General features: G+C 57.0%; 105 protein-coding genes, 3 pseudogenes and 1 riboswitch (1 of these 109 running past the window's edge). Of the genes and pseudogenes, 58 read left to right on the forward strand and 50 right to left on the reverse strand.

Annotated features, from left to right (window positions below):
• The first annotated feature begins 313 nt into the window (after positions 1-313).
• Positions 314-895, forward strand: coding sequence for a GIY-YIG nuclease family protein (locus FHC52_RS22775; RefSeq protein ID WP_059361977.1), 582 nt, complete (start codon positions 314-316; stop codon positions 893-895).
• A 140-nt stretch (positions 896-1,035) separates the two neighbouring features.
• On the opposite strand, the pseudogene FHC52_RS22780 reads toward FHC52_RS22775, so the two are convergent.
• Positions 1,036-1,199: pseudogene (locus FHC52_RS22780) on the reverse strand (regulator).
• A 168-nt stretch (positions 1,200-1,367) separates the two neighbouring features.
• Here FHC52_RS22780 and FHC52_RS22785 point away from each other — a divergent pair.
• The 8 genes and pseudogenes from FHC52_RS22785 to arsC all read left to right on the forward strand — a co-directional run bounded on the left by FHC52_RS22785 (position 1,368) and on the right by arsC (position 8,073).
• The gene (locus FHC52_RS22785) at positions 1,368-1,502 is read left to right on the forward strand and encodes a hypothetical protein (protein ID WP_239991047.1); all 135 of its coding nucleotides are present in this window, start codon (positions 1,368-1,370) and stop codon (positions 1,500-1,502) included.
• 80 nt (positions 1,503-1,582) lie between these two features.
• Entirely contained in the window at positions 1,583-3,259 is a 1,677-nt protein-coding gene (locus tag FHC52_RS14120) for a DUF4041 domain-containing protein (RefSeq protein WP_128299208.1), read from the forward strand.
• 82 nt (positions 3,260-3,341) lie between these two features.
• Positions 3,342-4,362, forward strand: a pseudogene (locus FHC52_RS14125) (tyrosine-type recombinase/integrase).
• 164 nt (positions 4,363-4,526) lie between these two features.
• Positions 4,527-4,994 carry a Panacea domain-containing protein gene (locus tag FHC52_RS14130; protein WP_039029590.1) on the forward strand — a complete coding sequence of 156 codons (468 nt, stop codon included), beginning with the start codon at positions 4,527-4,529 and terminating at the stop codon, positions 4,992-4,994.
• 5 nt (positions 4,995-4,999) lie between these two features.
• Positions 5,000-5,743: a hypothetical protein gene (locus tag FHC52_RS14135; protein WP_063930476.1), complete on the forward strand. Its 744-nt coding sequence runs from the start codon at positions 5,000-5,002 to the stop codon at positions 5,741-5,743.
• Between the two features lie 235 nt (positions 5,744-5,978).
• Positions 5,979-6,299 carry a metalloregulator ArsR/SmtB family transcription factor gene (locus FHC52_RS14140; RefSeq protein WP_008503437.1) on the forward strand — a complete coding sequence of 107 codons (321 nt, stop codon included), beginning with the start codon at positions 5,979-5,981 and terminating at the stop codon, positions 6,297-6,299.
• Between the two features lie 40 nt (positions 6,300-6,339).
• A complete protein-coding gene (locus FHC52_RS14145) occupies positions 6,340-7,629 on the forward strand; it encodes an arsenic transporter (RefSeq protein ID WP_063418329.1) in 1,290 nt (429 codons plus the stop codon).
• 12 nt (positions 7,630-7,641) lie between these two features.
• On the forward strand, positions 7,642-8,073 hold the full coding sequence (arsC, locus tag FHC52_RS14150; RefSeq protein WP_055321937.1) for a glutaredoxin-dependent arsenate reductase: 432 nt from the start codon (positions 7,642-7,644) through the stop codon (positions 8,071-8,073).
• Between the two features lie 69 nt (positions 8,074-8,142).
• On the opposite strand, the gene FHC52_RS14155 is transcribed toward arsC, so the two are convergent.
• Together FHC52_RS14155 and FHC52_RS14160 are read right to left on the reverse strand one after the other, a co-directional pair.
• Positions 8,143-9,600, reverse strand: a complete 1,458-nt coding sequence (locus FHC52_RS14155) for a GGDEF domain-containing protein (RefSeq protein ID WP_241236501.1) — start codon at positions 9,598-9,600, stop codon at positions 8,143-8,145.
• A 164-nt stretch (positions 9,601-9,764) separates the two neighbouring features.
• A complete protein-coding gene (locus FHC52_RS14160) occupies positions 9,765-10,328 on the reverse strand; it encodes a TetR/AcrR family transcriptional regulator (RefSeq protein ID WP_021240939.1) in 564 nt (187 codons plus the stop codon).
• Between the two features lie 81 nt (positions 10,329-10,409).
• Between FHC52_RS14160 and FHC52_RS14165 the strand changes: the two genes are divergently transcribed.
• Together FHC52_RS14165 and FHC52_RS14170 are read left to right on the forward strand one after the other, a co-directional pair.
• Positions 10,410-11,624 (forward strand): MFS transporter, encoded by a 1,215-nt coding sequence (locus FHC52_RS14165; RefSeq protein WP_039266042.1) that lies wholly within the window; start codon positions 10,410-10,412, stop codon positions 11,622-11,624.
• On the forward strand, positions 11,614-12,426 hold the full coding sequence (locus FHC52_RS14170; RefSeq protein WP_049122372.1) for a Cof-type HAD-IIB family hydrolase: 813 nt from the start codon (positions 11,614-11,616) through the stop codon (positions 12,424-12,426). The genes FHC52_RS14165 and FHC52_RS14170 overlap by 11 nt, the downstream gene beginning before the upstream one ends.
• Positions 12,427-12,484: 58 nt before the next feature.
• Here the strand turns inward: FHC52_RS14170 and FHC52_RS14175 are convergent, their stop codons facing one another.
• The gene (locus FHC52_RS14175; protein WP_021240942.1) at positions 12,485-13,717 is read right to left on the reverse strand and encodes an MFS transporter; all 1,233 of its coding nucleotides are present in this window, start codon (positions 13,715-13,717) and stop codon (positions 12,485-12,487) included.
• 168 nt (positions 13,718-13,885) lie between these two features.
• Between FHC52_RS14175 and FHC52_RS14180 the strand changes: the two genes are divergently transcribed.
• The 3 genes from FHC52_RS14180 to deoR all read left to right on the forward strand — a co-directional run bounded on the left by FHC52_RS14180 (position 13,886) and on the right by deoR (position 16,056).
• Positions 13,886-14,614 carry a phosphatase PAP2 family protein gene (locus FHC52_RS14180; RefSeq protein WP_023326979.1) on the forward strand — a complete coding sequence of 243 codons (729 nt, stop codon included), beginning with the start codon at positions 13,886-13,888 and terminating at the stop codon, positions 14,612-14,614.
• 7 nt (positions 14,615-14,621) lie between these two features.
• Complete coding sequence (gene ybjG, locus FHC52_RS14185) at positions 14,622-15,230, forward strand: undecaprenyl-diphosphate phosphatase (protein WP_021240944.1); 609 nt, start codon at positions 14,622-14,624, stop codon at positions 15,228-15,230.
• A 67-nt stretch (positions 15,231-15,297) separates the two neighbouring features.
• On the forward strand, positions 15,298-16,056 hold the full coding sequence (gene deoR, locus FHC52_RS14190) for a DNA-binding transcriptional repressor DeoR (RefSeq protein WP_008503427.1): 759 nt from the start codon (positions 15,298-15,300) through the stop codon (positions 16,054-16,056).
• A gap of 87 nt (positions 16,057-16,143) precedes the next feature.
• Here deoR and dacC read toward each other — a convergent pair whose 3' ends face one another.
• A complete protein-coding gene (gene dacC / locus FHC52_RS14195; protein WP_008501207.1) occupies positions 16,144-17,349 on the reverse strand; it encodes a serine-type D-Ala-D-Ala carboxypeptidase in 1,206 nt (401 codons plus the stop codon).
• Between the two features lie 241 nt (positions 17,350-17,590).
• On the opposite strand from dacC, the gene FHC52_RS14200 reads away from it, so the two are divergent.
• Positions 17,591-18,217, forward strand: a complete 627-nt coding sequence (locus FHC52_RS14200; RefSeq protein WP_023326978.1) for a glutathione S-transferase family protein — start codon at positions 17,591-17,593, stop codon at positions 18,215-18,217.
• Here FHC52_RS14200 and FHC52_RS14205 read toward each other — a convergent pair whose 3' ends face one another.
• Both FHC52_RS14205 and bssR read right to left on the reverse strand, forming a co-directional pair.
• A complete protein-coding gene (locus FHC52_RS14205) occupies positions 18,218-19,336 on the reverse strand; it encodes a PQQ-dependent sugar dehydrogenase (protein ID WP_023326977.1) in 1,119 nt (372 codons plus the stop codon).
• A 106-nt stretch (positions 19,337-19,442) separates the two neighbouring features.
• The gene (gene bssR / locus FHC52_RS14210; RefSeq protein ID WP_021240947.1) at positions 19,443-19,826 is read right to left on the reverse strand and encodes a biofilm formation regulator BssR; all 384 of its coding nucleotides are present in this window, start codon (positions 19,824-19,826) and stop codon (positions 19,443-19,445) included.
• A gap of 216 nt (positions 19,827-20,042) precedes the next feature.
• On the opposite strand from bssR, the gene rimO reads away from it, so the two are divergent.
• On the forward strand, positions 20,043-21,368 hold the full coding sequence (gene rimO, locus FHC52_RS14215) for a 30S ribosomal protein S12 methylthiotransferase RimO (protein WP_008501203.1): 1,326 nt from the start codon (positions 20,043-20,045) through the stop codon (positions 21,366-21,368).
• A 63-nt stretch (positions 21,369-21,431) separates the two neighbouring features.
• On the opposite strand, the gene gsiD is transcribed toward rimO, so the two are convergent.
• From gsiD to iaaA, 5 genes are read right to left on the reverse strand one after another with little or no spacing between them, the layout of a single operon-like run.
• Positions 21,432-22,343 carry a glutathione ABC transporter permease GsiD gene (gene gsiD / locus FHC52_RS14220; RefSeq protein ID WP_023292926.1) on the reverse strand — a complete coding sequence of 304 codons (912 nt, stop codon included), beginning with the start codon at positions 22,341-22,343 and terminating at the stop codon, positions 21,432-21,434.
• A gap of 1 nt (position 22,344) precedes the next feature.
• The gene (gene gsiC / locus FHC52_RS14225) at positions 22,345-23,265 is read right to left on the reverse strand and encodes a glutathione ABC transporter permease GsiC (RefSeq protein ID WP_021240949.1); all 921 of its coding nucleotides are present in this window, start codon (positions 23,263-23,265) and stop codon (positions 22,345-22,347) included.
• A gap of 5 nt (positions 23,266-23,270) precedes the next feature.
• Positions 23,271-24,809, reverse strand: a complete 1,539-nt coding sequence (gene gsiB, locus FHC52_RS14230) for a glutathione ABC transporter substrate-binding protein GsiB (RefSeq protein WP_126287673.1) — start codon at positions 24,807-24,809, stop codon at positions 23,271-23,273.
• Between the two features lie 23 nt (positions 24,810-24,832).
• Entirely contained in the window at positions 24,833-26,704 is a 1,872-nt protein-coding gene (gene gsiA, locus FHC52_RS14235) for a glutathione ABC transporter ATP-binding protein GsiA (protein WP_126287674.1), read from the reverse strand.
• A gap of 11 nt (positions 26,705-26,715) precedes the next feature.
• Complete coding sequence (iaaA, locus tag FHC52_RS14240) at positions 26,716-27,654, reverse strand: beta-aspartyl-peptidase (protein ID WP_025912889.1); 939 nt, start codon at positions 27,652-27,654, stop codon at positions 26,716-26,718.
• A gap of 187 nt (positions 27,655-27,841) precedes the next feature.
• On the opposite strand from iaaA, the gene moeA reads away from it, so the two are divergent.
• Together moeA and moeB are read left to right on the forward strand one after the other, a co-directional pair.
• Entirely contained in the window at positions 27,842-29,074 is a 1,233-nt protein-coding gene (moeA, locus tag FHC52_RS14245) for a molybdopterin molybdotransferase MoeA (protein WP_023326974.1), read from the forward strand.
• A 1-nt stretch (position 29,075) separates the two neighbouring features.
• Entirely contained in the window at positions 29,076-29,828 is a 753-nt protein-coding gene (moeB, locus tag FHC52_RS14250; RefSeq protein WP_063436335.1) for a molybdopterin-synthase adenylyltransferase MoeB, read from the forward strand.
• Between the two features lie 86 nt (positions 29,829-29,914).
• On the opposite strand, the gene fsa is transcribed toward moeB, so the two are convergent.
• Complete coding sequence (fsa, locus tag FHC52_RS14255; protein WP_023326972.1) at positions 29,915-30,577, reverse strand: fructose-6-phosphate aldolase; 663 nt, start codon at positions 30,575-30,577, stop codon at positions 29,915-29,917.
• 129 nt (positions 30,578-30,706) lie between these two features.
• Between fsa and FHC52_RS14260 the strand changes: the two genes are divergently transcribed.
• The 4 genes from FHC52_RS14260 to FHC52_RS14275 all read left to right on the forward strand — a co-directional run bounded on the left by FHC52_RS14260 (position 30,707) and on the right by FHC52_RS14275 (position 36,433).
• Entirely contained in the window at positions 30,707-31,606 is a 900-nt protein-coding gene (locus tag FHC52_RS14260) for a glycyl-radical enzyme activating protein (RefSeq protein ID WP_126287676.1), read from the forward strand.
• Between the two features lie 4 nt (positions 31,607-31,610).
• On the forward strand, positions 31,611-34,043 hold the full coding sequence (locus tag FHC52_RS14265; protein ID WP_126287677.1) for a formate C-acetyltransferase/glycerol dehydratase family glycyl radical enzyme: 2,433 nt from the start codon (positions 31,611-31,613) through the stop codon (positions 34,041-34,043).
• Between the two features lie 166 nt (positions 34,044-34,209).
• Positions 34,210-35,025 carry a Cof-type HAD-IIB family hydrolase gene (locus FHC52_RS14270; RefSeq protein WP_045352142.1) on the forward strand — a complete coding sequence of 272 codons (816 nt, stop codon included), beginning with the start codon at positions 34,210-34,212 and terminating at the stop codon, positions 35,023-35,025.
• A gap of 151 nt (positions 35,026-35,176) precedes the next feature.
• Positions 35,177-36,433, forward strand: a complete 1,257-nt coding sequence (locus FHC52_RS14275) for a DUF1479 domain-containing protein (RefSeq protein ID WP_126287678.1) — start codon at positions 35,177-35,179, stop codon at positions 36,431-36,433.
• Here FHC52_RS14275 and FHC52_RS14280 read toward each other — a convergent pair.
• The gene (locus FHC52_RS14280) at positions 36,430-37,503 is read right to left on the reverse strand and encodes a LacI family DNA-binding transcriptional regulator (RefSeq protein WP_126287679.1); all 1,074 of its coding nucleotides are present in this window, start codon (positions 37,501-37,503) and stop codon (positions 36,430-36,432) included. The two genes, FHC52_RS14275 and FHC52_RS14280, sit on opposite strands and share 4 nt — an antisense overlap.
• A 288-nt stretch (positions 37,504-37,791) precedes the next feature.
• On the opposite strand from FHC52_RS14280, the gene FHC52_RS14285 reads away from it, so the two are divergent.
• Together FHC52_RS14285 and FHC52_RS14290 are read left to right on the forward strand one after the other, a co-directional pair.
• Complete coding sequence (locus FHC52_RS14285) at positions 37,792-39,093, forward strand: MFS transporter (protein WP_220420123.1); 1,302 nt, start codon at positions 37,792-37,794, stop codon at positions 39,091-39,093.
• 17 nt (positions 39,094-39,110) lie between these two features.
• Positions 39,111-41,474 carry a TIM-barrel domain-containing protein gene (locus tag FHC52_RS14290; RefSeq protein ID WP_220420124.1) on the forward strand — a complete coding sequence of 788 codons (2,364 nt, stop codon included), beginning with the start codon at positions 39,111-39,113 and terminating at the stop codon, positions 41,472-41,474.
• Between the two features lie 82 nt (positions 41,475-41,556).
• On the opposite strand, the gene FHC52_RS14295 is transcribed toward FHC52_RS14290, so the two are convergent.
• Positions 41,557-43,152, reverse strand: a complete 1,596-nt coding sequence (locus FHC52_RS14295) for an ABC-F family ATPase (RefSeq protein ID WP_008501187.1) — start codon at positions 43,150-43,152, stop codon at positions 41,557-41,559.
• Between the two features lie 222 nt (positions 43,153-43,374).
• Between FHC52_RS14295 and ldtB the strand changes: the two genes are divergently transcribed.
• A complete protein-coding gene (ldtB, locus tag FHC52_RS14300) occupies positions 43,375-44,295 on the forward strand; it encodes a L,D-transpeptidase (protein ID WP_044596939.1) in 921 nt (306 codons plus the stop codon).
• Between the two features lie 41 nt (positions 44,296-44,336).
• On the opposite strand, the gene FHC52_RS14305 is transcribed toward ldtB, so the two are convergent.
• From FHC52_RS14305 to FHC52_RS14315, 3 genes are read right to left on the reverse strand one after another with little or no spacing between them, the layout of a single operon-like run.
• A complete protein-coding gene (locus FHC52_RS14305; RefSeq protein ID WP_058654708.1) occupies positions 44,337-45,053 on the reverse strand; it encodes a GntR family transcriptional regulator in 717 nt (238 codons plus the stop codon).
• A gap of 15 nt (positions 45,054-45,068) precedes the next feature.
• Positions 45,069-46,391 (reverse strand): PTS sugar transporter subunit IIC, encoded by a 1,323-nt coding sequence (locus FHC52_RS14310; protein WP_023292937.1) that lies wholly within the window; start codon positions 46,389-46,391, stop codon positions 45,069-45,071.
• Between the two features lie 51 nt (positions 46,392-46,442).
• A complete protein-coding gene (locus FHC52_RS14315; protein WP_008501183.1) occupies positions 46,443-47,819 on the reverse strand; it encodes a glycoside hydrolase family 1 protein in 1,377 nt (458 codons plus the stop codon).
• Between the two features lie 300 nt (positions 47,820-48,119).
• Between FHC52_RS14315 and FHC52_RS14320 the strand changes: the two genes are divergently transcribed.
• A complete protein-coding gene (locus tag FHC52_RS14320; protein ID WP_008501182.1) occupies positions 48,120-49,223 on the forward strand; it encodes a succinylglutamate desuccinylase/aspartoacylase family protein in 1,104 nt (367 codons plus the stop codon).
• A gap of 114 nt (positions 49,224-49,337) precedes the next feature.
• Here the strand turns inward: FHC52_RS14320 and FHC52_RS14325 are convergent, their stop codons facing one another.
• The 6 genes from FHC52_RS14325 to mntR all read right to left on the reverse strand — a co-directional run bounded on the left by FHC52_RS14325 (position 49,338) and on the right by mntR (position 56,349).
• The gene (locus FHC52_RS14325; RefSeq protein ID WP_126287682.1) at positions 49,338-50,378 is read right to left on the reverse strand and encodes an aldo/keto reductase; all 1,041 of its coding nucleotides are present in this window, start codon (positions 50,376-50,378) and stop codon (positions 49,338-49,340) included.
• Positions 50,379-50,482: 104 nt separating this feature from the next.
• Entirely contained in the window at positions 50,483-52,006 is a 1,524-nt protein-coding gene (locus FHC52_RS14330) for an efflux transporter outer membrane subunit (RefSeq protein ID WP_220420125.1), read from the reverse strand.
• Positions 52,006-53,577, reverse strand: coding sequence for a DHA2 family efflux MFS transporter permease subunit (locus tag FHC52_RS14335; RefSeq protein ID WP_008501179.1), 1,572 nt, complete (start codon positions 53,575-53,577; stop codon positions 52,006-52,008). The genes FHC52_RS14330 and FHC52_RS14335 overlap by 1 nt, the downstream gene beginning before the upstream one ends.
• A complete protein-coding gene (locus FHC52_RS14340; protein ID WP_008501178.1) occupies positions 53,574-54,668 on the reverse strand; it encodes an HlyD family secretion protein in 1,095 nt (364 codons plus the stop codon). The genes FHC52_RS14335 and FHC52_RS14340 overlap by 4 nt, the downstream gene beginning before the upstream one ends.
• Before the next feature lie 101 nt (positions 54,669-54,769).
• Positions 54,770-55,879 (reverse strand): anion transporter, encoded by a 1,110-nt coding sequence (locus FHC52_RS14345; RefSeq protein WP_063436505.1) that lies wholly within the window; start codon positions 55,877-55,879, stop codon positions 54,770-54,772.
• Positions 55,876-56,349 (reverse strand): manganese-binding transcriptional regulator MntR, encoded by a 474-nt coding sequence (gene mntR / locus FHC52_RS14350; protein WP_008501176.1) that lies wholly within the window; start codon positions 56,347-56,349, stop codon positions 55,876-55,878. The genes FHC52_RS14345 and mntR overlap by 4 nt, the downstream gene beginning before the upstream one ends.
• A 183-nt stretch (positions 56,350-56,532) precedes the next feature.
• On the opposite strand from mntR, the gene mntS reads away from it, so the two are divergent.
• Together mntS and FHC52_RS14360 are read left to right on the forward strand one after the other, a co-directional pair.
• Complete coding sequence (gene mntS / locus FHC52_RS14355; RefSeq protein ID WP_008501175.1) at positions 56,533-56,661, forward strand: manganase accumulation protein MntS; 129 nt, start codon at positions 56,533-56,535, stop codon at positions 56,659-56,661.
• Between the two features lie 283 nt (positions 56,662-56,944).
• Positions 56,945-58,528: a phosphoethanolamine transferase gene (locus tag FHC52_RS14360; protein ID WP_046092308.1), complete on the forward strand. Its 1,584-nt coding sequence runs from the start codon at positions 56,945-56,947 to the stop codon at positions 58,526-58,528.
• 147 nt (positions 58,529-58,675) lie between these two features.
• Here the strand turns inward: FHC52_RS14360 and ompX are convergent, their stop codons facing one another.
• Positions 58,676-59,194 (reverse strand): outer membrane protein OmpX, encoded by a 519-nt coding sequence (ompX, locus tag FHC52_RS14365; protein ID WP_008501173.1) that lies wholly within the window; start codon positions 59,192-59,194, stop codon positions 58,676-58,678.
• Positions 59,195-59,548: 354 nt separating this feature from the next.
• Here ompX and rhtA point away from each other — a divergent pair, with 354 nt between their 5' ends.
• The 6 genes from rhtA (at position 59,549) to ybiO (ending at position 66,155) form a co-directional block, all read left to right on the forward strand.
• A complete protein-coding gene (gene rhtA / locus FHC52_RS14370; protein ID WP_008501172.1) occupies positions 59,549-60,436 on the forward strand; it encodes a threonine/homoserine exporter RhtA in 888 nt (295 codons plus the stop codon).
• Between the two features lie 299 nt (positions 60,437-60,735).
• Positions 60,736-61,239, forward strand: coding sequence for a DNA starvation/stationary phase protection protein Dps (gene dps / locus FHC52_RS14375; protein WP_008501171.1), 504 nt, complete (start codon positions 60,736-60,738; stop codon positions 61,237-61,239).
• A gap of 362 nt (positions 61,240-61,601) precedes the next feature.
• Positions 61,602-62,345 (forward strand): glutamine ABC transporter substrate-binding protein GlnH, encoded by a 744-nt coding sequence (gene glnH / locus FHC52_RS14380; RefSeq protein WP_008501170.1) that lies wholly within the window; start codon positions 61,602-61,604, stop codon positions 62,343-62,345.
• Positions 62,346-62,438: 93 nt separating this feature from the next.
• Positions 62,439-63,098, forward strand: coding sequence for a glutamine ABC transporter permease GlnP (gene glnP, locus FHC52_RS14385; protein ID WP_003858462.1), 660 nt, complete (start codon positions 62,439-62,441; stop codon positions 63,096-63,098).
• Complete coding sequence (gene glnQ, locus FHC52_RS14390) at positions 63,095-63,817, forward strand: glutamine ABC transporter ATP-binding protein GlnQ (RefSeq protein WP_008501169.1); 723 nt, start codon at positions 63,095-63,097, stop codon at positions 63,815-63,817. Before glnP ends, glnQ begins: the two co-directional genes overlap by 4 nt.
• 124 nt (positions 63,818-63,941) lie before the next feature.
• Positions 63,942-66,155 (forward strand): mechanosensitive channel protein, encoded by a 2,214-nt coding sequence (gene ybiO, locus FHC52_RS14395; protein ID WP_126287684.1) that lies wholly within the window; start codon positions 63,942-63,944, stop codon positions 66,153-66,155.
• 48 nt (positions 66,156-66,203) lie between these two features.
• On the opposite strand, the gene rlmF is transcribed toward ybiO, so the two are convergent.
• Positions 66,204-67,115: a 23S rRNA (adenine(1618)-N(6))-methyltransferase RlmF gene (gene rlmF, locus FHC52_RS14400; RefSeq protein WP_008501167.1), complete on the reverse strand. Its 912-nt coding sequence runs from the start codon at positions 67,113-67,115 to the stop codon at positions 66,204-66,206.
• A gap of 243 nt (positions 67,116-67,358) precedes the next feature.
• On the opposite strand from rlmF, the gene mcbA reads away from it, so the two are divergent.
• From mcbA to ybiJ, 3 genes are all read left to right on the forward strand, one after another.
• Positions 67,359-67,625 (forward strand): DUF1471 family periplasmic protein McbA, encoded by a 267-nt coding sequence (gene mcbA, locus FHC52_RS14405; protein ID WP_126287685.1) that lies wholly within the window; start codon positions 67,359-67,361, stop codon positions 67,623-67,625.
• Positions 67,626-67,746: 121 nt separating this feature from the next.
• The gene (locus tag FHC52_RS14410) at positions 67,747-68,013 is read left to right on the forward strand and encodes a DksA/TraR family C4-type zinc finger protein (protein ID WP_128301425.1); all 267 of its coding nucleotides are present in this window, start codon (positions 67,747-67,749) and stop codon (positions 68,011-68,013) included.
• A gap of 285 nt (positions 68,014-68,298) precedes the next feature.
• Positions 68,299-68,559, forward strand: a complete 261-nt coding sequence (gene ybiJ / locus FHC52_RS14415) for a DUF1471 family protein YbiJ (RefSeq protein ID WP_013097471.1) — start codon at positions 68,299-68,301, stop codon at positions 68,557-68,559.
• Positions 68,560-68,677: 118 nt separating this feature from the next.
• Here ybiJ and ybiB read toward each other — a convergent pair whose 3' ends face one another.
• Entirely contained in the window at positions 68,678-69,640 is a 963-nt protein-coding gene (gene ybiB / locus FHC52_RS14420) for a DNA-binding protein YbiB (protein WP_063615832.1), read from the reverse strand.
• A gap of 256 nt (positions 69,641-69,896) precedes the next feature.
• Between ybiB and FHC52_RS14425 the strand changes: the two genes are divergently transcribed.
• The 5 genes from FHC52_RS14425 (at position 69,897) to FHC52_RS14445 (ending at position 75,258) form a co-directional block, all read left to right on the forward strand.
• Positions 69,897-70,433: a fimbrial protein gene (locus FHC52_RS14425; RefSeq protein WP_063615831.1), complete on the forward strand. Its 537-nt coding sequence runs from the start codon at positions 69,897-69,899 to the stop codon at positions 70,431-70,433.
• A gap of 69 nt (positions 70,434-70,502) precedes the next feature.
• Positions 70,503-71,177 carry a molecular chaperone gene (locus tag FHC52_RS14430; protein ID WP_063615830.1) on the forward strand — a complete coding sequence of 225 codons (675 nt, stop codon included), beginning with the start codon at positions 70,503-70,505 and terminating at the stop codon, positions 71,175-71,177.
• A 27-nt stretch (positions 71,178-71,204) separates the two neighbouring features.
• Complete coding sequence (locus FHC52_RS14435) at positions 71,205-73,748, forward strand: fimbria/pilus outer membrane usher protein (protein ID WP_164552860.1); 2,544 nt, start codon at positions 71,205-71,207, stop codon at positions 73,746-73,748.
• A gap of 23 nt (positions 73,749-73,771) precedes the next feature.
• On the forward strand, positions 73,772-74,758 hold the full coding sequence (locus FHC52_RS14440; RefSeq protein ID WP_032656491.1) for a fimbrial protein: 987 nt from the start codon (positions 73,772-73,774) through the stop codon (positions 74,756-74,758).
• Complete coding sequence (locus tag FHC52_RS14445; RefSeq protein ID WP_126287687.1) at positions 74,755-75,258, forward strand: fimbrial protein; 504 nt, start codon at positions 74,755-74,757, stop codon at positions 75,256-75,258. Before FHC52_RS14440 ends, FHC52_RS14445 begins: the two co-directional genes overlap by 4 nt.
• Here FHC52_RS14445 and dinG read toward each other — a convergent pair.
• Together dinG and rhlE are read right to left on the reverse strand one after the other, a co-directional pair.
• Positions 75,245-77,422, reverse strand: a complete 2,178-nt coding sequence (gene dinG, locus FHC52_RS14450; protein WP_220420126.1) for an ATP-dependent DNA helicase DinG — start codon at positions 77,420-77,422, stop codon at positions 75,245-75,247. The two genes, FHC52_RS14445 and dinG, sit on opposite strands and share 14 nt — an antisense overlap.
• 97 nt (positions 77,423-77,519) lie before the next feature.
• Positions 77,520-78,899 carry an ATP-dependent RNA helicase RhlE gene (gene rhlE, locus FHC52_RS14455; protein ID WP_045909499.1) on the reverse strand — a complete coding sequence of 460 codons (1,380 nt, stop codon included), beginning with the start codon at positions 78,897-78,899 and terminating at the stop codon, positions 77,520-77,522.
• Positions 78,900-79,104: 205 nt separating this feature from the next.
• On the opposite strand from rhlE, the gene cecR reads away from it, so the two are divergent.
• Genes cecR through FHC52_RS14480 form a run of 5 tightly spaced genes read left to right on the forward strand, consistent with a single transcriptional unit; the run spans position 79,105 to position 84,745 of the window.
• A complete protein-coding gene (cecR, locus tag FHC52_RS14460; RefSeq protein WP_063453045.1) occupies positions 79,105-79,782 on the forward strand; it encodes a transcriptional regulator CecR in 678 nt (225 codons plus the stop codon).
• Entirely contained in the window at positions 79,779-80,774 is a 996-nt protein-coding gene (gene hlyD, locus FHC52_RS14465; protein ID WP_008501153.1) for a secretion protein HlyD, read from the forward strand. Before cecR ends, hlyD begins: the two co-directional genes overlap by 4 nt.
• On the forward strand, positions 80,767-82,506 hold the full coding sequence (locus FHC52_RS14470) for an ATP-binding cassette domain-containing protein (protein WP_126287689.1): 1,740 nt from the start codon (positions 80,767-80,769) through the stop codon (positions 82,504-82,506). The genes hlyD and FHC52_RS14470 overlap by 8 nt, the downstream gene beginning before the upstream one ends.
• The gene (locus tag FHC52_RS14475; RefSeq protein ID WP_025912866.1) at positions 82,496-83,629 is read left to right on the forward strand and encodes an ABC transporter permease; all 1,134 of its coding nucleotides are present in this window, start codon (positions 82,496-82,498) and stop codon (positions 83,627-83,629) included. The genes FHC52_RS14470 and FHC52_RS14475 overlap by 11 nt, the downstream gene beginning before the upstream one ends.
• Positions 83,630-83,638: 9 nt before the next feature.
• Positions 83,639-84,745 carry an ABC transporter permease gene (locus tag FHC52_RS14480; protein ID WP_008501150.1) on the forward strand — a complete coding sequence of 369 codons (1,107 nt, stop codon included), beginning with the start codon at positions 83,639-83,641 and terminating at the stop codon, positions 84,743-84,745.
• On the opposite strand, the gene FHC52_RS14485 is transcribed toward FHC52_RS14480, so the two are convergent.
• Entirely contained in the window at positions 84,707-85,117 is a 411-nt protein-coding gene (locus FHC52_RS14485) for a YbhQ family protein (protein WP_008501149.1), read from the reverse strand. The genes FHC52_RS14480 and FHC52_RS14485 overlap by 39 nt on opposite strands.
• A 133-nt stretch (positions 85,118-85,250) precedes the next feature.
• On the opposite strand from FHC52_RS14485, the gene FHC52_RS14490 reads away from it, so the two are divergent.
• The 3 genes from FHC52_RS14490 to FHC52_RS14500 are packed head-to-tail and all read left to right on the forward strand — an operon-like array spanning position 85,251 to position 88,209.
• Entirely contained in the window at positions 85,251-86,012 is a 762-nt protein-coding gene (locus FHC52_RS14490) for an endonuclease/exonuclease/phosphatase family protein (protein WP_008501148.1), read from the forward strand.
• Positions 86,009-87,247 carry a cardiolipin synthase ClsB gene (gene clsB, locus FHC52_RS14495; protein ID WP_032656321.1) on the forward strand — a complete coding sequence of 413 codons (1,239 nt, stop codon included), beginning with the start codon at positions 86,009-86,011 and terminating at the stop codon, positions 87,245-87,247. The genes FHC52_RS14490 and clsB overlap by 4 nt, the downstream gene beginning before the upstream one ends.
• Positions 87,247-88,209, forward strand: coding sequence for a YbhN family protein (locus FHC52_RS14500; RefSeq protein WP_008501146.1), 963 nt, complete (start codon positions 87,247-87,249; stop codon positions 88,207-88,209). The genes clsB and FHC52_RS14500 overlap by 1 nt, the downstream gene beginning before the upstream one ends.
• An 89-nt stretch (positions 88,210-88,298) precedes the next feature.
• On the opposite strand, the gene FHC52_RS14505 is transcribed toward FHC52_RS14500, so the two are convergent.
• The 6 genes from FHC52_RS14505 to moaA all read right to left on the reverse strand — a co-directional run bounded on the left by FHC52_RS14505 (position 88,299) and on the right by moaA (position 91,778).
• On the reverse strand, positions 88,299-89,006 hold the full coding sequence (locus FHC52_RS14505) for a Bax inhibitor-1/YccA family protein (protein WP_008501145.1): 708 nt from the start codon (positions 89,004-89,006) through the stop codon (positions 88,299-88,301).
• A 64-nt stretch (positions 89,007-89,070) separates the two neighbouring features.
• Positions 89,071-89,523: a molybdopterin synthase catalytic subunit MoaE gene (gene moaE / locus FHC52_RS14510; protein WP_021240989.1), complete on the reverse strand. Its 453-nt coding sequence runs from the start codon at positions 89,521-89,523 to the stop codon at positions 89,071-89,073.
• 1 nt (position 89,524) lies between these two features.
• Complete coding sequence (gene moaD / locus FHC52_RS14515; protein WP_023343619.1) at positions 89,525-89,770, reverse strand: molybdopterin synthase sulfur carrier subunit; 246 nt, start codon at positions 89,768-89,770, stop codon at positions 89,525-89,527.
• Positions 89,763-90,248, reverse strand: coding sequence for a cyclic pyranopterin monophosphate synthase MoaC (gene moaC / locus FHC52_RS14520; RefSeq protein WP_220420127.1), 486 nt, complete (start codon positions 90,246-90,248; stop codon positions 89,763-89,765). The genes moaD and moaC overlap by 8 nt, the downstream gene beginning before the upstream one ends.
• Before the next feature lie 3 nt (positions 90,249-90,251).
• Positions 90,252-90,764, reverse strand: a complete 513-nt coding sequence (moaB, locus tag FHC52_RS14525; protein ID WP_021240991.1) for a molybdenum cofactor biosynthesis protein B — start codon at positions 90,762-90,764, stop codon at positions 90,252-90,254.
• Between the two features lie 24 nt (positions 90,765-90,788).
• Positions 90,789-91,778: a GTP 3',8-cyclase MoaA gene (gene moaA / locus FHC52_RS14530; RefSeq protein ID WP_008501140.1), complete on the reverse strand. Its 990-nt coding sequence runs from the start codon at positions 91,776-91,778 to the stop codon at positions 90,789-90,791.
• Positions 91,766-91,900: riboswitch (molybdenum cofactor riboswitch) on the reverse strand. It overlaps the preceding gene by 13 nt.
• Positions 91,901-92,125: 225 nt before the next feature.
• Here moaA and yvcK point away from each other — a divergent pair.
• Complete coding sequence (gene yvcK, locus FHC52_RS14535; protein WP_008501139.1) at positions 92,126-93,034, forward strand: uridine diphosphate-N-acetylglucosamine-binding protein YvcK; 909 nt, start codon at positions 92,126-92,128, stop codon at positions 93,032-93,034.
• 89 nt (positions 93,035-93,123) lie between these two features.
• Here yvcK and uvrB read toward each other — a convergent pair whose 3' ends face one another.
• A complete protein-coding gene (gene uvrB, locus FHC52_RS14540) occupies positions 93,124-95,139 on the reverse strand; it encodes an excinuclease ABC subunit UvrB (protein ID WP_008501138.1) in 2,016 nt (671 codons plus the stop codon).
• Positions 95,140-95,890: 751 nt separating this feature from the next.
• Here uvrB and FHC52_RS14545 point away from each other — a divergent pair.
• Positions 95,891-96,613 carry an ABC transporter ATP-binding protein gene (locus tag FHC52_RS14545; RefSeq protein ID WP_008501137.1) on the forward strand — a complete coding sequence of 241 codons (723 nt, stop codon included), beginning with the start codon at positions 95,891-95,893 and terminating at the stop codon, positions 96,611-96,613.
• On the opposite strand, the gene bioD is transcribed toward FHC52_RS14545, so the two are convergent.
• Genes bioD through bioB form a run of 4 tightly spaced genes read right to left on the reverse strand, consistent with a single transcriptional unit; the run spans position 96,576 to position 100,203 of the window.
• Entirely contained in the window at positions 96,576-97,277 is a 702-nt protein-coding gene (bioD, locus tag FHC52_RS14550) for a dethiobiotin synthase (protein ID WP_074165755.1), read from the reverse strand. The genes FHC52_RS14545 and bioD overlap by 38 nt on opposite strands.
• Positions 97,270-98,025, reverse strand: coding sequence for a malonyl-ACP O-methyltransferase BioC (gene bioC / locus FHC52_RS14555; RefSeq protein WP_045336678.1), 756 nt, complete (start codon positions 98,023-98,025; stop codon positions 97,270-97,272). Before bioC ends, bioD begins: the two co-directional genes overlap by 8 nt.
• Positions 98,009-99,166, reverse strand: a complete 1,158-nt coding sequence (gene bioF, locus FHC52_RS14560) for an 8-amino-7-oxononanoate synthase (RefSeq protein WP_126287690.1) — start codon at positions 99,164-99,166, stop codon at positions 98,009-98,011. The genes bioC and bioF overlap by 17 nt, the downstream gene beginning before the upstream one ends.
• Complete coding sequence (gene bioB / locus FHC52_RS14565; protein ID WP_008501133.1) at positions 99,163-100,203, reverse strand: biotin synthase BioB; 1,041 nt, start codon at positions 100,201-100,203, stop codon at positions 99,163-99,165. Before bioB ends, bioF begins: the two co-directional genes overlap by 4 nt.
• An 86-nt stretch (positions 100,204-100,289) precedes the next feature.
• Between bioB and bioA the strand changes: the two genes are divergently transcribed.
• Together bioA and FHC52_RS14575 are read left to right on the forward strand one after the other, a co-directional pair.
• Positions 100,290-101,579: an adenosylmethionine--8-amino-7-oxononanoate transaminase gene (gene bioA, locus FHC52_RS14570; RefSeq protein WP_404997209.1), complete on the forward strand. Its 1,290-nt coding sequence runs from the start codon at positions 100,290-100,292 to the stop codon at positions 101,577-101,579.
• Between the two features lie 48 nt (positions 101,580-101,627).
• A complete protein-coding gene (locus tag FHC52_RS14575; protein WP_126287694.1) occupies positions 101,628-102,104 on the forward strand; it encodes a kinase inhibitor in 477 nt (158 codons plus the stop codon).
• A gap of 85 nt (positions 102,105-102,189) precedes the next feature.
• On the opposite strand, the gene hutH is transcribed toward FHC52_RS14575, so the two are convergent.
• The 5 genes from hutH to hutI all read right to left on the reverse strand — a co-directional run bounded on the left by hutH (position 102,190) and on the right by hutI (position 108,434).
• The gene (hutH, locus tag FHC52_RS14580; RefSeq protein WP_023617880.1) at positions 102,190-103,710 is read right to left on the reverse strand and encodes a histidine ammonia-lyase; all 1,521 of its coding nucleotides are present in this window, start codon (positions 103,708-103,710) and stop codon (positions 102,190-102,192) included.
• Positions 103,707-105,395, reverse strand: a complete 1,689-nt coding sequence (gene hutU / locus FHC52_RS14585) for a urocanate hydratase (RefSeq protein ID WP_047745296.1) — start codon at positions 105,393-105,395, stop codon at positions 103,707-103,709. The genes hutH and hutU overlap by 4 nt, the downstream gene beginning before the upstream one ends.
• A gap of 126 nt (positions 105,396-105,521) precedes the next feature.
• A complete protein-coding gene (locus FHC52_RS14590) occupies positions 105,522-106,256 on the reverse strand; it encodes a histidine utilization repressor (RefSeq protein WP_008501127.1) in 735 nt (244 codons plus the stop codon).
• Between the two features lie 19 nt (positions 106,257-106,275).
• Entirely contained in the window at positions 106,276-107,214 is a 939-nt protein-coding gene (gene hutG / locus FHC52_RS14595) for a formimidoylglutamase (RefSeq protein WP_025912857.1), read from the reverse strand.
• Positions 107,211-108,434, reverse strand: coding sequence for an imidazolonepropionase (gene hutI / locus FHC52_RS14600; RefSeq protein WP_126287696.1), 1,224 nt, complete (start codon positions 108,432-108,434; stop codon positions 107,211-107,213). Before hutI ends, hutG begins: the two co-directional genes overlap by 4 nt.
• Before the next feature lie 224 nt (positions 108,435-108,658).
• Here hutI and FHC52_RS14605 point away from each other — a divergent pair, with 224 nt between their 5' ends.
• Positions 108,659-109,942, forward strand: coding sequence for a putative acyl-CoA thioester hydrolase (locus FHC52_RS14605; RefSeq protein ID WP_106106236.1), 1,284 nt, complete (start codon positions 108,659-108,661; stop codon positions 109,940-109,942).
• A gap of 123 nt (positions 109,943-110,065) precedes the next feature.
• Here FHC52_RS14605 and pgl read toward each other — a convergent pair whose 3' ends face one another.
• Entirely contained in the window at positions 110,066-111,061 is a 996-nt protein-coding gene (gene pgl, locus FHC52_RS14610) for a 6-phosphogluconolactonase (RefSeq protein ID WP_023292974.1), read from the reverse strand.
• A 140-nt stretch (positions 111,062-111,201) separates the two neighbouring features.
• Between pgl and FHC52_RS14615 the strand changes: the two are divergent.
• The 3 genes and pseudogenes from FHC52_RS14615 to FHC52_RS14625 all read left to right on the forward strand — a co-directional run.
• Positions 111,202-111,414: pseudogene (locus tag FHC52_RS14615) on the forward strand (HAD-IIB family hydrolase); the annotation flags it as partial.
• 162 nt (positions 111,415-111,576) lie between these two features.
• Positions 111,577-112,413 (forward strand): pyridoxal phosphatase, encoded by an 837-nt coding sequence (locus tag FHC52_RS14620; RefSeq protein ID WP_023292976.1) that lies wholly within the window; start codon positions 111,577-111,579, stop codon positions 112,411-112,413.
• A gap of 22 nt (positions 112,414-112,435) precedes the next feature.
• The gene (locus tag FHC52_RS14625) at positions 112,436-113,296 is read left to right on the forward strand and encodes a hypothetical protein (protein ID WP_023292977.1); all 861 of its coding nucleotides are present in this window, start codon (positions 112,436-112,438) and stop codon (positions 113,294-113,296) included.
• A gap of 29 nt (positions 113,297-113,325) precedes the next feature.
• On the opposite strand, the gene FHC52_RS14630 is transcribed toward FHC52_RS14625, so the two are convergent.
• The 3 genes from FHC52_RS14630 to FHC52_RS14640 all read right to left on the reverse strand — a co-directional run.
• The gene (locus FHC52_RS14630; protein WP_023292978.1) at positions 113,326-113,586 is read right to left on the reverse strand and encodes a hypothetical protein; all 261 of its coding nucleotides are present in this window, start codon (positions 113,584-113,586) and stop codon (positions 113,326-113,328) included.
• Between the two features lie 191 nt (positions 113,587-113,777).
• A complete protein-coding gene (locus FHC52_RS14635; protein WP_126535165.1) occupies positions 113,778-114,080 on the reverse strand; it encodes a hypothetical protein in 303 nt (100 codons plus the stop codon).
• 3 nt (positions 114,081-114,083) lie between these two features.
• A protein-coding gene (locus FHC52_RS14640) for a hypothetical protein (RefSeq protein WP_049222753.1) crosses the window boundary here: on the reverse strand, positions 114,084-114,158 show its final stretch. Its footprint extends 249 nt past the window's final position; only the last 75 of its 324 coding nucleotides appear in the window; the start codon falls outside the window, past its right edge — the gene reads right to left on this strand; its stop codon occupies positions 114,084-114,086.

Genomic DNA, 114,158 nt, shown 5'->3' on the forward strand with positions numbered 1-114,158 from the left:
GCCCTAACAGGATCCCGGTCATCTCAAAATTGGTGTTAGTGTTAGACATATATTCAAGCCTATCTCTTATCTGGAGATACAGCTACTGTCTGGTGTTTCAGGGGGCTACATCAGTCGAACCTTTCAACCCATCCCTTTGAATACGTTTCTTCCAGGTATCCACCTGCTGTGTCGTCACTTTTAAACTCATATCTTCCCCTAAGTAAATCAAGCAATCCCAGTTGATGATCCCATAAAATACCCGGATAAATCAGCGCGGAGAATATCAGTGTTCAATTTTTATCCTGACAAGACATTTAACAGAACGGAAGTTATGAGTCGACCAACACCCGTTCCCGCCATCAACGGAGTCTATTTTTGGTGGTTCAAAGAAATCCCGCCGGGCGTTCCAACAGAAGGTTGCCTAACTCATGATGGGCTAACTCTGCTTTATGTGGGTATTTCTCCCGACAAAAAAGGGAAACCTAATAGTCGAGCCAATCTCAAAACACGTATCAAAACTCACTACAGCGGAAATGCCGAAGGCTCTACGCTGAGACGAACGCTAGGTGTTTTGCTTGCGGCAGTAAGCAATTATCCCCTCCGTCGTGTTGGAAGGGGAAACAGAACGACATTTACCCATGCTGGGGAACAATGGCTCGATCTTTGGATGGAACAGAATGCAAAAGTATACTGGGTAGCAGACGAAGAACCTTGGGTGCTGGAAGAAGCGTTGATAAGAAGTATTCCGCTCCCATTAAACATTCAAGGTAACACTCATCCTTTTAAGCCAACGCTCTCAGCAATGCGCAGCAAAGCTATGGCAGAAGCCAAACTGATGGAGATTGCGAACGAAACAGGATTTAGCAGACGTAAGGTCGTGGAGATTGTTGAGCAAGCTGTGAGGGTAGAATAATCGGCTCAGGAAGACCGCCGTTGCGCAGTTGCACCAAATAAAAGGCACAGCCCAGGCGGCAAACCAAAAGTATTACGTTAACTGTTCAGGTATTCCATTCAAGTTTGTGCATTAAGGTGTGACAACATAGCCGTACAGATTTACCAAAGGCAGCATTTCTCATTATCTTTATGCAGGCGATGACGAGGCAATCGACCATCTGCTGGTATGTCGTTTAGGGTGACAACAGGCAGCCCAGTTAGCTCGCTATAGCGTTCCATAGTGACGTGCAGTTTGTTCAAGAAATTGTAATATTAGGGGTCATGGTGCAACACCTCCTACTGGCTTGTGGTGAGCCGTTTGTAAACGGGACAAGTACATAAATGGAAACAAAACTGATAATGGTTGATGGGAACGCTTACATTTTTGACGCGCCATTTCTTCCTATCAATCTTCATCTCCGATTGTTGTTAGTGATGGTCGTACTACATATATCAGTTGTCAAAAATTCACGGAAGTGTTAGATGCGCACTGGTTGATCAATATTGATGGGACCTATTCCGTTAGACTGATTACAAGACTGCAGAAAGGCATGATTAAAGTTTCTACTGCAGAAAATAGTTTTTAGTGTGCTTTTTCTTGTATAGAAGTTATTGCATGTATAAGAAGCACAACAGTTTCACACTGATTAGGTAAAAGGATTTAGAAATGGATTTGTTTCTTGTTGTAGTTTTGCTTTTGGCCTTACTCGCCCCCATCCTTAGTCTTATTTTGCTCAAGAAGAGCAAACAACATAAGACAGAGATCGAGGCACTTAATCATCAAAAGATAGCTCTTTCGAATGAACTAAGTGAAAGCCAAAAACATTTAACGAACGCTATAAGAGAGCACTCAGAGCTGGAAGGAAGAGCTGCTCCTCTGTGGCAATATGAAGAACTGCATAGTGCCGTTCTGGATGCAGAAAAGACGATAAAAACAGCAGACTCGATTGCTAAAAACACAGTGAATGAAGCACAACTTAAAGCATCCAGCATCGTCTTTGAAGCAAATAACCAAGCCCGACTAACGATAAGTAATGCCAATAACGAAGCAGTTGTAATAACTAAAGATGCTCGCGATGCTCGTTTAAAAGCCAAGGAACGATTGGAGAACGCCAATAGTAGGGCCGATGAGCTAATCTCCAATGCTAATGATAATGCAATGAAAATAGTCGCTGATGCAGAGATTAGAGCAAAAGAAATCGCCGGCTCTGCATATGAAGCAAAAGAATTTTCAGAAACCTACCAAGCTGTAGCCAAGTCAATGAAAAATAAAATTGAAGGGTACGGTGATGAATGGATTGTTCCAAACCGAAGCGTTCTGGATGAACTAGCAGAGAATTATGAATTTACTGATGCAGGCAGAGAGCTACAAAAAGCCAGAGAGTTAACAAAATCACTAATTAAAACGAGCAAAGCGGCAAGTTGTGATTATGTCGAACCGAATAGACGTAATACTGCGATAAAATTTGTATTAGATGCGTTCAATGGCAAAGTTGATAGTACACTTTCTAAAATCAAACATAACAATTACGGTAAACTTTCCCAGGAAATTAAAGACGCATTTCAGCTTGTAAATTATAACGGCTCAGCTTTTAGGTCGGCTAAGATCACTGATATATTCTTACAGGCCCGACTCAACGAACTGAAATGGGGCGTTGCAGTTAATGAAATTATGCTCGAAGAAAAAGAAGAACAAAGGCGCATCAAAGAGCAGTTGCGCGAAGAAGAAAAAGCACGTCGAGAATACGAAAGAGCGATAAAAGAAGCCGAGAAAGAAGAGAAAACAATTCAGCAGGCTATAGATAAGGCTACTAAAGAGCTGATGCTTGCAGGTGAAGAGCAACGACTCGCCCTTGAGCAGAAACTGGCTGAATTACAAATTAAATTCGAAGAGGCTGAAGCCAAAAACCAGCGTGCAATTTCGATGGCTCAACAAACACGCTCAGGTCATGTCTATGTAATTAGTAATATAGGATCGTTCGGCGAAAATGTTTATAAAATTGGCATGACGCGACGCCTCGAACCTCTAGACCGTGTTCGTGAACTTAGTGATGCCAGTGTTCCATTCGCCTTTGATGTACATGCAATGATCTACAGTGATGATGCACCATCATTAGAGAATCACTTGCATAAAGTATTTAATGGAAAACAAGTTAACAAGGTTAATTCTCGGAAAGAATTCTTTAATGTGGGCATTAAAGATATTAAATCAACTGTAGCCAATATGAATATCGATGCACATTGGACGATGTTTGCAGATGCCAAAGAATATAGAGAGTCTCTCGCAATTGAGAATGAACGCTCAGCCGCGCAGGTTGCAAACGAAGAACTCGTTGTTGCCTGACATAGGTGATTTCACGTAATCATACATTAATCACTATTTTTATATACAGTTAAATTTAGCCCTCAGACATGAGGGCTTTTTTATGGCAGTACGAAAACTCGAAACAGGAAAATGGATTTGTGAATGCTACCCCGCCGGACGCAACGGGCGGCGTGTGCGTAAGCAGTTCGCTACCAAAGGCGAAGCACTGGCTTTTGAACGCCACACAATGGAAGAGACGGAGGCTAAGCCCTGGTTGGGTGAATCGGTAGCTCGCCGAACTCTGAAAGACGTAGTTGAACTCTAGTTCAAGCTGCACGGCAAATCTCTGACCGCTGGCGAGCATGTTTACGACAAGCTGATCCTGATGGTCTATGCACTCTGAAACCCTATTGCTACTGATCTCAGCTCGAAATTATTCGCACATTACCGTGACAAACGCCTGACGTGTGAAATCTATTTCAGTGAGAAGTGGAAGAAAGGTGCCAGCCCGGTAACTATCAACCTTGAACAAAGCTATCTGAGCATTGTTTTTAGCGAGCTGGCCCGCCTTGGAGAATGGACGGCACCAAACCCGCTGGAAAGCATGCGCAAGTTCACGATTGCCGAAAAGGAAATGGCCTGGCTGACTCATGAACAAATCACAGAGCTACTTTATGACTGCCAACGCCAAAGCGCCCTGCTCGCTCTGGTTGTAAAAATCTGTCTGAGCACCAGGGCACGCTGGCGCGAAGCTGTGAATCTCACTCGTTCCCAGGTAACTAAGTATCGAATCACTTTCATCAGGACAAAAGGCAAAAAGAACCGCAGCATCCCGATCAGCAAAGAGCTGTATGAAGAACTCATTGCTATGGACTGCTTCAAGTTTTTCACCGACTGCTACTTTCAGTTTTTGGCAGTGATGGATAAAACTTCCATCGTGCTACCACGCGGGCAGCTAACCCACGTCTTGCGCCATACATTTGCAGTACACTTTATGATGTCAGGCGGGAACATCACTTGCCCTTCAGAAAATCCTGGGTCACCACGACATAAAAATGACCATGCGTTATGCCCACCTGGCACCAGATCACCTTGAGACAGCGCTACGTTTTAACCCGTTAGCTACCATGATAACTGCTTAAATTGGAAGAACCGCTCATCCGCACTCACCGCGTTTTAGCACGTTTGAATCTCGATTTATTCAACTATGTATGCCACTATAAGTTAGCTTGGTTTTCAAAGATTCTTAGCAGCTGATTTCTCTAATAAATTTGGCTACCTAGACACCAAGTTAAGGGGATAAATAATGATAAATATCAATCAACTATGTGATTACATCATCACAAAAATCTCAGCTTCAGGCGAAACTATGTCTAATTTGAAGCTGCAAAAATTGGCGTATTACGCGGATGCTTGGTATCTGGCTTTTTTTGATGAAAAGTTAGTGGATGAGGGGTTTCAAGCGTGGATTCACGGCCCAGTAAGCCGTGCGATTTATAACCGATTCTCTTCTACAAAATCACTGTATTCGGACATCACGATTGCAGATTGCACTCCTGGATTTGATCTTTCATCTATTCCAGCCGCTGCCGCAGCTCATATTGATGGCGTTCTTGAAGTCTATGGTGCTTTTTCTGGTGCGCAACTTGAAGATATGACCCATAAAGAAGAGCCATGGATTAAGGCTCGTGAGGGTTACAGACCGTCAGCACGTTGCGAGGTAGTCATTGATCGCAACATAACTAGAGATTTTTACCGTAGCCGATTGAATTAATAACCATGGTGAAAGCCTTTCGCCCTTCATTAGGGACAAATCAGCCGACAGCGGTACAGACCCCTAAAACGCCCTCCGCACCCGAAAGAAAGTGGGCGTTTTCTTTTCGTTATTGGCGTCAAATTGAGAATTTTGGGTTAGATCGTACCGATTCAGGCTGGTTTGTTTCACTAATTGGAAAATTATCCGAGCTTTCCCAAAAAGATGTCAAAGGCTTTATTACCAGTGGGGCCGAAAGAGAGGCATGGCGCTATCATTCAATAAACTGGGAACAAAGAAATATCCCCGTACAACGTAACCAGTTGACCTGGATTGACTCTGACTACCTTGAAAATGACGAAGAATACCCATTATTACAATTTCAGATATCTACTGCCCTTGGTAGAGTTGTAGGCTTTTGGGATGAGAACCAAATTTTTAATGTTGTGCTTTTAGATCCTCTTCATAACATCCAGCCAACACGCTCTCATAACTATCGAGTTGACTACTGTGCACCGCTTGAGACCCCCTACTCACTTTTACTCTGTAGAGTAGATGATATAAGACGCACATGCCGTTGTTCAGATCCTGAATGTAGCTTCAAACGTCGAATCGAGCAATTTGAAGAAATTCCAATCCAGACAAACACACTTGTACACTATGTCAGTGACATGGAATGGGCTGAGACACAGCAATTTATAGCGGATGGTTTGATAAGCGATGCCAAAGAAGTTTTCTCTTGGGGGCTACTGGCTATCAGGGACCAGTAACCACCTGCCAAGTGGCGACAAAGTGGCGGCAGCGGTTGGCAATACCCCGTAATCGTCACTTCTCACCACCAAGCTAACTTATTGATTATCGTACAACTCATTGTTTTCACTAACCCGTCTATATAAATGGGTTTTTTGTTGTCTGAAATACCCCTTCCTCTAATCTTATCTTCTCTCTCGCCACCAAAACATATATGATTAAACGCATATAAAAATCACATCTGCAGGAACACCCATGCTCCACCCACTCCACCTCTTCAAAACCCTCTCCGACGAAACGCGGCTCGCCATCGTCATGCTGCTCCGCGAAGCGGGCGAACTGTGCGTCTGCGATCTCTGCGCCGCCACCGCCGAATCTCAGCCGAAGGTTTCCCGCCATATGGCGCTGCTGCGCGAGTCCGGGCTGGTGATCGACCGTCGCGAGGGTAAGTGGGTCCATTACCGTCTCTCTCCCAACATGCCTGCATGGGCGGCAGCCGTTATCGACACCAGCTGGAACTGCCTGCGGGAAGAGACGCGTATGAAGCTGAAAAACCGGCTTCCAGGTTCGTGCTAATTGCAACACATTCACAAAAACAGATATAACGGAGTAAGCGATGTTTCTGGCAGGGGCAATTTTTCTGTTTACGCTGGTGCTGGTCATCTGGCAGCCCAAAGGACTGAGTATCGGCTGGAGCGCGACTATTGGCGCCGTGCTGGCGCTGGCCAGCGGCGTGATTCACATTAACGATATTCCGGTAGTCTGGAATATCGTCTGGAACGCCACGGCAACGTTTATCGCCGTTATCATTATCAGTCTGCTGCTGGATGAGTCCGGCTTTTTCGAGTGGGCAGCACTGCACGTCGCTCGCTGGGGGAAAGGTCGGGGGCGATTGCTGTTTACCTGGATTATCCTGCTGGGCGCAGCCGTCGCAGCGCTGTTTGCTAATGACGGCGCGGCGCTGATCCTCACGCCTATCGTCATCGCCATGCTGCTGGCGCTGGGGTTCAGCAAACAGGCCACACTGGCGTTTGTGATGGCGGCAGGTTTTATCGCCGATACCGCCAGCCTGCCGCTGATTGTCTCCAACCTGGTCAACATCGTCTCGGCAGACTTCTTCACGCTGGGGTTCAGCGAATACGCTTCGGTGATGATCCCGGTGGATATCGCCGCGATTGCCGCAACGCTGGTCATGCTGCACCTGTTCTTTCGCAAGGAAATTCCTCCAGAATATGACCTGGCGAAACTCCAGGAGCCTGCGCGGGCCATTCACGACCTCCCGACGTTCAGAACGGGCTGGATCGTCCTCCTTCTTCTGCTCGTCGGTTTCTTCGTACTTGAACCTCTCGGCATTCCGGTCAGCGCCATTGCGACCGTCGGCGCGCTGATTTTATTCGCTGTCGCAAAACGCGGACATGCGATAAATACCGGAAAAGTGCTGCGCGGCGCGCCGTGGCAGATCGTCATCTTCTCGCTGGGGATGTATCTGGTGGTGTATGGCCTGCGTAATGCCGGGCTGACGGACTCTCTCACAAGCGTACTGAATAGCCTGGCCGGACACGGGCTGTGGGCCACCACGCTGGGAACCGGGTTCATCACCGCGTTCCTGTCATCCATAATGAACAATATGCCCACGGTGCTGATTGGCGCGCTCTCCATTGACGGCAGCACGGCAACAGGATTGATAAAGGACGCGATGATTTACGCCAACGTGATTGGCTGCGATCTGGGGCCAAAAATCACGCCTATTGGTAGTCTCGCCACCCTGCTCTGGCTTCACGTGCTGGCGCAGAAAAACATGACGATTACCTGGGGCGGCTATTTCCGGACGGGCATCATCATGACGCTGCCGGTCCTGTTTGTGACGCTCGCCGCCCTGGCGCTACGTCTCTCCTTCACACTGTAATGAGCCACTGATATGAGCCACATCACCATTTACCACAACCCCGCCTGCGGCACCTCGCGCAACACGCTGGAGATGATCCGCAACAGCGGCGCGGAGCCAGAGATTATTCTCTATCTGGAAACGCCGCCGTCGCGCGATACGCTGACCGCCCTGATTGCCGATATGGGCATTTCGGTGCGCGATTTGCTGCGTAAAAACGTGGAGCCCTATGAACAGCTCGGCCTGGCCGAAGACAGCTTCACCGACGACCAGCTTATCGATTTTATGCTGCAACACCCGATCCTGATTAACCGTCCGATTGTGGTGACGCCGCTGGGCACCCGCCTGTGCCGCCCGTCTGAAGTCGTCCTCGACATTCTGCCGGACGCGCAGAAAGGGGCGTTTACGAAAGAGGATGGCGAAGCGGTGGTGGACGCCAGCGGGAAGAATATCCTGAAAAAATAATCCATCCTCAGGTGGACGACAGGGCCAGCGCCCGGCGGGCCCTGAACGCCTGGAGAAAACAACCGCCCGCTAGCTCGCCACGCAGACCCGGTTGCGCCCCTCACGTTTTGCACGATAAAGCTCACGATCGGCTCGCGCCAGGGCTGACTGCACGCCATGTTCAATCTCCAGTTCATCCGGCGTCATACATACGAGCCCCATGCTGGCGGTGAAGCGGATCGTCTGCCCGTTGAAGTCGACGTTCTGGCTGGCAAGGCTCATCCGTACGCGCTCGGCGATCTCAGCGGCCGTCTCCAGAGAGGTCTGCGGCATTGCCACGACAAACTCTTCCCCGCCGAAGCGGGCGACAATGTCGCTGCCTCTCACCAGTGCCGGAAGCGCGTTGCCAATATGCTTCAGCACCGCATCGCCGCCGTCATGGCCCCAGGTGTCGTTAATACGCTTGAAGAAATCCAGATCCATGCTCATCAGGCACAGGGGTTGCTGATGCCGACGGGCAAGATTGCAGGCCCGCAAAGACCACTCATCAAACTGGCGACGGTTTGCCAGCCCGGTGAGCGGATCGAGCCGCGCCTCCTGCTGGAAACGCGCCCGCTGCAGGGCGTTGACGTGGATGTAATGCATCAGAAACCACTGCGTAATGGAGATAACCAGAATCGCCAGCGCCGTCCACAGAGCCTGATAATACCAGCCGTGCAGCACGTCTTTTCTGGCCAGCCCGACGGCCAGCACCCATTTGCGTTCGTTGAGGTTAAGAAATACTCCCATACGTTCAACGCCATCAATCGGAGAGGTATATCGTTGGACCTGTGCGGTATCGCTTGCGTATTCCAGCAGCTTCGCGAGGCGCGGGTCGGAGGTATTCAATTGCGAACCGTCATTCGCCCCCATACGGGCAAGCTGCACCGCATTGTCACGATCAAGGACCGCCATCGCCCCACCCTGACCTAAATCGAAGCCCTGCGCTTCCATTTTGCGAAACATATCGTTCATGGTGTTACCATTGAAGAAACCCAACGCACCACCAAGAAAGCGACCATGTGCGTCGCGCACTGCACGGAACATCACGAAGCCCAACATGTTTTTATCCGTGCCGTTGCTCTGCCAGTAAAACAAACTTTCGGTAACTTCATCCCGGCGAAAATCAGTAAACAGAGGGTGCTGCCGAAAGCTGGCCTGCGCAAGCGTAGTGGCGTCCAGAGCGCGCTCAAAAGGAAATAGCGCGCGGCTGCTGAGAAAATCACCGTCTTCATCAAAGACGACAACGCCATCCAGCCAGGCGCGCTTAAGCTCCCCTTGCAGGAATGGCTGCGCGTTTTCAGGCGTGACCGTATGGTTGAGCAGAAAGGCATTCCCGATAAAGCGCATCTGGTAGCGCATCGCGTTAAGGCTGGTTTCAAACTGCTGGGACTGGAGTATGGCCGTATTGCGAAGGATACGTGCAGCGTTATCCTCCACATAGCCGCGCTGGTAGAGCAGATGCCCAATCAGCAGACTCGTCTGAACCAAAATCAACAGTACTAACAACGCTCTCTTTTTTGCCAGACTGACCTGCACGAACCAGGTACTTACTTTTTCACCCAACGCCAACCTCAACCACTGAACAGTAAATAACCACCGCGGTGGATAGTCACGTGATCGGTCCGGATTGTCAATATGGAGAAAATTCGTAACACATTGAAAAATATTAACTAATTTTCTTTATTTAACGGTGTAATGCCCGCAATCCTCCCCACCATCGCCCGAATCTCCTCCCGGCTTAACGGCGCCCGGTCGGTGACATAGTGCAGCGTCATCCCTTCGATAAACGCGTCCAGCGCGCGGGTGGTGACCGGGTCGAACCACTGCTCCAGCGTGGTCTGGCTCATCTTCATCCAGTCCTGCATCACCGTTTTGAGCGCCGCGCTGCGGTGCATAAAGGCGTAGAGCTGATACATCAGCGCCATGTTGTGCGGCGTGGTCACCTGCGAGCTGTGGATCAGCGTGGTGATGGATTCGCACGCCATTTCCGGCCCGGTGACGCCCGCGAAGAAATCCCGGTACTGCTGCGACATCTGGCGGGTAAACCACGTGAAGGCCTCCTCCAGCAGCGGCTCCATGCCGTCGAAATAGTAGGTCATCGACCCCAGCGGCACGCCCGCGCAGGTGGCGATTTTACGGTGCGTGACGGCGTGAATACCGTGTTCAGCAATGGTGTCGAGCGTCGCCTGCAGGATCTTCTCCCGGCGATGCGGATCGTTGGGTGGTCTGCTCATCAATTCCTCACCTGGTTTGTGTACAAATGTACACAAACTTGCTAGTGTTGTCGCTATTGTTGTACTTCTGGTGCTACTCCAATGACGCTGACCTCTCCCCGCAAAGCCCTGCAGCTCCGCATGTGGGCGCTGTTTATGTTCTTCTTCATTCCCGGCCTGCTGATGGCCTCCTGGGCCACGCGCACCCCCGCCATTCGCGATATTTTGTCCGTTTCTACCGCTGAAATGGGCATCGTGCTGTTCGGCCTGTCGATAGGCTCCATGAGCGGCATTCTCTGCTCCGCATGGCTGGTGAAGCGCTTCGGTACGCGGGCGGTGATCCGCACCACCATGTGCTTCGCGGTGTTCGGGATGATGGTGCTGAGCGCGGCGCTGTGGTTTGCCTCACCGGTGCTGTTTGCGCTGGGGTTGACGGTGTTTGGCGGCAGCTTCGGCTCGGCGGAAGTGGCGATAAATGTGGAAGGGGCAGCGGTCGAGCGCGAGATGAACAAAACCGTGCTGCCGATGATGCACGGCTTCTATAGCCTCGGCACGCTGGCCGGTGCGGGCGTGGGGATGGCGCTGACGGCCACTGGCGTGAGCGCGAATCTGCATATTCTGCTGGCGGCGCTGGTGTGCATCATTCCCATTCTGACCGGCATCCGGGCCATCCCGGACGGCACCGGTAAAAACTCCGCGGACGAACAGCACTCAGCCGAAAAAGGGCTGCCCTTCTACCGCGATTTCCAGCTGATGCTGATCGGCGTGGTGGTGCTGGCGATGGCGTTCGCGGAGGGGTCCGCCAACGACTGGCTGCCGCTGCTGATGGTGGACGGTCACGGCTTTAGCCCGACCTCCGGCTCGCTGATTTACGCCGGGTTTACGCTGGGGATGACCGTCGGGCGCTTCACCGGCGGCTGGTTTATCGACCGCTACAGCCGCGTGGCGGTAGTGCGCGCCAGCGCCCTGCTCGGCGGGCTGGGTATCGCGATGATCATCTTTGTGGATGTGGACTGGATTGCCGGCGTCTCGGTGATCCTCTGGGGGCTGGGCGCGTCCCTCGGCTTCCCGCTGACCATCTCTGCCGCCAGCGACACCGGCCCGGATGCCCCGACGCGCGTCAGCGTGGTGGCAACCACAGGCTATCTCGCCTTCCTGGTCGGGCCGCCGCTGCTCGGCTTCCTCGGGGAGCACTACGGGCTGCGCAGCGCCATGCTGGTGGTGTTAGGGTTGGTCATCATCGCGGCGCTGGTGGCGCGCGCGGTGGCAAAGCCGGAAACGAATCAAACGACACTGGAGAAGGGATATGAGCGTTAAACTGATCGCCGTCGACATGGATGGCACATTCCTGAGCGATGCCAAGACCTACAACCGCCCGCGCTTTCTGGCGCAGTACGCGCGCATGAAGGCGCAAGGCATTCGTTTCGTGGTCGCCAGCGGCAACCAGTACTACCAGCTCATCTCCTTTTTCCCGGAGATTGCGCATGAAATTTCATTCGTCGCCGAAAACGGCGGCTGGGTCGTGAGTGAGGGTGAAGACGTCTTCAACGGTGAACTGTCGAAAGCCCATTTCGAGACCGTCGCGAGCGTCTTAAACGACGTGCCGGGCATTGAGATTATCGCCTGCGGAAAGAGCAGCGCCTATACGCTGAAGTGCTATGACGAGGCCTTTAAGGCCATCGCGGCGAAGTATTATCACCGTCTGGAAATGGTCAGCGATTTCGACAACCTGAACGATATTTTCTTCAAGTTCGGACTCAACGTGTCCGATGATGAAATTCCGCGTATTCAGGCGCTGCTGCATGAAAAGCTCAGCGACATCATGGTGCCCGTCACCACCGGTCACGGCAGTATCGACCTCATTATCCCCGGCGTGCATAAGGCCAACGGCCTGCGGATCCTGCAACAGCGCTGGGGGATAGAGAACAGCGACGTGGTGGCCTTCGGCGACAGCGGCAACGACGTGGAGATGCTGCGCCAGTCCGGGTTCAGCTTTGCGATGGCGAATGCCAGACCGCATATCAAAGCGGCGGCGCGCTTTGAAGCGCCGCACAATAACGAGGAAGGCGTGCTGGATGTGATTGAGAAGGTGTTGAACGGGGAGGCACCGTTTAATTGACCGCGTGCGGTCTGGTGCCCTCACCCTAGCCCTCTCCCACAGGGAGAGGGCATAAGAATTAAGGTTGCAGAGCGTTTCCGACGCGCTTGTCTTTCAGGAATACCACCATCAGGCCAACCCACAGCACGCCATTGGCGAGGTTAAACAGGCTGAACAGCCCGTTACCGCCCATCGCGTAGGCATGCTTGCTCACCTCGATACCGACGGTAAAAATCAGCATCTGTAGCATCCCCATCGCCGCGGAGACCGTGCCCTTACTCATCTCGCTGGCAAACAGCGTCAGGCGCACCAGCCCGGCGTTCGCCACGCCAATCCCGAAGGCGTAGATACTCAGCCCCGCCGTCATCCACAAATAAGCGTGAGATGACGCGACGGTTGCCACCGCCGCCAGAATCAGCCCTGCCGCAATCGGCCAGCCGCCCATGATAATCAGCGAACGCACGGTGCGGCGTGACGTCAGACGCGCCAGCACCAGGTTACCGATAATCAGCGCGCCAAAGATCGGCACCTGCAGCAGGCCGTACTCGTAGCTGCTGAGCTTTTCACCGCTGATGATAATGACCGGAGACTGGGCAATCCACGCCAGCAGCGGCAGGCTAACGAACCCGGTCGCCAGCGCGCCCGCTACAAAGCGGCCGTTTTTCAGCACCTCTTTGTAATCCCGACCCAGCTCTTTCAGCGAGAGTTTCTCGCCGATGCGGGTGGCGGTTTCTGGCATCGCACGGTGCAGGCCAAAGAACGCGATGGCGGCGAGAACGGCAAACAGCACAAACATCCCTTCCCAGGGGGCCATATGCACCCATGCGGCGCCCACCAGCGGCCCGAGCAAGGGAGCGATCAGCGCCACGTTCGCCATCAGCGCGGTGATTTTGATACACACCGCCTCTTCAAACGACTCCTGAATGGCCGCATACCCCACGGCGCCGATAAAGCACAGGCTCACCCCCTGCAGGAAACGCAGCAGAGTAAATTGTTCAATATTTTGCGCCAGCAGCGTGGCAAGGCAGGTGACGATGAACCACACCACGCCCGTCAGCATCACCGGACGACGGCCAATACGATCCGACAGCGGGCCTAACAGCCACTGCAAAAACATGCCGCCGGCCAGATAGGCGGTCATGGAGGTCGGTACCCACTCAATTCCGGCGTTGTATTGCGCCACCACGGCCAGCATACCGGGCTGAATCATATCGTTGCCGATATAGGTAGAAAATTCGTAGAGCACCAGACACAGGGGGAAAAGCAACGCCTGACGACCCAGACGTGAACCTGAAGAAGAACGGTTTAACATGCAATCTCTTTATAATGACAAAATCGCGACGAGTGTAATGAAATGCCGCAGCCCGAGATAGTGATTTATCGAGGATAAACAGAAATAAAGCACATATCGTCTTCGTTTAAGGTTTCCTTAATTTGACAGATTTATGATAGCCCCATTACTCGTCAACGACCCCAAATTATGTCACTCACCTCCAGCCGTTCAGAATTGTCTAAGTTACAGACAAATAAGACAAAACGCCTTTACCGCTTGCCGGCCCGCTTTTATGGTTATCAGCTTTTCATACTGATAGTCCTTGCCGTGGTGTTCACGTGGCTATCGCGCAATGAAGCGCTCGACAGATGGATCACCGGCTTCTGGTATGACGCGGCGACGCAGAGCTTCCCGCTGCAGAAAGACCACCTGCTGGATCTGCTCAACCATCGTCTGGCGAAGTACATTGCCATCGCTTTAGGCGCCGTGGCGCTGTTTTACGGCGCGTACAAGCGTAACGCGAGGCTGGTTACGGCGGCGCTGCTGATGGGGCTTGGCGCGCTGGTCGTGGGCGTGCTGAAAAGCATGAGCCATCACAGCTGCCCGTGGGACCTGGTGGAATATGGCGGTAAGGCGATGTCCTATCCCCTGTTCAGCGCCGTCCCGGCGGACAGCGGACCGGGGCGCTGCTTCCCCGGCGGCCATTCTTCCAGCGGCTTTATGGTGATGGGACTGTTTTTTGCCTTCTGGCGCGAGCGGCCGCGTCTGGCCTGGAGCTTTGTCGTTCTCGGCATTTTGCTGGGTCTGGCGATGGGCTTCGGTCAGGTCATGCGCGGGGCGCATTTTTTCTCTCACAACCTGTGGGCCGGGTGGTGGGTCTGGTTTTCCCAGGTGGCAGTCTACGGGCTGGTTTCCACCCGGTTTGCTAAAGAGTGATAACGCTATGCTAGAGAATCTGAATTATCAGCTGTTTTATCTGATCAACGCCACCCCGGCCTCGCCCGAGTGGATGATCGACTTCGCCACCTTTTTGGCAAAAGATCTGATCAGTATCGTGCCCGCCCTGGCAGCCATCCTCTGGCTGTGGGGACCTCGTAGCCAGGTGAAAGCGCAGCGCAAGCTTGTAATCAAAGTGGCGATGGCTCTCGGCGTAAGCGTCCTGGCAAGTTACATTCTGGGCCATGCGTTCCCGCACGATCGTCCGTTTGTGGATCACGTCGGCTATACCTTCCTGCACCATGCGCCGGATGACTCTTTCCCGAGCGATCACGGTACGGTGATCTTCACCTTCGCACTGGCCTTCCTGTTCTGGCATCGCCTGTGGTCGGGTGCGGTGCTGATGGTGGTCGCTGTGGCCATCGCCTGGTCTCGCGTGTATCTGGGCGTCCACTGGCCGCTGGATATGGTGGGCGGCTTCCTGGTGGGGCTGATTGGCTGCGTGAGCGCGGCTATCCTGTGGAGCCTCATCGGGGAAGCGCTCTACCGTGCGCTTTCTTCACTCTATCGCGCCATTTTCGCCATCCCGATCCGCAAAGGCTGGATACGTGACTAACCCCGACCTGACAGGTTACACTTGAACCCCCGCCCTGCGGGGGTTCATTTTTTTATGCCGAGGAACTATGGAAACACGTCGCGATGACCGCATTGCTCAGCTGCTACAGGCGCTGAAGCGCAGCGATAAGCTGCATCTTAAGGAAGCCGCCAACCTCCTCGGCGTCTCGGAGATGACCATTCGTCGGGATCTGAACAGCGAGAGCGCGCCCGTCGTGCTGCTGGGCGGATACATTGTGCTTGAGCCGCGTAGCGCCAGCCATTATCTGATCAGCGACCAGAAGACGCGCCTGGTGGAAGAGAAACGCAAAGCCGCGCGTCTTGCAGCTTCCCTGGTACAGCCGCACCAGACGCTGTTTTTTGACTGCGGTACCACCACGCCGTGGATTATCGAAGCCATCGACAGCAGCATTCCGTTTACCGCCGTCTGTTATTCCTTGAACACCTTTCTGGCGCTTCAGGAGAAACCCGAGTGCCGGGTGATCCTCTGCGGCGGTGAGTTTCACGCCAGCAACGCGATCTTTAAGCCGCTCAACCTGCAGGACACGCTCAGCAATCTCTGCCCGGACATCGCATTTTATTCTGCCGCGGGCGTCAATGTGCGTCAGGGGGCAACCTGCTTTAACCTGGAAGAATTACCGGTCAAGCACTGGGCGTTAAGCGCCGCGCAGTACCATGTGCTGGTGGTCGATCACAGTAAGTTTGGCAAGGTGCGTTCGGCAAGAATGGGCGAGCTGGCGCAGTTCGATGCCATCGTCAGCGATTGCCGCCCGGACGACGAGATTGTGGCCCACGCGAAAGCGCAGCAGGTGAAGTTGATGTATTGAGGTTATGCCGGGTGGCGGCTTCGCCTTACCCGGCCTACAACGGCTCGAACGTAGGCCGGGTAAGCGCAGCGCCACCCGGCAAAAAACTTAGCTAAACCAGCTGCCAAACCACCCGTGGAATTTCATCATCACGAAATCCCACATCCGGCTGAAGAAGCCGCCCTCTTCCACTGCTTCCATCACAATCAGCGGACGCTGTTCAATCGACTTACCGTTAAGCTGGAAATCAATCGTCCCAACCACCTGGCCTTTTTTCAGCGGGGCGGTGAGCTGTGGGTCGGTCAGAGTGTAGCTGGCCTTCAGGTTTTTCAGCTGGCCGCGCGGAATGGTTACCGAGCCCGCCTCACCCGCGCCCAGGTTCACCTCGCTCTTGTCGCCAAACCAGACGCGCTGGCTGACGAACGTGGCATCCGGTTTAATCGGCGTCACGGTTTCATAAAAGCGGAAGCCCCAGGTCAGCAGTTTTTCTGATTCGTTAAAGCGAATGCGGTCGGTTTTGGTGCCCAGCACTACCGAAATCAGGCGCATGTCGCCCTGGGTCGCGGAGGCCACCAGGTTATAGCCTGCACCCGCCGTGGTGCCGGTTTTCATCCCATCCACGTTGACGTTGCTGCTCCACAGCAGGCGGTTGCGGTTCGGCTGGCGAATTTTGTTGAAGGTAAACTCTTTCTCTTTGTGGATGGCGTATTCATCCGGCACGTCGTGGATCAGCGCTTTCCCCAGCAGCGCCATGTCGCGCGCGGTGCTGAACTGGCCCGGCGCATCCAGGCCGTGAACCGTTTTGAACGTGGTGTTGGTTAAGCCCAGCTTCTGCGCGTAACCATTCATCAAGCCAATGAAAGAATCCTGGCTGCCGGCAACGTAGTCGGCCAGCGCGATGCACGCATCATTTCCCGACTGAATAATCACCCCTTTATTCAGATCGGAAACGGAGACCTGATCCCCTGGCTTCAGGAACATCACGGAAGATCCGCGCAGGGCCGGGTTGCCGGTCGCCCAGGCGTCTTTCCCGATGGTCACCATATCGTCCAGCTTGATCTTGCCCGCTTTCAGCGCCTGGCCTACCACATAGCTGGTCATGATTTTGGTCAGGCTTGCCGGATCGAGTTTCTCATCCGCATTCCCTTCCGCCAGCACTTTACCGCTGGCGTAGTCCATCAGGATCCAGGCGCGCGCATCCACAGGCGGCGCTTCGGGCGCAGCCTGTTCAGCTGCGTAGAGCGTTGGTGCAAACAGGAAAAGAAGCGCAGAGCCTGCCGCCAGGCTGCGCAGAGAAGTCATTTTACGCGTCATAAATGCCACCCGAGTGTCCATTCAAAAATTACGTCACATCACCGTGTCGCAAGAAGCGATGAGTAATAGCGCACTAAAACCGTTAAAGAAACCCAACGAGGGTAAAGTTATTAAAGTTTATGCAATAACATTCAGATACGCTTTGATTAAGGCGATTTTTTTGTCTTCTGTTGCGTAATTGTTAGGTTTATCTCACCATGGCGAAAAGCTGATTCGGATTCACATCTCATCGGGAGTAAATATGATTACGCTGTGGGGCAGGAATAATTCGACCAACGTTAAGAAAGTGCTCTGGACGCTGGAAGAGCTGGATTTACCGTTCAATCAAATCATGGCAGGCATGGCGTTCGGCGTGAACAAGGAGGCCGACTATCTGGCCATGAACCCGAATGGCCTGGTGCCGCTGCTGCGCGATGATGAAACGGACGCGACGCTTTGGGAGTCCAACACGATTGTGCGTTACCTCGCCGCCCAGTACGGTCAGGGCCGCCTGTGGGTAGAAAACCCGGCCCGCCGCGCCCAGGGCGAAAAGTGGATGGACTGGGCGAACCAGACGCTGTCCCCAACCCACCGCGTGATCCTGATGGGGCTTATCCGCACGCCGGAAGCGGAACGCGATTATCCCGCGATTCACGCCGCGCAGGATGCCTGCGAAAATCTGTTTGCGATGATGGATGACGAGCTGGCGAAGCACGCCTGGTTCTCCGGCGAGGCGTTCGGCACCGGCGATATCGCCGTGGCGCCATTCGTCTGGAACCTGACCAACATGGGCCTGAAGTGGACGCCGCGCCCGCACCTGGAGCGCTGGCTTAAACAGCTGAGCGATCGCCCGGCGTACCGTAACGTCGTGATGATCCCGGTTACCTGATTACGCGCCGGACGGGCTGACTTTCAACAGCTGCCCGTCCGTCTCGTCGGTCAGGACATACAGATACCCATCCGGCCCCACCCGCACATCGCGAATACGCTGATCCCGGTCGCCCAGAATGCGCCCGTCCTCTGTCACCTTGTTACCCTCCACGCTCAGCACGATCACGTCCTTCTCCTTCAGCGCGCCGATAAACAGCTTGTTTTTCCACTGCGGGAAGACGTCGCTGTTGTAGAACGCCATGCCGCTTACCGCGGGTGAGACTTTCCAGACGAACAGCGGCTTCTCGGTGCCCTCAACGTGCTCGCCTTTGGCTTCCGGGATTTTCAGACCACTGTAGTTAATGCCGTGCGTTGCCAGCGGCCAGCCGTAGTTCTTACCCTTCTCCGGGATATTGATCTCATCCCCGCCGCGCGGGCCGTGCTCGTTCAGCCACAGCGTGTCGCTCCAGGGGTTCATCGCCATCCCCTGCGGGTTGCGGATGCCGTAAGACCAGATTTCAGGTCGCGCACCGGGGGTATTCACAAAGGGGTTATCCGGCGGGACTTTTCCGTCTTCGGTGAGGCGCACCACTTTGCCCTGCAATTTATCCAGATCCTGCGCCGTGGGACGCTGGTTATTCTCGCCGAGTCCGATAAAGAGGGAGCCTTTGCCGTCGAACACCAGCCGTCCGCCGAAATGGTTACCGGTTGAGAGTTTCGGCATCTGGCGGAACGCCACCTGGAATCCCTCGATGCGGGAATAGTCGTCGCTCAGGCGGCCAAAGCCCACCGCCGTTCCGGCTTTGCCGTCATGCCCGGCCTCGGCGTAGCTCAGCCAGACGCGGCGCGACGTTTCAAAATCCGGCGCCAGCACCACATCCAGCAATCCTCCCTGGCCGTTTGCCCAGACCTTCGGTACGCCGACAATCGGATCGGAGAGCCCTTTTCCGGCCTGCCAGCGTTTGAGCTGGCCGCCCTTCAGGGTCACCAGCAGCCCGTTATTATCCGGCAGGAACGCCAGGGACCAGGGGTGATCGAGTCTGTTTTGCAGCACCTCGACCTTCACCGCCTCTGGCGCAGCAAGAAGTGAAAACGGAATAAATAACGCAGGCAGGGAAATCAGCGAGGATCGAGGCATAACGCGCTCCTTTATCGGCATATGGCTTAAAGATTAGCCACTGCGTCCGGGCGCGTTACCACTTTTACAAAAGCTTAATCAGAAGGGGGAGTTGCCTCCCCCGGGATCAGTGCTGTTCAAGCTGTTTGTGCTCGTTCAGGCACATGATGCATAGAGAGAGCGTTGTCAGGCAGTTTTCAAGCTTCTCCGCGTTTACGGCGATAAAATTCGGGCAGTCGTGGCGTCCGTTCATCAGACACACCCCTGCAATGGAGAGCACCTCGGCGGCGCGGCGCAGCGCGACTTCTTCACTTTCGCCGTAGTTCGCCTGAAGGGCCGGTGCTTTTTCACGCATGAAATTGCAAAGTTCAAACAGGTTATCACGCAGATGTTCGCTTTCGCTGACTGACATATACCCTTTTGCCTTCCTCAACTGCAGGTACGCGGCCAGGTCGATTCGGGCGTTGATCAGCTTGTTCAGCAGATCGCGTTTTAGTCTGTCAACGGTCATGCTCTTTCCTCCTCTGTCAGCCATGGTGCATAGTCAGGATAAGTACATTTTTTGTACAGTTTAATGCCTGGGATCAATTTTTATTAACTGATTAACATTATTTACAATGTTACAACCTCTGCCCGGCGCATCCGCCTTGCAAAGAGTGTATAAATCCCCCGCGATACGCTGTAAAATCCCGCCCTGATAACTCCATAATTGATGAATTTTTAACCTATGAGCAATGTTACGCACCAGCCGAAAATCGGCTTCGTCTCCCTGGGCTGCCCGAAAAACCTGGTGGATTCAGAACGCATCCTGACCGAACTGCGCACCGAGGGCTATGACGTGGTGCCAAGCTACGACAACGCCGATATGGTGATCGTTAACACCTGCGGCTTTATCGACAGCGCGGTCCAGGAGTCACTGGAAGCCATCGGTGAAGCGCTGACCGAAAACGGCAAAGTGATCGTGACCGGCTGTCTGGGCGCGAAAGAAGACCAGATCCGCGAAGTGCACCCGAAGGTGCTGGAGATTACCGGCCCGCACAGCTACGAGCAGGTGCTGCAACATGTTCATCACTACGTGCCAAAACCCAAGCACAACCCGTTCCTGAGCCTGGTGCCGGAACAGGGCGTGAAGCTGACGCCGCGCCACTACGCGTACCTGAAAATTTCCGAAGGCTGCAACCACCGCTGCACCTTCTGCATCATCCCGTCCATGCGTGGCGATCTGGTGAGCCGTCCAATCGGCGAAGTGCTGGCGGAAGCCAAACGTCTGGCCGATGCGGGCGTGAAGGAACTGCTGGTCATCTCCCAGGACACCTCAGCTTACGGCGTGGACGTTAAGCACCGCTCCGGTTTCCACAACGGCGAGCCGGTGAAAACCAGCATGGTCGGCCTGTGCGAGCAGCTGTCCAAACTCGGTATCTGGACGCGTCTGCACTACGTTTACCCGTACCCGCACGTTGACGACGTGATCCCACTGATGGCGGAAGGCAAGATTCTGCCATACCTGGACATCCCGCTGCAGCATGCCAGCCCGCGTATCCTGAAGCTGATGAAACGTCCTGGCTCCGTTGACCGTCAGCTGGCGCGCATCAAGCAGTGGCGTGAGATCTGCCCGGATCTGACCCTGCGCTCCACCTTCATCGTTGGCTTCCCGGGTGAAACCGAAGAAGATTTCCAGATGCTGCTCGACTTCCTGAAAGAAGCGCGTCTGGACCGCGTCGGCTGCTTCAAATACAGCCCGGTGGAAGGCGCAACCGCTAACGAGCTGGCGGACCAGGTGCCGGAAGAGGTGAAAGAGGAGCGCTGGAACCGCTTCATGCAGCTTCAGCAGCAGATTTCTGCCGAGCGTCTGCAGGAAAAAGTGGGCCGCGAGATCATGGTTATCATCGACGAGGTGGACGAAGAAGGCGCGATTGGCCGCAGCATGGCGGACGCCCCTGAAATCGACGGCGCGGTGTACCTGAATGGCGAAACCAACGTTAAGCCGGGTGATATTATTCGCGTGAAGGTTGAAAACGCGGATGAGTATGACCTGTGGGGTAGCCGGGTTTAATCTCCCCACTCCGCTTTTGTAGGCCGGGTAAGGCGTAGCCGCCACCCGGCACATTTCACTGCACTACCCCTTTATCCTCGGATCCAGCGCGTCGCGCAGCCCATCCCCCAGCAGGTTAAACGCCAGCACGGTCAGGAAAATCGCCAGACTCGGGAAGATCGCCACGTGTGGCGCAATCACCATATCGGCCCTCGCCTCGTTCAGCATCGCGCCCCACTCCGGTGTCGGAGGCTGTGCCCCTAGCCCCAGAAACGACAGGCTGGCCGCCGAGATTATCGACACGCCGATACGCATGGTGAAGTAGACCACGATGGACGACACCGTCCCCGGCAGAATATGGCTGAAGAGAATGGTGGCGTCGCTGGCCCCCATACTGCGGGCCGACTCGATAAAGGTCTGCTGTTTCAGCACCAGCGTGTTGCCGCGCACCAGGCGCGCAAAGGCCGGAATCGAAAACACCGCGACCGCAATGATGACGTTGGCCATGCCGCTGCCCATGATCGCCACCACGGCAATCGCCAGCAGAATGCCGGGGAAGGCAAACAGCACGTCGCAGATGCGCATGATGATGCGGTCCCACCAGCCTTCGTAATAGCCGGCGACCAGCCCCAGCACGATCCCAATGGTCGCGCCGATCAGCACCGCAAACACCCCGGCGGCGAGCGAAATCTGCGCCCCCACCAGCACCCGGCTAAAGATATCCCGCCCGAGAGAGTCCACGCCGAACCAGTGGAGCATCGAGGGCCCGTCGTTCAGGCGGTCGTAGTCAAAATAGTTTTCCGCATCAAACGGCGCCACCCACGGCGCCACGATCGCCACCACGATCAGCAGCAGCACGAACAGCCCCGCGGTCATCGCGACCGGCTGACGGCGAAAGCGCCGCCAGAATTCAGACCACGGGGTGCGGATGTGGTCCGGTTTTAGCCCCGGCATGGCGTTTAATACGGCCTGACGCCGCCAGTTCAACAATCGCATCTTACTTATACCTGATGGCCGGGTTAATGGCGGCGTAGAGCACGTCCACCACGAGGTTGATAAGAATAAACTCCAGCGAGAAAAGCAGGACTTCCGCCTGAATCACCGGGTAGTCGCGCATCTCGACGGAATCGACCAGCAGACGTCCCAGCCCCGGCCAGTTGAAGACCTTTTCCACCACGATAGAGCCGCCCAGCAGGAAGCCAAACTGCAGCCCCATCATCGTCACGACCGGGATCATCGCATTGCGGAACCCGTGCTTGAGAATGACCCACTTCTCGCTGACCCCTTTCGCCCGCGCGGTGCGAATATAATCTTCGCTCAGCACGTCAACGAACGAGGCGCGGGTAAAGCGGGCCATCACCGCCGACACGGCAGCCCCCAGCGTCATCGAGGGCAGAATGTAATGCTTCCAGGTATCGGCCCCGACGGTGGGCAGCCAGCCCAGCTCAACGGAGAAGATCTGCATCAGCAGCATCCCCAGCGCGAACGCCGGGAAGGAGATGCCGGTCACCGCCAGCGCCATGCCGAGCTTGTCCGGCCAGCGGTTGCGCCAGACGGCCGCCACAATCCCGGCGCCAAGTCCGAACACCACCGCCCAGCTCATGCTGGCTATCGTTAACCAGAACGTGGGCATAAAGCGGCTGGCGATCTCCTCCGACACCGGACGACGCGACACCATCGAGATACCAAAATCGCCCTGCAGAACGTTGCCAATATAGTGCAGAAACTGCATATACAGCGGCTGGTCAAGACCCAGCTGTTTACGCACCAGCTCAATGACCGTGGCATCCGCTTCGGGCCCGGCAACCAGACGCGCCGGATCGCCCGGCAGCATGTGGACAAACAAAAACACCAGCACCGCCACAATCAGCAGCGTCGGGATAAGCCCCAGCAGGCGTTTGCAAACATAGTTCAGCATGGGCGTTATTTTAAATCCGCATCGTCAAAGCTAAAGCCCGTATCCGGCATGATGTAGAACCCGGTCAACGCTTTGTTATGGGCTGACACCAGTTTCTCCACCACCAGCGGCACCCACGGCGACTCTTTCCAGATGATGTCCTGCGCGTCCTTGTAGAGGCGTGCTTTCTCCTCCGGTTTGGTGGTTTTCAGCGCATCGGCCAGGTCTTTGTCCACCTGCGGGTTGCTGTAGAACGCGGTATTGAACAGGGTTGGCGGCCAGTTCTGCGAGGCAAACAGCGGCGACAGCGCCCAGTCGGCTTCACCCGTCGAGGCCGACCAGCCGGTGTAGAACATCCTCACCCCGCTCTCTTTCTGCCCTTTTCCCTCTACCTCTGCCGCACGCTGTCCGGCATCCATGGCGGTAACCTGCGCCTTAATCCCCACCTGCGCCAGCTGCTGCTGAGTAAACTGCAGCACCTTCTGGGCGGTACTGTGGTTATGCGACGACCACAGCGTGGTGTTAAAGCCGTTCGGATAGCCCGCCTCTTTCAGCAGCTCGCGCGCTTTGGCCGGATCGTACGGCCACGGCTGATAGCTTTGCGCATACGCGATAGCCGGCGGCAGCACGCCGGTGGCCGGGGTGGCATAGCCCGCAAAAGCGACCTTCACCAGCGCCTGGCGGTTAATGGCATAGTTAATGGCTTCGCGCACCTTCGGATTATCGAACGGCTTTTGCGTGACGTTCATGCTGATGTAGCGCTGCATGATCGACGGGCTGGCGACCAGCTCCAGCTTGCTGTTTTTCTCCAGAATGGCGGCCTGCTCGTACGGGACCGGGAAGGCAAACTGCGCCTCGCCGGTTTGCAGCATCGCCGCACGGGTATTGTTATCCACTACCGGACGCCAGGTGATGGTGTCCAGCTTCGGCAGCCCTTTCTGCCAGTAGCCCGCGTATTTCTTCACCTTCACAAAATCGGTCTGATTCCAGGTGACCAGCTCGTACGGACCGGTACCCACCGGGTGGAAGCCAATCTCCTTGCCGTATTTCTTCAGCGCGGCAGGGGAGATCATCGCCGTCGCCGGATGCGCCAGGATATTGATAAACGCGGAGAACGGCTCTTTCAGGGTGATTTTTACCGTCGCCGGGTCGACCACCTCGGTTTTGGCGATGTTTTTATAGAGGTTATAACGCTTGAGGCTGTTCTCAGGATTGCTGGCGCGATCGAGGTTTACCTTCACCGCGTCGGCATTAAAGTCGGTGCCGTCCTGGAACTTCACCCCGGTTTTGAGCTTAATGGTGTACACCAGCCCGTCATCCGAAACGGTGTACCCCTCCGCCAGCACGTTTTTAAGCTTCATCTCTTTATCCAGGCCAAACAGGCCCTGGTAGAACGATTTCGCCACCGCCTGGGAGAGCGTGTCGTTAGCGTCATACGGATCCAGCGTGGTGAAGTTAGAGCCGACGGCGACCACCACATCTTTGGCAGCGAACGCGGGGGCAGCGGCCAGGGCTGCCGTCACGCTCGCGGCTAACAACCATCTACGCGCTACAAATGTAACCATTATGTTCTCCTGCCTGTTGAAAGTTATAACCGCGAAAAGGCATTGTCCTGACGCGGGGGAGCCACGAAATGACCCGGACCGACCTCACGCAGCGCCACGCGCTCCACGGCCTCGCCGCGTTTACGAATATTGCTCGGCATTTCATCCTGCAGCAGCACGCGCTGGCCGTGACGATGCGCCGGATCGGCGACCGGGACCGCCGCGATGAGCTTGCGGGTGTACGGGTGCTGCGGGTTCTCAAATACGGCCCTTCGCGGCCCGATTTCCACGATTTGCCCCATAAACATCACCGCCACGCGATGGCTGATGCGCTCAACCACCGCCATGTCGTGCGAGATAAACAGGAAGGCGATCCCCATATCCCGCTGTAAATCCAGCAGCAGATTGATGATTTGCGCCCGGATAGAGACATCCAGCGCCGAGACGGATTCATCCGCAATCACCACTTTCGGGTTCAGCGCCAGCGCGCGGGCGATGCAGATACGCTGCCGCTGCCCGCCGGAAAACTCGTGCGGATAACGCCAGGCGTGTTCCGGCTTCAGGCCAACGCGCTCCAGCAGCCAGGCCACGCGACGCTGCGCCGCCTCGCCGTCGAGCAGGTTATGCACCCGCAGCGGCTCCATGATCGAATACCCCACCGTATGTCGCGGATCGAGAGAGGCATACGGATCCTGAAAAATAAACTGAATATCCCGCCGCACCGCCTGCAGCCTGCTGTCAGGAAGGGTATCAATGCGCTCGCCGTTAAAGGTAATGCTTCCCTCCTGCGCGTCCACCAGACGGAGCAACGCGCGCCCGGTCGTGGATTTACCGCAGCCGGACTCCCCTACCAGCGCCAGCGTTTCGCCCGGCCAGAGGTCGAAGCTGACGTTTTCCACCGCGTGCACTTCGCGCTTTACGCGGTTCAGTACGCCGCTGCGCAGCGGAAAACGCGTGACCAGATTGCGCACTTCCAGAATGGGCTTGCCTGGCACCACGGTGTCCTGCTCGCGTTCCTCCTCCTGCGGCTCAGACGCCTCCAGGGAAATCAACGGAAAACGACGCGGCAGATCGCTGCCGTTCATCGCCCCCAGGCGCGGAACCGCCGCCAGCAGCGCTTTGGTGTAAGGATGCGCGGGCGCGTGAAAAATCTGCTCGACCGGGCCGGTTTCCACCGCGCTGCCCTTGTGCATCACCAGCACCCGATCGGCGATATCAGCGACCACGCCCATATCGTGGGTGATGAAAATCACCCCCATCTCCATCTCCTGCTGCAGCACCTTGATGAGCTGCAGGATCTGCGCCTGAATCGTCACGTCCAGCGCCGTCGTTGGTTCATCGGCAATCAGCACCGCCGGACGGCACGAGAGCGCCATGGCAATCATCACCCGCTGGCGCATGCCGCCGGAAAGCTGATGCGGGTAGCGGCCGAGAATGGCCTGAGCCTCCGGAATGCGTACCAGCTCCAGCATGCGTCTGGCTTCCCTGAGCGCCTCATCGCCGCTCAGCCCCTGATGCAGGCGAATGGACTCGGCAATTTGTTCCCCGACCGGGAACACCGGGTTCAGGGAGGTCATCGGCTCCTGGAAGATCATCGCAATGTCCGCCCCGCGCACGCCCTGCATCTGCGCGCCGCTCAGCTCGTTTAAATCAATGACCTGACGGTTACGGCGGCGCAGCAGCATTTTCTCGCTGCTGATTTGCCCGCCCGTCTGTTCCAGCAGGCGCATCAGCGCCAGCGCGGTGACCGATTTCCCGGAACCGGACTCGCCAACAATCGCCAGCGTCTCGCCGCGCCTGAGCGTGAACGATAAATTCTGTACTGCGGGGATGAACTGCCGCTCTTCCTGAAACGCAATATTCAGCTGATGGACAGCCAGCACTTCGCGGTTGTCCAGCTCTTCACTGTGCGGCACGCGCTGCCCCCTTATTCACGATAGATCCCCGTGCTCGGCTCATCACCGGCATAGCCCCAGGCGCGGTACATACCTTCGCTGTTGAACGGCAGGGCCACGTTGCCCTCACGATCCACCGCAATCAGCCCGCCGACGCCGCCCAGGGCAGGTAATTTCTCCATCACTACGCGCTCGCAGGCTTCGCTGAGGCTTAAACCGCCGTAATCCATCAGCGCGGTAATGTCGTAGGCCGCGAGGGCGCGAATAAAGACTTCCCCGGTGCCGGTACACGACACCGCCGCCGTCGCGTTATTGGCATAGCAGCCGGCGCCCGGCAGCGGGCTGTCGCCCACGCGTCCGGGGAGCTTGTTGGTCATCCCGCCCGTGGAGGTTGCCGCCGCGAGGTTGCCCGCTTTGTCGAGCGCCACCGCGCCGACCGTGCCCATTTTGCTGCGCTCATCCAGCGGCGCAGTATGGTCAAGCTGCGTCATACCCGCCGAACGGGCGTCCAGCAGCTGCTGATAGCGCGCCTCTGTGGAAAACAGATCGGGCGATACCGGCTCCATTCCGTGTTCGAAGGCAAACCTCTCCGCCCCCGCGCCCGTCAGCAGCACGTGCGGGCTCTCTTCCATCACCAGACGCGCGGCCAGCACCGGGTTACGCAGGTGGCTGACGCCTGCCACGGCCCCCGCTTTCAGGGAGATACCGTCCATGACGCAGGCATCCAGCTCGTGGGTTTCATCCCGGGTAAAGACCGAACCGATCCCCGCATTAAATAACGGGCACTCCTCCAGCAGGCGTACCGCCTCGGTGACAACGTCCAGCGCGCTCTCGCCCGCTTCCAGCATTTTCTGGCCCGTTTCGACAATGGCGTACAGCGCGTCGATGTAGCGCTTTTCCTGCTCAGGAGTGAGCTGTGCACGGGTGATTGCCCCGGCCCCGCCATGAATTGCGATTACCGCCTTAACCATTCGCATCACCCGTTAGCCTGTTTTGCGGCTTTTTCTATAAATATCATTATCGTCGACGAAACTTCAGATGATTTTTGAATATAGAAAGACGTAACAGTGATGTAAAGCGTACACCCTCCGGTCATACAGTTAGCCGCACTTTTCTGCCATAATGGACGCTTTCGTTGTTACTCCGCAGGAGCCCACCATGGATTTTACCGCCGGACTGATGCCGCTTGAGACGGCACTCACGCAGATGCTTGACCGAGTTTCCCCGCTGCATGACGTTGAGACGCTGCCCCTCGTGCGCTGTTTTGGCCGTATTGCCGCACGCGATATCGTCTCCCCGCTCAACGTGCCGGGGTTTGATAACTCCGCGATGGACGGTTACGCGGTACGCCTGGCGGATCTCCAGACGGGTAACGCCCTGCCGGTGGCGGGTAAAGCCTTTGCGGGTCAGCCGTTTAGCGGGGAATGGCCTGCAGGCACCTGCGTGCGCATCATGACCGGCGCGCCGGTTCCGGCTGGCTGCGACGCTGTCGTCATGCAGGAAGAGACCGAACAGACCGACGACGGCATGCGTTTTACCGCCAGCGTCAAAGCGGGCCAGAACATCCGCCGCACGGGCGAAGACATTACCCTCGGCGCGACCGTTTTTGCCGCCGGGCAAAGGCTGACGGTGGCGGAGCTGCCGGTGCTGGCCTCGCTCGGCATCGCGGAAGTTGACGTTATCCGCAAAGTGCGCGTCGCCGTTTTCTCCACCGGCGACGAGCTGCAGCTTCCGGGCCAGCCGCTGCAGGACGGCCAGATTTACGACACCAACCGCCTGGCGGTACACCTGATGCTGGAGCAGCTGGGCTGCGACGTGATTAACCTCGGCATTATTCCAGACGATCCGGAACAACTGCGCGCGGCGTTTATCGAGGCGGATAAATCCGCCGACGTGGTCATCAGCTCCGGCGGCGTCTCCGTGGGCGAAGCGGATTACACCAAAACCCTGCTTGAAGAGCTGGGCGAAATCGCCTTCTGGAAGCTGGCGATCAAGCCGGGCAAGCCGTTCGCGTTTGGCAAGCTTCCACACAGCTGGTTCTGCGGCCTGCCGGGTAACCCGGTCTCGGCGGCACTCACCTTCTACCAGCTGGCGATCCCGCTGCTGGCGAAGCTTTCCGGCAACAAGGCCAGCCCGCTGCCGGAACGCCTGCGCGTGCGTGCCGCCACGCGGCTGAAAAAATCACCGGGCCGTCTCGATTTCCAGCGCGGCATTCTGGCGCGCGGTGCGGACGGCGAGCTCGAAGTGAGCACCACCGGACATCAGGGCTCGCACATTTTCAGCTCCTTCAGTCTGGGCAACTGCTTCATCGTGCTGGAGCGCGAGCGCGGCAACGTGGAAGCCGGCGAATGGGTTGAGGTCGAGCGCTTTAACCACCTGTTCGGAGGCTGACATGACGGTGGAGCTGAGCGACCCGGAGATGATGCGCTACAACCGCCAGATTGTGCTGCGCGGGTTTGATTTCGAAGGTCAGGAAGCGCTCAAGGCGGCCAGCGTGCTGGTCGTCGGGCTGGGCGGGCTGGGCTGCGCCGCCGCGCAGTACCTTGCCGCGGCGGGCGTAGGAAGCATGACGCTGCTGGATTTCGATACCGTGTCGGTGTCCAACCTGCAGCGCCAGACGCTGCACAGTGACGCGACGGTGGGCCTGCCGAAAGTGGAATCCGCCAGGGCTGCGCTGGCGCGTATCAACCCCCACGTTCAGTTCACGCTGATTGACGCAATGCTGGATGACGACGCGCTCTCCGCGCAGATTGCCCGGCACGATCTGGTCCTGGACTGCACCGATAACGTCACCGTCCGTAATCAGCTCAACGCGGGCTGTTTTGCTCACAAAACCCCGCTGGTTTCCGGGGCGGCGATCCGCATGGAGGGGCAAATCAGCGTCTTCACGTACGCCGAGGGTGAACCCTGCTACCGCTGCCTGAGCCGTCTGTTTGGCGAGAATGCGCTGACCTGCGTTGAGGCGGGCGTGATGGCGCCGCTCGTCGGCGTGATTGGTTCACTGCAGGCAATGGAAGCGATCAAGGTGCTGACGAATTACGGCACGCCCGCCGCGGGGAAAATCGTGATGTATGACGCGATGACCTGCCAGTTCCGCGAGATGAAGCTGATGCGTAACCCGGGGTGTGAGGTGTGTAGCCAGTAAAAAAGTCGGGTGGCGGCTTCGCCTTACCCGACCTACAACGGCTCGAACGTAGGCCGGGTAAGCGTTAGCGCCACCAGGCAACCGCGTCAGATGGACGTCCGTCCAAACGCCCCCTGCCAGTCCTGCTCAAACTTCACAATCGCTGCGTCTACCGCCGGAGAGGTAATAAACTGCTGCGCCACGTCCAGCGGCAGCGTGATGGACTCGCAGCCTGCCAGCAGGCAGTCCAGCGCCTGACGCGGGGTTTTAAAGCTCGCGGCCAGCACTTTTGACTGCGGGGCATGCAGCGTCAGCAGCTGCTGTAATTCCACCACGGTCTGGATCCCGTCCCCGCCCTGCGCGTCCACGCGGTTAACGTAAGGGGCCACATACTCCGCCCCCGCCAGCGCGGACAGCATCCCCTGCGCGGCACCGTAGACCGCCGTGCCCAGGGTCGGGATCCCTTCCGCCTTCAGCATCTTGATCGCCGCAAGCCCTTCTGCGGTCACCGGCACTTTCACCACCAGATCGTTAATGATTGCGCGCAGCTTACGCGCGTCTTCCACCATCCCTTCGGCGGTGGTCGCCATCACCTGCGCGAACAGACGGCCTTTACCGCCCAGCGCGTCGTGCAGCGCGGGCAGCAGTTCGTCGAGCGGCGTTTTACCGGCCGCAACGATGCTTGGGTTGGTGGTCACGCCCGCCAGCGGGAAGATACGCGCCAGCTTTTTGACTGCCGCAACGTCAGATGTGTCGAGATAAAGTTCCATGATGTCACCCTCAAAATTAGCCTGCACTTACCCTATCACGACAAAACCTGCTCAAGAGTTGACCTGCATCAAGATAACTTTCATTCGAAAGTAATTTAATCTTCATATGCAAGATGAGAGGCGAAAAACATGATCTTCAATATTCAGCGTTACTCTACCCACGACGGCCCCGGAATTCGTACCGTGGTGTTCCTGAAAGGCTGCTCGCTGGGCTGTCGCTGGTGCCAGAACCCGGAAAGCCGCTCCCGCAGCCGGGACGTGCTGTTTGATGCGCGTCTGTGCCTGGACGGCTGCGACCTGTGCCAGCAGGCGGCCCCGGGCTGCATCGAACGCGCGCTGAATGGCCTGGTCATCCACCGCGAAAAGCTGAGTGAAGAGACGCTTGATGCCCTCACCGACTGCTGCCCGACGCAGGCGCTGACCGTTTGCGGCGAAGAACAGCAGGTCGAGGAGATCATGGCGACCGTACTGCGCGATAAATCTTTTTATGACCGCAGCGGCGGCGGGATCACCCTCTCCGGCGGCGAGCCGTTTATGAACCCGGAGCTGGCGCACGCCCTGTTCAAGGCCAGCCACGAACAGGGTATCCACACCGCCGTCGAAACCTGCCTTCACGTGCCGTGGCACTATATCGAGCCGTCATTACCCTACGTCGATCTGTTCCTCGCCGACCTGAAGCATGTCGACGGAGACGTGTTCAAGCAGTGGACGGACGGTTCGGCTAAGCGCATCCTGGACAACCTGAAACGCCTGGCCGCCGCCGGGAAAACGATCACCATCCGCGTGCCGCTGATCCAGGGCTTCAACGCGGATGAAGCCTCCATCACCGCCATTACCAACTTCGCTGCCGATGAACTCGGCGTCCACGATATTCATTTTCTGCCGTATCACACGCTGGGCATGAACAAATACACCCTGCTCGGCCAACCCTACTCTGCCCCTGACAAACCGCTGGATAACCCTGCCCTGCTGGACTTCGCGCAGCAGTACGCCTGCCAGAAAGGGTTAACCGCGACCTTACGAGGATAAACCTATGACCACCCTGAATCTCAACACCCTCAGCGAGCGCATTAAGGCGCACAAAACGGCCCTGGTGCATATCGTGAAGCCGCCGGTCTGTACCGAGCGCGCGCAGCATTACACCGAAATGTACCAGCAGCACATGGACAAGCCGATCCCGGTGCGCCGCGCCCTGGCGCTGGCGCATCACCTGGCCGAGCGTACCATCTGGATCAAGCACGACGAGCTGATCATCGGGAACCAGGCCAGCGAAGTGCGCGCCGCGCCGATCTTCCCGGAATACACCGTCTCCTGGATTGAGAAAGAGATTGACGACCTGGCGGACCGTCCGGGCGCGGGCTTTGCGGTGAGCGAAGAGAACAAGCGCGTGCTGCATGAAATCTGCCCGTGGTGGCGCGGCCAGACGGTGCAGGACCGCTGCTACGGCATGTTCACCGACGAGCAGAAAGGCCTGCTGGAAACCGGCATCATCAAAGCCGAAGGCAACATGACCTCCGGCGACGCGCACCTGGCGGTGAACTTCCCTCTGGTGCTGGAGAAAGGTCTCGACGGCCTGCGCGCCAAAGTGGCCGAGCGCCGCTCGCGCATCAACCTGACGGTGCTGGAAGACCTGCACGGCGACCAGTTCCTGAAGGCGATCGATATCGTGCTGGAAGCGGTGAGCCTGCACATCAAACGCTTTGCCGACCTGGCGCGTGAAATGGCCGCGACCGAAACCCGCGTAAGCCGCCGCGACGAGCTGCTGGCAATGGCGGAAAACTGTGACGTAATCGCCCACGAGCCGCCAAAAACCTTCTGGCAGGCGCTGCAGCTGTGCTACTTCATTCAGCTGATCCTGCAGATTGAGTCCAACGGCCACTCCGTCTCCTTCGCGCGTATGGACCAGTATCTCTATCCGTACTACCGCCGCGACGTGGAGCTGAACCAGAGCCTGGACCGCGAGCACGCCATCGAGCTGCTGCACAGCTGCTGGCTGAAATTGCTGGAAGTGAACAAGATCCGCTCCGGCTCGCACTCGAAGGCTTCCGCCGGTAGCCCGCTGTACCAGAACGTCACCATCGGCGGCCAGAAGCTGGTCAACGGTGAGCCGATGGACGCGGTGAACCCGCTCTCGTACGCGATTCTGGAATCCTGCGGTCGCCTGCGCTCCACCCAGCCGAACCTGAGCGTGCGCTACCACGCGGGCATGAGCAACGACTTCCTCGACGCCTGCGTGCAGGTGATCCGCTGCGGCTTCGGGATGCCGGCGTTCAACAACGATGAAATCGTCATTCCGGAATTCATCAAGCTCGGCGTTGAGCGCGACGACGCCTACGACTACGCGGCCATTGGCTGTATCGAAACCGCGGTGGGCGGCAAGTGGGGCTATCGCTGCACCGGCATGAGCTTCATCAACTTCGCCCGCGTGATGCTGGCCGCGCTGGAAGGCGGCCGCGACGCCACCAGCGGCAAGGTATTCCTGCCACAGGAGAAAGCCCTCTCCGCCGGTAACTTCGACAACTTCGAGGAGGTGATGGCGGCCTGGGATAGCCAGATCCGCTACTACACCCGCAAATCCATCGAGATTGAGTATGTGGTGGACACCATGCTGGAAGAGAACGTCCACGATATTCTCTGCTCGGCGCTGGTGGACGACTGCATCGAGCGCGCGAAAAGCATCAAGCAGGGCGGTGCGAAGTATGACTGGGTGTCCGGCCTGCAGGTGGGCATCGCCAACCTCGGCAACAGCCTGGCGGCGGTGAAGAAGCTGGTGTTCGAACAGGGCGTCATCGGCCAGCAGCAGCTGGCGGCGGCGCTGGCCGATGATTTCGACGGGCTGACCCACGAGCAGCTGCGTCAGCGCCTGATCAACGGCGCGCCGAAGTACGGCAACGACGACGACAGCGTGGATATGCTGCTGACCCGCGCCTATCAGACCTACATTGAAGAGCTGAAGCAGTACCATAACCCGCGCTACGGCCGCGGCCCGATTGGCGGTAACTACTACGCGGGCACCTCTTCCATCTCCGCGAACGTGCCGTTTGGCGCGGCGACGATGGCGACGCCGGACGGACGTAAGGCGCATACCCCTCTGGCGGAAGGGGCCAGCCCGGCTTCGGGTACGGACCACCTCGGCCCGACGGCGGTAATTGGCTCGGTGGGCAAACTGCCGACGGAAGCGATTCTCGGCGGCGTGCTGCTGAACCAGAAGCTGAACCCGTCAACGCTGGAAAACGACAGCGATCGCCAGAAGCTAATGGTGCTGCTGCGCACCTTCTTCGAGGTGCATAAGGGCTGGCATATCCAGTACAACATCGTCTCGCGCGAAACGCTGCTGGAGGCGAAGAAACATCCTGACCAGTATCGTGACCTGGTGGTGCGCGTCGCGGGTTACTCGGCGTTCTTCACCGCCCTGTCGCCGGATGCGCAGGACGATATTATCGCCCGTACTGAGCATACGCTGTAAGAAAACGCCCGGTGGCGCTGCGCTTACCGGGCCTACAAAGTCTCCCCGTAGGCCGGGTAAGGCGAAGCCGCCACCCGGCTTTCTGACTTTCATTCGAAATTAAATTTGTGCTCCTCGTCACCTTGTTATTAGAATGTTTCAAAACGCAGTGACCCAGGAGCACAGTATGACCGTTAAAGTTATCGTCACCGATATGGACGGAACTTTCCTTGATGATGCCAAGCAGTACGATCGTGACCGCTTCCAGGCACAGTTTGAACAGCTTAAAGCCCGCGACATTGAATTTGTTGTCGCCAGCGGCAACCAGTATTACCAGCTCATCTCCTTCTTTCCGGAGCTTAAAGATCGGATCTCTTTCGTGGCGGAAAACGGCGCGCTGGTGTTCGATCGCGGCGAGCAGATTTTTCACGGCGAGCTGACCCGCCATGAGTCGCAGATCGTGATTGGCGAACTGCTGAAAGACAAAGGGCTGAACTTCGTGGCCTGCGGGCTGGAGAGCGCCTACGTCAGCGATAAAGCGCCGGACGCGTTCGTGGCGCTAATGTCAAAGCACTACCACCGCTTAAAGCGCATCAGCGATTACCGCGACATTGACGACGTGCTGTTTAAGTTCTCCCTGAACCTGCCGGACAGCGACATTCCTAATCTGGTGGATAAACTCCACGTCTCCCTGGACGGCATCATGAAGCCGGTCACCAGCGGCTTTGGCTTTGTCGATTTGATTATCCCCGGCCTGCACAAAGCGAACGGCATCAGCCGTCTGCTGAAGCGCTGGAAAATTTCTCCGCAAGAGTGCGTGGCGATTGGCGACAGCGGAAACGATGCCGAGATGCTGAAGCTGGTGAAATATTCCTTTGCGATGGGCAACGCGGCAGAGAGCATCAAAGAAATCAGCCGCTACAGCACCGATGACAACAACCATCATGGCGCGCTGAACGTCATTCAGGCCGTGCTCGACAACCATCCCCCGTTCGACGCCTGATCCTCTTCTCGCCGGAGCCCTGCTCCGGCGCCCTCACTCATTTTCCCGTCCTGTGGCGCACGTCAAGTTTTTAAACTTGCATTAACTTATTTTTAACTTAAAGTATCACTTGTAGACATTTTTACTTTCGAATGAAAGATGCGAGGCAGTTATGACCTTTACCAGTGAAACCTTGCCGGCGGATCACAAAGCGGCAATCCGTCAGTTGAAACGTGAGTTACGCGCGCAGATCGGTGACGTGCAGGCGGTGTTCAACAAGCTCAGCGACAGCATTGCCACCCGCGTGGCGGAAATTAACGCCCTTAAAAATAAAGGTGAATCCGTCTGGCCGGTGATTCCGTTTAACGATGTGAAAAACGGCACGATTACCGACGCACAGCGCGAGGCCGTTAAGCGCCGCGGCTGTGCGGTGATTAAAGGTCACTTCCCGCGCGAGCAGGCGCTGGCGTGGGATCAGTCGATGCTCGACTACCTCGATCTGAACAAGTTTGATGAGGTGTACAAAGGGCCAGGCGATAACTTCTTCGGCACCCTGACCGCTTCTCGTCCGGAGATTTACCCGATCTACTGGTCGCAGGCGCAAATGCAGGCGCGCCAGAGCGAAGAAATGGCGCAGGTGCAGTCGTTCCTGAACCGCTTATGGACGTTCGAGAGCAACGGCAAGCAGTGGTTCGACCCGGACGTGAGCGTGATTTACCCGGATCGTATCCGCCGCCGTCCGCCGGGAACCACCTCGAAAGGACTCGGCGCGCATACCGACTCCGGCGCGCTGGAGCGCTGGCTGCTGCCGGCATACCAGCAGGTTTTCGCCCGCGTGTTTGACGGCAACATCGACAAGTACGATCCGTGGAACGCCGCGCACCGTACCGAAGTGGAAGAGTATACCGTCGATAACACCACCAAATGCTCGGTGTTCCGCACCTTCCAGGGCTGGACGGCGCTGTCGGATATGATCCCCGGCCAGGGGCTGCTGCACGTGGTGCCGATCCCGGAAGCAATGGCGTACATTCTGCTGCGTCCGCTGCTGGACGACGTGCCGGAAGACGAGCTGTGCGGCGTGGCGCCTGGGCGCGTGCTGCCGGTTTCCGAGAAGTGGCACCCGCTGCTTATCGAGGCGCTGACCAGCATTCCTGCGCTGGAGGCGGGTGATTCGGTGTGGTGGCACTGCGATGTGATCCACTCCGTCGCGCCGGTGGAAGATCAGCAGGGCTGGGGCAACGTGATGTACATCCCCGCCGCACCGATGTGCGAGAAAAACCTCGCCTACGCGAAGAAGGTCAAGGAAGCGCTGGAGACCGGCGCGTCGCCGGGAGACTTCCCGCGCGAGGATTATGAAAAAACCTGGCAGGACCGCTTTACCGTGAACGATCTCAACATCCACGGCAAACGCGCGCTGGGCATGGTCTAGCTGTCGTACAGCCCTTCCCGCTCCACGGCGGTGCGTCGTTTCCCCTGACGTATCCGCCGTACCGATTCCCGCACGGCCAGCGTGCCGTTCAGCAGCAATGTGCCTACCGGCGCGTCCGGGCGCATGAGCCGCTGCTGGAGCATGTGTACCGCTTCCGTTCCCAGCTCATCGCGGGGAACATGCACGGCCGTTAATGGAACATCCTGAATCGCCGCCAGGTTAAAGCCGTCGATGCTCATCACCGAGACGTCCTGCGGCACGCGCAGGCCGTGGTTTTGTAAGGCGCTGATGGTGCCCGCCGCCATAAAGTCGCCGCCAACCAGGAACGCCGTCGGCAGGTCTTTTCCCTGCTGCTGATTTAGCCAATCGCTCACCAGCTGCTCCGTCTCTCTGGCGCTGAAGCTCGGCACCACCAGCAGATCGCGCTTGTCATTGAACGCCAGGTTGTGGGACTGCCACGCGTCGCGGATCCCCGACAGGCGCTGCTCCATGGTGTAGCGCCGCAGGCACAGCACGTTCATTACCTCCCGGTGCCCCATCTCGAACAGGTACTCCGCCGCCCGCTCGCCGATGGCGCGGTGATCCGGCGCAACGGCAGGCAGACGCATGTGCCGGTCGCGGCAGTTAATCAGCATGCAGGGTTTGCCCACGTCCACCGCCAGATCGTGGATATGCGGATCGTCAATACCAAGAAGAATGGCCGCCTGCGTGTCCGGCTCGTTCATCCGCGCCAGAAACAGCTGGGCGTCGCTGTCGTTCTCCTCCAGCGCGCAGTAGCGCAACCGGACCTCGTGGGAGGCAAGTGCTTTGCTCACGCTCTGGATCACGCGGTAGTAAAAGATGTCGGACCGCTCGTCAAACGCCCGCTGCGGGGCAAAAACCACCAGGCTGTTAAGCAGCAGACGCCCTGCCGCCATGCCGTCCATTACCCCCAGCTCGCGCGCGCACGCCAGCACCTTTGCGCGCGCTTTTTCGCTGGTATTCGCTTTCCCCGCCAGCACCCGCGAAACGGTGCTGATGGAGAGCTGCGTGCGGGCCGCGATTTCGGTGATTTTTAGCCTTTTGTCCATTTTGTGATCTGGCTCCATTTGCGAAATGAAAAAATTTTCATAGCGTGTTTGTCAGGCAATAACTGGCATGAATGCCATCATGCCAGAGTGTTTTCGTCGGTTATGAGAAATTTTGCACAAAATCCACTTTTGCCCACTCATTTTCTTCCTTAAGGTGAACTTGTCACACAGCTTCCATACTAGTTGTATAGCAACTTAAGCATTATAAGCGGATAGAAATCAAAGGCATAACAATCTGTGTGACACCTGAACCTCCGTCCCCTTACCGTCCGTCTTGTGGAGAGTAAAATGAGTCAGGACATCAATAACACCATTGCGACAAGCAAAACCCGTCGCGTCATCAAGAACCTGCGCTGGTACGTGCTGGTGCTGTTTTTGCTGGGCGTCACCGTTAACTACATCACCCGAAATTCCTTAGGTATTCTCGCTCCGGAGCTAAAAGAGAGCCTCGGGATCACCACCGAGCAGTACTCCTGGATCGTTGGCGCCTTCCAGATCGCCTATACCATTTTCCAGCCCCTGTGCGGCTGGCTGATTGACGTCATTGGCCTGAAGATTGGCTTTATGGTCTGCGCCGGGATCTGGGCGCTGATGTGTATTTTCCACGCGGGCGCCGGAAGCTGGCTGCACCTGGCCATACTGCGCTTCTTTATGGGGGCTTCAGAAGCCGCTGCCACCCCGGCGAACGCCAAAACCATCGGCGAATGGTTCCCGAAATCAGAGCGTCCCGTTGCCGCCGGCTGGGCGGGCGTGGGCTTCTCCATCGGCGCAATGCTGGCTCCGCCTATCATCTACTTTGCTCACGCCTCGTTCGGCTGGCAGGGGGCGTTTATGTTTACCGGCGTGCTGGCGCTGCTGTGGGTGATCCTCTGGTGGGCGTTCTACCACAATCCCGAGCAGCACCCGAACCTGAGCAAGGACGAGCTGGCGTTTATCAAGCAGGATAACGAACCGGCGCCGGTCAAACTGCCTTTCCTGACCGCGCTGAAAACCGTTTCAAAAAACAAACGTTTCTACGGTATCGCCATTCCTGCCTTTATGGCAGAACCCGCCTGGGCGGTGCTGAGCTTCTGGGTGCCGCTGTACCTTGCCAAAGAGCACGGTATGGACCTGAAGCAGATTGCGATGTTTGCCTGGCTGCCGTTCCTCGCCGCCGACCTCGGCAGCGTGGCAAGCGGCTACCTGACGCGTCTGTACACCCGTCTGTTCGGCTGCTCCCGCGTGAACTCGGTTGTCGCCAGCTCCGTGACCGGCGCGTTCCTGATGATCTCGCTGGCCATCGTCGCCATTACCCGCGACCCGTATATCACCATCGTGCTGATCTCCATCGGCGGCTTCGGGCACCAGATCATCTCCTGCATGCTCAGCGCCCTGGTCGTGGAGTCGTTCGACAAAGGCCAGATGGCGACCGTCAACGGCATGCGCGGCTCGGCGGCGTGGATCGCCAGCTTCCTGTTCTCGCTGTTAATCGGTGTGACCGCCGACAAAATCGGCTTTAACCCGCTCTTTATCGCCATGGGCTTCTTTGACCTGATTGGCGCTCTCTTCGTGGTAGCATTTATTGCTGAACGTCGCGCCAAGCGCGCCTGATAGTGGATGTATTGCATATGAAAACCCTGAAAAACTGGACCGTTGATACGCAGTCGGCAAACCATCTTGAACTGCTGGTCGATAGCCAGCACCGCCTGTGCCTGTATGTGCTGGAAGAGAACCTGTTCCGCGTGCTGATCAAACGCAAGGGCGAGCTGGCGCTGGACCGCACCTGGAGCATCGCACCGGAAAAAGACGTGCCGTGGGAAGGTCGCCGTCGTGACGATATCTGCGGCTTCTCCTGCCCCGCCTGGACGCTGACGCAGCAGGAGGACACGTTAACGGTAGCAACCGAGCAGCTGCGCGTGACGGTCCACCAGCCGCTGTGGCTGGAGTGGCACTACCGCAATGACGCGGGCGAGTGGCAGCCGCTGGTCAACGACCGTCCCACCAGCGCCTACCTGCTGAACGCCCACGGCGACGGCGTGGCGCACTACCTCAGCCGCCGCAAGGACGAGCGTTTCTACGGCCTGGGCGAGAAAGCGGGCGATCTGCAGCGCAACGGTAAACGCTACGAGATGCGTAACCTCGACGCGATGGGATACAACGCCGCCAGCACCGATCCGCTGTACAAGCACATTCCGTTCACCCTCACCCGCCGCGACGACGTGAGCTACGGCCTGTTCTACGACAACCTGAGCAGCTGCTGGCTGGATCTCGGTAACGAGATCGACAACTACCACACCGCCTATCGCCGCTGGCAGGCGGAAGCGGGCGATATCGATTACTATATCTTTACCGGCAGGCGCGTGCTGGACGTCACCAAATCCTTCGTGCGCCTCACAGGTAAGACGCTGTTCGGACCGAAATGGAGCCTGGGCTACAGCGGCTCAACCATGCACTACACCGACGCGCCGGACGCCCAGAACCAGCTGATGAACTTTATCCGCCTGTGCGAAGAGCACGCCATTCCGTGCGACTCATTCCAGCTCTCCTCCGGCTATACCTCCATCAACGGCAAGCGCTACGTCTTCAACTGGAACTATGACAAGGTGCCGCAGCCGAAGGTGATGAGCCAGGCCTTCCACGACGCGGGACTGAAGCTTGCGGCTAACATCAAGCCGTGCCTGTTGCAGGACCATCCGCGCTACAGCGAAGCGGCTGAACGCGGTCTGTTCATTCGCGATTCAGAAACCGATGCACCCGAACGTTCCAGCTTCTGGGATGACGAAGGCTCACACCTCGACTTTACCAACCCGCAGACGGTGCAGTGGTGGCAGAACGGCGTCACCACGCAGCTGCTGGAGATGGGCATCGACTCCACCTGGAACGACAATAACGAATATGAAGTGTGGGACGGGGAAGCCCGCTGCTTTGGCTTCGGCAAGGAGATCGCCATCAAGCATATTCGCCCGGTGATGCCGCTGCTGATGATGCGCGCCTCGCTGGAAGCGCAGCAGCGCTTTGCGCCGGAAAAGCGTCCGTATCTCATCTCCCGCTCCGGCTGCGCCGGGATGCAGCGCTACGTCCAGACCTGGAGCGGCGACAACCGCACCAACTGGGACACCCTGCGCTATAACATCCGCATGGGGCTGGGCATGAGCCTGTCCGGGCTGTTCAACGTCGGCCATGACGTCGGCGGTTTCTCCGGCGACAAGCCGGACGCCGAGCTGTTCGTGCGCTGGGTGCAGAACGGCGTGATGCACCCGCGCTTTACCATTCACTCGTGGAACGATGACCACACGGTGAACGAGCCGTGGATGTATCCGGGCGTCACGCCTGCCATTCGCGGCGCGATTGAGCTGCGCTACCGCCTGCTGCCGTATCTCTACACCCTGCTCTGGCAGGCGCACGCCGACGACGAGCCGATGCTGCGCCCGACCTTCCTCGACCACGAGCACGACGCGCAAACCTTCAAAGAGTGCGACGACTTCCTGCTGGGCCGCGACCTGCTGGTCGCCAGCGTCGTCGAAGCCGGGCAGCGCGAGCGCCGGGTCTGGCTGCCGGATAACGAAACGGGCTGGTACGATTTTTACACCCACGCGTGGTATGCGGGCGGGCAATCCATCGTCCTCGATGCGCCGCTGGAAAAACTGCCGCTGCTGGTGCGCGCCGGGGCCGGTCTGCCTCTGAGCGAGCGCATCACGCATGTGAGTGCCGAAAAAGATACGACCCGCGAGCTGAAGCTGTTCCCGGTGAAAGGCGTCGGCACAACCTCGGGGCTGCTGTTTGAAGACGACGGTGAAAGCTGGGGCTACCTGAACGGCAATGCGCTGTGGGTGGAATGGGAGATGGTGTGCGATGGCGCAACCATAAACCTGAAGGTGAACGCGCGCGGCGACTATCGTCCGGCGTGGAAGGCGCTGAAGGTATCATTACCGGCGGGGGAAAAACGTACGCTGCGGGTGAACGGGGTTGAAAGGAGTGAGTGGGTGCTCTGAACATTGCCGGGTGGCGGCTTCGCCTTACCCGGCCTACAAAGTCACCCGTAGGCCCGGTAAGCGAAGCGCCACCGGGCTTTTTTTAGCCGTCGATACCTTTGCTGCGCAGGTAATCTTCGTAGTTACCGGTGAAGTCCACCACGCGCTCTGGCGTAATCTCGATCACGCGGGTTGCGAGCGAGCTGACGAACTCACGGTCGTGAGAGACGAAGATCAGGGTGCCCTGATACATCTCCAGCGCCATGTTCAGCGATTCGATCGATTCCATGTCCAGGTGGTTAGTCGGTTCGTCCATCACCAGGATGTTTGGTTTTTCCATCATCAGCTTGCCGAACAGCATGCGGCCTTTCTCGCCACCGGAGAGCACTTTAGCCGGCTTTTTGATGTCGTCCTGGCTGAACAGCAGACGGCCCAGGATGCTGCGCACCGCCTGCTCGTCGTCGCCTTCCTGCTTCCACTGGCTCATCCAGTCGAAGACGGTCAGGTCATTTTCGAATTCGTACTCATGATCCTGCGCGTAGTAGCCAATCTGCGCGTTCTCGGACCATTTCACGGTGCCGTTGTCCGGCTGCAGTTCGCCGACCAGGGTTTTCAGCATGGTGGATTTACCCACGCCGTTGGCGCCCAGAATGGCAATCTTCTCGCCCACTTCCAGCAGCAGGTTGAAGTTTTTAAACAGCGGGCCTTCATCGAAGCCTTTGGTAAGGGCCTCCACTTCCAGCGCGTTACGGAACAGCTTCTTATCCTGCTCGAAGCGGATAAACGGGTTCTGACGACTGGAGGCTTTAACCTCTTCCAGCTTGATTTTGTCGATCTGACGCGCACGCGAGGTCGCCTGACGCGACTTAGAGGCGTTAGCGCTGAAGCGGCTAACGAAGGACTGCAGGTCCGCAATCTGCGCTTTCTTCTTGGCGTTGTCCGCCAGCAGACGCTCGCGCGCCTGGGTGGCGGCGGTCATGTACTCGTCATAGTTGCCCGGATACACGCGCAGCTCGCCGTAGTCCAGATCCGCCATGTGCGTACAGACCATGTTCAGGAAGTGACGGTCGTGCGAGATGATGATCATGGTGCTGTCGCGGTCGTTGAGCGTCTGCTCCAGCCAGCGGATGGTGTCGATGTCCAGGTTGTTTGTTGGTTCGTCGAGCAGCAGGATGTCCGGGTTAGAGAACAGCGCCTGGGCCAGCAGCACGCGCAGCTTCCAGCCTGGCGCAACTTCGCTCATCGGGCCGTAATGCTGTTCAACCGGAATGCCGACGCCCAGCAGCAGCTCGCCCGCACGCGCTTCAGCAGAGTAACCGTCCATCTCGCCGTACTGCGTTTCCAGATCGGCCACCTTATAACCATCTTCTTCGCTCATTTCGGCCAGCGCGTAGATGCGATCGCGCTCCTGCTTCACTTCCCACAGCTCCGCGTGCCCCATGATCACGGTGTCCAGCACGGTGAACTCTTCGAAGGCGAACTGATCCTGACGCAGCTTACCGATACGCTCGTTAGGGTCGAGCGAGACGTTGCCGAGGGTCGGCTCCAGATCGCCGCCGAGGATCTTCATGAAGGTGGATTTTCCGCTACCGTTGGCACCAATCAGGCCGTAACGGTTGCCGCCGCCAAATTTGACGGAAATGTTTTCGAACAGCGGCTTACTGCCAAACTGCATAGTGACGTTGCTGGTAACTAACACGGGGAGATTCCTGCGAAAAGTGTGATAAACACGGCATTATGCCACAATTCCGAATTGAGATCCCGTGTTGCGGCAATCCACTAAACTTTAACAAAATCGAAAAAAATGTGATTTCGTACACATCTGAATTCCCTGTTAGCGGGAATGCACATATAATGCGCTCCCATCACAGATTCAGACTTATCAACTCATCGCCTGAATGGCTTAGATACCTCGCACAACATGAACATGAAATTAACAGCGCTTTTTGCGGCGGCGTTAGCCGTAGTAGGTTTTTGTAAGACCGCGTCTGCGGTGACGTATCCCCTGCCGACCGACGGAAGCCGTCTGGTGGGTCAAAACCAGGTGGTGACGGTGCCTGAGGGTAACTCTCAGCCGCTGGAGTATTTCGCCGCGCAGTACCAGCTGGGCCTGTCTAACATGCTGGAAGCGAACCCGGGCGTTGACCCGTACCTGCCGAAAGCAGGTACCGTGCTGAATATTCCTCAGCAGCTGATCCTGCCGGATACCGTTCATGAAGGTATCGTGATCAACAGCGCCGAAATGCGTCTGTATTACTACCCGAAAGGCACCAACACCGTTATCGTGCTGCCAATCGGTATCGGCCAGCTGGGCAAAGATACCCCGCTGAACTGGACCACCAAAGTTGAACGTAAGAAAGCGGGCCCAACCTGGACCCCAACCGCCAAAATGCACGCGGAATACATCGCTGCGGGCGAACCGCTGCCAGCCGTTGTGCCAGCCGGCCCGGATAACCCGATGGGTCTGTATGCTCTGTACATTGGTCGTCTGTATGCGATTCACGGCACCAACGCCAACTTCGGTATCGGTCTGCGCGTAAGCCACGGCTGCGTGCGTCTGCGTAACGACGATATCAAGTTCCTGTTCGAAAACGTGCCGGTCGGTACGCGCGTGCAGTTCATCAACGAACCGGTGAAAGCGACGTCTGAGCCAGACGGCAGCCGCTACATCGAAGTGCACAACCCGCTGTCCACCAGCGAAGACCAGATCAACAACAACGAGATCGTGCCGATTACGCTGAACAGCGCGGTGCAGTCCGTGACCTCTCAGCCTGACGTGGAAACCACCATCGTCGACCAGGCGATTCAGAACCGTTCCGGTATGCCGGTGCGTCTGAATTAATCACGCGCATCAAAAAAGCGGGCTTCAAGGCCCGCTTTTTTTTATCCGTTATTCACGATAACAATCCCGCCGTGGTCGTACCGATAGTGGCAGTGGGCATACTCCAGCGCGGTGCCATCTTCCAGATAAATGACCTGCTCCACCTCCAGCACCGGATCGGTTTCCTCACAGACCAGATGCTCTCTGTCCAGCGCGCTGGGCTTTAGCGCCCGCACCACCCGGTATGACCCCATAATTTTCAGCCCCAGGGTCTCCTGCACGTACTGGAACACCGAACCTTCAAGATGGCTTTTCGTCAGGCCCGGCACCAGATTCATCGGCATCACCGTGGAATCCAGCGACATGGGTTCGCCGTTTAATAAGCGCAGACGAATAAAGTCATAGACGGGCGCATCGGCGTTAATCATCAGCGACGCCTGCTCTTTTTCGTTCGGGAAGCGCAGTTCAAAATGCACCACCTGGCTCGTGACCGTGCCCAGATGTGCCCAGGTTTTGGTGGCACCGAAATAGTCGCTGCCGGAGAGATCCCACTGCGAGAGCTGGAGGAAGTTTTTGCGGATGAACGTCCCTTGCCCCTGGCGGGTATAGACCAGCCCTTCGACGATCAGCTGGCGCATCGCCTGCTGGATGGTCATCCGGCTGGTGCTGAACTCCGCCGCCAGCGCAAACTGGTCCGGGAGCGGTTCATTGGCGGCGTACTGCTGGCTGATAATGCGTTTCTTGATTTCCCGCGCTATGGTGATGTACTTCGCCGCCATCGTCCTTCCTTACAGTTAGTTTTCTATCCCGCTGTTTTTCAACGCCACTCGCTCGGCAATCTTGAGGAAAGGCAGGTAGAAGAATACACCAAATACGATGATTGCCAACTGCACTACCACCGCCCGCCAGTCCCCTGCCGTCGCCAGCCAGGCGCTGAGAATCGGCGGCGTGGTCCACGGGATCATCACCACGCAGCGCGACATGAATCCCAGCGTGGTACAGAGCCAGGCGAAGTAAATGCCGATGGCGGGCAACAGCACAAACGGGATCATCAGCGGCAGGTTAAAGACAATCGGCAGGCCGAAGATCACCGGCTCGTTGATGTTGAACAGGCCCGGCGCCAGCGACAGGCGCGCTACCTGCTTCGCCGACTGCTGGCGCGAGAAGATAAATATCGCAATCAGCAGCGAGATCGTGCTGCCGGTTCCGCCCACCATGCCAAACGTCGGCACGAAGATGTTGTTGATGATGTGCGGAATGGGCTGGCCGTTGGCGAAGGCCAGCATGTTCTCGTTGGTGTTGATCAGCAGGAACGGCTCCAGCACCACGCTGTTGACCACCGACTGATGAATACCGAGCGTGAACAGGAAGTTGCCGAAGCTGTAGATGAAAATCGTCCCCGGCAGGCTGGTGTTGATCAGCCGCAGCGGCTGCTGGATAAAGGTGGTAATGAGATGGATCAGATCCGTGTGCAGCACGTTTGCCAGCACGGCCGCCAGCACCGCGAACAGGGAGAGCGTGAGGATCGTTGGGATCAGCGCGGTAAAGGATTTGCTGACCGCTGGGGGCACATTTTCCCCGAGCGATATGTGCAGCGCCTTCAGGCGCGAAATCGCGATAAACACTTCCGTTGAGAGCAGCCCAATCAGCACCCCGGCGAAAATCCCGGTGGAGCCGATATTGGCGAAGGTCAGCACCTGCGTGACGTTCACCGCGGCGTCGCTGCCAACGGGCGTAACCTGTAAGCGCATCGGCATCATGATGATAAAACTGCTGACGGCGATAACCACTGCCGAAACCGGGTTGTCGAAATCTTTGTTGCGCGCCAGTGACCAGGCGATCATCGGGGCCAGCAGCAGCGCGGCGATGTTAAGCGTGCCGTTGATAATCGCCTCGCCCCACACTTTGAAGTGTGCCAGCGTATCGCCGTGAAAAATCCACGGAAACACCACGTTGTTCACCAGCACCGCCAGGCCGGCGAGGATGAAAATCGGCATCACCGTGGCGAAGGCGTCGCGCAGGGAGCGCAGGTGCACCTGGTTTGCCAGGCGCGCCGAGAACTCAACAAACTTATCGACAAAGGACTGCATATGCGGTGTGATTTTTGTTTCAGACATAGCGGCGTGTTCCCATCAATCAGTCACAAAAACGGCCCGGCAGCGTACGGCTTACATCTCGCGTCCGTTGGTATGGATAACCTGTTTTAACCACGCGTAGCTCTTCTTCGGCACGCGCCTGAGGTCTTTCAGGTCGTGGTTTTCCCGGTTGACGTAGACCACGCCATAGCGCTTACGCATGTCGCCCTGGGAGCTGAGAATGTCGATTAACCCCCAGCCGAGGTAGCCCATGACCTCTGCCCCATCCTCGAATATCGCCGCTTTCATCGCCTCGATGTGCGCCCGGTGGTAGTCGATGCGGTAGGTATCCTCGATGGGGTTGACGCCATCCCAGGACTCAATTACGCCAATGCCGTTTTCAATCGGGAAGACCGGCATGCGCCAGTCGTTGGCGTAGCGGGTAATGATGGTGCGAAAACCGAGCGGGTCGATCTGCCAGTTCCACTCGGTGGCTTTCAGGTAGGGGTTATTTTTCTCGCCGTGCAGCAGGTAATAGTTGACCGGCGTGCCTTCCGGGATCGCATCGCTGTCCAGCGTTTTGCTGGCGTAGTAGCTGAAGGCCATATAGTCGTTTCTGGTGCGCGCCAGTAGCGCTAAATCTTCGGCACGGTAGATATCACCAAAGCCTTCCTGCTCCACCACCGCCATCACCGCCGGGCTGTAGCCCTGCCCGGCAAAGACGCGCAGCAGGTTCTGGTTGAGGAACTCGTCATACTGCTGGGCGCAGAAGATATCGCGCGGTTTGCAGGTGGCCGGGTAAACCAGCTGGTGCGCCAGCATGCCGCCCATCAGCTGGCCCGGTTTTGTCTGGTGCAGGTATTCGGTCAACGCCATGTGCGCCACCATGGTGTGATGCTGCAGCTCGTACAGCTCGCGCAGGGTTTGATCGCCTTTCATGTAGCCGGAAATACGAAACGCTTCCGGCATATGGAAGATGTTCTGCTCATTGAAGGTCAGCCAGTACTTCACGCGGTCGCCAAAGCAGTCGATCATCTTTTTACCGTAGCGGATAAAGGCGTCCATTACGCGGCGGTCATTAAAGCCGTTGTACTCCTGCGCCAGCGCCAGCGGCATATCGAAGTGGTAGAGGCAGATCATCGGCTCAATACCGCGGGCGATGAGATCGTCAATAAAGCGGTCGTAAAACGCGATGCCCTCGTCGTTGAACGCGCCGTCACCCTGCGGACAGACGCGGCTCCAGGAGATCTGGAAGCGGTAGCAGTTCATGCCCAGATCCTGCATCAGGTCGAAATCTTCCCGGTAGCGATGGTAGGAGTCGGTCGCCACTTTCCAGTCGGAGATGTTCTCCCCAGCCTCACGAATGTCGTACACCGACATCCCCTTCCCGCCCTCGTTCCAGGCCCCTTCCGTCTGCATGCTCGATACCGAGTTGCCCCATAAAAAGTTGGCCGGCAGCTGATTGCTCATGTTTCCTCCCTATATGACTAGTCATTTAAAATTTCATGACTAGTCATATAGGCGAAGATGGCATGTCGATCAAAGCGGAGGATCGTTTTTTGTGAGATAGGTTAGAAAGAAGACGCCGGGCAGGAAAAATGAATCGCGCAAACCCTGTTATTGAGGCCGGTGCGTTAGCCTATGCAAAATCACATTTCCCGATCGTGCCGCTGGCTGGCCTCATAAAATCACTATTAACTTAATGAGCACGAACCACGGCCCAGGCCGAAAAATAAAAATCTCAACCCTATCAAATGGAAAATGACGCTCATGAAGATATCTACTAGCCGTATCGCATTCGCTCTCAGCTTAGCGTTGCCATGCTCAATGACTCACGCGGCAACGGTGTATACGGGTGATAAGGTGCAGGGAGTGCCGGTTATCTCGACTCTGGATGTATCAGACCTGACAGCAGGACAGCATCGCTTCATGTTCGAGGGGGTTGAGACAGGAACAGGACAGCGCTGGTATGTCCCCATCATGGTGGCAAAAGGGAAAACGGACGGGAAGAACGTTCTGCTGCAGGCGGGCGTTCACGGGGATGAGCTAAACGGAGTGCGCATCGTACAAAAAGTGATGGAACAACTGGACCCCGCAAAAATGAACGGCAGCGTTATTGGCATTATAGGTCCAAACCGTTCTGGACTTGAAAGGGTCTCCCGGACATGGTCCGTTTCAACCGATGGGGGTGAGACGATCGACTACAACCGCGTGCATCCAGGAAAAGAAACGGGTAACCCTGCCGAGCGTCAGGCATGGATGATGTGGAATAAGGTTTACAAAGGAAATGTCGACCTGGCGATTGACTACCACACCCAGTCTACCGGAACGGCTTATCCGCTGTTCATTTATGCCGACTACCGCAATGCGGATGCCCGGACGATTGCAGAACTTTTTCCGGCCGATCAAATTAAGAAAGATCCCGGCGAAGCCGGCTCAATGGAAACCACCTTTATTCAAAATGGTATCCCGGCGATAACGGCCGAGACGGGAGAGCCGAGGATTTACCAGCAGGATATGATTGCCCGGGGTGTAGAGGGTGCCCTCAATGTACTGATTCATTACAAGGTGATTGAAGGCAAAATCGGCGCAACCGCCAGCAGCAATAAAACGTATATTGGTAATGCGATCAGTTCAATACGAGCGACCACGGGTGGGTTTGCGGAAGTTTTCGTTAAACCCGGCGACACGGTCAAAGCAGGACAAGAGGTCGCCCTGCAGCGAAATGCATTCGGTGATGTTGTCGCGAAGTATTCAGCAGAGCGGGACGGCAAAGTACTGTCAGTTGGAACAGATGTCGTGAGAGAACCCCGAGCCCTGCTGGTAAGAATCCTTGAGCAAAACCCAGCGGCAACCTGCAAAGACGGTTGCTGATTCCCGCCACAGCCCATCGTTGAATCGGCAAAAGCGTGCTCAGTGAAATAAGCCGCTTTCGCCGATTTCTGTACCGATGGGCAAACAAATTTAAAAAATACCTGATGCGGAGAGTTACTGCTGCGCGAGCTGATTGCGGCGATACTCCCCCTGCCGCTCCAGCATCCAGCCGGGATACTCTCGCGGCAGCGCGCTCACCGCATCCAGCTGTTTGAGCTCGTCTTCGCTTAAGCGGATCCCGGTGGCGGCAATGTTGTCGTCCAGCTGTTCAACGCGTTTCGCGCCAATGATGACGCTGGTCACCGCTTTCTGGTGCAGCAGCCACGCCAGCGCGATTTGCGCGACGGAGACGCCCTTGCTTTCGGCGATAGTGCGCATCACGTCCACGCAGTCAAAGGCGCGATCTTTGTTCACCGGCGGGAAGTCAAACTCCAGACGGCGGCTACCGGCTTCGCTCTGCCCGTCGCGACCATATTTTCCGCTCAGCAGGCCGCCCGCCAGCGGGCTCCAGACCATCAGCCCGACGCCTTCGCTCTGCATCATCGGCACCAGCTCGCGCTCAAGATCGCGTCCGGCGATGGTGTAATACGCCTGGAGGGATGCGAAGCGCGCCAGCCCGAGGCGCTCGGAAATACCCAGCGCTTTGGCAATCTGCCACGCCGCCCAGTTCGAGACGCCGATATAGCGCACGTGGCCGTGCTGCACCAGGTTATCCAGCGCATACAGCGTCTCTTCAATCGGCGTGGCCGGGTCGAAGCCGTGCAGCTGATAGAGATCGATATGATCCAGCTGCAGGCGGCGCAGGCTCTCCTTCACGCTGCTGATGATGTGATAGCGCGAGCTGCCGCGCGAGTTCACTCCTGCCGTTCCCGTTTCGCCAAATACTTTAGTGGCGACGACCACGTTCTCGCGCGGAATTTTCAGGTTTTTCAGCGCCTGGCCGACGATCGCCTCCGAACGCCCTTCCGAGTAAACGTCCGCGGTGTCGATAAAGTTGATCCCGGCATCCAGCGCGCGGCCCACCAGCTGTTCTGCTTCACTTTGCTGGAGCTGACCTATCTTGCCCCACATGCCGCCTTCACCGCCGAAGGTCATGGTGCCGAGGCAGAGTTCAGAAACGAACAGTCCGGTATTGCCCAGTTTTTGATAACGCATAACGCTTTCCTCGCATGTCGATTGGGTGTCTGTTAGTTATACCCGCCCCTCAGCCATCGCGAATGTGGCGTTCCTGTCCGTTTCTTGCCCAATCCTCTGAAAATTTATCCGCGCGGGGCGTCGCCAAAGACGCTGTAGTCCGGTAATTGCACCTGCTGATACGGCTCCCAGCCGCCGCCGAGCGCCTTGTAGAGCGCCACCAGATCGAGCGCGCTTTGCACCTGCGCCTGCGCGCGCTGCTGCTCGGCCTGGCCCAGCTGCCGCTGGGCGTCCAGCACGTCAATGAAGCTGGCGATCCCCTGGCGGTAGCTGTCGCTGGCTAAATCAAAGGCGTTTTGCAAAGCGTCGATCGTTTTTGCGAGACCCGCTTCACGCTGCTGGTCGGTGCGATAGCTCACCAGCGCATTTTCGACATCGCCAAGCGCGGTGAGCACCGTCTGACGATAGTCCAGCACCGCCGCCCCCTGCTGCGCGCGCGCCACCTTCACGCTGGAGACCAGCCGACCGCCCTGGAAGATGGGAATGGAGACCTGCGGACCAAAGCTGTAGAAGTGGCTGCTCCAGTCGGTCAGCCAGTTGGTTTCGCTGTTGCGCAGGCCAAACTGCCCGGAGAGGGTAAAGCTCGGGAACAGCTCCGCCACCGAGACGCCGATTTGCGCCGTGGCGGCATGAAGGTTCGCCTCAGCTTCACGCACGTCCGGACGGCGGCGCGCCAGCGTCGACGGAATGCCGGTCTGCACGATATCCGGCAATGCGGGCATCGGCTGCACGCTTTGTAACTCCGCATCGAGCGCACCCGGCGGCTTGCCAAGGAGGATCGCCAGGCCATTCATCGCCTGCCGCGCCTGCGCCTGGTACTGCGGCAGCTGCGCCTCCAGGTTACCCAGCTGTGCCCGCGCATTCTCCACGTCCATCTGCGGCGACAGCCCGCCCCGCTGGCGGCTTTCGGTCAGATCCAGCGTCTGCTGCGCGCTTTTAATCTGGGTGTTCAGCGTGGCGATAATGCTCTGCGCCCCGCGCAGCTGGAGCCACGCGCGCGCCACTTCCGCCTCCAGCGACACCAGCGCGTCGTTACGCTGCTCGATAGCGGCTTTCTGCTGCGCTTCGGCGGCTTCCACCTGTCGGCGCACCTTGCCCCAGAGGTCAATTTCCCACTGGGCGTCGAAGCTGCCCTGGTAGAGGTTGATCGGCTGCGTCAGGGGGCCTAACGCGCCCCGCAGCTCAGGATCGACATTATCCAGCTGGTCATACACGCCGTGGGATTTCAGCTCCCCTTCCAGCCCGAGCTGCTGGCGCGTCGCCTGCAGATTGCCGTTCACCGACGGGTAAAACGCCCCGCCCGCCTGGTTAATCTGCTCGCGCGCGCCGGCGATGCGCAGCACCGTCTGCTGCAGCGTCAGGTTTCCGGCGATGGCGCGCTCAACCAGGCTGTCGAGCTGCGGCGAGCCGAAGGTCTTCCACCAGCGCGGATTGGTCGCGGCGGAGGTCGTCTGCGATTTTACCCCGCTGTCGCCCTTATCGTTCCAGTGCGTCACGGCAGGCGGCGCGGGCGGCTGATAGTCCGGCCCGACGGCGCAGCCTGCCAGCAGCATCATTATCATCAGGGGGTGTAAACGTCTGTGTATCATCAATGTGCTCCTGCACTCCCCTCGCTCTTAACCGGCGAGAGCAACAAACAAAACGGAATCAATAGCAAGGCCACGGCGCTCAGAAGGGTGAAGACGTCGATGTAGGCCAGGAAGCGCGACTGCTCAATCATGGTCTGGTACAGGCGTCCGGTGGCAATCCCGGTGGGATCCCCCACCTGGGTGGTGAAATTCTGGATCGCCTGGGCGCTCTCGCGTATCGCCTGCTGGAACTGCTCGTTAAACGGCGAGGCGTGGTACGCCAGATGCGCGCTGTGCGCCTGCGAGCGCTCGGTAATCGCCGCCGTCGACAGCGAGATCCCAACCGAGCCCGCAACGTTACGGAACATGGTAAACAGCGCCGCCGCATCGGCGTTCAGCCGTCGCGGGATCGAAATAAAGGCAATGGTGGTCAGCGGAACAAACAGGAACCCCAGCCCCAGCGACTGGGCGCTGCGAAACAGCACCAGCGTTTCGAAGTCGATATCCGGAGTGAGCGTGCGAGACCAGAAGAACGACACCGCCAGACAGGTAAAGCCAAAGGCGATAATCCAGCGCGTCTGCACCACCGGCATCAGCTTCAGCACCAGCGGGATCGTTAATACAATCAGCACCGCCCCGGGCGACAGCACCAGCCCGGACCAGGTGGCGGTATAGCCTAAATCCTGCTGCGCCAGCTGGGGGATCACCACCGAGCTGCCGTACAAAATCATCGCCATCCCCGCCATCAGCAGGCTGGAAATCGCAAAGTTGCGGTCCTTCATGCAGTGCAGATCCACCACCGGCTTTTTGGCATACACCAGCCAGTAAATGGCACCGATAATGCCGATTAGCGTTAACACCGCGAAGGTACGGATAAAGTTCGAGTAGAACCAGTCCTCATCTTCTCCCCGGTCAAGCATCACCTGCAGGCAGCCAAGCCCTAAAGCGATCAGGCCGATCCCCGTCCAGTCGATGGTCAGCTTCTCTTTAGACTTGCTCTCCCACGGCGGATCTTCCAGCAGCTGGTAAATCGCCAGCACCGTCACAATCCCCACCGGAATGTTAATAAAGAACACCCAGCGCCAGGAGTAGTTATCCGTAATCCAGCCCCCCAGCGTCGGGCCGAGGACCGGCGCAACGATGATGGCGATGGAGGAAAGCCCAAACGCTTTGCCGCGATCCTCGGGTTTGAAGTAGTCGAGCAGCACCGACTGCTGCGTAGGTTGCAGCCCGCCGCCAAAAAAGCCCTGCATCACGCGAAAGAGGATGATCTGCCACAGCTCGGTGGCGATGCCGCAGAGGAACGAGCAGACGGTGAACATGACGATGCAGATCAGGAAGAACTGCTTGCGGCCGAACACCCGGCTCAGAAACGCCGAGATGGGCAGCACGATGCCGTTCGCGACCAGGTAGCTGGTTAACACCCAGGTGGATTCGTCATAGCTGGACGAGAGCGAACCTGCAACGTGGGGCAGCGCCACGTTCACGATGGTGGTGTCCAGAATTTCCATAAACACCGCCAGGGTGACGACAATCGCCACCGCCCACGGATTGCTGGCGGGCTTCCAGCTGTCGTGGCTGTGATCCGTCATTCCACCGTCACCTTCGGCGCGACCGACAGCCCCAGCGGCAGCGGTTTGTTCGGATCGAGCCCCTTATCAATCACGATTTTCACCGGCACGCGCTGCACAATTTTGACAAAGTTACCGGTGGCATTTTCAGCCGGGAAGGCGGAGAAGCGCGAGCCGCTGCCCTGCTGGATACTGTCAACGTGGCCCTCAAGCGCCATATCCGGCCACGCGTCGACCGACACGGTGACTTTATCGCCGGGCTTCATGCGCTCAAGCTGGGACTCTTTGAAGTTCGCCACCACCCACACGTTCGGCGAAACCAGCGAGAACAGCGCCGTACCCGCCTGCACCAGCGTGCCGGGCTGCACGTTGCGTTTGGTGACAAAACCGTCGAATGGGGCGCGGACTTCGGTGTAAGAGAGGTTCAGATTGGCCGTTTCCAGCTGCGCTTTGGCCTGTTCGACCTGACGCTCGCGCGCTTCAACGTTGGTTTCCTGCTGGCGAATTTGCAGCTGTACCTGCTCTGCCACTTCCAGCTGCGCCTGAGCGCTGGCCAGACCCGCCTGGGCACTGCGCAGTTGCGCATTCGCAGAATCAATACTTTGCTGGGTGGTCGCCCGCGGATCGACGCCGCGCTGGCGGCGATACTCCGCCTGCGCGTTCGCCAGATCGGCCTGCGCTTTCAGCACCTGCGCTTTGGCTTCGTCACGCTGGGCGGGATACTGCACTTTGGAGAGTGCGAGCTGCGCCTGGGCCTGGTGCAGCTGCGCGATAGCCAGCCCAAGCTGGGCCTGGGCCTGATCGCGCTGCGCGGTGGTATCACGCGGATCGATGACCACCAGCAGATCGCCTTTTTTCACGCGCTGGTTATCGCGCACCCGCAGCTCGGTGACGTAGCCTGCCGTTTTCGGGGCAATCGTCACCACGTCGCCGTCGGTAAAGGCGTCGTCGGTCGTCTCTTCGTTACGGGTTAAAAACCACCAGACCAGCGCCACGACGACCATCACCACCACGACAATGCCGAGGATAATTAACGGTTTTTTGCCCGGGCGCTTACGCTCATTATTATTTTTGTCCTGCTCGTCAGCAGGTGGAGTTTGATCTTCAGCCATAGTTCAGCAACGGTCCTGTCAGTGAGCGGCATCACACTATGCCGTTCACTAAAGCTAGGACGTTGCTATACGTTTGCCAGGAAAAACTGACAAATTGCGCACTATATGAGAAGGAATATTCCGAAACCGATCGCCGCGGCCCAAACCAGCATCGGGATTGACCAGAGATGGAAGCGCCACCAGATGCGGCGATCGTTGGCCATGCGCAGGGCAATCAGGTTGGCCAGCGAGCCGGGCAGCAGCCCAAACCCGCCGATATTCACCGCCCAGGCCAGCAGCGTGTCCGGCGGAACATAGTTGAGCAGCAGAATGGTGGAAGGCACGTTGCTGATAAACTGCGACAGGCCAATCGCCGTCAGCCACAGTCCCGGCTGAGACAGCGTGCTGACGCTGTGGAGCACGTTTTGCAGCACCGGAAGCTGGATAAGCAGATGCACATCAATAAACATCACCATAAAGACCAGCAGCAGCGTCCAGTCCACGCTGACCAGCACGCGCCGCGCCAGGACGACAAAGCCCGCGGCGACAAGCAACACGCCCGCCACCTCATACTTCAGCTCCAGCGCGAACAGAAAGACGATATATAACCCGAGGCAGCTCCAGACCAGACGCGGCTGCCACTGCGGGCCCGTGGTGCCGCTGTGGTACTGCAGTTTTTTATCCGGAAACGCAAACCAGCAGACCGCCAGCAGCGACAGCATCATCACCAGCGCCAGCGGCGCCATCTGCCAGGTAAAAGCGGCGAACGACAGCCCGGAACGGCCCCAGAGGAGGATATTTTGCGGGTTACCGATGGGCGTTAACAGAGAACCGGCATTAACGGCGAGCGCTTCGAAGATGATCAGCCGGCTTACCGGGATCTCGCAAAGCTTACGCAGCGTGAGGGTGAGGGGCACGATGATAAACAGCGCCACGTCGTTGGTCAGAAACGTCGACAGCACCGCGGCGGAAAACACCATAAACAGGGACAACCTGCGCTCGGTGGCAAAGCGGCGCACCATTTTACGGCCCAGAACGTCAAAATAGCCGCTCAGCTCAACCCCTTTGGTGAGCATCATCAGGCCGCTCAGGGTAATGATGGTGCGCCAGTCAATGGCAGCGGGCCAGGCCTGCGGCGCAAACGGCACAAAGAGGCTTAACCCTGCGCCAGTGAGTAATAAGAGATGGAAGAAACGATCGCGTGCCAGGGCCTGCAGTCCAGGGATTTTCATTCAGCGGAGGGACCATATTTAAGGGTAAATTCGCGAAACTTCACCAGCGTCTCTTCGCTGACGTGGTGTTCCATGCCTTCCGCATCCCGGCGGGCAATCTCCGGGCTGACGCCCAGCACCAGTAAAAAATTCTCGACAAGCTGGTGGCGCTCGCGGCTCTCCTGCGCGAGTTTCTCCCCTTCCGGCGTCAGAAAGACCCCGCGCCAGGGGATCATTTCAATTAGGCCCACGGAGGCGAGACGTTTTAACATTTTTGCGACAGTTGGCTGCGATACCCCCAGCCTGGCGGCCATATCGACCTGACGCGCTTCCCCGACCTCACGAATCAGATCGGAAATGAGTTCAACATAATCATCAATCAGTTCACGCCGGTGCGCTTCACGGACCTGGCGAAAACCTTCGACATGCTCTTCAACATTCACCAGTTGCGTCGTTTTTTTAATGGTTGGCTTACCTGCGCGACGGTTCATTGTACTTCCTCAGTGGGGTGACGCTTCCAGCGCCCGGTATCGAGAGCGCACATTGTAAACCATCCCTCCACAAGCACAAAAAATTAACGAAATAGCCATAGCTATACAATATAGCTTGTGCTATATCTGTATGTAATGCAGTCACCCTTCACGGATCGAAGGGATCAAAAATCAGGAGGTCTTATGAACGAATTCAAGAGGTGCATGACCGTGTTTACCCACTCACCCTTTAAAGTGCGCTTAATGCTGCTGAACATGCTGTGCGATATGTTTAACGGCAAACCGCATCAGGATGATAAACCTTCCCACTAAGCGGCGTTGCGGTACGCCGCTTCATTTTCCCGTCACAATCTCGCTCTAAACTGGCTCCCAGCCGCCTTATTCCCGATCTTTTTTACGGATTTGCAATCCCCTTCGCAAAACATCTGCTTAGCAACTGTTGATATTATTTAGCGCTCGCACTATCTTCTTGCAGCCCTGCACAATTTGCGGCTCGCTGAAGCGGACCCTCATTCCCTCTCCACGCACTGTCAGGCAGGTTATGACCCTTGACGCCAGGGTGAGCACATGGCGTTTTCATCCATGATAGTGACCTATGAATGTAACCCTGATAGATACCGTTGTGACCCGCAGCCGGGCCTTAAGCCCGTGGACGGGTTTTTACTTTTTGCAGTCATTACTGATTAACTTTGCGCTGGGTTATCCCTTTAGTCTGCTCTACGCGGTGGCCTTCACCTGCATTCTGCATGTGCTATGGCGCGCCGCCCCGCGCGCGCAAAAAGCGTTAATCGGCATCTGTTCGCTGGTTGCGGCACTCTATTTCCCGTTTGGTCAGGCGTACGGCTCACCAAACTTTAATACCCTGCTGGCGCTGCACTCGACCAATATGGAAGAGTCGACGGAGATCCTGACGATCTTCCCGTGGTACAGCTACGTGGTCGGGCTCTTTATCTTCGCATTGGGCGTTATCGCCATTCGTCGTCAGCCGGGCGAGAAAAAATCCTGGGGTAAGATCGAAATACTCTGTCTGGTGTTCAGCATTGCCGTGGCGTTTGTCGCCCCCATCCAGAACATTCCCTGGGACGGTAAGCTAAGGCTCACCAATATCGGCTATCCGGTTTTCCGCTTCGTGAAAGACGTCGTTGTCAATAATAAAGAGGTTCTCGACGAACAGGCCCGCATGGCTGAGCTTTCCAATATGAAAGATACCTGGAACGTGCTGGCCGTGAAGCCGAAATATCACACCTATGTAGTGGTGATTGGTGAAAGCGCGCGTCGCGATGCAATGGGCGCGTTTGGCGGCCACTGGAATAACACCCCGTTTGCCAGTTCGGTCAAAGGCACCCTGTTTACCGATTATGTCGCGGCCAGCGGCTCGACGCAGAAATCACTCGGTCTGACCCTTAACCGGGTGGTGGATGGCAAACCGCAGTATCAGGATAATTTCGTCACCCTGGCAAACCGCGCGGGTTTTCAGACGTGGTGGTTCTCTAATCAGGGGCAAATTGGCGAATACGATACGGCGATTGCCAGCATCGCCAAGCGGGCTGACGAAGTGCAGTTCCTGAAAAATGGCGACTTTGAAGCTGACAAAAACACTAAAGACGAAGCGCTGCTGAAAATGACGGCGCAGGTCTTCGCCACCCCGCGCACCCAGCCGCAGCTGATCGTTCTGCACCTCATGGGGTCGCACCCACAGGCCTGCGATCGGACAGGCGGAAAGTACGCGGAGTTTGTGCAGTCCAAAGAGACCTCCTGCTATCTCTACACCATGACGCAAACCGACGACCTGCTGAGCAAGCTGTACGATCAGCTGCGCAATACGGGCGACAGCTTCTCCATGGTCTATTTCTCGGATCACGGGCTGGCGTTTAAAGAGCGCGGTAAAGAGGTGCAGTATCTGGCGCACGATGACAAGTTCCAGCAGAACTTCCAGGTGCCGTTTATGGTGCTGTCGAGTGACGATAAAACGCATCGCGTCATTAAAGCACGCCGTTCAGCAAATGATTTCCTGCAGTTTTTCTCGCAGTGGACGGGGATTACCGCCGGGCAGATAAAAAATGTTTATCCGTTTGTCTCTAACAAGAAAGCTCCCCCAGTGTACGTTACCAACTTCAAGTTACAGAAAGTTGACTACAACCATCTGGGTACGGATATTTTTGATATTAAGAATAAGTAATTGCCGTCTCGTGCGGACCGATGCCCTCTCCCACGGGGAGAGGGAACCAACACTCAAAACGGCAACCTCAGGTTGCCGTTTTGCTTTTATCTTCGACAAAAAAAATCCGCCACAGTGGGCGGATTTTTTATTTAATCACCGAAGTGATTAGAAGCGGTAACCTACGCCCGCGATCCAGGTGCCAACGTCAACGTTGCGGATACGGCTCTGCTCATAGGAGAAGTCCAGAGCAACGTCCTGGATTGGGTTGAACTGCAGGCCTGCGCCATAGGAGAAGCCGTAGTCGCTGTTGCTTGCAGTGCGGTTCAGACCTTCGTTTTCGGTCTGCTGGAATTTACCGTAGCCAACACCTACAACACCGTAGATGCTTGCCCAGTCGTTCAGACGGTAAGCTGGACCAGCAGTGATACCGTAGTACTGGCCTTTGTTGTATGCGCCGTTTTCAGAACGATCTTTCTCGGTGTAGGTGAAAGAACCGATCACGCCCAGTGGGTTGTTATCCTGCTCGTAACGATACTTCAGGTTGAAACCGTTAGCTTTGTTCATCACGCCCTGATAGTCGCTCTGAGCGTAACCACCAGTAACAGTAGAAGTAGCAGCTACAGCGGTACCTGCGGAAACAGCCAGTACAGCGGCCAGTGCTGAAAGACATGCAATTTTTTTCATAACTACCTCAAATGTGATCCAAGTAAGTCCGTAAGTTTTAAATATATCAAAAAAATTTGCGAAACTCTTTGTGATTCGTGATGTCTAATGAAGCCTTTCCTGTAACAGAACGTTTCCAGCGTAAGCTATCTCTTTCAAATCACATGCAATTTTCACTACTAAATGCGCATAGTGCGCGTCTGCGCCGTTACATTCATCCAGATTATTCCTAATCTGACAGGCGATAAATCCACCAGCGCTTATCCATTTTACGGATTTCACCTGCTTTTTTTTCAACAGCGCCTCAACCGTCGCCGCATATTTCCTTTACACTGCAACCTTTACCTCATTTGACATAAGCTGACAGGAGAAAGGATGCCTGGGTTATCCCGCACGTCGTCGGTCTGGTTGCCGGTTGCAGTCATACTCATTGCCATGTTGTCCATTCAAAGCGGCGCCTCGCTGGCAAAATCGCTTTTTCCACTGGTTGGCGCGCCCGGGGTGACCGCCCTGCGTATTGTTCTGGGCACGGCGATACTGGTGGTCATTTTCAAACCGTGGCGACTGCGCTTTAAAAAGGAGCAGCGTTTACCGCTGCTGTTTTATGGACTCTCCCTGGGGGCGATGAACTACCTGTTCTACCTCTCCATCCAGACGATACCGCTGGGTATTGCCGTCGCGCTGGAGTTTACCGGCCCGCTGGCGGTGGCGCTGTTCTCCTCCCGACGTCCGGTCGATTTTATCTGGGTCGTGTTGGCCGTACTGGGCTTATGGTTCCTGCTGCCGCTGGGCCAGAGTGTTTCTGAGATTGACCTGACGGGCGCAGCGCTGGCGCTGGGCGCAGGTGCCTGCTGGGCTGTCTATATCCTCACCGGCCAGCGCGCAGGGGAAGAGCACGGACCGGCAACGGTGGCGCTGGGTTCCCTGATTGCGGCCATCGTGTTTGTGCCCATCGGCATGGCGCAGGCGACAGAATCGATCTGGCAATGGTCCGTCATGCCCATCGGGCTGGCGGTTGCGATTCTCTCTACCGCACTCCCCTACTCTCTGGAGATGATTGCCCTTACGCGTCTGCCGACGCGCATATTTGGCACCCTGATGAGCATGGAGCCTGCGCTTGCAGCCATTTCCGGGATGGTGTTTCTCGGTGAAACCCTGACACTGACCCAGACGCTGGCGCTCTGCTCGATTATCGCGGCATCAATGGGATCGACGCTCACCATGCGCCCCGAACCTAAAGTTGAGAAAGTGGATATCAACTAAGGCCATATATTCTGCATGGCTTCCACGCCATGCAGAATAAAGGCCAAAAAGACAGTCGTTATAATTTCTTACACTCTGATTCCTGCCAGCTAAATATCCCTCTGCGCTGAGTTCCTCATTCAGCAATTAAGATTGATCTGTATCAATTTAAAAATTATTCAATATTTTCAATACATTAATTTCTCAACCTCCTTCTCGCTATTAAACCGATAGGCACAGCCAAACCGCAGAGAAAAAATCCGGTGCTATACTTAGTTCCGTAATTACCTGGGACATAAACATCAAGAGGATATGAGATTATGAGTACCGCTAAACTGGTGAAAACGAAAGCGTCTAATCTGCTTTATACCCGTAACGATGTATCGGACAGCGACAAAAAAGCGACCATTGAGTTGCTGAATCGCCAGGTGATCCAGTTCATCGATCTTTCGCTGATCACCAAACAGGCCCACTGGAATATGCGCGGTGCAAACTTTATTGCCGTTCATGAAATGCTGGATGGCTTCCGCACAGCACTGGTTACCCACCTCGATACGATGGCTGAACGTGCCGTTCAGTTAGGCGGCGTGGCGCTGGGTACCACACAGGTGATCAACAGCAAAACCCCGCTGAAAAGCTATCCGCTGGATATCCATACCGTTCAGGATCACCTGAAAGAGCTGGCGGACCGCTACGCGATTGTGGCGAACGATGTGCGCAAAGCGATTAGCGAAGCGAAAGACGAAGATACCGCAGATATCTTCACCGCCGCGTCCCGCGATCTGGATCAGTTCCTGTGGTTCATCGAATCTAACATCGAATAATTCATACGAATTTTCTATCAAACCCTCGCCTTCCGGTGAGGGTTTTGCACATCTATGGTGCACGTTTTTTGCCTGAGAACGTGCAAAAGTGAAGAAATTGTAATAATCACCTCACACAACCGTTAACGGAAGATTGTTTTTTCGTCAGAATTTACGCTAAATATCTCCCCGTCAGTTGAGCCAAACGAGGCGCACCAAAACAGTGCTCCACTTTGGTGCAATAAAACCTCATTGCCCCATTTATTGTGCAATGCATGACATCATCCCCTTTGCAAAACAACAGCTTGTAAAGTTGGCACGATTTTTTCATTGTGCCACCTGTTCTCGCAGGGGATCGCCCCGTGGATATAAAAGGAAATGCTATGAAGTCTGTATTAAAAGTTTCACTGGCTGCACTTACCCTCGCTTTTGCGGTGTCCTCTCAGGCTGCCGACAAACTGGTTGTGGCGACCGACACGGCGTTCGTTCCGTTTGAATTCAAACAGGGTGATAAATACGTTGGTTTTGATGTGGATCTGTGGGCCGCAGTCGCAAAAGAACTCAAGCTGGATTATACCCTGAAGCCGATGGACTTCAGCGGCATCATCCCGGCACTGCAAACCAAGAACGTTGATCTGGCGCTGGCGGGTATCACCATTACCGACGAGCGTAAAAAAGCGATCGACTTCTCTGACGGCTACTACAAAAGCGGCCTGCTGGTGATGGTCAAAGCCGATAATAACGACGTAAAAAGCGTGAAAGATCTCGACGGCAAAGTGGTGGCAGTGAAGAGCGGCACCGGGTCAGTTGATTACGCGAAAGCGAATATCAAAACCAAAGACCTGCGCCAGTTCCCGAACATCGACAATGCGTACATGGAGCTGGGTACCGGCCGCGCTGACGCAGTGCTGCACGACACGCCAAACATCCTGTACTTCATCAAAACCGCGGGCAACGGCAAGTTCAAATCTGTGGGCGAATCTCTGGAAGCTCAGCAGTACGGTATCGCCTTCCCGAAAGGCAGCGACGACCTGCGCACGAAAGTTAACGGCGCGCTGAAAACGCTGAAAGAGAACGGCACCTATAACGAAATCTACAAAAAATGGTTCGGTACCGAGCCTAAATAATTTCACCTGAATTCAGGTTTGTAACGCCCGGTGGCGCTGCCGCTTACCGGGCCTACGTTTTTCGTTTTTCACCACGGTATACAGGAATACATCATGCAGTTTGACTGGAGCGCCATCTGGCCTGCCATTCCACTCTTGCTTGAAGGCGCTAAAATGACCCTGTGGATTTCGGTCCTGGGTCTGGTTGGCGGGTTGATTATCGGTCTTGTCGCCGGTTTCGCCCGCACCTACGGTGGCTGGATTGCAAACCACATCGCACTGGTTTTCATCGAAGTGATCCGCGGAACCCCCATTGTCGTGCAGGTCATGTTCATCTACTTCGCCCTGCCTATGGCATTCACCGACCTGCGCATCGACCCGTTCAGCGCCGCCGTCGTCACCATTATGATTAACTCGGGCGCCTACATTGCGGAAATTACCCGCGGTGCGGTGCTGTCGATTCATAAAGGGTTCAGTGAAGCCGGTCTGGCATTAGGCCTTTCACGTCGCGAAACGATCCGCCACGTTATTCTGCCGCTGGCGCTGCGTCGCATGCTGCCACCGCTGGGTAACCAGTGGATCATCAGCATTAAAGATACGTCGCTGTTCATTGTTATCGGCGTGGCCGAACTGACCCGTCAGGGGCAGGAGATCATTGCTGGCAACTTCCGCGCGCTGGAAATCTGGAGTGCGGTGGCCGTTGTCTACCTGATCATTACTCTGGTTCTGAGCTTCGTTCTGCGTCGTCTTGAAAGAAGGATGAAAATCCTGTGATTGAATTTAAAAACGTTTCCAAGCACTTTGGCCCAACCCAGGTGCTGCACAATATCGATCTGAACATCAAACAGGGTGAAGTGGTGGTGATTATCGGGCCATCCGGCTCCGGTAAGTCTACCCTGCTGCGCTGCATCAACAAGCTGGAAGAGATCACCAGCGGCGACCTGATTGTCGACGGTCTGAAGGTGAATGACCCGAAAGTGGATGACCGTCTGATTCGTCAGGAAGCGGGCATGGTGTTCCAGCAGTTCTACCTTTTCCCGCACCTGACGGCGCTGGAGAACGTGATGTTTGGCCCGCTGCGCGTGCGCGGTGCCAACAAAGCGGCGGCAGAAGCGCTGGCCAAAGATCTGCTGGCGAAAGTCGGCCTGGCTGAACGCGCGCACCACTACCCTTCCGAGCTGTCCGGTGGTCAACAGCAGCGCGTGGCGATTGCCCGTGCGCTGGCGGTCAAGCCGAAGTTAATGCTGTTTGATGAACCTACGTCCGCACTCGACCCGGAGCTGCGTCACGAGGTGCTGAAGGTCATGCAGGATCTGGCGGAAGAAGGGATGACGATGGTTATCGTGACCCACGAAATCGGCTTCGCGGAGAAAGTGGCGTCCCGCCTGATCTTTATTGATAAAGGCCGTATCGCGGAAGACGGTAACCCGCAGGAATTGATTGCGAACCCGCCGAGCCCGCGTTTGCAGGAGTTCCTGCAGCACGTCTCCTGATCCCTCGCGTTACGCTAAGCCGGGCCTGCCCGGCTTTTTTACGCCAGATTGTTCCCAAAAATCCCCCTCCGCGTCCCGACTTCTATACTTATCATTTTGTTCGACATTTTCACCGGAGGACGCCGTGCCGTGGATCCTGTTGCTGTTGATTAGCCTGTTTAGTGCGCCATCGTTCGCCGTCGCGATCCCCGGTGTGACCACCGGAACAACCGCCAGCCAGCAAAGTACCCCCCCTCCGGAACCGGATGTTGAACAGAAGAAAGCGGCTTACGGCGCGCTTGCCGACGTTCTTGAGAACGACACCTCCCGAAAGGAATTAATCGAGCAGTTGCGCAAAGCCGCCGCCACGCCGCCCCAGGAAACCGTTCCGACCCTCACCCCTCCGCAGGTGGAGGAGCAAAAAACGGTGCTGGAAAATGTCACCGACGTGAGCCGCCACTATGGGGAAGCGCTCTCCTCGCGCTTTGCCCAGCTTTACCGCAACCTGATTGGCTCACCGCATAAGCCGTTTAACCCACAAACGTTTACCGCCGCCGCCATGCAGTTCCTGATGCTGGCCGGTGCAGTCTTCTTTTTTTACTGGCTGGTGCGCCTGTGCGCGTGGCCGCTGTACCGCAAAATGGGGCATTGGGGACGCAGAAAGAATCAGCAGAAAAGCAGCTGGCTGCACCTGCCGCTGATGATCGCCTCAGCGTTTATCATCGATTTACTGCTGCTGGCGCTGACGCTGTTCTTAGGCCAGATGCTGGCCGACAGGCTGAACGCGGGCAACAAAACCATCGCCTTCCAGCAGTCGCTTTTCCTGAATGCCTTTGCCCTGATTGAGTTCTTCAAGGCGCTGCTGCGGTTACTCTTTTGCCCTCACGTGCCGGCGCTGCGTCCCTTCTCCATTCGGGACGAGAGCGCAACATACTGGGCGCTGCGCCTGAGCGTGCTCAGCGGGCTGATTGGCTACGGTCTGCTGGTTGCCGTGCCGATCATCTCCAACCAGGTGAACGTCCAGTTTGGCGCGCTGGCAAACGTCATTATCATGCTCTGCATTACCGTCTGGTCGCTGTACCTTATCTTCCACAATAAAAAGACCATCACCGAGAGCCTGCTGCATCTGGCCGATCGTTCCCTCTCGTTCTTCAGCCTGTTTATTCGCGCATTCGCCCTGGTGTGGCACTGGCTGGCAAGCGCCTACTTCATCGTATTGTGCTTCTTCTCGCTGTTCGACCCGGGAAACAGCCTGAAATTTATGATGGGGGCGACGTTCAAAAGCCTGGCGATTATCGGCATTGCGGCGTTTGTGTCGGGGCTGTTGTCGCGCTGGATCTCGAAAACCATCACCCTGTCGCCGCAGGTACAGCGTAATTACCCGGAACTGCAAAAACGGGTGAACGGCTGGATGTCGGTATCCCTCAAGGTGGCGCGCATTCTCACCGTCTGCGTGGCGATCATGCTGCTCCTTAACGCGTGGAGCCTGTTTGATTTCTGGAACTGGCTGCATAACGGCGCAGGTGAAAAAACGGTCGACATTCTGATTCGCATCGCGCTGATTTTGTTCTTCTCTGCCGTCGGATGGACGCTGCTGGCGAGCCTCATCGAGAACCGTCTGGTGTCGGATATTCACGGCAGGCCCCTGCCCAGCGCGCGGGCCCGCACCTTGCTGACGCTGTTCCGCAACGCGCTGGCGGTCATCATCAGTACCATCACCATCATGATTGTGCTGTCAGAAATCGGGGTGAATATCGCCCCGCTGCTGGCCGGTGCAGGTGCCCTGGGGCTGGCGATCTCCTTCGGGTCGCAAACGCTGGTGAAGGATATTATTACCGGCATCTTTATCCAGTTTGAGAACGGGATGAACACGGGCGATCTGGTGACCATCGGGCCGCTGACCGGCACGGTGGAGCGGATGTCGATTCGCTCGGTGGGCGTGCGTCAGGATACCGGGGCGTACCACATCATCCCCTGGTCCTCGATCACCACCTTTGCCAACTTTGTGCGCGGCATTGGTTCCGTGGTGGCGAACTACGATGTGGACCGTCATGAGGATGCCGATAAAGCGAAGCAGGCGCTGCGCGATGCGGTAGAAGAGCTGATGCAGATGGAAGATATTCGCGGGCTGGTGATTGGCGAGCCGTCATTTGCCGGCATTGTCGGGCTGACGAACACGGCCTTTACCCTGCGCGTGTCGTTCACCACCCAGCCGCTGAAGCAGTGGACGGTGCGCTTTGCGCTCGACAGCATGGTGAAAAAGCACTTCGATCTGGCGAACGTGCGGATGCCGGTACAGACGTATCAGGTCCTGCCGCCGCCCGCAGCGCCGCTCCCTCCGCAGGAGCCGACGCTGTAGCCGGATTGCCGGGTGGCGGCTTCGCCTGACCCGGCCTGCGACGCAGCGCTATTTGCGACGTTTGTTATCGTCCATAAATGACCAGGCGATAAAGCGGCTTTGCTTCTGGCCCTGCGCCATCTCTTTTTTCACTACTTTCACCGCGCCCGCTTCGGTGAGCGCGCGGTAAAGTGGCGGCAGGTTATCTCCGCGGGAAACCAGCGTCGTAAACCACTTCACCTGACGGCCAAACTGTTTGCTTTCCGCAATCATGCGCAGGATAAAGGCCACCTCGCCGCCTTCACACCACAGCTCCTGCTGCTGACCGCCGAAGTTCAGCGCGGCGTCTTCAGCCTGACCCAGGTTGCGGCGCTTGCGCTCGCTGCCCGCGCGGGCCGCTGCCGCCGAATCGTGGAACGGCGGGTTGCACATCGTGGCGTCATAGGTTTCATTTTTATGAATAATGCCGTTGAAGATTGAGGCGGCCTCTTTCTGACGACGCAGGCGAATGGCGCGGCTTAATCCCGGGTTCGCGTTGATAATCGCCTGGGCGCTGGCGAAGGCCTCGGCACCGATCTCGCTTCCGGTAAAGCGCCAGTGATACTCATGCGCGCCGATCAGCGGGTAAATCAGGTTCGCCCCGGTGCCGATATCCAGCACGGTCGCCTGCTGAGGAATAATGCCATCACGGTCTTCAGCCAGAAGATCGGCAAGGTGATGAAGGTAATCCGCGCGGCCCGGAACGGGTGGACAGAGAAAGCCTTCCGGAATATCCCAGTTCGCCACACCGTAGTAATGTGCGAGCAGCGCTTTGTTCAACATTTTAACCGCCTGGGGGTCAGCAAAGTTGACCGAAGGTTCACCCGCGGGGGTCTGGACAATATAGTCCTTTAACGGCGGGCAGCTCAGGCATAACGCATTCATGTCGTAGCGGCTGCGGTGGCGGTTTCGTGGGTGCAATCCCGGCTTTTGGGAAGTCATGGCGTTCTCCTTTAAACAGCGGCGTAAGATACCCTTTGCTGGCCCAACGGTAAATCTTTCTCTGCGGCGCTTAAAAAGCCGCCATAAATCAAACACCTTTATGTCTATGATCTGTCAGCGCAATGTCAATTATTATCGTTCAAAAAATAAGCAGATCATCATCAAATATTTGCGCTAAGTCACACTCGTCAGGCTTCTAAACTTAATGGGAATCACCTGTTGTTTCCTCATGAGGATGTGATTATGAAAAAGTACCTGACCCTTGTTGTTATCGCTACCGCCCTGACGACCGCGTCATTTTCTGCGATGGCCGTTCAGTCGCTGACCCAGAGTACCGACACCAGCCAGCTTCAGCCTGCAGGCACCGTCTCCGTAAGCCGCGCAAGTAACCTGGACGATCTGCAGAATAAACTGGCGGAAAAAGCCCGCCAGGAAGGTGCAAAAGGCTTCGTGGTGAATTCCGCTGGCGGAGATAACCATATGTACGGCACAGCGACCATCTATAAATAATCTGCCCCACCCCATGACTGCATCTGCCTGCCAGATGCAGTTTGCTCTCTTCCTCGCCTTGATTGTTCATTTTTTAACCCCATATTAAAAGCAGGGCATAACACCATTTCAGGAGGATGCTATGGCTTCCGGTTGGGCGAATGATGACGCCGTAAACGAACAGATCAACAGTACGATTGAAGATGCGGTTGCGCGCGCTCGCGGTGAAATCCCGCGCGGCGAAAGCCTGGAGGAGTGCGAAGAGTGTGGAGAACCGATCCCGGAGGCGCGGCGAAAAGCCATGCCAGGCGTAAGGTTATGCATTACGTGTCAGCAGAATAAAGATTCAAAAAATGCTTCACATCCAGGTTATAATCGCAGAGGTTCGAAAGACAGCCAGTTACGTTGACTTTCCTTTACCTAAGTTAACCGCCGGGGCGCTTACCTTTACGCTCACGATTTTTAGCGAACCGCGTAGCAAAATGTGCCCTTCATTTTTGTTCTGTAAAGCGCATCCACAAGAAGTGTAAAGCGCCACTTTGAATTTATTAGTAATCAATAAGTTATTTGTCATTCAATTTTTTTGATTGACCACGTCAATTCTCTTCGATTTTATCTCTCAAGAAAAAACGTGATACTCATCACATCGACGGAACATCGTCCCCTTAACAGAAACACCTGCGAGAGATTACTTATGAAAACCATCAAATATGCTGTAGCTGCTGTTGCCCTGTCCGCTCTGTCTTTCGGCGCTTTCGCCGTAGAGCCAGTCTCTTCTGCTCAGGCACAGAACATGAACAAAGTCGGTGTGGTGAGTGCTGATGGCGCGACCACCCTGGACGGTCTGGAAGCCAAACTGGCTGAGAAAGCGGCTGCTGCCGGTGCAAGCGGATACACCATTACCTCCGCTAACGGCAATAACAAGCTGAGCGGTACCGCGGTTATCTACAAATAATCGCCTGAATGAATGCTGTCCCCTCGCCAAACCCTCTGGTGAGCTGCTCCAACCCTCATTGACCCTGTTGTTTGTTACCCTTGCTTGCCCGTCCGCCACTGGACGGGCTTTTTTTTGCCTAAAACGACTGCGCGACGCGCTGCAGTCCGGCATCCACTGAGTCCACCTCACCAGTCGCCAGCAAACAGCAGGCCATTTGCAGCCTGATGGCGTGCGGAACGGGGACATTGCCCGCCAGACACTCAACGATCCAATGCGCGGTGGTGTGCGGATCTTTTGCCTGCGGCAGGGCCACATCCCTGCTCTCTTCCCCTCGTTCAAGCACTGCACGCGAGCCGGCGGAATCAATCAACATGATTTGCGGGCAGCGCAGTGGGTTGGCATACACCTCCCCTTCCGTTCCGTGCATCAATAACGCCCGTCCGCCAATGTCCTCAAAGAACTTGCCAACACGCGTCACGTACTCCGGGTGCGATACGCTGGAAAGACGCAGGGCGGCGTCTTCATCAAACGGCGTGGCCAGTTTCGCCAGCGTGTGGGCACTGTTGCGCACCCCCATACGCCAGCGCATTTCAAGCTGTTTTTCCAGCGGCGGGCAGAGCGCGCGTACCGGTATATAGACTGGCTGATGCCCGTCCAGCTTCGCCTGCGCCTGACCCGCATGCAGGGTCGGTTCGATACCCAGCAGCGCAAAGATCGTTTCCGTCAGCACGCGCGTTGGATCGTCGCTGACGCCGTGTACGACAACCGGGAACCCAAGCTTGTTAAGCAAAATGGCCAGCAGCGGCGTCAGGTTCGCCTGCTTACGTGCCCCGTTATAGCTGGGAATTACAATCGGCATCGGCTTCGTAACGGGCGGCGTTAAGCGCATCGTTTTCGCCTGCACCGCGTCATAAAAACCGCGCATCTCGGCTTCACCTTCACCTTTAATACGCAGCGCGATCAGGATGCCGCCCAGCTCAAGTTCTGGCACATCGCCGTTCAGCATATGGGTGTACAGCGCATGGGCCGTTTCCTGGTCCAGATCACGGGCGTGATTTTTTCCTCGCCCTACCTCTTTGATAATTTTGCGATAATCCACAACTTCTCTCCTGACAGCATCATCTTATTAACAATATAGCCCTGAAGAACGCCTTGCCGTTAGTCTTTTATCAACGACATCAACCTGCTGTTTTTATGACAAAAAATAAACTCAAGCACTTTTTCAATTATTTGTGATTTCTATAGAAGAATCTTGAACATATATTTTTTGATTAAATAACCACCGGAAAGTCATTAAAGGTCAACGGTGAAAACGTCCAGGCAACGTTCGCGCCAGAAACATAGCAGGATTTATTATGAACAAGGTTGCTTTAGGTTTATTGATCGCCGCAGCGGTGGGATGTTCCGCATCGGCATTTGCGGCAACAAATGGTGAAGGGCAGATTAACTTCACCGGTGAAATTATCGATTCGGCTTGTCAGGTTGTTAATGGGTTAAGCAACCCGTTAAACGTGCAGTTAGGTAAAGTCTCTAAAACGGTATTTACCGGTACAGGATCTACCAGCACATTAACCAAGTTTGATATTCAGTTAACTAATTGCCCGGAAACGGTCACCTCCGCAGCGATTAACTTCGGCGGTACCCCGGATTCAAATAACAATGCTGCGCTGGCGTTAACCCCTGATGTCGATGCGGCAACGGGTGTCGCTATTCAGCTGGTTGATTCCTCAGAACAACCGGTCAGCTTGTATACCCCTTCTCAGCAATATCCATTAACCTCCGGCACGGCGGTTAACGATCTGGAGTTTGGCGCACGCTATATTCAAACGGGATCCGCGATCACCGCAGGCCCGGCTAACTCTGTATCGACCTTCACCGTTATTTATAACTGATCTTATCAATCCTGAGATATTAATGCTTTTGCGAGCATTAATATCTCTTCTATTTATTGAGAAATCTTTATGCGTCATGGTTATTTACTGAGCACACTTTTACTGGTAGCCGCCACTGCACATGCCGGTGTCATTATTAATGGCACACGACTGGTTTACCAGGGAGATAAAAAGGAATCCTCTCTTGGTCTTTCAAATCCAGATGCGACGGATTATCTGGTGCAGTCCTGGGTTGATTCCGGCGGTAAAAACCTGGCAAAAGCCCCGTTCCTGATTACCCCACCGCTTTTCCGCCTTGACGCAAAAGAAGATAACGTGCTGCGCGTGGTGCGCACCGGCGGTAATTTACCGGAAGATCGTGAATCCTTGTACTGGCTGAATATCAAAGCCATTCCTTCCTCAAAGCACGTTGAAGGAATCAACACGCTACAAATTGCGATTAATACGCGCATTAAATTGCTGTATCGCCCCTCTGCGGTTAAAGGCAGACCTGAAGAGGTCGCCGATAAGCTTGAATGGCATCGTGAAGGCAACGATCTGGTTGTCAATAACCCAACGCCTTTTTATATGAACTTCCAGAAGGTGACGCTGAACGGCCATAAAGTAGAAAAAGCCACCTGGGCCACTCCTAAAACTGAAACGCACTTTGCATTGCCCGGCAATGTGAGTGGCTCAACCGTCACGTATTCCATTATTACGGATTACGGCAGCATCAGCCAGACATTGTCAAAAGCAGTTAATTAATCACCTGTTCAGATAAAAGAAATCATCATGTACAGCCATAAAAAGCCGTTCACCTGTCGATTTTCTTCGTTGCTGGTCATTTTATGTGGCCTGGCAATGACGATCTTTGCGCAGCAGGCTATGGCTGACGATTATTTCAACCCGGCGTTGCTGGATATTGATAATCCGCAGCAGGGTAAGACTGACCTCTCCGTATACGAAAAAGGGCCCGGGCAAGCGCCGGGTAAATATCAGGTCGCTATTTTTATTAATAATAATAAAATTGATACCCGCGATGTCACATTTAAATTAGAAAAAGACGCCCACGGGGATAATTCACTCCAGCCCTGCTTCTCGTCAGAGGATTTAAAAAGCCTCGGCATTAAAACCCAAAAATACCCGCAGCTGATGGCAAAAGGCCAGTGCGCCGATTTAAACGCCATCCCTGCGGCATCCGCTACGTTTCACGTTCGCAATCAGCAGCTGCTGCTCAGTATTCCACAGCTGGCCCTGAGCAAGGTTCCACGCGGCTATATCGACCCAAAAGAGTTCGACGAAGGGATCACCGCAGGGCTGCTCAATTACAGCGCGACCGCCAGCCAGAGCCACGCACGCCAGCAGGGTGAACAGGATAACAGCAGCCAGTACGTCAACCTGCGCCCTGGCTTTAACATCGGTGCCTGGCGCGTGCGTAATTATTCCACATGGAACCGCAGCACCCAGGGCAAGGAAGAGCAGCAAAAATTCTTCTCCGTTTATACCTATGCCCAGCGCGATATCGTGGCGATGAAAAGCGACCTCACCGTCGGGCAAAGCTCATCGCCTTCCGATGTTTTTGACAGCGTGCCTTATACCGGCGTGGAGCTTAAATCCGACAGCGACATGCTGCCGGACAGCGAAAAAGGCTTTGCGCCGATTATACGCGGCACTGCCCACAGCAACGCGCTGGTGATGGTCCGCCAGAACGGCTATGTCATTTACCAGAACACGGTCGCGCCCGGCGCGTTTGAAATTAACGATCTCTACCCTACCGGCAGCAGCGGCGACCTGCAGGTCACCGTGAAAGAGACCGACGGCAGCGAAAGTCATTTCGTGGTGCCGTATGCCTCCGTACCGGTATTGCAGCGCGAAAAAAACCTGCGCTACAGCGTCACCGCCGGACGTTATCGCTCTTACGACAACGATGTTGAAAAGACCCCGTTTGCCCAGGGCAGCGCGATCTATGGCTTACCTTATGGTGTCACCGTTTATGGTGGCGTTCAGCAAAGCAGCCATTATCAATCCCAGGCGTTCGGTGCCGGGAAAAACATGGGCGATTTAGGCGCGTTCTCCATCGACGTCACCCGTGCGAAAGCCCTGCTAAAGAAGCAGCAGTCGAGCAAAGGCCAGTCCTGGCGCGTGCGCTATAGCAAAGATTTTGCCGGTTCGGGCACCAACTTCTCGCTCGCGGGCTATCGCTACAACAGCAAAGGGTTCTACACCCTGGAAGACACCATGGAGTCTTATACCCGCTCTGACGACTGGTCTGCTCCCCAGCAGCGCCGCGTCCGAACCGAGGCCACCATCGACCAGACGCTGCCAGAAGGCTGGGGCTCCGTCACCCTTAGCATGGTGAAAGAGACTTACTGGAGCCAGAACCAGGACATGAGCTCCATGAGCGTCAGCTACAACAACAGCTGGCACGGGGTGAGCTACAGCCTGAGCTACAGCATGAACAAGAACACCCAGGACAGCGATGAAAACGGCGACGAAGTGACGAACGACAACCAGTTCTCGCTGAGCGTTTCCGTGCCGCTGGACCACTGGATGCATAACACCTGGGCCACCTACAACCTGAACAATACCAAAGACGGTACCACGCAGAATATCGGCCTGAACGGCACGGCGCTGAAGGAAGACAACCTGAACTGGAATATCCAGCAGGGGCTGAGCAGCACCGGCAGCGGGAACTCCACCAGCATGAACGCCGATTACAAAGCGACCTACGGCGAGGTGAGCGCAGGCGTGAGTCAGGATAAATATCAGCAGACCGTGAACGTCGGTTTGCAGGGCGGCGTGGTTGCCCATGCGAACGGCATCACCCTGAGCCAGCCGTTGGGTGAGACCATCGCGCTGGTGAAGGCACCGGGAACGCACGGGACGCATATCGCTAACCAGACGGGCGTTGAGACCGATTTCCGCGGCTACACCGTCGTGCCGTTTGTGACCGCGTATCGCCATAACACCATTGCGCTGGATACCGAAACGCTGCCGGACGATGCCGACGTAACGCACGCGGCGCAGGTCGTCACCCCAACGCGGGGAGCGGTGGTGCGCGCCAGCTTTAACACCCGCGTGGGCAATCGCGTGCTGATGACGCTCACGCACAACGGTAAACCGCTGCCCTTCGGCGCGACGGTGACTACTGAGGATAAGGACAGCGAATTTATCGTTGGCTCCGATGGCCAAACGTATCTCTCCGGTCTTCCCGCACGCGGAAAACTCTCCGTTGCGTGGGGTGACAATGCCAGCGAACAATGCATCGCGCAGTACGCGCTGGCTGAAGAGAGAGATAAATCCGGCATTATTACCGCTGCCGCACCATGTCAGTAATGCACTGGCTGAGACGAAAGATGATGCAAATCGTTAAACAGAGTTTTTTATTGTTAGTGCTGGGAATATCCGCATTTTTCATGCCGCACGCGAAAGCGTCATGCACGTCACCGGATATGCCAAAGATGATTGATGTGGCCTCCATCTCTGTTCCCACCTCGCTGGCCGTTGGCGCGACCATTCCGGGTTCAGAGCAGACGGTGCACGTTGCCGGGAATTGCTCCAGCACCTACAGCCCGGGGATGGAAATAGTGGCCTGCTATTATGGTTCCGGTTCAGAAATACCGGGCCTGCCGGGCGTGTACGACTCTGGTGTCGCCGGGATTGGTATCGCCCTGATGAACGATCAGGGGCAACGCATCCAGGGGGCCGGTGGCGTCCACTGTGATTCCCGCAATACGCCGGTGGGGTATCTCTCTTCAGATGGACAGCTCTCGTTCAATTTTGACGTGACTCTGGAGCTGGTGAAAACCAGCTCCACGGTGTCCTCAGGCTCGCTTTCTCAGGCTCAGACGGAGTTTGGGCTTGGCGTTTACAATCAGGAGGGCATAGGCAGTCCGAACACCATTTCCTATTCAGGTAACGTCACGTTCAACGAAGTCACCTGCTCCGTTTCGCCGAAAAGCCTTACCGTAACGCTGGGCGATTTCCCGGTCAGCGACTTCACCGGGACAGGAACCCTGACGTCGCCTCAGACGTTCGACGTTACCGTCAACTGCAACGACACCGTGCAGCCCGAAGTCATGGTTTCCAGCGCAAACGGTTATGAAACAGATTTTCCCGGCGTCATCAAACTCACTCAGGAGAGCGGCGTGGCAACCGGTGTAGGGGTACGCATGTTGTTCGATGGCGAAGTCGCCGACTTTGATACCTACAAAAATACGGCAGCCATCGCACAAGCGAACGTTCCGCTGGCGATCCCGTTTGAGGTCGCATATCAACAAACGGCAGCCAGCGTCACCCCCGGCACAGCAAACAGCATTGCCACGATTACGTTGGGATATAAATGAAAAAAATCACCTTACTGCTACTGGCAGGCCTTCTCACGCAGGCGCATGCCGATGAGATCGCGATCCAGATGAGAGGCAATATCATCGCCAATACCTGCTCGGTAGACAGCGCCAGTCAGAATTTGACCATAGATCTGGGACAAGCCGCCTCCAGCGATTTTAAGGATGTGGGGGATACCGGGGAGTGGAAGAATTTTGACCTTACGCTGTCAAAATGCCCGTCCACCACCACGCTCGCCACCGCGACCTTTAACGGCCAGGCAGACAGCGCACACCCGACGAAATTTGCCAGCACGGGCAGCTCCGGCGGGCTGGCGCTGGAGCTGGCAGACCGCCTGGATAGCATTACGATTGCCCCGCAGGCTAGCTTCAGCGCCCTGGTTAATCAAAGCGATCATACCGTCGATTTCCCACTCGCCGCACGCTACTACGCCACCTCCATGCCGGTGAGCGCAGGGACGTTCAGCAGCGTGGTGCAGGTGACCTTCACTTACCAGTAGGACCGCGCCCCTTAGCACGGATGCTTTTCCTGCGCCCGGCGGTCAGTGTTGCCGGGCGTTTTTTTACCTCGGGGACCTCTGGCTGTTCAATCGGAAAGATCGGCAGCGCGTTTAACAACCGTTGGCCGTAATTTTTAGTGAGCAGACGCTTGTCATAAATCACCACCTCCCCCCAGCAGCCGTGGCTACGGATCAGACGCCCGACCTGCTGAATAAGGTTAAACGACGCCGCAGGTAAACTCTGCACCTCAAACGGATAACGGTTGAGGCTCTTCAGCCACTCGCCCTCGGTGATAACGACCGGGCTGTCGATGGGCGGGAAGGCAATTTTATGAATATGCACCTGCGTCAGGTAATCGCCCTTCAAATCCAGACCTTCCGCGAAGGACTGCAATCCCACCAGCACGCTGCGCTCGCCGTTATCGATGCGCTTGCGATGGGTTTCCACCAGCCGGTAACGGGGCTGGTCGCCCTGGACCAGCAGAAGCAGGCGCAGGTCGGTCACATGTTCCAGAAAACGCTGCATCGCCCGTCCGCTGGCAAACAGCACCAGCATGCCGGGGTACTTTCTGCTCTCAACCTGTTCGCGGAAGTAGGCCGCCATTTCCGCAATGTGCTGCTCTTCGTTGTCGATCAGCGGCTCATACTTCATGCGCGGGATCACCAGCTTCCCCTGCTCGCAGTGGTTAAACGGCGAATCCAGCGCGACAAAACGATCGCCCGCTTTCTCTTTCAGGCCGCTCATCTCCTGCAGCCGCGAGAAGCTGTTCAGGGAGCGCAGCGTGGCGGAGGTCACGACCACGTGCGGCACGCTGCGCCAGATGAGTTTTTCCAGCTGATCGGCCACGCGGATGCCCACGCAGTGGAAAAACAGGTGGACCTGGCCGTCGCGCACTTCACGCGTGGCCCATTTGGTGACCGGCGCGCCCGACGCCTGCGCCATCGAGGCCAGCCGCCAGAGCTTGCTCTGCGCTTCGAACATGCCGAGCGCACGGTTCATTTGCAAAAGAATACGGTGCAGGCGAACAACGTCATGGGTGCCGGTTTTCTCGCTGAGATCGTTTAAGAACATCTCCGCCAGCCCGCGCAGCTTTTCCAGATGCTTCGCCAGCTGCTGGCAAATCTCCATCACCTCGTCCGGCAGTTCGCCCATCGCAAAGCGGTGTTCCGCCTCCTGGGCTGCGGGAAGATAAAGATTCAGGATGTTGTTCAGAGACGAGATAAGGCTGTAAACCTCTTCGCAGTGGTCGCTTAGACGCTCCGGCACCGCCAGCGGCTGCGTGGTTTTCGGGCGAAACTGCTCCATGCAGGTGGCGACAAGCTTGCAGAAGAGATCCAGCTGCAGGCGGAACCAGGGCGCGGTAATTTCTGCGCTCATCTCCAGCGCGTCGCGCGCCACGTCGGGCAGATGGTGGCCTTCGTCGAGCACCAGCAGCAGGTTTTTCGGCTCCGGCAGCACCGCTTCGCTCTCCAGCGCCGCCATCACCAGCGCGTGGTTAGCCACCACCACTTCGGCTTCCTGAATTTCGCGCCGCGCGACGAAGAACGGGCATTCGCGGTAGTAGTGACAGTTGCGGTTCAGACAGCTGGCCTTGTCGGTGCTGAGCCTGCGCCACAGATCGTCGCTGATGGCTTTATCGGTGTGATCGCGCAGGCCATCCCATTTATAGCCATCAAGATCGCCTTTCAGCGTTGCGCAGAGCTCCTGCTCGGCTTTGCTGCTGGGCGTGAGATCGTCGTCGAGGAACGCCAGCAGATCCTGTTGCGACGCCTCGCTGCTGGCAAGCCCTGCCAGGTTACGCGGGCAGACGTAGCGCCCGCGGCCAAAGGCGGCCGTAAACCGCAGGTCGGGGATGATTTTGCGCAGCAGGGGCAAATCTTTGCTGAAGATCTGGTCCTGCAAGGCCACGTTGGCAGTGCTGACCACCAGCGTTTTGTCCTCCTCCCGCGCGATGGCGATGCCGGGAATGAGATACGACAGGGTTTTCCCGACGCCTGTCGGGGCTTCAATCGCCAGATGTCGCCCGTCGTCCCCGGCGAGCGTTTTTGCCACGTCGGCAATCATCTGCCGCTGCGGCGCTCGGGGGATAAAATCGGGGATCTGCTGTTGTAGCGCCTTATACCAGGCGCCTATTTGCGCTTTCAGCGCCGCGGTTAAAGCCATTGGAAAACCTGAAATACTGTATAAACAGCCACTATTGTGGCACTTTCTCTTCGCTGCCGCAAAAAGAAAAGCCCGGCTTTACGACCGGGCTTCCAGATTACTGCGGGTTAGCAGGCTTGCGCGGGCGGCGTCGGCGCTGCCCTTCCCCTGCCGGCTTGCCTTCGCCGCTGCGCCACGGATTGTCACCGGCCGGTTTGCTGTCGTTGCTACGACGCGGCGGTTTGCCCGCTGACTTCGGCGCGCCACCTTCAGCACGGCGCGGCTGCTGGCCGCGACCACCGCCGCCCTGACCGCGACCGCCCTGACGACCGTTCTGAATCGGCTCGGCTTTGATCGACGGATCCACTTCATAGCCCGGGGTTTCGATGCGCGGGATCTCTTTCTTCAGCAGGCGTTCGATGTCGCGCAGGAGCTTGTGCTCGTCCACGCAAACCAGAGAGAGCGCTTCACCGGTGGCCGCCGCACGACCGGTACGGCCGATACGGTGCACGTAGTCTTCCGGCACGTTTGGCAGCTCGTAGTTCACCACGTGCGGCAGCTCTTCAATGTCGAGGCCACGGGCGGCGATGTCGGTCGCCACCAGCACGCGGATGTCGCCAGACTTGAAGTCCGCCAGCGCACGGGTACGCGCGCCCTGGCTCTTGTTGCCGTGGATCGCCGCGCTGCGGATGCCGTCTTTGTTCAGCTGTTCCGCCAGGTGGTTCGCGCCGTGCTTGGTGCGGGTAAAGACCAGCACCTGCTGCCAGTTACCCTGACCGATCATCTGGGAGAGCAGTTCGCGCTTGCGCTTTTTATCCACAAAGTGAACGTGCTGCGTCACCTGCTCAGAGGCAGTGTTACGGCGCGCCACTTCCACTTCCAGCGGGTTATGCAGCAGCTTTTCCGCCAGCGCCTTGATCTCGTCGGAGAAGGTCGCGGAGAAGAGCAGATTCTGACGACGCGGCGGCAGCTTGGCCAGCACGCGGCGAATGTCGTGAATAAAGCCCATATCGAGCATGCGGTCGGCTTCGTCCAGCACCAGAATTTCGATGTTATCCAGCTTCACCGCGTTCTGGTGTTCCAGATCCAGCAGACGGCCCGGCGTTGCCACCAGCACGTCCACGCCGCCGCGCAGCTTCATCATCTGCGGGTTGATGCTGACCCCGCCAAACACCACCAGCGAGCGAATGTTGAGATAGCGGCTGTAGTCACGCACGTTCTCGCCAATCTGCGCGGCCAGCTCGCGGGTTGGGGTGAGGATCAGGGCACGAACCGGACGACGGCCTTTGGCGTGCGGCTGGTTTTTTACCAGCAGCTCTAACAGCGGCAGCGTAAAGCCCGCGGTTTTACCGGTGCCGGTCTGGGCGCTGGCCATCAGGTCACGGCCCTGAAGAACGGCAGGAATAGCCTGCTGCTGGATTGGGGTTGGCTCAACGTAGCCCTGCTCTGCGATCGCGCGCAGAATTTCCGGGTTCAGGCCAAGGGAATCAAAAGACATAAAAACTCCGAACCGCCCCGACCATCACAGGTGTAGTTTTCAGGGAGATCTAACAATTGAGAGGACAAAAACCACAATGTCGCGAAGGGGCGGAGTGTAGCAGCTTTTGTGACGTGGCGCATAAAATATCCCTCCGAGTTCCCTCGACGGGGATGCGAATCAGGCATAATCTTAATCAATCGATTGATTAATTTTTAATGCCGCCATGAATACAACACCCACAACAACCAAAGGTGAACAGGCCAAAAACCAGCTTATTGCCGCCGCGCTGGCGCAGTTTGGCGAGTACGGGCTGCACGCGACCACGCGCGATATCGCCGCGCTGGCCGGGCAAAACATTGCGGCGATTACCTACTATTTTGGCTCAAAAGAGGATTTATATCTCGCCTGCGCCGAGTGGATCGCCGATTTTATCGGCACGCAGTTTCACCCGCACGTTGAGGAGGCCACCGCGCTGCTCGGCCAGCCGTCGCCCGATCGCGAGGCCATCCGCCAGCTGATCCTGAGTGCCTGCCACAACATGATCCGCGTGCTGACGCACGACGATACGCTCAACCTGAGCAAGTTTATCTCCCGCGAGCAGCTCTCCCCCACTGCCGCCTATCAGCGGGTACACGATCGGGTCATTGCCCCGATGCATACCCACCTGACCCGGCTGATCGCCGCCTATACCGGGCGGGATGCCAACGATACCGAGACAATTTTGCATACCCACGCCCTGCTGGGTGAAATCCTGGCCTTCCGTCTGGGCCGGGAAACCATCCTGTTACGCACCGGCTGGACACAATTTGATGAGGATAAAGCCGCGCAGATCGGTGAGGTGATCGCCTGTCATCTCGATCTGATCCTGCAAGGCTTAACGCAAAGGAGCCTGAAGTCATGAAAAAACCTGTCGCCATCATTCTGGTGGTCGTTGTGTTGCTTGCCGCGGGCGTCGGTGGATGGCTGTGGTACCAGAGCCATCAGGATAAAGGCCTGACGCTGTACGGTAACGTGGATATTCGCACGGTGAACATGAGCTTCCGCGTGGGCGGACGTCTCGCCTCGCTGAACGTGGACGAAGGCGATGCCATTAAAAGCGGGCAGACGCTGGGGATGCTGGACAAAGCGCCCTATGAGAACGCGCTGTTGCAGGCCAAAGCGGGCGTCTCCGTTGCGCAGGCGCAGTATGACCTGATGCTGGCCGGCTATCGCGACGAAGAGATCGCTCAGGCCGCAGCGGCCGTCAAACAGGCGCAGGCGGCCTATGACTACGCGCAGAACTTCTACGCTCGCCAGCAGGGGCTGTGGAAAAGCCGTACCATTTCCGCGAATGACCTGGAAAATGCACGTTCCTCCCGCGACCAGGCGCAGGCAACGCTGAAATCCGCGCAGGATAAGTTAAGCCAGTACCACACCGGTAACCGCCCGCAGGATATCGCCCAGGCGAAAGCCAGCCTTGAACAGGCGCAGGCCCAGCTGGCGCAGGCAGAGCTGGATCTGCACGACACCACGCTCATCGCACCGTCTGACGGCACGCTGATGACCCGCGCCGTCGAGCCGGGCAGCATGCTCAGCGCGGGCAGCACCGTGTTAACCCTCTCCCTGACCCGCCCGGTCTGGGTACGTGCCTACATTGATGAGCCCAATCTCGGCCAGATGCAGCCGGGCCGCGAGCTGCTGCTCTATACCGACGGTCGCCCGGACAAGCCGTATCACGGCAAGGTGGGCTTTGTCTCCCCTACCGCCGAATTCACGCCGAAAACGGTAGAAACGCCGGACCTGCGTACCGACCTGGTGTATCGCCTGCGCATCATCGTGACCGATGCGGACGACGCCCTGCGCCAAGGCATGCCCGTCACCGTAAAAGTGAACAGCGGGGAACGACATGAATGACGCGGTTATTCAGCTCAACAGTCTGGTTAAACGCTTTAAGGGGATGGATAAGCCTGCGGTCGCGCCGCTGAACTGCACCATCCGGAAAGGCTATGTGACCGGGCTGGTTGGTCCGGACGGCGCGGGGAAAACCACGCTGATGCGGATGCTGGCGGGGTTGCTGAAGCCGGATGAAGGATCGGCCCGCGTGCTGGGCCTGGATCCGATAAAAGACGACGGCCCGCTCCACGCCATGCTCGGCTATATGCCGCAGAAGTTTGGCCTGTATGAAGACCTGACGGTGATGGAAAACCTGAACCTGTACGCCGACCTGCGCAGCGTCACCGGCGAAACCCGGGAGAAAACCTTCGCCCGCCTGCTGGAATTTACCTCGCTCGGCCCGTTCACCGACCGGCTGGCGGGCAAGCTCTCCGGCGGGATGAAGCAGAAGCTGGGGCTGGCCTGCACGCTGGTGGGCGAGCCGAAGGTGCTGCTGCTGGACGAGCCCGGCGTCGGCGTAGACCCGATTTCCCGCCGCGAGCTGTGGCAGATGGTGCACGAGCTGGCGGGCGACGGGATGCTGATCCTCTGGAGCACCTCCTACCTCGACGAAGCGGAGCAGTGCCGGGACGTGCTGCTGATGAACGAAGGCGAACTGCTCTATCAGGGCGAGCCGACGACGCTGACGCAGAGCATGGCCGGGCGCAGCTTCCTGCTGCACAGCCCGCAGGCGTCCAACCGCTCGCTGCTGCAGCGGGTGCTCAGGCTGCCGCAGGTCAGCGACGGGATGATTCAGGGCCGCTCGGTGCGGGTCATCCTCAAAAAAGAGGCCACCGTCGACGATATTCGCCGGGCGCCTGGAATGCCGACGATTGAGACGGAAGAGACGGCGCCGCGTTTTGAAGATGCGTTCATCGACCTGCTGGGCGGCGCGGGGACCTCCGAGTCGCCGCTTGGGGCGATCCTGCACACGGTGGAAGGCACGCCGGGCGAAACGGTGATCGAAGCCAAATCCCTCACTAAAAAATTCGGGGATTTCGCCGCCACCGACAACGTCAATTTCGCGGTGAAGCGCGGCGAGATTTTTGGCCTGCTCGGACCAAACGGCGCGGGCAAATCAACCACCTTTAAGATGATGTGCGGCCTGCTGGTGCCGACGTCCGGCAAGGCGCTGGTGCTGGATATGGATCTCAAGGTCAGCTCCGGCAAGGCGCGCCAGCACCTGGGCTACATGGCGCAGAAATTCTCCCTGTACGGCAACCTGACGGTCGAGCAGAATCTGCGCTTTTTCTCCGGCGTGTACGGCCTGCGCGGGCGGGCGCAGAACGAGAAAATCCGCCGCATGAGCGACGCCTTCGGGTTAACGACGATTGCTTCCCACGCCACCGACGAACTGCCGCTCGGCTTTAAGCAGCGGCTGGCGCTGGCCTGCTCGCTGATGCACGAGCCGGATATTCTGTTTCTGGATGAGCCCACGTCTGGCGTTGATCCCATTACCCGCCGCGAGTTCTGGCTGCATATCAACAGCATGGTGGAAAAAGGGGTAACCGTCATGGTGACCACCCACTTTATGGACGAGGCGGAGTACTGCGACCGCATCGGGCTGGTGTATCGCGGCAAGCTGATTGCCCACGGCACGCCGGACGACCTGAAAAACCAGGCCGCCGACGACGCGGTGCCGGACCCGACCATGGAGCAGGCGTTTATCACCCTCATCCACGACTGGGATAAGGAGAATGCCCATGCGCAGTAACGCCCTTTCCTGGCGCCGGGTGCGCGCGCTGTGCGTTAAAGAGACGCGGCAGATCGTGCGCGATCCCAGCAGCTGGCTGATTGCGGTGGTGATCCCCCTGCTGCTGCTGTTTATCTTTGGCTACGGCATTAACCTGGACTCCAGCAAGCTGCGGGTCGGGATTTTACTCGAACAGCAGAGCGAAGAGGCGCTGGACTTTACCCACGCCATGACCGGTTCGCCCTACATTGACGCCACCATCAGCGACAATCGTCAGGAGCTGATCCAGAAGATGCAGGCCGGGAAGATTCGCGGTCTGATCGTCATTCCGGTGGATTTTGCCGCCAACATGGCGCGGGCGAATACCGATGCGCCGATCCAGGTCATCACTGACGGCAGCGAGCCAAACACCGCGAACTTCGTGCAGGGCTACGCGGAGGGGATCTGGCAGCTCTGGCAGATGCAGCGCGCCGAAGACCGGGGTGAAGAATTTAAGCCGCTTATCGACGTGCAGACGCGCTACTGGTTTAACCCCGCCGCCATCAGCCAGCACTTTATTATTCCGGGCGCGGTAACGATTATTATGACGGTGATCGGCGCGATTCTGACCTCGCTGGTCATCGCCCGCGAGTGGGAGCGCGGCACTATGGAGGCGCTGCTTTCCACCGAAGTGACGCGCGTCGAGCTGCTGCTGTGCAAGCTTATTCCCTACTACTTCCTAGGCATGCTGGCGATGCTGCTCTGCATGCTGGTGTCCGTCTTTATCCTCGGCGTGCCGTACCGCGGCTCGCTGATCGTGCTGTTCTTTATCACCAGCCTGTTTTTACTCAGCACGCTGGGGATGGGGCTGCTCATCTCCACCATCACCCGCAACCAGTTTAACGCCGCGCAGGTGGCGCTGAACGCCGCTTTCCTGCCGTCGATAATGCTCTCAGGGTTTATCTTCCAGATAGACAGCATGCCTGCCGTCATCCGCGCCGTGACCTACGTAATTCCGGCGCGCTACTTCGTGAGCACGCTGCAAAGCCTGTTCCTGGCGGGGAATATTCCGGTAGTGCTGATTATCAACACGCTGTTTTTAATGGCGTCGGCGGTGATGTTTATCGGGTTGACGTGGATGAAAACCAAACGGCGGTTAGATTAAGGAGCGCGCATGTTTCACCGTTTATGGACGTTAATACGCAAAGAGCTGCAATCCCTGCTGCGCGAGCCGCAAACCCGCGCCATTCTGGTGTTGCCGGTGCTGATCCAGGTTTTACTGTTCCCGTTTGCCGCCACCCTTGAGGTGACCAACGCCACCATTGCCATTTACAACGAAGACAACGGCAAACATTCCGTCGAGCTGACGCAGCGCTTTGCGCGTGCGAAAGCCTTTACCCACATCCTGCTGCTGAAAAGCCCGCAGGACATTCAGCCCACCATCGACACGCAAAAAGCGCTGCTGCTGGTGCGCTTCCCGGCGGATTTCTCCCGCAATCTGGATACCTTCCAGACCGCGCCGATGCAGCTGATCCTCGACGGGCGCAACTCCAACAGCGCCCAGATCGCAGCCAACTACCTCCAGCAGGTGGTGAAGGATTACCAGCAGGAGCTGATGGACGGCAAACCGAAGCCCAACAACAGCGAACTGGTGGTGCGCAACTGGTATAACCCGAATCTGGACTACAAGTGGTTTGTGGTGCCGTCGCTGATCGCCATGATCACCACCATCGGGGTGATGATTGTGACCTCTCTCTCCGTCGCCCGCGAGCGCGAACAGGGCACGCTGGATCAGCTGCTGGTCTCCCCGCTCGCCACCTGGCAAATTTTCGTCGGCAAAGCGGTGCCGGCGCTAATTGTCGCCACCTTCCAGGCCACCATCGTGCTGGGGGTGGGAATTTGGGCCTACCAGATCCCGTTCGCCGGATCGCTGGCGCTGTTTTACTTCACGATGGTGATTTACGGGCTGTCGCTGGTGGGGTTTGGGCTGCTGATTTCCGCACTCTGCTCGACGCAGCAGCAGGCGTTTATCGGGGTATTCGTCTTTATGATGCCCGCGATCCTGCTCTCCGGGTACGTCTCGCCGGTTGAGAATATGCCGGTGTGGCTCCAGGATCTGACGTGGATAAACCCGATACGGCACTTTACGGATATCACCAAGCAAATCTATCTGAAGGATGCGAGTCTGGATATTGTCTGGGGAAGTTTGTGGCCGCTACTGGTCATCGCGGCCACGACAGGCTCAGTGGCCTATGCGATGTTTAGACGCAACATCGCGTAGCTTTTTCTCTTTGGTCAGCAACGAGACCACCGCAGGCCCTGCGAGGATGGCCAGACCCGCCAGGGCCAGCAGCAGGTTGTTTTGCAGCACACGTGACAGCAGCCACAGAACAATCATCGCCGCACCAAAGTACCAGGTGGTGGTGAGCTCTTCGAGCACGTCACCCACCTCGCGCCAGCGCGCGTCATGGTGGCGCTGTAAAAACAGCATCGACAGCACGGTGACGCCGTAAAGGACGCATAGCCCCAGGCCAACACGTACCAGCGTGCCGCTCATCCAGCCCATCACCAGTACGGCCACGACCAGTAAATGCAACATTATCTGCCAGCAACTCAGGCCAGTTGCGACACGAACACGTTGTTGCCACTTCATGGCTTCTCTCCTGAAGGATTTTTCTCTGCTTAATCAGACTACCGCACTTTACGGAAAATTCCGTAACGCCGCATCTTTTTGTGACGACGACTACACTTTATTTTCATCGGGATAGTCACTCAGGAAGGAGCTTATGACGAAAAAAATGCAGCATTTCTCGCTTAAAGTGCTGACGATAAACATTCATAAGGGCTTCACAGCATTTAACCGCCGCTTCATTTTACCGGAGCTGCGCGACGCGGTGCGCACCGTCAGCGCGGATATTGTCTGCCTGCAGGAGGTGATGGGCGCACACGAAGTACATCCGCTTCACTTTGAGAACTGGCCCGACACGCCGCACTATGAATTTCTGGCCGACACCATGTGGAGCGATTACGCCTACGGCCGCAACGCGGTCTATCCTGAAGGTCATCACGGCAACGCGGTGCTGTCGCGTTATCCCATTGAACATTATGAAAACCGCGACGTTTCCGTCGGGGAGAGCGAAAAACGCGGCCTGCTCTACTGCCGCATTACCCCGCCCGACCTTGAGCTGCCCATCCACGTCGGCTGCGTTCATCTGGGCCTGCGCGAAGCCCATCGTCAGGCGCAGCTGAAAATGCTGGCCGAATGGGCCAACGCGCTGCCTGACGGTGAACCTGTTGTCGTGGCAGGCGATTTCAACGACTGGCGCCAGCGGGCAAACCATCCGTTGAAGGTGGATGCCGGGCTGGAGGAGATCTTCACCCGGGCGAACGGCAGGCCTGCGCGCACGTTCCCGGTCCGTTTCCCGCTGCTGCGGCTTGACCGCATCTACGTGAAAAATGCCCACGCCAGCAGCCCGACCGCCCTGGCGCTTCTCAACTGGCGGCATCTTTCCGACCATGCCCCGCTCAGCGCGGAGATCCACTTATGAAATGTTCCTGGCAGGAAGGCAACCGGATTACGCTGCTGGTCAACGGGGACGAGTATTACCCGGCCGTGTTTAAGGCAATTGATAACGCCCAGCAGAAAGTGATCCTCGAAACCTTTATCTGGTTCGAAGACAACGTCGGCAAGCAGCTGCACAGCGTGCTCCTGCGCGCCGCACAGCGCGGCGTCAAAATTGAAGTACTGCTGGATGGCTACGGCTCGCCGGACCTCAGCGATGCGTTCGTCAATGAACTGACCGCCGCAGGCGTGGTATTCCGCTACTACGATCCCGGCCCTCGCCTGTTCGGCATGCGGACCAACCTTTTCCGCCGAATGCACCGCAAAATTGTGGTAGTGGATGAGACGGTAGCGTTTGTCGGCGGCATTAACTACTCGGCGGAACATATGTCCGACTACGGTCCGGAAGCGAAGCAGGATTACGCCATTCGCATCGAAGGCCCGGTGGTGCAGGACATCTTGCTGTTTGAGCTGGAGAACCTGCCGGGGAAAGAGGCCGTACGCCGCTGGTGGCGACGCCGCCATCGCCCGGAAGAGAACCGGAAGCCCGGCGAAGCGCAGGCGCTTTTCGTCTGGCGCGACAACGGCGAGCACCGGGACGACATTGAACGCCACTATCTTAAAATGCTGGCCAACGCTAAGCGCGAAGTGATCATCGCCAACGCCTACTTTTTCCCGGGCTATCGCCTGCTGCATGCCATGCGCAATGCTGCAAGACGCGGCGTGCGCGTGAAGCTGATTGTCCAGGGCGAGCCGGATATGCCAATCGTCAAAGTCGGGGCGCGGCTGCTGTACAACTACCTGGTGAAGGGCGGCGTCCAGATCTACGAATATCGTCGTCGACCGCTGCACGGCAAAGTCGCGCTGATGGACGATCACTGGGCCACCGTAGGCTCCAGCAACCTCGATCCGCTGAGCCTGTCGCTTAACCTTGAAGCCAACCTGATCATTCACGACCGCCAGTTTAACCAGACCCTGCGGGATAACCTGCAGGCGTTGATCGTTAACGACTGCGTGCGCGTGGATGAGTCTATGGTTCCCAAACGCACCTGGTGGAACCTGGGCATCAGCGTGGTGGTGTTCCACTTCCTGCGGCATTTCCCGGCGATGGTCGGCTGGCTGCCGGCGCATACGCCGAAGCTGGCGCAGGTGGACCCGCCGGTACAACCCGAAATGGAAACCCAGGACCGCGTAGAAGCGGAAGACGGAGGCAAACCCTGATGTCAAAATCGCATCCACGCTGGCGACTGGCAAAAAAGATCCTCACCTGGGTGTTTTTTATTGCCGTCGCGGTGCTGCTGGTGGTCTACGCGCAGAAAGTGGACTGGGAAGAGGTGTGGAAGGTCATCCGCAACTATAACCGGATGGTGCTGCTGGGCGCGACGGGGCTGGTTATCGTAAGCTACCTGATGTACGGCTGCTATGACCTGCTGGGTCGCGCCTACTGCGGCCACAAGCTGGCCAAACGTCAGGTGATGCTGGTGTCGTTTATCTGCTACGCCTTTAACCTGACGTTGAGCACCTGGGTCGGGGGCATTGGCATGCGCTATCGCCTCTACTCGCGGCTCGGCCTGCCGGGCGGGACCATCACGCGCATTTTTTCCCTGAGCATTACCACCAACTGGCTGGGCTATATTCTGCTCGGCGGGGTGATCTTCACCATCGGCGTGGTGCAGCTGCCCGCGCACTGGTATATCGACGAGGCCACGCTGCGCATTCTGGGCATCGTGCTGCTGCTGATTATCGCCGTTTATCTCTGGGCCTGCGCGTTTGCAAAGCGCCGCCATATGACCATCAAAGGGCAAAAGCTGGTCCTGCCCTCGTGGAAGTTTGCGGTGCTGCAGATGGCGGTCTCCAGCGCCAACTGGATGGCCATGGGGGCGATTATCTGGCTGCTGATTGGCGAGGACGTCAATTACTTCTTCGTGCTGGGCGTGCTGCTGGTGAGCAGCATTGCCGGGGTGATTGTGCACATTCCGGCGGGGATCGGCGTGCTGGAGGCGGTGTTTATTGCCCTGCTGGCCGGGGAGCATGTTTCTCAGGGAACGATTATCGCCGCCCTGCTGGCGTACCGCATGCTGTATTACTTCCTGCCGCTGGCGCTGGCAACGGTCTGCTATCTGGTGCTGGAAAGTCGGGCGAAGAAGCTGCGGGCGAAGAATGAGAGGATGCTAGCGAAGTGAATAAGTCGGGTGGCGGCTTCGCCTTACCCGACCTACGGTTCGCGCTTCGCAGGACGGGCAAGGCGAAGCCGCCACCCGGCAAAACAACCTTAGCGACGGTTGCCTAAAATCCGCAGCAGCATCAGGAACAGGTTGATGAAGTCAAGATAGAGCGTCAGCGCGCCCAGAATCGAGTACTTGCGCAGGTTCGAACTGTCGCGTACGTCGATCTGCTCGCCGATGTTTTTCAGCTTCTGGGTGTCATAGGCCGTCAACCCGACGAAGAGCACCACCCCGATATAGGTCACGGCCCACATCAGCGCGTCGCTCTTGAGCCACAGGTTCACCAGCGACGCCAGCACAATCCCGATCAGCCCCATAAACAGCATGCTGCCGAAACCGCTCAGATCGCGCTTCGTGGTGTAGCCGTACAGGCTCATCGCACCAAACATCCCGCCGGTGACCACGAAGGTGCTGGCGATGGAGGAGTAGGTGTAAACGATGAAAATACTGGAAAGCGTCAGCCCCGTTAGCGCCGAATAGAGCATAAACAGGGTCGTTGCCATGCCGGCACTCAGCTTGTGCACCAGACCCGAAAGCACAAACACCAGCGCCAGCTGCGCAATAATCAGCCCAAAGAAGGTGATTTTGCTGGAGAAGATAAACATCATCAGCTCCGGCGTATTCGCCGCATACCACGCGATAAACGCGGTAAGCAGCAGGCCAACCGTCATCCAGCCGTACACCTGAGCCATATACGTCTGCAGGCCGCTACGGGTCTGCTGCACTATTGAATCGGAACGCGGAAATCGGTCCATGATTCACTCCTGATTAAGATTAAGTAGACACACTCGTTAAGAGTAACACATCCACGTAAACCGACTACCAACGGCTGGCGGCCTGTTTATCGCTGTCGCGAGATTCCACCCAGCGGTCCCCTTCCGGCGTGGCTTCGCGCTTCCAGAACGGCGCTTTGGTTTTGAGGTAATCCATAATGAACTCCCCTGCCGCAAACGCGCTGCCGCGGTGCGCGCTGGTCACCCCGACAAAGACAATCTCCTCGCCGGGCCACATCTCGCCGATGCGGTGAATCACCGTGACGCGTCCGAGCGGCCAGCGGCCTCGCGCCTCATCCACTATCTCCGCCAGCGATTTCTCGGTCATGCCGGGATAGTGCTCCAGCGTCAGCGCCTTCACGCTGTCACCGAGGTTGTGATTGCGCACTTTGCCGGTAAAGGTCACGACCGCACCGTCTTCGTCGCGTTCCGCCAGCCAGCTGTATTCCGTCCCTACGTTAAAGCGCTCAGGGCCAACCAGAATGCGGGTTTCACTCATATTAGCCCCCTGTGACCGGCGGGAAGAAGGCCACTTCATCCCCGGCCTTCAGCGGATGGGTAAGCTCCACCAGCGTCTGGTTAACGGCGGCCAGCAGCTTGCCTTCGTCGAGCGCCAGCGCCCAGCGGTCGCTCTGTGCCGCCAGATGCGCACGCAGGGCCGCAACGTTGTCAAAAGACGCATCCAGCGTCAGGCTGTCGGTATTCACCAGCTCGCGCACCTGCGCAAAAAAGAGCACCTTAATCATGGCTGTCCACCTTAAAATCTCTGGATTTGCCGCCGCTTTTTGCCAGCAGGCGAACCGGGCCAATCACCATGTCTTTCTGCACCGCTTTGCACATGTCGTAGATGGTCAGCGCGGCCACGGACGCTGCCGTCAGCGCCTCCATCTCCACGCCGGTTTTGCCGGTTAAGCGGCACAGCGATTCAATGCGCACGCGGCTCTGCTCCGGCTGCGCCTGCAGGTTCACTTCCACCTTGCTCAGCATCAGCGGATGGCACAGCGGAATTAAGTCCCAGGTGCGCTTGGCGGCCTGAATACCGGCGATGCGGGCAGTGGCAAAGACATCACCCTTGTGATGGCTGCCGTCGATGATCATCGCCAGCGTTTCCGGCAGCATGGTGACGTACGCTTCGGCGCGCGCCTCGCGTACCGTTTCCGCTTTGGCGGAGACGTCCACCATATGCGCTTCGCCAGCGGCGTTAATGTGGGTCAGTTGTGACATAGCTTATTTCTTTAAATGGGGATGGAAATTACACGGACGGGTACGGGCATCCAACTGCGGGGCGATGATGTTTTCCCACGCGGTGCGGCAGGCTTTGGTCGAGCCCGGCATGGCGAAAATCAGGGTGTTGTTCGCCACCCCGGCAACGGCGCGCGACTGCAGCGTGGAGGTGCCAATCTCTTCAAAGGAGAGCATGCGGAACACCTCGCCAAAGCCTTCCACCTCGCGGTCGAACAGCGGGAGCAGCGCTTCAGGCGCCTGATCGCCCGCGGTAAAGCCGGTGCCGCCGGTGATCAGCACCACCTGCACCTCATCGCTGGCGATCCACTGAGAGACCTGCGCGCGAATGGCGTAGCGGTTCTCCTTCACGATCGCTTTATCGACGATGTGATGCCCCGCGTCATGGGCCGCCTCGCGCAGCCAGTGGCCGGAGGTATCATCCTCTTCGCCACGGCGATCGGAAACGGTAAGGATAGCAATGCGTGTCGGGATAAATTCTGCGCTTACCTGACTCATCTTCTGATTCCTTCTTAAGCCTGATTACCCGCCGATGTAAGACAGGTTCTGAGTAATGCCGGTATTGCCCTGATGCAGGAAGTGGGTCTGTTTTTTATGCGTCAGCGCTTCAGAAATGCGCGCTTCAAGCGCCTCCTGCTGGGCATCGTCTGCCAGCAGATCGCGCAGGTCTACGCCGCCGTCCCCGAACAGGCACAGGTGCAGCTTGCCTACGGAAGAGACGCGCAGGCGGTTGCAGCTGGCGCAGAAGTCTTTCTCGTAAGGCATGATAAGCCCAATTTCGCCTTCGTAATCAGGATGGCAGAAGACCTGCGCCGGACCGTCGCTGCGCTGGCGGATCTGGTGGATCCAGCCGCGTTTCAGCAGCGCGTCGCGCAGGACCATGCCGGAGATGTGATGACGGCGGAACAGCTCGCTGCCCTCGCCGGTTTCCATCAGCTCAATAAAGCGCAGCTGAATGGGGCGGGATTTGATCCAGGCGAGGAAGGTGTCCAGCTGATGGTGGTTGACGTCGCGCATCAGCACCGTATTGACTTTGACCTTCTCGAACCCGGCGCTGAACGCCGCGTCGATGCCGTCCATCACCTGGCGGAATTTATCCTGGCCGGTAATGGCGTGAAACTGGCGGGCGTCGAGACTGTCCACGCTGACGTTAATGGCGGTTAAGCCCGCATCGCGCCAGGTGGCCACGTCGCGCGCCATGCGGTAACCGTTGGTGGTCACGGCAATCTGGCGAATGCGGTCGTTTTCACGCACGGCAGCAATGATGTCCGGGAAATCACGGCGCAGAGAGGGTTCACCGCCGGTCAGACGCACTTTTTCGGTGCCGAGCTCAGAGAAGGCGCGCGTGACGCGGCGCACTTCATCCACGGAGAGAAAGCCGTTATTGGTGACGCTGCCCGGTTTGTAGCCGTCGGGCAGGCAGTAGGTGCAACGGAAGTTGCACACATCGGTAATCGACAGACGCAAGTAATAAAACTTACGCGCGAAAGCATCAGTAAGTTGTGAAGCCATGTACACCTTTCCAGATACGGGAGGCACAGTCATTTCTTTCTGTACCCTGGTGGCAAATTCGCCACGGCCAGAGCGCCATATCTTTCGACACAGGCACAAGGGCTAGAGTGTATGTTTTCAGTGTTGAAAACGTGGTTAAGGCGATAGTAGCGCGGAAAGTCTGACAGCGCCATTATCGCTTTTCGCTATATAATTGCGTATATAGCGAATCAATCCTGCATTTTCGCTACAGAATACCTAAAAACTGCACTTTCACATTGATATACGTCATTTTGCTTCGGGTGAGGCATCGTCTTTTAGGGGTAGTTAGGTTACTGTTACGCGATCGAACGTGATAAGGAATACGTATGCGCAATCGCACTTTTGCGGATCTTGACCGAGTGGTCGCTCTTGGCGGAGGCCACGGCCTGGGCCGCGTTATGTCCTCTTTGTCGTCACTCGGCTCAAGGCTGACAGGGATAGTGACCACCACCGATAACGGCGGCTCAACCGGGCGGATCAGACGTGCCGAAGGCGGTATTGCCTGGGGCGATATGCGCAACTGCCTGAACCAGTTAATTACCGAGCCGAGCGTCGCGTCGGCGATGTTTGAGTACCGTTTTGGCGGCAATGGCGAACTTTCCGGACATAACCTCGGAAATCTGATGTTAAAGGCGCTGGATCACCTGAGCGTAAGGCCTCTCGAAGCCATCAATCTGATCCGTAACCTGCTCAAAGTGGACGCATTCCTGATCCCGATGTCTGAACAACCGGTCGATTTGATGGCCATCGACGCCGAAGGGCATGAAGTGTACGGCGAGGTGAATATTGACCAGCTTCTGCTGCCGCCCAAAGAGCTGATGACTTACCCGAGCGTGCCGGCGACGCGTGAAGCCGTAGAAGCAATTGGCGATGCGGATTTAATTCTGATCGGCCCGGGCAGCTTTTACACCAGCCTGATGCCGATCCTGCTGGTGAAAGAGCTGGCGCAGGCGCTGCGCCGCACCCCGGCGCCGATGGTCTACATCGGCAATTTAGGGCGTGAGCTGAGTCCGGCCGCGGCGAGCCTGTCGCTGGCGGACAAGCTGGACCTGATGGAGCAGTACGTCGGTAAGAAAATTATCGACGGTGTCGTGGTTGGGCCAAAAGTGGATGTGACAGGGATTGGCGATCGCGTGGTGGTGCAGGAGCCGCTGGAGGCCTCAGACATCAAGTACCGTCACGACCGCCACCTGCTGCGCGAGGCGCTGGAGAAAGCGATTCAGGCGTTGGGTTAACAAAAACCCCGGTGGCGCTGCGCTTACCGGGGTGACAAAAGACGCTAAACCTGTAGGCCCGGTAAGCGCAGCGCCACCGGGCAAAAAACTCACGATGCCGCGATAAACAGATCCCGCAGCTGATGAAGCTGGTCGCGGATCTGCGCCGCCTCTTCGAACTCCAGGTTCTGCGCGTGCTGCATCATCTGCCCTTCCAGCTCGTGGATCTTCTGCTGCAGCGCTTTTGGCGTCAGCACGACGGTATCTTCTTCCACCACTGAACGCGCCTTGCCGCGGCCTTTCGCTTTGGTTTTGGCAATGTTCTGGCCCAGCGCCAGAATATCCACCACCTTCTTGTTCAGCCCCTGCGGCGTAATGCCGTGTTCTTCGTTGTAGCGCTGCTGTTTCTCGCGGCGGCGCTCCGTCTCACCGATCGCTTTCGCCATCGACGGGGTAATTTTGTCACCGTACAGAATCGCTTTACCGTTGACGTTACGCGCGGCGCGGCCAATGGTCTGAATCAGCGAACGCTCGGAACGCAGGAAGCCCTCTTTATCCGCGTCCAGAATCGCCACCAGCGAAACCTCCGGCATATCCAGACCTTCCCGCAGAAGGTTAATCCCTACCAGCACGTCAAACTCGCCCAGGCGCAGGTCGCGGATAATCTCCATGCGCTCCACGGTATCGATATCCGAGTGCAGATAACGCACCTTCTCGCCGTGCTCTTCGAGATACTCGGTCAGGTCTTCCGCCATACGCTTGGTGAGCGTGGTCACCAGCACGCGCTCGTTAATGGCGGAACGGGCGCGGATCTCAGAGAGCAGGTCGTCTACCTGCGTCGCCACCGGACGCACCTCGATAATCGGGTCCAGCAGCCCGGTCGGACGCACTACCTGGTCAACCACCTCATCGCCCGATTTTTCCAGCTCGTAGTTGCCCGGCGTGGCAGAGACGTAGATGGTTTGCGGCGCCAGCGCCTCAAACTCTTCAAACTTCATCGGACGGTTATCCAGCGCTGACGGCAGGCGGAATCCGTACTCCACCAGCGTTTCTTTACGCGCCCGGTCGCCGCGGTACATTCCGCCGATCTGCGGGATCGTGACGTGGGATTCGTCGATCACCAGCAAACCGTCTGCTGGCAGGTAATCAAACAGCGTCGGCGGCGGCTCGCCCGGCCCGCGCCCGGAGAGGAAGCGGGAGTAGTTTTCGATGCCGGAGCAGTAGCCCAGCTCGTTCATCATCTCCAGGTCGAACTGAGTACGCTGGCTGAGGCGCTGCTCTTCCAGCAGCTTATTGTTCGCCAGCAGCACCTTGCGGCGCTCGGCCAGCTCCACTTTGATCTCTTCCATCGCCTGCACGATACGCTCGCGCGGCGTCACGTAGTGCGTTTTCGGGTAGATGGTGAAGCGCTGGATCACCGACTCAACGTGTCCTGTCAGCGGGTCGAAGAGCGACAGGCGTTCGACCTCCTCGTCAAACAGCTCAACGCGCAGCGCCATATCGTCCGATTCCGCCGGGAAGATGTCGATCACTTCGCCGCGCACGCGGAACGTACCACGCTGGAAGGCCTGGTCGTTGCGGGTGTACTGCAGCTCCGCCAGGCGGCGCAAAATCGCGCGCTGGTCGATAATCATCCCCTGCGTCAGGTGCAGCATCATCTTGAGATAGAGATCCGGATCGCCCAGGCCGTAAATCGCCGAAACAGAGGCCACCACAACCACATCGCGACGCTCCAGCAGCGCCTTAGTGGCCGACAGTCGCATCTGCTCAATGTGTTCGTTCACCGACGCATCTTTCTCGATGAAGGTATCAGAGCTCGGCACATAGGCTTCTGGCTGGTAGTAATCGTAGTAGGAGACGAAATACTCAACGGCGTTTTCCGGGAAGAACTCTTTCATCTCGCCGTAAAGCTGCGCCGCCAGGGTTTTGTTGGGCGCCAGCACCATCGTAGGGCGCTGGAGATCCGCAATCACGTTGGCAATGGTAAAGGTTTTACCCGAGCCGGTAACCCCGAGCAGCGTCTGGTGCGCCAGCCCATCCTCCAGCCCCTCTTCCAGACGACGGATCGCTTCAGGCTGATCGCCAGACGGACGGAAAGCAGAATTCAATTTGAACGGTTTACTCATGGGCGACAACCTGATGACGTTATAAGCGGCAGGTGAATAATTTTACTCCTTGTTGCCAGGAATGCCAGTAAAAAACACTGGATGAAAAACCAGTAGCATGTCAGGATATTTAGCATAGCGCCTGAATGATTAGCGCGATAGCGGCCAAAATTTGGACAGTGGCAACATAAAACACCAGTCAGGTCAGGTTATCCCCAGAACTTTTTCTTTTTTAACATTTGTCAAGCCAGGTAATGATAGTTTTATGGCAACGGGTGACACTTTCATGACGGGAATTGATTTTATCTAACCAATTAAAAAATAAACGATATTTTCTAAAGCCGCGTTTCGCGTCAATTTGGGCGTAAGCCGCGTCTTCTCTCGCTTATCGCGTGTTTTCTAACTCTAATGCACATGGTTATCCACAGGAATAGTGGATAACTGCTTCCAGCCCATACAGACTGGCGCTCTGCAAATTCCCGGATTTTCCCACGAGGCGGCAGCAAAAAATTTTTATAGCTCTTTTTTGCTGATTAACAGTCGCGTCATTCATAACCAACTGACGAGATCTTGCTCACATTTCCATCATTTCTGGCTCTGCACCACAACTCACCACCGTCGGCACCGTCGATGTGCAATCCCCCTTTTTATCCCCCGCGCTTCTGTGACTTATTCCTAAAAAAGACGCTTTTTTAATCACTTTCCGCTTTATGGCAGGGGTTTTGCAGTTTAACAACGAGCCACACCTACACACATTTTTAAGGAGAGAAAGATGTTGAGCCTGCGTGCAGTGAATCAGTTTTACGGAAGTCAACATACGCTATGGAATGTGGATTTAGATTTTCCGCAAGGGATGTGTACAGGCGTCGTTGGCCTGCCGGGGATGGGAAAAACCACCCTCATGAATTGCATCGCCGGGAAAGTGCCCGTCGAAAGCGGCAGCATCATCTGGTATGAGGCGGGCGCGCCGCCGCGCGATTTGCTCAACCCGCCGCCAGAACAGCGTTCCGGGCCGGGGATAGGCTATGTCTCGCAGGACAGGCGGATCTTCTCCCAGCTCACGATTGAGGAGAACCTGCATATCGCCATGCGGGCGACGGGGAAACCGAACCCGGAGGCGAAAAATGACGTTTACGACCTGTTCCCGGCGCTCTATGCCTTGCGACGAACCCGCGCCAACACGCTCTCTCCGGACGACCAGTATCAGCTGGCGCTGGCTAATGCGCTGGTGAACCGCCCTCACCTGCTGATCCTGGATGAACCGCTGCACGGCGCGGGGCACAGCGTTGCCCAGAAGCTGGTGCAGCTGCTGGGGCGCTTAAACCGGGAGTTAGGGATGACGGTGCTGTTAGCGGAGCAGCAGCTGTCGTTTATCCGCCGGGTGGCGGACCGTTTCTGTCTGCTCTATCGCGGGCGTAACGTGGCGCAGGGCCACGTTAACGAACTGGATGACGAGCTTATCGCTCACTGGATGTCGCGGGAAGCAAAACGCTGAGATCGAGATAACGTCCGATTTCGGCATTTTCCGCGCCGTCAGCCAGCCAGGGAATTTCCCCGAGGCACGGCGCGGGAAGGACGCGCCTGAGCGTCGCCAGATACGCCTGATGGCGTTTACCCGGCGCAACCACGTCGTTGGCTATCCAGCCCGCAAGACGCAGCCCTGCCTGCTGTACGGCCTGTGCGGTCAACATGGCGTGATTGATGCAGCCCAGCTTGACGCCGACGACAAGAATGACCGGAAGCTGCTCGGCCTGCACCCAGTCAGCAAACGTCTGCGTGTCTGAAAGCGGCGTAAACCAGCCGCCGGCCCCTTCCACCAGCACCCAGTCGGCCTGATTTTCCAGCGTCCGCAGTCCGGCAGACAGCACGGCGAAATCAATCGGACGGCCTTCATCGGCGCTGATAATGTGCGGCGAGGTCGGTTCGGCAAAGGTGTACGGATTCACTGCAGAATAGGCGAGTTCACGCGTGCTGTTACGCTGGAGCGCCAGCGCGTCGGTGTTGCGTAACCCTTCCGCCGTCATCTCGCTGCCGGACGCCACGGGCTTATACCCGGCGGTGTTTTTCCCGAGCAGCCGTGCCGCCTGCAGCAATGCCGTGCTGGCAACCGTTTTGCCCACTTCTGTGTCCGTGCCGGTGACAAAATAACGTTCAGTCACGTTCGATAACCCCATGAAAAAGTTGATAGGAGAGCGGGAAATGCCCCCGCTGCTGCGGCCAGGCCAGCTCAAGGCGCTGCAGCTGACCCCGGGTAAGCGGTTTTTTCTCGCGTCCGGTATGCAGGTGCGTGGCGCCAATACCCTTCAGCGAACGCATGGCGCTGAACGCATCGCTAAAATTGAGCGTGATGGTCTGCACCGTGCTGCGATAGCGCCAGCCTGCCAGCGCCTGCGTCACCTGCTCATGCGATAAAAACCGGTTAGCGTGCGGCTGTTCATCCACCGCTTTCCAGGCCTGATTCAGCTCCGGCAGCGAACTTTCCAGCAAGGTAGTAAAGGCCACCTTCCCGCCCGGCCGCGCCACGCGATAAAGCTCGCGCAGGGCCTGCGGCAGGCTACTGCACCACTGAACCGCCAGATGGCTCCAGACCAGATCAAACTGCGCGTCCGCCAGCGGGATCGCCTCGATATCGGCCAGCAGATAACGATCTGCCGCCTGCCGCTGGCGTGCCTCTTCCAGCATCCGGGCTGAGAGATCGATAGCCGTCACCTGGCTTCCCGCCCCGCGCCAGTAGCGGCTGTTGCTGCCGGGACCACAGCCTGCGTCCAGCACCTGTGGAAAACCGTTCTCGCCAAGGGCGGCCAGAAGCCCCTGCGCGCTCAGACGCTGCAGCTCGTCATGCTGCGAATAGCTCTGCGCGGCGCGGCCAAATGCCGCCGCGATGGCCTGCTTATTCACCGGCATCATGGAGCGCCTCCAGCAACGTCTCAATATCCTGTGCTTCATGCGCCGCCGTCAGGGTTAAGCGCAGCCGCGCCGTGCCCGGTGGGACGGTGGGCGGGCGGATGGCCGTGACCCACATGCCCCGCTGGCGCAGCGCCTGTGCCAGTGCCAGCGCGCGGGCATTTTCACCGACAATCACCGGCTGGATAGCGCTCTGCGAATCGGGACTGTGGAAAGGCAGCGCCGCGAGTCCCTGACGAAAGCGCGCAATATGCTCTGCCAGCCGCTGGCGACGCTCCTCCCCTTCTGCGCTGCGGATGACAGCCAGCGACGCCGACAGCGCCACGGCCTGCGCCGGAGGCATGCTGGTGCTGTAAATCAGGTGGCGGGCAAACTGCAGCAGATAGTCGGCGACGGATTCGCTGCACAGCACGGCGGCGCCGCTGACGCCAAAGCCTTTGCCGAAGGTGACAATCAGCAGTTCCGGCTTCACGTTTTGCTGGTATGCGCTCCCGCGCCCTTCGTCGCCCATCACGCCAGCGCCGTGGGCATCGTCGACCAGCAGCCAGGCCTGCTGCCGCTTTGCGGCCTCGTGCAGCGCGGCAAGCGGCGCGCTGTCGCCGTCCATGCTGAACACCCCTTCCGTGACCGCCAGCTGTTGTCCGTCGCAGGGTTTATCCAGCAGCGCAGCAAGCTGCCCCGCATCGTTATGGGCAAAACGCCGCAGCTGCGCCGGGCTTAAATTTGCCGCCTCCAGCAGGGAGGCGTGGCTCAGGCGGTCGGCGACAATGCGATCGTCCTTGCCCATCAGGGCCGTGATGACCGCCTGGTTGGCGGCAAAGCCGGAGATAAACAGCAGCGCGCGCGGGTAGCCCAGCCAGTCGGCAAGCGCCTCTTCCAGCGCCTGATGCGCCGTGGTGTATCCGCTGACGTGTCCCGATCCGCCGCTGCCCACGCCAAACCGCTCCGCGCCCTGCTGCCAGGCGCGGATAATGGCCGGATGCTGGCTCAGCCCGAGATAGTCGTTGCTGGAGAAATTGCAGAACTGCTGGCCTTCACGGGTAAGAAAACGGCCCGCGCCGTTTTCCACCACCCTGCGAACGCGAAATGCCTCTGCCGCCCGACGCTCGTCGAGCGCAGAGTTGATACGTGCCTGCCAGGTCATACGGCTGCCGCGTTGTAGAACTGGTCGGTGTCGGCGTTAAAAATCTGCTGCTCCAGCTGCTGCTGTTGCTCGTTATCGCCCGTCAGCACCTCGGTCTGGTGCGGGTTCAGCCCCAGCTTGCGGAACAGCTGAACGTCTTTGTCCTCTTCCGGGTTCGGCGTGGTCAGCAGCTTGCAGCCGTAGAAGATGGAGTTGGCCCCGGCCATAAAGCACATCGCCTGAGTCTGCTCGTTCATCTGCTCGCGGCCCGCAGAGAGGCGAACGTAAGACGTTGGCATCATGATGCGCGCCACCGCGATGGTGCGGATAAAATCAAACGCATCCACGTCCTCGTTATCCGCCAGCGGCGTGCCCTTGACCTTCACCAGCATGTTGATCGGCACGCTTTCCGGCGGGGTCGGCAGGTTCGCCAGCTGCAGCAGCAGGCCCGCGCGGTCTTTCACCGTCTCGCCTAAGCCCACGATGCCGCCGGAGCAGACCTTGATCCCCGCGTCACGCACCTTATCCAGCGTATCCAGACGCTCCTGGTAGGTACGCGTGGTGATGATATTGCCGTAAAATTCCGGCGAGGTGTCGAGGTTGTGGTTGTAGTAGTCCAGCCCCGCCGCCGAGAGGCGCTGCGCCTGCTCCTCGTTGAGCGTGCCGAGGGTCATGCAGGCTTCGAGGCCCATCTCCTTCACGCCCTTCACCATCTGCTCCAGGTACGGCATGTCGCGATCGTGCGGGTTCTTCCACGCCGCGCCCATGCAGAAGCGGGTTGAACCGGCGTTTTTGGCCTTGCGCGCGGAGTCGAGGACCTGCTCGACCTCCATCAGGCGCTCTGACTCCAGGCCGGTTTTGTAGCGCGCGCTCTGCGGGCAATATTTGCAGTCTTCGGGGCAGGCGCCGGTCTTGATCGACAGCAGCGTGCTGACCTGAACATGGCGGGGATCGAAGTGCTGACGATGCACCTGTTGGGCTTCGAACATCAGCTCAAGGAAAGGTTTGTTGAATAATTCAGTAACTTGCGACATCGTCCAGCGTGCGTGGTGAGCCATCGGGCTTCTCCAAAGGGTTTTGTTAATTTTCGGTTCGGTTTATACTCGTAAACCTAAAACTTTTCAAAATGGTTTACAAGTCGATTATGACCCAGGACGATCTCGCCTTCGACAAGCAGCATATCTGGCACCCTTACACCTCCACCACCCGCCCCCTTCCCGTCTATCCGGTGGCCTCGGCCCACGGCTGCGAGCTACATCTCGCCAGCGGCGAACAGCTCGTTGACGGGATGTCCTCCTGGTGGGCGGCCATTCACGGGTATAACCACCCGCGCCTGAACGCGGCGATGAAGGCGCAAATTGACCAGATGTCGCACGTGATGTTTGGCGGGCTCACCCATCAGCCCGCGGTGGATTTATGCCGTCGCCTGGTGGCGATGACGCCTGCATCGCTGGAGTGCGTCTTCCTGGCCGATTCCGGCTCCGTGGCGGTGGAAGTGGCGATGAAAATGGCGCTGCAGTACTGGCACGCCAAAGGCGAAACGCGCCAGCGTTTCCTCACCTTCCGCAACGGCTATCACGGGGATACCTTCGGAGCGATGTCGGTGTGCGATCCGGACAACTCCATGCACAGCCTGTGGAAGGGGTATCTGCCGGAAAACCTGTTCGCCCCGGCGCCGCAGAGCCGCTTCGACGGCGAGTGGAACGAGATGGACATGGTCGGCTTCGCCCGGCTGATGGCGGCACATCGTCACGAGATTGCTGCCGTCATTCTTGAACCGATCGTGCAGGGCGCGGGCGGGATGCGGATGTACCACCCGGAATGGCTGAAGCGTATTCGCAGGATGTGCGACCGCGAGGGCATTCTGCTGATTGCCGATGAGATCGCCACCGGCTTTGGCCGCACCGGCAAGCTGTTTGCCTGCGAACATGCGGGTATTGCGCCGGATATTCTGTGCCTCGGTAAAGCGCTGACGGGCGGCACCATGACGCTCTCCGCCACGCTCACGACCCGCCAGGTGGCCGACACCATCAGCGACGGTGAAGCCGGCTGCTTTATGCACGGCCCGACGTTTATGGGTAACCCGCTGGCCTGCGCCGTGGCGAGTGAAAGCCTTGCGATTCTGGAGAGCGGCGAGTGGCAGACGCAGGTTGCGGCGATAGAAGCGCGGCTGAAAGCGGAACTGAGCGCCGCCTCGGGCGCGAATTTCGTGGCGGACATGCGCGTGCTGGGCGCCATTGGGGTGATTGAAACCACCCATCCGGTGAATATGGCGGCGCTGCAGCGCTTCTTCGTGGACCAGGGCGTGTGGGTCCGGCCTTTCGGCAAGCTTATCTATCTGATGCCGCCGTACAGCATCACGCCAGAGCAGCTTCGAAAATTAACCGACGCGGTTGTAACAGCCGTTAACATTCCCGCGCATTTCACGATTTAACCCAATGCATTACACTTGCTGAACGAGCGATCAACGAGGGTAAACCGTATGAAAATCATCAGTAAAGATCTGCGCGACGGTGAAAAGCTGCCGGAACGGCACGTTTTCAACGGCATGGGGTATCAGGGCGATAACATCTCTCCGCACCTGGCGTGGGACGAGGTTCCGGCAGGCACCAAAAGCTTTGTCGTGACCTGCTATGACCCGGATGCGCCAACCGGTTCCGGATGGTGGCACTGGATCGTGGCGAACCTGCCTGCCGACACGCGCGTGCTGCCGCAGGGTTCCGGTTCAGACCTGGTTGCCCTGCCTGAAGGTGCCATTCAGACGCGTACTGACTTCGGTAAAGCGGGCTACGGCGGCGCGGCGCCGCCAAAAGGGGAAACCCACCGCTATATCTTCACGGTGCACGCGCTGGACGTGGAGAGAATTGAGGTCGATGAAGGCGCGAGCGGCGCGATGGTCGGGTTTAACGTGCATTTCCATTCCCTGGGGAGCGCGTCGATTACGACGATGTATTCGTAAAAAAAGCCGGGTGGCGGCTACGCCTTACCCGGCCTGGATTTCGTACTCGTAGGCCCGGTAAGCGCAGCGCCACCGGGCAAAAAAATCACAGCACCGAAGGTAACAGCCCCACCAGCCGCCCTTCTTCCAGAAGCTGCATCGCCTTATCAATATCCGGGGCAAAGAAGCGGTCGTCGTCGTAATGCGATACGTGCTCGCGCAGCACCTGGCGCGCCTGCTCCAGCAGCGGGCTGGATTTGAGCCCTTCACGCAGATCGATACCCTGACTTGCCGCCAGCCATTCCACTGCCAGCACGCCGCGGGTGTTAGAGGCCATCTCCCACAGACGACGCCCGGCAGCCGGTGCCATCGAAACGTGATCTTCCTGGTTTGCAGACGTTGGCAGGCTGTCCACGCTGTGCGGGTGCGACAGCGCCTTGTTCTCGCTTGCCAGCGCTGCGGCCGTCACCTGAGCAATCATAAAGCCCGAGTTGACCCCGCCGTTACGCACCAGGAACGGTGGCAGCTGGGACATGTGTTTATCCATCATCAGCGCGATGCGGCGCTCGGACAACGCGCCGACTTCGGCAATCGCCAGCGCGATATTATCCGCCGCCATTGCCACAGGCTCGGCGTGGAAATTACCGCCGGAGACCACCTCGTTTTCCTGGGCGAACACCAGCGGGTTATCGGACACCGCGTTGGCCTCCACCAGCAGCACCTCCGCCGCCTGGCGCAGCTGCGTCAGGCACGCCCCCATCACCTGCGGCTGGCAGCGCAGGGAATACGGATCCTGCACCTTCTCACAGTTGTGGTGTGAATCGGCAATTTCGCTGGTGTCGGTAAGCACGTGACGGTACATCGCGGCGGCATCAATCTGTCCCCGCTGACCGCGCACCTCGTGGATGCGGGCATCGAACGGGCGACGCGAGCCCAGCACCGCTTCGGTGGTCAGCGCACCGCACACCACCGCCGAGGCAAACAGATCTTCCGCTTCAAACAGGCCGCGCAGCGCGAAGGCGGTCGATGCCTGGGTACCGTTCAGCAACGCCAGCCCCTCTTTCGCCGCCAGCGTGATCGGCGTTAAGCCGGCTTTTTTCAGCGCCTCTTTCGCAGGCAGCCACTCGCCCTGCCAGCGCGCTTTGCCTTCGCCCAGCAGCAGCAGCGACATGTGCGCCAGCGGCGCGAGATCGCCGGAGGCACCGACGGAGCCCTTCGCCGGGATCCACGGATAGACCTCCGCATTAACCAGCGCCATCAGCGCCTGAATCACGCTCAGGCGAATGCCGGAGAAACCGCGCGCCAGGCTGTTGATTTTGAGCACCATCATCAGACGGACAATCTCATCGTCAAGCGGCTGACCGACGCCCGCCGCGTGCGACAGCACCAGCGAACGCTGCAGGTTTTCCAGATCGTGCGTCGCGATGCGGGTCTGCGCCAGCAGCCCAAAGCCGGTATTAATCCCGTAAGCCGTGCGCCCTTCGGCAACGATGGCTTCAACGCAGGCCACGCTGTCGTTAATGGCGGCGTGGGCGCTTTCATCAAGCGACAGGGTGACCGGCTGACGCCAGACGTTACGCAGCTGCTTGAGCGTCAGTGAGCCGGGAGTGAGTGTTAACGCGTTCATTCATGCTTTCCTTGTGTGGCAGGGATCATCGGCAGGTTAAGGCCCTGCTCTTTGGCACAGTCAATGGCAATCTCGTAACCCGCATCCGCGTGACGCATCACGCCGGTGGCCGGGTCGTTGTGGAGCACGCGAGCGATACGCGCGGCGGCTTCATCGGTACCGTCGCAGACGATGACCATCCCGGAATGCTGGGAGAAGCCCATTCCCACGCCGCCGCCGTGGTGCAGCGACACCCAGGTCGCGCCGCTGGCGGTGTTGAGCAGGGCGTTCAGCAATGGCCAGTCGGAGACCGCGTCCGAGCCGTCGCGCATGGCTTCGGTTTCGCGGTTCGGGCTGGCGACGGAGCCGGAGTCCAGGTGGTCGCGGCCGATGACGATCGGCGCGGAAACTTCACCGCTGCGCACCATTTCGTTAAAGGCGAGGCCCAGTTTTTGACGCCACTCCAGCCCTACCCAGCAGATACGCGCCGGCAGGCCCTGGAAGTTAATGCGCTCGCGGGCCATGTCCAGCCAGTGGTGCAGGTGTTCGTCATCGGCGACGATCTCCTTCACTTTGGCGTCGGTCTTGTAGATGTCCTCCGGGTCGCCGGACAGGGCAACCCAGCGGAACGGTCCGATGCCGCGGCAGAAAAGCGGGCGGATATAGGCCGGGACGAAGCCGGGGAAGTCGAAGGCGTTACTCACGCCCATCTCTTTCGCCATCTGGCGAATGTTGTTGCCGTAGTCAAAGGTCGGAATGCCCATCTGGCTGAAGGCCAGCATCGCAGAGACGTGTTCCGCCATGGCGCGTTTCGCGGCAAGCACCGTGCCTTCCGGGTCGGTCGCCGCTTTTTGCTGATAGTCTTCCCACGACCAGCCTTTTGGCAGGTAGCCGTGCAGCGGATCGTGGGCGCTGGTCTGGTCGGTGACCAGATCCGGGCGCACGCCGCGGGCGACGAGTTCAGGAAGAATGTCCGCCGCGTTGCCGCACAGGGCAATCGACACCGCTTTGCCTTCGGATGTGTATTTTTTGATGCGCGCCAGCGCGTCATCGAGATTCTCGGCCTGTTCGTCGACGTAACGGGTGCGCAGTCGGAAATCAATGCGGCTCTGCTGGCACTCAATGTTCAGCGAGCACGCGCCGGCCAGCGTGGCGGCCAGCGGCTGCGCGCCGCCCATCCCGCCAAGACCGGCGGTCAATACCCAGCGGCCTTTCAGCGAGCCGTTGTAGTGCTGGCGACCGGCCTCCACGAAGGTTTCGTAGGTGCCCTGCACGATCCCCTGGCTGCCGATGTAGATCCAGCTCCCGGCGGTCATCTGGCCATACATCGCCAGCCCTTTCGCGTCGAGTTCGTTGAAGTGTTCCCAGGTGGCCCAGTGCGGCACGAGGTTAGAGTTGGCGATCAGCACGCGCGGGGCATTTTTGTGGGTTTTAAACACGCCAACCGGCTTGCCGGACTGCACCAGCAGGGTTTCGTCGTTTTCGAGTTCGGTCAGTGCCTTAACAATGGCGTCATAGCATTCCCAGTTGCGCGCGGCGCGGCCTATGCCGCCGTAGACCACCAGCTCGTGGGGGTTTTCCGCCACCTCAGGATCAAGGTTGTTCATCAACATGCGCAGCGGGGCTTCGGTGAGCCAGCTTTTGGCGGTAAGGGTGGTGCCGCGCGCGGCGCGGACGTCCTGCTGGCGGTATTTACCTGACGACATTGTGTGCTCCTATACGGGACAGATGATGCATTTAGATATACTTGTATAGACAAGCACACACAAGGTCAGATTTAACAAAAAAGATACAATTTTGTTATATTGCGTTAGCGATCACGCTTATAAAACTTATGACATAAAGTGGCCCTGCAGCCGGTAACGGTTCCCCGGGAAAAGCAGCCGGGCATGTGACACGATGTGCGACGAGGACCAGGTTCGACGGCGGATCAGCAGGCACGGGTCGTGCTCTTTAATGCGCAGCCGTTCGCACTCCTGCGGCGTGGCGCGCACGGCTTCCACAATGTGCTCTCCTTCCGTCAGCGGTGCGACGAGCGAGAGATAGGCGTGCGGCGTGGTCTGGGTGTAATCCTGGTTCAGATAGTCCGGTATCCGTTCAGCGTTCACGCAGCGATCCTCAATCTGCACCGGAATGTCGTTTTCGAAATGCACCATCACGGAGTGGAAGATGCGGCTGCCTTCTTTGACGTTCAGCTCTACCGCCTGCTCGGCGCTGGCCTGGGTCTCTTCGAGCACCAGCACCTCACAGCGGTGCTGATGATTACGCGCGGCAATCTCGTCCGCAATGCTGCGGATTTCAAACAGGGCGGACTGCCCTTTTGGTTCCGCCACAAACGTCCCGACGCCCTGCAGGCGCACCAGAAGCCCTTCGTCGGTCAGCTCGCGCAGCGCCCGGTTGATGGTCATCCGGCTAAAGCCAAACTGCGCCACCAGATCGGCCTCCGAGGGAATGCGGTCGTGCGGCCGCCAGACGCCGGTGGCGATTTTTTCGCTGATCGCCTGCTTCACCTTTTCGTAGAAAGGCGCGGGAGGGCTCGACGGCGGCAGGGGTGAGCGTGAAAACATCGTGACTCCTTGAATAGTGTTATGCCCACCAGTGAGCAATTTGCCAGGCCAGACGGGCGGCAAGCTTTGCGCCCTGCCCGTCCCGATCGAACTGCGGGTTAAACTCTACCAGATCGGCGGCCTGTAGCTTACCGCTACGGCAGATTTGTTCGATAACGGGGAGGAGATCCAGTGCCGGTATGCCTAACGCAGCCGGAGCGGAAACGGCAGGCATTTCGCTGGCGGGCAGGACGTCCAGATCGATTGTCAGGTAGACGCGATCGGCCTGGGCCAGCACCTTTTCCAGCGCCGATAGCGCATCGCGCCTGAAATGGAGATCCTCCACCAGCGTGACGTTCAGGCGTTCAGCCTCATCCCACAGCGCCTGCGTGTTCGCCGCCCGGCTCACGCCGAAGCAGGCGTACTGAAATGCCCGCCCGCGCTCAGCGCAGTAGTGCGCCAGCTGGCGAAACGGCGTGCCGGACGTCGCCCGGTCGGCCTTGCGCAGATCGAGATGGGCATCCAGGTTGATAATGACCACCCGCTCGTTCGGGAAGGCGTCCAGCACGCCGCGACCGTGCGCCCACGCGGTTTCGTGTCCGCCGCCAAAGACCAGCGTGCGCATCCCGGACCGCTGGCATGACGTCACGGCATCGCTTAACGCCTGCTGTGCCGCTTCCAGCTCGTCACCTTCAACGTAAACCGACCCCATATCCGCCAGCCGCTCGTGTCCCAGATGGCTTGCCATATTTGCCAGCGCCTTACGCAGCACATCAGGCGCCTGCACGGCGCCGGGCCTGCCCTGATTACGTTTTACCCCTGCATCACATTCAAAGCCTATCATCGCAATGCCGGATGCCAGCGGCGTGAACGCCCCCTGCTGCCGTATCGTCTGGAAAATGCGCGTTGCGTTGCTGGCCTCGGCGCTGTCGTCGCGCCCCTGCCAGACCGTTTCGGCGACGGGCCGCCATAACCTCATACTGCCTCCCCACGGAATATACGTTGATACAGCGGATTGCGTCCCGGCTCGTAGACCATCTCTACCGGATGGTGTGCATCCCAGACGATGAAATCGGCGACAAACCCGGCCCGCAGCTGTCCGTGGGTTTCACCGCGGCCCAGCGCCTGCGCGGCATGGCGCGTGACGCCAGCCCAGGCTTCCTCGGGCGTCAGGCCAAACTGGACGCAGGCCATGTTCATCGCCAGGTGCAGGCTGGCAAACGGGCTGGTGCCGGGGTTATAGTCGGTGGCGACCGCCATCGGCACGCCCTGTTTTCTGAGCTGTTCCACCGGCGGACGCTGGCGCTCCTGCAGAAAATAGAACGCGCCGGGCAGCAGAACCGCCACCGTGCCGCTTTGCGCCATCGCCTGAACGCCTGCGTCGTCAAGATATTCGATATGATCGGCTGAGCGTCCTTTATACCGGCTGACCAATGCCGCACCGCCCTGATTCGACAGCTGCTCGACGTGCCCTTTCACCGGAATACCGAGCGCGGTCGCCGCCTTGAAGAGGCGCTCGGTTTGCGACGGGGTAAAGCCGACGTTTTCACAGAACACGTCGACCGCTTCAAACAACTCTTTTTGCCACAGCGTGGGCAATATCTGATCGCAGACCAGCGTGAGGTAGGCATCCGGATCCTGTCGGTATTCCGGCGGAACGGCATGGGCCGCCAGCAGCGTTGGGCTGATATCGATCGGATTATTGAGGCTCAGCTGGCGTGCGACCTGCAGCATTTTCTCTTCGGCCTCGGCGTTGAGGCCGTATCCCGATTTGATTTCAACCGTGGTGACGCCTTCATTTATCAGACGCTGAAGCCGCTGCTGTGCCAGCTTAAGCAGGGTTTCGGGTGAACTGCTGCGCGTCGCCGTCACGGTCGCGTTAATCCCGCCCCCCTGGGCGCTGATGGTTTGATAAGAGACACCGTTCAGACGCTTCTCCCACTCCGCCGCGCGATCGCCGCCAAACACCAGGTGGGTATGGCAGTCAATCAGGCCCGGGGTGACCAGACGACCCTGAAGATCGACACAGTGAGTGTGTCCGGCCGGAATGTCAGATTCAGGGATCACGGCCAGGATAGTTTGACCCCGTATAACCAGGGCGTGTTGATCTTTCAGTCCATAGGGCGCACGGACGTCCGGCGCCATCGTAGCCAGTCGCGCATTTCGCCATATCACATCGTCAGGATGAATCTGCTGCATGGGCTTTCCACTTGTCATGGGTTGTATAGACATTTATTTTCATCTGTTGTCTGCTGTCAACCGACTTTGCGGAAAATGTTATTTATTTGTGATCACTTACCCGCCGCTCCAGGGCTAAAAATGCAACTTTTACCCTTTTTATCTTCCCGTTTCGCTCAACTTAGTATAAAAAAGCAGGCTATTTCGTCTATCCCATAAAGACTTGCATACCCAGGAGCTTCACCTTGAACATTTCCAGGATTTCCCGTCTGGCGTTAGCGCTCGCCTTTGGCGTGACCTTATCCGCATGCAGTTCAACCCCACCGGATCAGCGCCCTTCTGAGCAGGTCGCGCCCGGTACCGCCTCCCGCCCGATTTTGTCCGCTGATGAAGCGAAGAACTTCGACCGTGCGCACTACTTCTCGTCGATGGATCCTAACGCTGCGCCGTGGACCCCGTCTTCGATTAACCTGCCGAAACAGCCTGACTTCGTGGTTGGCCCGGCAGGTGCGCAGGGCGTAACGCATACCTCTATTCAGGCTGCGGTAGATGCTGCCATCACTAAACACAGCGCGTCTCGCCAGTACATCGCGATCCTGCCAGGCGAATATGAAGGCACCGTCTATGTTCCGGCGGCACCGGGCAGCATTACGCTTTACGGTCTGGGCGAAAAAGCAATCGACGTAAAAATTGGCCTGGCGATTGATTCTGAAATCGACAGCAACACCTGGCGTCACCTGGTGAACCCGGCCGGTAAATATATGCCGGGCAAACCGGCGTGGTACATGTTTGATAACTGCCAGAGCAAGCGTTCCGCCACGGTTGGCGTGATGTGCTCTGCGGTGTTCTGGTCCCAGAATAACGGTCTGCAGCTGCAGAACCTGACCATTCAGAATACCCTGGGCGACAGCGTTGACGCCGGTAACCACCAGGCCGTCGCGCTGCGCAGCGATGGCGATAAGGTGCAGATTAACAACGTCAACATTCTGGGTCGTCAGAACACCTTCTTCGTGACCAACAGCGGCGTGCAGAACACCCTGCAGAATAACCGTCTGACCCGTACGCTGGTGACCAACAGCTACGTTGAAGGTGACGTGGATCTGGTGTCCGGCCGCGGCGCGGTGGTATTTGATAACACCGATTTCCGCGTGGTGAACTCACGCACTCAGCAGGAAGGTTACGTGTTTGCTCCGGCAACCCCGTCGAACCTCTTCTTCGGCTTCCTGGCCGTGAACAGCCGCTTTAACGCTGCCGGTGACGGCGTGGCGCAGCTGGGACGCTCCCTGGACGTGGACGCGGCCACCAACGGTCAGGTTGTGATCCGCGACAGCGTTATCAACGAAGGCTTCAACATGGCGAAGCCGTGGGCGGATGCGGCGATCTCTAAACGTCCGTTCTCAGGCAATACCGGTGCGGTGGACGATAAAGGGAACGTGCAGCGCAACCTGAACGACGCTAGCTTCAACCGCATGTGGGAGTACAACAACCGCGGTCTGGGTAGCAAAGTGGTTGCTGAGCCGAAGCAGTAAGCTGTCCTTTTGCCGGGTGGCGGCTTTGCCTTACCCGGCCTACAGGTTATGTAAGCCCGGTAAACGCACTGCCACCGGGCATAAAAAAACCTCGCATTCGCGAGGTTTTTTGTTTTAAGCCGCTTAGTGAGCGTTAACCACCACCCACATCGGCCCCTGGCCTACGGCGTAGCGCCCTTTCTCTTCCAGCAGCCCCTGCTCGCCTTTAATTTCATACAGCGCGATGTGGTGGGATTTCTGCCCCGCCGCAATCAGGTATTTGCCGCTGTGATCGATATTAAAGCCGCGCGGCTGGGTTTCCGTCGGCTGGAAGCCTTCAATCGCCAGCACGCTGCCGTCTTCAGAAACGCTAAACACGGTGATCAGGCTGGAGGTGCGGTCACAGGCGTACAGATGACGGCCATTTGGCGTAATGTGAATATCCGCCGCCCAGCGGGTGTCGGAGAAATCAGACGGCATCATATCCAGCGTCTGCACGCACTCAATCTGACCGTTTGGATCTTTCAGCTCCCATACGTCCACGGAGCTGTTCAGCTCATTGACCACGTAGGCGTACTGCTGGTTCGGATGGAAGACCATATGGCGCGGACCGGCGCCTTCAACGGTAGTCACTTCGGCAGGATTCTGCGCCACCAGGTGACCATCGTCGCTCAGGGTGAACAGGCAGATACGATCCTGCTTCAGGGCAGGCACCCACAGCGTGCGGTTATCCGGAGAGATATTCGCCGAGTGGCAGCCTTCCAGCCCTTCCACCACATCCACGGTTTCGACCGGAATGCCATCTTCCAGACGCGTTACGCTGACGCAGCCCGCATTATACGAGCCGCTGAAGACAAAGTTGCCTTTACGATCGGTTGAGATATGGGTTGGACTGCCCGGCAGCGGCGCTTCGGCAGTGTAAGTTAGCGCGCCGTCGTCCGGAGAGATGCGATAGGCCAGCACGCGAAACTCCGGGCGCACACCCACGTACAAGAAACGTTTATCCGGGCTGATGACCATCGGCTGTACCTGGCCTGGCACATCAACAACCTGAACCAGCGTGAGTGTCCCTTCGGTATTTAAGCGCCAGACGTGGATCTGCTGGCTTTCAGGACTGGCGGTATAAACGGTTTGTTTCATGAATATTCACTCCTCACTGCGCATGAAAGTAATTAACTTTTGACGGTGAATGCTGAATTGTCGACAGGAATTTTGAAGCATTCGCCTCTCGGTGTACCATCCCATCAAAACGTAAATTCAATATTAACCCGGGAAAACAGATGACCTCGCGTGTGATTGCTCTGGATTTAGACGGTACCTTACTGACGCCGCAAAAAACCCTTCTCCCCTCTTCTCTGGAAGCGCTTAAACGCGCGCAGGAAGCGGGATATCAACTCCTTATCGTAACGGGTCGACATCACGTAGCCATTCACCCTTTTTATCAGGCACTGGCGTTAGATACACCTGCAATTTGTTGTAATGGCACTTATTTGAGTGTGTGACGCTTATTACAACATTTTCACCAATCCAGGGCAATACGCCAGTATCCAACGTTGTTCCAGTGCTCAACAAGACTCTCTTCACCTTGTTTCGTCGTAGCCGCAAAGCGGTGTACTATCGGAAAAACTACATACCAAAATCAGGTGAATCACTACATGGACTATCAGGTAATCGCCCTTGATCTGGACGGCACTTTATTGACGCCAGAAAAAACTATTTTACCAGCCTCATTAACTGCCCTACAGAATGCCCGTAAATCAGGGGCAAAGGTTGTCATAGTTACCGGACGGCACTTTGTAGCCATCCATCCTTTTTATCAGGCATTAGCACTGAATACACCAGCTATATGTTGTAACGGTGCTTTATTGTACGATTACGCCGAAAAAAGAGTTATTGCCTCAGACCCATTACAACCAGAACAAGCTACTCAATTAGTAAACCTACTTGATAGTTACAATGTTCATAGTCTGATGTATGCCGATGATGCCATGTTTTATCAAAATCCAACGGGGCATATTATCCGTACAGAAAATTGGGCTAAATCTCTTCCAGAGTCACAACGTCCAGTATTCAAACAAGTACCCTCTCTGAGTGAAGCCTCTCAAAATGTTGATGCTATATGGAAATTCGCCCTTACTGATTCTGATACTGAAAAACTACATCGCTTTGGTCAGATCGTAGAGCGTGAGCTTGGCCTTGCTTGTGAATGGTCTTGGCACGACCAAGTAGACATAGCACAAGCCGGAAACAGTAAGGGTAAACGCCTGGCACAATGGGTAGAATCACAAGGTTTATCTATGAGCCAGGTAATAGCCTTTGGCGATAATTTCAACGATCTAAGTATGTTGGAGACTGCTGGCTTGGGTGTTGCTATGGGTAACGCTGTTGATGAAGTGAAAGCGTGTGCTGATTTAGTAATAGGTAACAATACGGAAAATGGAATTGCTGATGTAGTAAACCAGTACTTTTCAGTAGAAAAAATTACAGCGTGAAACTGAAACAGAGATGTTCGATATGATAAAATTCACACCTGAAAATGGAATGAGAACTTATATTGATGAACAGTTAGCTCAGTTTAGTTTTCAATATGATGATAGCTTAACAACAATTGAAAATTTAAAAGCTGTTTTCGCCTTACAAAGAAGAATACCAAGCGATAAAAGAAGATTAGTAATCGAACTACCAGGAATTCAAGTACCTGAAGGAACAGAAAAGGCATATGAATCCATCAAGAGGAAACTTACCCTTGGGTTAACAATAAATCCGCATCTTTCATTGAGTACAACAAAATATATTTACAACGACCTACTATTAAACTCTTGGAATATTCATCACATACATCTTTCTGAAGAACCTTTTAAAAATGGATTCTTTAAGCGAACAGGTCCTGTTTTATTTTGTATGTTTTTTGAAAACGCCGTCATTTTCATAGACATTATGCCTCATGGAAGAGGATATTCTGATGTTTGGGTAAATGAAAATCTGATAAAAAAAATTCATAAGTATCTTCCTGAATCTATAGAGCACTTTAGAGTGAAAGGTATCACAGGACATAATTTAGATACTAAACAACGCATGGCATTACGAAATGCTCATTGTAACTATGCTATGCAAATGGAAGATGGAACTGTTTATCAACTATTTGGAACTATGACTAATGGTGATAGTTTCCATGACGTAAGTAGATTAATGTATATTCAAAGAATGGTAGACTATTACTCTGAGATAGTCCAAACCAATCAGAAAGAAATCAGGCAGTCATTAAATTTAAAAGAAACAGAAAGTTTAGAATTGACGATAGCTTTTCATGATAACGATATAAAACTTTATGCTAATCAGCAAAACGTCATGATTAATATAAATACTCCCAAATGAAAATGGCCTCGGTTAAGAGGCCTACATAATCACTTCCCTAAATCAAGAAAAGACTTTGGAGGCTTACTGATAATCATTTGTACACCATCTTTCGTAGACTTAAGTGATTTCATTAACTTTCTAGCCGCATCAGGTAGTTTACTATGCTTGACAACCAGATAACCTCCCCTAACTTTTTTAATGACACCATCTCTTTCAAGTTGTTCAAAGTCGATCGCTGCGTACTCTTTTGCTTGTGCCACTATTGTACTTAATATCTCTTCTTTGGATACATCATTTTCATTTTTCATAATAGCCTCGAAGCTCATTTATACTTTTTTAGATTATCAGCATAGTCTATGTGTTATCAAGAGACATACTGAAAAATGGCAATATACATATCAAAAGCATTACCGACTATCAATGTTTAATAATTAGATTGTAATCATTATGAATTTTACTCCACTTAATTTAAAAAAAAGCCCCATAAAGGGCTTTCTAATTAGTTACCACTAAGTAACAAAATGATGATTCTGATAATGTCAGATAGTGGGAATGAGAATAAAACGATACCAAAGTAATCTAAGATAGGTACTAAGATATAGTTATAAACAAGAATAACAGTACACGCATAACCTAAAAATGATCTCCAGCCTTTTCCAGCCTTGATCTCTTCACGGTTTGTTTCCTGTGCTTCACTTGTTTTTTCTGTTTCAAGTTCGTCTTTTGACTTAGCAACTTCGGTTTTGTTCTTACTGATAAGACTTATACCGCTTTTGATAAGGTCAATGATAATACTTAACATATGTTATCCTTGTATTTGGCAAACACAAGAAACTACGCGATGACCTTTAAAGATGTGGTTGTAAGATAATAGTACCTT

The organism is Enterobacter sp. EC_64, from assembly GCF_019584165.1.
Taxonomy (GTDB): Bacteria; Pseudomonadota; Gammaproteobacteria; order Enterobacterales; family Enterobacteriaceae; genus Enterobacter; species Enterobacter roggenkampii.

What these genes read in the sequence shown, in the direction of transcription:
- FHC52_RS22775 (WP_059361977.1), top strand. Translation starts at nt 314, where the DNA reads ATGAGTCGACCAACACCCGTTCCCGCCATCAACGGAGTCTATTTTTGG.
- FHC52_RS14120 (WP_128299208.1), top strand. Translation starts at nt 1,583, where the DNA reads ATGGATTTGTTTCTTGTTGTAGTTTTGCTTTTGGCCTTACTCGCCCCC.
- FHC52_RS14130 (WP_039029590.1), top strand. Translation starts at nt 4,527, where the DNA reads ATGATAAATATCAATCAACTATGTGATTACATCATCACAAAAATCTCA.
- FHC52_RS14135 (WP_063930476.1), top strand. Translation starts at nt 5,000, where the DNA reads ATGGTGAAAGCCTTTCGCCCTTCATTAGGGACAAATCAGCCGACAGCG.
- FHC52_RS14140 (WP_008503437.1), top strand. Translation starts at nt 5,979, where the DNA reads ATGCTCCACCCACTCCACCTCTTCAAAACCCTCTCCGACGAAACGCGG.
- FHC52_RS14145 (WP_063418329.1), top strand. Translation starts at nt 6,340, where the DNA reads ATGTTTCTGGCAGGGGCAATTTTTCTGTTTACGCTGGTGCTGGTCATC.
- arsC (WP_055321937.1), top strand. Translation starts at nt 7,642, where the DNA reads ATGAGCCACATCACCATTTACCACAACCCCGCCTGCGGCACCTCGCGC.
- FHC52_RS14160 (WP_021240939.1), bottom strand. Translation starts at nt 10,328, where the DNA reads ATGAGCAGACCACCCAACGATCCGCATCGCCGGGAGAAGATCCTGCAG.
- FHC52_RS14165 (WP_039266042.1), top strand. Translation starts at nt 10,410, where the DNA reads ATGACGCTGACCTCTCCCCGCAAAGCCCTGCAGCTCCGCATGTGGGCG.
- FHC52_RS14170 (WP_049122372.1), top strand. Translation starts at nt 11,614, where the DNA reads ATGAGCGTTAAACTGATCGCCGTCGACATGGATGGCACATTCCTGAGC.
- FHC52_RS14175 (WP_021240942.1), bottom strand. Translation starts at nt 13,717, where the DNA reads ATGTTAAACCGTTCTTCTTCAGGTTCACGTCTGGGTCGTCAGGCGTTG.
- FHC52_RS14180 (WP_023326979.1), top strand. Translation starts at nt 13,886, where the DNA reads ATGTCACTCACCTCCAGCCGTTCAGAATTGTCTAAGTTACAGACAAAT.
- ybjG (WP_021240944.1), top strand. Translation starts at nt 14,622, where the DNA reads ATGCTAGAGAATCTGAATTATCAGCTGTTTTATCTGATCAACGCCACC.
- deoR (WP_008503427.1), top strand. Translation starts at nt 15,298, where the DNA reads ATGGAAACACGTCGCGATGACCGCATTGCTCAGCTGCTACAGGCGCTG.
- dacC (WP_008501207.1), bottom strand. Translation starts at nt 17,349, where the DNA reads ATGACGCGTAAAATGACTTCTCTGCGCAGCCTGGCGGCAGGCTCTGCG.
- FHC52_RS14200 (WP_023326978.1), top strand. Translation starts at nt 17,591, where the DNA reads ATGATTACGCTGTGGGGCAGGAATAATTCGACCAACGTTAAGAAAGTG.
- FHC52_RS14205 (WP_023326977.1), bottom strand. Translation starts at nt 19,336, where the DNA reads ATGCCTCGATCCTCGCTGATTTCCCTGCCTGCGTTATTTATTCCGTTT.
- bssR (WP_021240947.1), bottom strand. Translation starts at nt 19,826, where the DNA reads ATGACCGTTGACAGACTAAAACGCGATCTGCTGAACAAGCTGATCAAC.
- rimO (WP_008501203.1), top strand. Translation starts at nt 20,043, where the DNA reads ATGAGCAATGTTACGCACCAGCCGAAAATCGGCTTCGTCTCCCTGGGC.
- gsiD (WP_023292926.1), bottom strand. Translation starts at nt 22,343, where the DNA reads ATGCGATTGTTGAACTGGCGGCGTCAGGCCGTATTAAACGCCATGCCG.
- gsiC (WP_021240949.1), bottom strand. Translation starts at nt 23,265, where the DNA reads ATGCTGAACTATGTTTGCAAACGCCTGCTGGGGCTTATCCCGACGCTG.
- gsiB (WP_126287673.1), bottom strand. Translation starts at nt 24,809, where the DNA reads ATGGTTACATTTGTAGCGCGTAGATGGTTGTTAGCCGCGAGCGTGACG.
- iaaA (WP_025912889.1), bottom strand. Translation starts at nt 27,654, where the DNA reads ATGGTTAAGGCGGTAATCGCAATTCATGGCGGGGCCGGGGCAATCACC.
- moeA (WP_023326974.1), top strand. Translation starts at nt 27,842, where the DNA reads ATGGATTTTACCGCCGGACTGATGCCGCTTGAGACGGCACTCACGCAG.
- moeB (WP_063436335.1), top strand. Translation starts at nt 29,076, where the DNA reads ATGACGGTGGAGCTGAGCGACCCGGAGATGATGCGCTACAACCGCCAG.
- fsa (WP_023326972.1), bottom strand. Translation starts at nt 30,577, where the DNA reads ATGGAACTTTATCTCGACACATCTGACGTTGCGGCAGTCAAAAAGCTG.
- FHC52_RS14260 (WP_126287676.1), top strand. Translation starts at nt 30,707, where the DNA reads ATGATCTTCAATATTCAGCGTTACTCTACCCACGACGGCCCCGGAATT.
- FHC52_RS14265 (WP_126287677.1), top strand. Translation starts at nt 31,611, where the DNA reads ATGACCACCCTGAATCTCAACACCCTCAGCGAGCGCATTAAGGCGCAC.
- FHC52_RS14270 (WP_045352142.1), top strand. Translation starts at nt 34,210, where the DNA reads ATGACCGTTAAAGTTATCGTCACCGATATGGACGGAACTTTCCTTGAT.
- FHC52_RS14275 (WP_126287678.1), top strand. Translation starts at nt 35,177, where the DNA reads ATGACCTTTACCAGTGAAACCTTGCCGGCGGATCACAAAGCGGCAATC.
- FHC52_RS14280 (WP_126287679.1), bottom strand. Translation starts at nt 37,503, where the DNA reads ATGGACAAAAGGCTAAAAATCACCGAAATCGCGGCCCGCACGCAGCTC.
- FHC52_RS14285 (WP_220420123.1), top strand. Translation starts at nt 37,792, where the DNA reads ATGAGTCAGGACATCAATAACACCATTGCGACAAGCAAAACCCGTCGC.
- FHC52_RS14290 (WP_220420124.1), top strand. Translation starts at nt 39,111, where the DNA reads ATGAAAACCCTGAAAAACTGGACCGTTGATACGCAGTCGGCAAACCAT.
- ldtB (WP_044596939.1), top strand. Translation starts at nt 43,375, where the DNA reads ATGAACATGAAATTAACAGCGCTTTTTGCGGCGGCGTTAGCCGTAGTA.
- FHC52_RS14305 (WP_058654708.1), bottom strand. Translation starts at nt 45,053, where the DNA reads ATGGCGGCGAAGTACATCACCATAGCGCGGGAAATCAAGAAACGCATT.
- FHC52_RS14310 (WP_023292937.1), bottom strand. Translation starts at nt 46,391, where the DNA reads ATGTCTGAAACAAAAATCACACCGCATATGCAGTCCTTTGTCGATAAG.
- FHC52_RS14315 (WP_008501183.1), bottom strand. Translation starts at nt 47,819, where the DNA reads ATGAGCAATCAGCTGCCGGCCAACTTTTTATGGGGCAACTCGGTATCG.
- FHC52_RS14320 (WP_008501182.1), top strand. Translation starts at nt 48,120, where the DNA reads ATGAAGATATCTACTAGCCGTATCGCATTCGCTCTCAGCTTAGCGTTG.
- FHC52_RS14325 (WP_126287682.1), bottom strand. Translation starts at nt 50,378, where the DNA reads ATGCGTTATCAAAAACTGGGCAATACCGGACTGTTCGTTTCTGAACTC.
- FHC52_RS14330 (WP_220420125.1), bottom strand. Translation starts at nt 52,006, where the DNA reads ATGATACACAGACGTTTACACCCCCTGATGATAATGATGCTGCTGGCA.
- FHC52_RS14335 (WP_008501179.1), bottom strand. Translation starts at nt 53,577, where the DNA reads ATGACGGATCACAGCCACGACAGCTGGAAGCCCGCCAGCAATCCGTGG.
- FHC52_RS14340 (WP_008501178.1), bottom strand. Translation starts at nt 54,668, where the DNA reads ATGGCTGAAGATCAAACTCCACCTGCTGACGAGCAGGACAAAAATAAT.
- FHC52_RS14345 (WP_063436505.1), bottom strand. Translation starts at nt 55,879, where the DNA reads ATGAAAATCCCTGGACTGCAGGCCCTGGCACGCGATCGTTTCTTCCAT.
- mntR (WP_008501176.1), bottom strand. Translation starts at nt 56,349, where the DNA reads ATGAACCGTCGCGCAGGTAAGCCAACCATTAAAAAAACGACGCAACTG.
- mntS (WP_008501175.1), top strand. Translation starts at nt 56,533, where the DNA reads ATGAACGAATTCAAGAGGTGCATGACCGTGTTTACCCACTCACCCTTT.
- FHC52_RS14360 (WP_046092308.1), top strand. Translation starts at nt 56,945, where the DNA reads ATGAATGTAACCCTGATAGATACCGTTGTGACCCGCAGCCGGGCCTTA.
- ompX (WP_008501173.1), bottom strand. Translation starts at nt 59,194, where the DNA reads ATGAAAAAAATTGCATGTCTTTCAGCACTGGCCGCTGTACTGGCTGTT.
- rhtA (WP_008501172.1), top strand. Translation starts at nt 59,549, where the DNA reads ATGCCTGGGTTATCCCGCACGTCGTCGGTCTGGTTGCCGGTTGCAGTC.
- dps (WP_008501171.1), top strand. Translation starts at nt 60,736, where the DNA reads ATGAGTACCGCTAAACTGGTGAAAACGAAAGCGTCTAATCTGCTTTAT.
- glnH (WP_008501170.1), top strand. Translation starts at nt 61,602, where the DNA reads ATGAAGTCTGTATTAAAAGTTTCACTGGCTGCACTTACCCTCGCTTTT.
- glnP (WP_003858462.1), top strand. Translation starts at nt 62,439, where the DNA reads ATGCAGTTTGACTGGAGCGCCATCTGGCCTGCCATTCCACTCTTGCTT.
- rlmF (WP_008501167.1), bottom strand. Translation starts at nt 67,115, where the DNA reads ATGACTTCCCAAAAGCCGGGATTGCACCCACGAAACCGCCACCGCAGC.
- mcbA (WP_126287685.1), top strand. Translation starts at nt 67,359, where the DNA reads ATGAAAAAGTACCTGACCCTTGTTGTTATCGCTACCGCCCTGACGACC.
- FHC52_RS14410 (WP_128301425.1), top strand. Translation starts at nt 67,747, where the DNA reads ATGGCTTCCGGTTGGGCGAATGATGACGCCGTAAACGAACAGATCAAC.
- ybiJ (WP_013097471.1), top strand. Translation starts at nt 68,299, where the DNA reads ATGAAAACCATCAAATATGCTGTAGCTGCTGTTGCCCTGTCCGCTCTG.
- FHC52_RS14425 (WP_063615831.1), top strand. Translation starts at nt 69,897, where the DNA reads ATGAACAAGGTTGCTTTAGGTTTATTGATCGCCGCAGCGGTGGGATGT.
- FHC52_RS14430 (WP_063615830.1), top strand. Translation starts at nt 70,503, where the DNA reads ATGCGTCATGGTTATTTACTGAGCACACTTTTACTGGTAGCCGCCACT.
- FHC52_RS14435 (WP_164552860.1), top strand. Translation starts at nt 71,205, where the DNA reads ATGTACAGCCATAAAAAGCCGTTCACCTGTCGATTTTCTTCGTTGCTG.
- FHC52_RS14440 (WP_032656491.1), top strand. Translation starts at nt 73,772, where the DNA reads ATGCAAATCGTTAAACAGAGTTTTTTATTGTTAGTGCTGGGAATATCC.
- FHC52_RS14445 (WP_126287687.1), top strand. Translation starts at nt 74,755, where the DNA reads ATGAAAAAAATCACCTTACTGCTACTGGCAGGCCTTCTCACGCAGGCG.
- dinG (WP_220420126.1), bottom strand. Translation starts at nt 77,422, where the DNA reads ATGGCTTTAACCGCGGCGCTGAAAGCGCAAATAGGCGCCTGGTATAAG.
- rhlE (WP_045909499.1), bottom strand. Translation starts at nt 78,899, where the DNA reads ATGTCTTTTGATTCCCTTGGCCTGAACCCGGAAATTCTGCGCGCGATC.
- cecR (WP_063453045.1), top strand. Translation starts at nt 79,105, where the DNA reads ATGAATACAACACCCACAACAACCAAAGGTGAACAGGCCAAAAACCAG.
- hlyD (WP_008501153.1), top strand. Translation starts at nt 79,779, where the DNA reads ATGAAAAAACCTGTCGCCATCATTCTGGTGGTCGTTGTGTTGCTTGCC.
- FHC52_RS14470 (WP_126287689.1), top strand. Translation starts at nt 80,767, where the DNA reads ATGAATGACGCGGTTATTCAGCTCAACAGTCTGGTTAAACGCTTTAAG.
- FHC52_RS14475 (WP_025912866.1), top strand. Translation starts at nt 82,496, where the DNA reads ATGCGCAGTAACGCCCTTTCCTGGCGCCGGGTGCGCGCGCTGTGCGTT.
- FHC52_RS14480 (WP_008501150.1), top strand. Translation starts at nt 83,639, where the DNA reads ATGTTTCACCGTTTATGGACGTTAATACGCAAAGAGCTGCAATCCCTG.
- FHC52_RS14485 (WP_008501149.1), bottom strand. Translation starts at nt 85,117, where the DNA reads ATGAAGTGGCAACAACGTGTTCGTGTCGCAACTGGCCTGAGTTGCTGG.
- FHC52_RS14490 (WP_008501148.1), top strand. Translation starts at nt 85,251, where the DNA reads ATGACGAAAAAAATGCAGCATTTCTCGCTTAAAGTGCTGACGATAAAC.
- clsB (WP_032656321.1), top strand. Translation starts at nt 86,009, where the DNA reads ATGAAATGTTCCTGGCAGGAAGGCAACCGGATTACGCTGCTGGTCAAC.
- FHC52_RS14500 (WP_008501146.1), top strand. Translation starts at nt 87,247, where the DNA reads ATGTCAAAATCGCATCCACGCTGGCGACTGGCAAAAAAGATCCTCACC.
- FHC52_RS14505 (WP_008501145.1), bottom strand. Translation starts at nt 89,006, where the DNA reads ATGGACCGATTTCCGCGTTCCGATTCAATAGTGCAGCAGACCCGTAGC.
- moaE (WP_021240989.1), bottom strand. Translation starts at nt 89,523, where the DNA reads ATGAGTGAAACCCGCATTCTGGTTGGCCCTGAGCGCTTTAACGTAGGG.
- moaD (WP_023343619.1), bottom strand. Translation starts at nt 89,770, where the DNA reads ATGATTAAGGTGCTCTTTTTTGCGCAGGTGCGCGAGCTGGTGAATACC.
- moaC (WP_220420127.1), bottom strand. Translation starts at nt 90,248, where the DNA reads ATGTCACAACTGACCCACATTAACGCCGCTGGCGAAGCGCATATGGTG.
- moaB (WP_021240991.1), bottom strand. Translation starts at nt 90,764, where the DNA reads ATGAGTCAGGTAAGCGCAGAATTTATCCCGACACGCATTGCTATCCTT.
- moaA (WP_008501140.1), bottom strand. Translation starts at nt 91,778, where the DNA reads ATGGCTTCACAACTTACTGATGCTTTCGCGCGTAAGTTTTATTACTTG.
- yvcK (WP_008501139.1), top strand. Translation starts at nt 92,126, where the DNA reads ATGCGCAATCGCACTTTTGCGGATCTTGACCGAGTGGTCGCTCTTGGC.
- uvrB (WP_008501138.1), bottom strand. Translation starts at nt 95,139, where the DNA reads ATGAGTAAACCGTTCAAATTGAATTCTGCTTTCCGTCCGTCTGGCGAT.
- FHC52_RS14545 (WP_008501137.1), top strand. Translation starts at nt 95,891, where the DNA reads ATGTTGAGCCTGCGTGCAGTGAATCAGTTTTACGGAAGTCAACATACG.
- bioC (WP_045336678.1), bottom strand. Translation starts at nt 98,025, where the DNA reads ATGATGCCGGTGAATAAGCAGGCCATCGCGGCGGCATTTGGCCGCGCC.
- bioF (WP_126287690.1), bottom strand. Translation starts at nt 99,166, where the DNA reads ATGACCTGGCAGGCACGTATCAACTCTGCGCTCGACGAGCGTCGGGCG.
- bioB (WP_008501133.1), bottom strand. Translation starts at nt 100,203, where the DNA reads ATGGCTCACCACGCACGCTGGACGATGTCGCAAGTTACTGAATTATTC.
- bioA (WP_404997209.1), top strand. Translation starts at nt 100,290, where the DNA reads ATGACCCAGGACGATCTCGCCTTCGACAAGCAGCATATCTGGCACCCT.
- FHC52_RS14575 (WP_126287694.1), top strand. Translation starts at nt 101,628, where the DNA reads ATGAAAATCATCAGTAAAGATCTGCGCGACGGTGAAAAGCTGCCGGAA.
- hutH (WP_023617880.1), bottom strand. Translation starts at nt 103,710, where the DNA reads ATGAACGCGTTAACACTCACTCCCGGCTCACTGACGCTCAAGCAGCTG.
- hutU (WP_047745296.1), bottom strand. Translation starts at nt 105,395, where the DNA reads ATGTCGTCAGGTAAATACCGCCAGCAGGACGTCCGCGCCGCGCGCGGC.
- FHC52_RS14590 (WP_008501127.1), bottom strand. Translation starts at nt 106,256, where the DNA reads ATGTTTTCACGCTCACCCCTGCCGCCGTCGAGCCCTCCCGCGCCTTTC.
- hutG (WP_025912857.1), bottom strand. Translation starts at nt 107,214, where the DNA reads ATGAGGTTATGGCGGCCCGTCGCCGAAACGGTCTGGCAGGGGCGCGAC.
- hutI (WP_126287696.1), bottom strand. Translation starts at nt 108,434, where the DNA reads ATGCAGCAGATTCATCCTGACGATGTGATATGGCGAAATGCGCGACTG.
- pgl (WP_023292974.1), bottom strand. Translation starts at nt 111,061, where the DNA reads ATGAAACAAACCGTTTATACCGCCAGTCCTGAAAGCCAGCAGATCCAC.
- FHC52_RS14620 (WP_023292976.1), top strand. Translation starts at nt 111,577, where the DNA reads ATGGACTATCAGGTAATCGCCCTTGATCTGGACGGCACTTTATTGACG.
- FHC52_RS14625 (WP_023292977.1), top strand. Translation starts at nt 112,436, where the DNA reads ATGATAAAATTCACACCTGAAAATGGAATGAGAACTTATATTGATGAA.
- FHC52_RS14630 (WP_023292978.1), bottom strand. Translation starts at nt 113,586, where the DNA reads ATGAAAAATGAAAATGATGTATCCAAAGAAGAGATATTAAGTACAATA.
- FHC52_RS14635 (WP_126535165.1), bottom strand. Translation starts at nt 114,080, where the DNA reads ATGTTAAGTATTATCATTGACCTTATCAAAAGCGGTATAAGTCTTATC.